Source organism: Peribacillus sp. NPDC097224, from assembly GCF_044761985.1.
In the GTDB taxonomy this organism is placed as follows: domain Bacteria; phylum Bacillota; class Bacilli; order Bacillales; family DSM-1321; genus Peribacillus.
On sequence record NZ_JBIWDK010000002.1, the window covers coordinates 288357 to 403699 of the forward strand.

General features: G+C 41.7%; 89 protein-coding genes, 3 pseudogenes and 1 riboswitch (2 of these 93 cut by a window edge). Of the genes and pseudogenes, 28 read left to right on the forward strand and 64 right to left on the reverse strand.

Annotated features, from left to right (window positions below):
• The 3 genes in view from hisD to ACIQXR_RS04965 are tightly spaced (at most 24 nt apart) and all read right to left on the reverse strand, a layout consistent with a single transcriptional unit that may run on beyond the window.
• Positions 1–1015 carry the 5' portion of a histidinol dehydrogenase gene (hisD, locus tag ACIQXR_RS04955; RefSeq protein ID WP_403079572.1) on the reverse strand. Its footprint begins 266 nt before the window's first position, so only the first 1015 of its 1281 coding nucleotides appear in the window; its start codon is at positions 1013–1015; the stop codon falls past the left edge of the window.
• A 24-nt stretch (positions 1016–1039) separates the two neighbouring features.
• Positions 1040–1672: an ATP phosphoribosyltransferase gene (gene hisG / locus ACIQXR_RS04960; protein ID WP_402870706.1), complete on the reverse strand. Its 633-nt coding sequence runs from the start codon at positions 1670–1672 to the stop codon at positions 1040–1042.
• On the reverse strand, positions 1665–2894 hold the full coding sequence (locus ACIQXR_RS04965) for an ATP phosphoribosyltransferase regulatory subunit (RefSeq protein WP_403079574.1): 1230 nt from the start codon (positions 2892–2894) through the stop codon (positions 1665–1667). Before ACIQXR_RS04965 ends, hisG begins: the two co-directional genes overlap by 8 nt.
• Positions 2895–3345: 451 nt before the next feature.
• Here ACIQXR_RS04965 and ACIQXR_RS04970 point away from each other — a divergent pair, with 451 nt between their 5' ends.
• The 3 genes from ACIQXR_RS04970 to ACIQXR_RS04980 all read left to right on the forward strand — a co-directional run bounded on the left by ACIQXR_RS04970 (position 3346) and on the right by ACIQXR_RS04980 (position 5212).
• Positions 3346–4380: a processed acidic surface protein gene (locus tag ACIQXR_RS04970; protein WP_403079576.1), complete on the forward strand. Its 1035-nt coding sequence runs from the start codon at positions 3346–3348 to the stop codon at positions 4378–4380.
• A 1-nt stretch (position 4381) separates the two neighbouring features.
• A complete protein-coding gene (locus ACIQXR_RS04975) occupies positions 4382–5002 on the forward strand; it encodes a class D sortase (RefSeq protein WP_403079578.1) in 621 nt (206 codons plus the stop codon).
• Positions 5003–5065: 63 nt separating this feature from the next.
• Positions 5066–5212 (forward strand): YwzD family small protein, encoded by a 147-nt coding sequence (locus ACIQXR_RS04980; RefSeq protein ID WP_402870694.1) that lies wholly within the window; start codon positions 5066–5068, stop codon positions 5210–5212.
• A 29-nt stretch (positions 5213–5241) separates the two neighbouring features.
• Here ACIQXR_RS04980 and ACIQXR_RS04985 read toward each other — a convergent pair whose 3' ends face one another.
• The 5 genes from ACIQXR_RS04985 to hprK are packed head-to-tail and all read right to left on the reverse strand — an operon-like array spanning position 5242 to position 9148.
• Entirely contained in the window at positions 5242–5745 is a 504-nt protein-coding gene (locus tag ACIQXR_RS04985; protein ID WP_403079580.1) for an acyltransferase, read from the reverse strand.
• Positions 5742–6410 (reverse strand): pyrophosphatase PpaX, encoded by a 669-nt coding sequence (ppaX, locus tag ACIQXR_RS04990; protein WP_402991289.1) that lies wholly within the window; start codon positions 6408–6410, stop codon positions 5742–5744. The genes ACIQXR_RS04985 and ppaX overlap by 4 nt, the downstream gene beginning before the upstream one ends.
• Positions 6400–7344, reverse strand: coding sequence for a nucleoside recognition domain-containing protein (locus ACIQXR_RS04995; RefSeq protein WP_403079582.1), 945 nt, complete (start codon positions 7342–7344; stop codon positions 6400–6402). Before ACIQXR_RS04995 ends, ppaX begins: the two co-directional genes overlap by 11 nt.
• A gap of 27 nt (positions 7345–7371) precedes the next feature.
• A complete protein-coding gene (lgt, locus tag ACIQXR_RS05000) occupies positions 7372–8184 on the reverse strand; it encodes a prolipoprotein diacylglyceryl transferase (RefSeq protein WP_402870683.1) in 813 nt (270 codons plus the stop codon).
• 28 nt (positions 8185–8212) lie between these two features.
• Entirely contained in the window at positions 8213–9148 is a 936-nt protein-coding gene (gene hprK / locus ACIQXR_RS05005; RefSeq protein ID WP_402870680.1) for an HPr(Ser) kinase/phosphatase, read from the reverse strand.
• A 185-nt stretch (positions 9149–9333) separates the two neighbouring features.
• Between hprK and ACIQXR_RS05010 the strand changes: the two genes are divergently transcribed.
• Positions 9334–10011, forward strand: coding sequence for an N-acetylmuramoyl-L-alanine amidase (locus tag ACIQXR_RS05010; RefSeq protein ID WP_403079584.1), 678 nt, complete (start codon positions 9334–9336; stop codon positions 10009–10011).
• A gap of 46 nt (positions 10012–10057) precedes the next feature.
• Here ACIQXR_RS05010 and ACIQXR_RS05015 read toward each other — a convergent pair whose 3' ends face one another.
• From ACIQXR_RS05015 to ACIQXR_RS05035, 5 genes are all read right to left on the reverse strand, one after another.
• Positions 10058–11158 (reverse strand): DUF4097 family beta strand repeat-containing protein, encoded by a 1101-nt coding sequence (locus tag ACIQXR_RS05015; RefSeq protein ID WP_403079586.1) that lies wholly within the window; start codon positions 11156–11158, stop codon positions 10058–10060.
• A 227-nt stretch (positions 11159–11385) separates the two neighbouring features.
• Positions 11386–14265, reverse strand: a complete 2880-nt coding sequence (gene uvrA, locus ACIQXR_RS05020; protein ID WP_403079587.1) for an excinuclease ABC subunit UvrA — start codon at positions 14263–14265, stop codon at positions 11386–11388.
• A gap of 6 nt (positions 14266–14271) precedes the next feature.
• Positions 14272–16257 (reverse strand): excinuclease ABC subunit UvrB, encoded by a 1986-nt coding sequence (gene uvrB / locus ACIQXR_RS05025; protein ID WP_402870668.1) that lies wholly within the window; start codon positions 16255–16257, stop codon positions 14272–14274.
• A 219-nt stretch (positions 16258–16476) separates the two neighbouring features.
• Positions 16477–16707, reverse strand: coding sequence for a DUF2198 family protein (locus ACIQXR_RS05030; protein WP_402870665.1), 231 nt, complete (start codon positions 16705–16707; stop codon positions 16477–16479).
• 148 nt (positions 16708–16855) lie between these two features.
• Positions 16856–18433, reverse strand: a complete 1578-nt coding sequence (locus ACIQXR_RS05035) for a catalase (RefSeq protein ID WP_403079589.1) — start codon at positions 18431–18433, stop codon at positions 16856–16858.
• A 347-nt stretch (positions 18434–18780) separates the two neighbouring features.
• Between ACIQXR_RS05035 and ACIQXR_RS05040 the strand changes: the two genes are divergently transcribed.
• The 3 genes from ACIQXR_RS05040 to ACIQXR_RS05050 all read left to right on the forward strand — a co-directional run bounded on the left by ACIQXR_RS05040 (position 18781) and on the right by ACIQXR_RS05050 (position 23575).
• Positions 18781–20511, forward strand: coding sequence for an N-acetylmuramoyl-L-alanine amidase family protein (locus tag ACIQXR_RS05040; protein ID WP_403079591.1), 1731 nt, complete (start codon positions 18781–18783; stop codon positions 20509–20511).
• Between the two features lie 175 nt (positions 20512–20686).
• Positions 20687–22879, forward strand: a complete 2193-nt coding sequence (locus tag ACIQXR_RS05045; protein WP_403079593.1) for an MMPL family transporter — start codon at positions 20687–20689, stop codon at positions 22877–22879.
• Positions 22880–23041: 162 nt separating this feature from the next.
• Positions 23042–23575 carry a YceI family protein gene (locus ACIQXR_RS05050; protein ID WP_402954577.1) on the forward strand — a complete coding sequence of 178 codons (534 nt, stop codon included), beginning with the start codon at positions 23042–23044 and terminating at the stop codon, positions 23573–23575.
• A 69-nt stretch (positions 23576–23644) separates the two neighbouring features.
• Here ACIQXR_RS05050 and ACIQXR_RS05055 read toward each other — a convergent pair whose 3' ends face one another.
• The 10 genes from ACIQXR_RS05055 to secA all read right to left on the reverse strand — a co-directional run bounded on the left by ACIQXR_RS05055 (position 23645) and on the right by secA (position 35686).
• The gene (locus tag ACIQXR_RS05055; RefSeq protein WP_403079595.1) at positions 23645–24109 is read right to left on the reverse strand and encodes a hypothetical protein; all 465 of its coding nucleotides are present in this window, start codon (positions 24107–24109) and stop codon (positions 23645–23647) included.
• A gap of 79 nt (positions 24110–24188) precedes the next feature.
• Positions 24189–25382 carry a PDZ domain-containing protein gene (locus ACIQXR_RS05060; protein WP_403079597.1) on the reverse strand — a complete coding sequence of 398 codons (1194 nt, stop codon included), beginning with the start codon at positions 25380–25382 and terminating at the stop codon, positions 24189–24191.
• 200 nt (positions 25383–25582) lie between these two features.
• On the reverse strand, positions 25583–27007 hold the full coding sequence (locus tag ACIQXR_RS05065; protein ID WP_402870647.1) for a S41 family peptidase: 1425 nt from the start codon (positions 27005–27007) through the stop codon (positions 25583–25585).
• 130 nt (positions 27008–27137) lie between these two features.
• On the reverse strand, positions 27138–28511 hold the full coding sequence (locus ACIQXR_RS05070) for a murein hydrolase activator EnvC family protein (protein ID WP_402870644.1): 1374 nt from the start codon (positions 28509–28511) through the stop codon (positions 27138–27140).
• A 113-nt stretch (positions 28512–28624) separates the two neighbouring features.
• Positions 28625–29518 carry a permease-like cell division protein FtsX gene (ftsX, locus tag ACIQXR_RS05075; protein ID WP_402870641.1) on the reverse strand — a complete coding sequence of 298 codons (894 nt, stop codon included), beginning with the start codon at positions 29516–29518 and terminating at the stop codon, positions 28625–28627.
• On the reverse strand, positions 29508–30194 hold the full coding sequence (gene ftsE, locus ACIQXR_RS05080) for a cell division ATP-binding protein FtsE (RefSeq protein WP_402870638.1): 687 nt from the start codon (positions 30192–30194) through the stop codon (positions 29508–29510). The genes ftsX and ftsE overlap by 11 nt, the downstream gene beginning before the upstream one ends.
• 277 nt (positions 30195–30471) lie before the next feature.
• Positions 30472–30816: a cytochrome c551 gene (gene cccB / locus ACIQXR_RS05085; RefSeq protein WP_402991251.1), complete on the reverse strand. Its 345-nt coding sequence runs from the start codon at positions 30814–30816 to the stop codon at positions 30472–30474.
• A gap of 53 nt (positions 30817–30869) precedes the next feature.
• A complete protein-coding gene (locus ACIQXR_RS05090) occupies positions 30870–31733 on the reverse strand; it encodes a YitT family protein (RefSeq protein WP_402954594.1) in 864 nt (287 codons plus the stop codon).
• Positions 31734–31904: 171 nt separating this feature from the next.
• Positions 31905–33003, reverse strand: a protein-coding gene (prfB, locus tag ACIQXR_RS05095) for a peptide chain release factor 2 (protein WP_402870630.1) whose coding sequence is annotated in 2 segments (ribosomal slippage) — positions 31905–32930 and positions 32932–33003 — 1098 coding nt in all. Because the reading frame shifts where the segments join, the coding sequence is not laid out codon by codon here.
• 169 nt (positions 33004–33172) lie between these two features.
• Positions 33173–35686, reverse strand: coding sequence for a preprotein translocase subunit SecA (gene secA / locus ACIQXR_RS05100; RefSeq protein ID WP_403079598.1), 2514 nt, complete (start codon positions 35684–35686; stop codon positions 33173–33175).
• Between the two features lie 413 nt (positions 35687–36099).
• Here secA and ACIQXR_RS05105 point away from each other — a divergent pair, with 413 nt between their 5' ends.
• A complete protein-coding gene (locus ACIQXR_RS05105) occupies positions 36100–36420 on the forward strand; it encodes a helix-turn-helix domain-containing protein (RefSeq protein ID WP_402870625.1) in 321 nt (106 codons plus the stop codon).
• Between the two features lie 101 nt (positions 36421–36521).
• On the opposite strand, the gene ACIQXR_RS05110 is transcribed toward ACIQXR_RS05105, so the two are convergent.
• The 7 genes from ACIQXR_RS05110 to flaG form a co-directional block, all read right to left on the reverse strand.
• Positions 36522–36650: an anti-repressor SinI family protein gene (locus tag ACIQXR_RS05110; protein WP_402991245.1), complete on the reverse strand. Its 129-nt coding sequence runs from the start codon at positions 36648–36650 to the stop codon at positions 36522–36524.
• Positions 36651–36682: 32 nt separating this feature from the next.
• Positions 36683–36769, reverse strand: a riboswitch (cyclic di-GMP riboswitch).
• 160 nt (positions 36770–36929) lie between these two features.
• Positions 36930–37127, reverse strand: coding sequence for a hypothetical protein (locus tag ACIQXR_RS05115; RefSeq protein ID WP_403079600.1), 198 nt, complete (start codon positions 37125–37127; stop codon positions 36930–36932).
• 335 nt (positions 37128–37462) lie between these two features.
• Positions 37463–38020 (reverse strand): ribosome hibernation-promoting factor, HPF/YfiA family, encoded by a 558-nt coding sequence (gene hpf / locus ACIQXR_RS05120; protein WP_403079601.1) that lies wholly within the window; start codon positions 38018–38020, stop codon positions 37463–37465.
• A gap of 257 nt (positions 38021–38277) precedes the next feature.
• Positions 38278–38622: a flagellar protein FliT gene (gene fliT, locus ACIQXR_RS05125; protein WP_483878324.1), complete on the reverse strand. Its 345-nt coding sequence runs from the start codon at positions 38620–38622 to the stop codon at positions 38278–38280.
• Positions 38622–39023 carry a flagellar export chaperone FliS gene (gene fliS / locus ACIQXR_RS05130; protein ID WP_403079604.1) on the reverse strand — a complete coding sequence of 134 codons (402 nt, stop codon included), beginning with the start codon at positions 39021–39023 and terminating at the stop codon, positions 38622–38624. The genes fliT and fliS overlap by 1 nt, the downstream gene beginning before the upstream one ends.
• A gap of 25 nt (positions 39024–39048) precedes the next feature.
• On the reverse strand, positions 39049–40593 hold the full coding sequence (locus ACIQXR_RS05135) for a flagellar hook-associated protein 2 (RefSeq protein WP_403079605.1): 1545 nt from the start codon (positions 40591–40593) through the stop codon (positions 39049–39051).
• 11 nt (positions 40594–40604) lie between these two features.
• A complete protein-coding gene (flaG, locus tag ACIQXR_RS05140) occupies positions 40605–40967 on the reverse strand; it encodes a flagellar protein FlaG (RefSeq protein ID WP_402991236.1) in 363 nt (120 codons plus the stop codon).
• 215 nt (positions 40968–41182) lie between these two features.
• Here flaG and ACIQXR_RS05145 point away from each other — a divergent pair.
• Both ACIQXR_RS05145 and ACIQXR_RS05150 read left to right on the forward strand, forming a co-directional pair.
• Positions 41183–41359: pseudogene (locus ACIQXR_RS05145) on the forward strand (recombinase family protein); the annotation flags it as partial.
• A gap of 144 nt (positions 41360–41503) precedes the next feature.
• Positions 41504–42718, forward strand: a complete 1215-nt coding sequence (locus ACIQXR_RS05150) for an IS110 family RNA-guided transposase (protein ID WP_403079607.1) — start codon at positions 41504–41506, stop codon at positions 42716–42718.
• A 64-nt stretch (positions 42719–42782) separates the two neighbouring features.
• Here the strand turns inward: ACIQXR_RS05150 and ACIQXR_RS05155 are convergent, their stop codons facing one another.
• The 14 genes from ACIQXR_RS05155 to ACIQXR_RS05220 form a co-directional block, all read right to left on the reverse strand.
• Positions 42783–44066, reverse strand: a complete 1284-nt coding sequence (locus ACIQXR_RS05155; protein WP_403079608.1) for a flagellin N-terminal helical domain-containing protein — start codon at positions 44064–44066, stop codon at positions 42783–42785.
• Positions 44067–44203: 137 nt separating this feature from the next.
• The gene (csrA, locus tag ACIQXR_RS05160) at positions 44204–44437 is read right to left on the reverse strand and encodes a carbon storage regulator CsrA (RefSeq protein WP_403079609.1); all 234 of its coding nucleotides are present in this window, start codon (positions 44435–44437) and stop codon (positions 44204–44206) included.
• Complete coding sequence (gene fliW, locus ACIQXR_RS05165; RefSeq protein WP_403079751.1) at positions 44437–44883, reverse strand: flagellar assembly protein FliW; 447 nt, start codon at positions 44881–44883, stop codon at positions 44437–44439. The genes csrA and fliW overlap by 1 nt, the downstream gene beginning before the upstream one ends.
• An 8-nt stretch (positions 44884–44891) precedes the next feature.
• Positions 44892–45470: a DUF6470 family protein gene (locus ACIQXR_RS05170; protein ID WP_403079610.1), complete on the reverse strand. Its 579-nt coding sequence runs from the start codon at positions 45468–45470 to the stop codon at positions 44892–44894.
• Between the two features lie 49 nt (positions 45471–45519).
• Positions 45520–46428 carry a flagellar hook-associated protein FlgL gene (flgL, locus tag ACIQXR_RS05175; protein ID WP_403079611.1) on the reverse strand — a complete coding sequence of 303 codons (909 nt, stop codon included), beginning with the start codon at positions 46426–46428 and terminating at the stop codon, positions 45520–45522.
• Between the two features lie 15 nt (positions 46429–46443).
• Positions 46444–48033 carry a flagellar hook-associated protein FlgK gene (flgK, locus tag ACIQXR_RS05180; RefSeq protein ID WP_403079612.1) on the reverse strand — a complete coding sequence of 530 codons (1590 nt, stop codon included), beginning with the start codon at positions 48031–48033 and terminating at the stop codon, positions 46444–46446.
• A 29-nt stretch (positions 48034–48062) separates the two neighbouring features.
• Positions 48063–48551, reverse strand: coding sequence for a flagellar protein FlgN (locus tag ACIQXR_RS05185; RefSeq protein ID WP_403079614.1), 489 nt, complete (start codon positions 48549–48551; stop codon positions 48063–48065).
• A 77-nt stretch (positions 48552–48628) separates the two neighbouring features.
• Positions 48629–48892 carry a flagellar biosynthesis anti-sigma factor FlgM gene (flgM, locus tag ACIQXR_RS05190; protein WP_402954641.1) on the reverse strand — a complete coding sequence of 88 codons (264 nt, stop codon included), beginning with the start codon at positions 48890–48892 and terminating at the stop codon, positions 48629–48631.
• 247 nt (positions 48893–49139) lie between these two features.
• Entirely contained in the window at positions 49140–49550 is a 411-nt protein-coding gene (locus ACIQXR_RS05195; protein WP_403079616.1) for a TIGR03826 family flagellar region protein, read from the reverse strand.
• 88 nt (positions 49551–49638) lie between these two features.
• Positions 49639–50331, reverse strand: a complete 693-nt coding sequence (locus tag ACIQXR_RS05200) for a ComFC family protein (RefSeq protein WP_403079617.1) — start codon at positions 50329–50331, stop codon at positions 49639–49641.
• Complete coding sequence (locus tag ACIQXR_RS05205; protein WP_403079619.1) at positions 50324–51712, reverse strand: ATP-dependent helicase ComFA; 1389 nt, start codon at positions 51710–51712, stop codon at positions 50324–50326. Before ACIQXR_RS05205 ends, ACIQXR_RS05200 begins: the two co-directional genes overlap by 8 nt.
• Positions 51713–51830: 118 nt before the next feature.
• Positions 51831–52673 carry a DegV family protein gene (locus tag ACIQXR_RS05210; RefSeq protein ID WP_403079621.1) on the reverse strand — a complete coding sequence of 281 codons (843 nt, stop codon included), beginning with the start codon at positions 52671–52673 and terminating at the stop codon, positions 51831–51833.
• 182 nt (positions 52674–52855) lie between these two features.
• Positions 52856–53539 (reverse strand): response regulator, encoded by a 684-nt coding sequence (locus ACIQXR_RS05215; RefSeq protein ID WP_402870571.1) that lies wholly within the window; start codon positions 53537–53539, stop codon positions 52856–52858.
• A gap of 48 nt (positions 53540–53587) precedes the next feature.
• Entirely contained in the window at positions 53588–54739 is a 1152-nt protein-coding gene (locus tag ACIQXR_RS05220; protein WP_402870570.1) for a sensor histidine kinase, read from the reverse strand.
• Positions 54740–55373: 634 nt separating this feature from the next.
• Here ACIQXR_RS05220 and ACIQXR_RS05225 point away from each other — a divergent pair.
• The gene (locus tag ACIQXR_RS05225) at positions 55374–56009 is read left to right on the forward strand and encodes a YigZ family protein (protein WP_403079623.1); all 636 of its coding nucleotides are present in this window, start codon (positions 55374–55376) and stop codon (positions 56007–56009) included.
• 159 nt (positions 56010–56168) lie between these two features.
• Positions 56169–57191, forward strand: coding sequence for an LCP family protein (locus tag ACIQXR_RS05230; RefSeq protein ID WP_402870567.1), 1023 nt, complete (start codon positions 56169–56171; stop codon positions 57189–57191).
• Between the two features lie 34 nt (positions 57192–57225).
• Here ACIQXR_RS05230 and ACIQXR_RS05235 read toward each other — a convergent pair whose 3' ends face one another.
• From ACIQXR_RS05235 to ACIQXR_RS05250, 4 genes are all read right to left on the reverse strand, one after another.
• Positions 57226–60135: a CDP-glycerol glycerophosphotransferase family protein gene (locus tag ACIQXR_RS05235; RefSeq protein WP_403079624.1), complete on the reverse strand. Its 2910-nt coding sequence runs from the start codon at positions 60133–60135 to the stop codon at positions 57226–57228.
• 174 nt (positions 60136–60309) lie between these two features.
• Positions 60310–61359: a glycosyltransferase family 4 protein gene (locus tag ACIQXR_RS05240; protein WP_402870561.1), complete on the reverse strand. Its 1050-nt coding sequence runs from the start codon at positions 61357–61359 to the stop codon at positions 60310–60312.
• Positions 61360–61431: 72 nt separating this feature from the next.
• Positions 61432–62538: a glycosyltransferase family 4 protein gene (locus ACIQXR_RS05245; protein ID WP_403079626.1), complete on the reverse strand. Its 1107-nt coding sequence runs from the start codon at positions 62536–62538 to the stop codon at positions 61432–61434.
• A gap of 19 nt (positions 62539–62557) precedes the next feature.
• Positions 62558–63301, reverse strand: coding sequence for a WecB/TagA/CpsF family glycosyltransferase (locus tag ACIQXR_RS05250; protein ID WP_402992086.1), 744 nt, complete (start codon positions 63299–63301; stop codon positions 62558–62560).
• Positions 63302–63412: 111 nt separating this feature from the next.
• Between ACIQXR_RS05250 and ACIQXR_RS05255 the strand changes: the two genes are divergently transcribed.
• From ACIQXR_RS05255 to ACIQXR_RS05265, 3 genes are read left to right on the forward strand one after another with little or no spacing between them, the layout of a single operon-like run.
• Positions 63413–64840, forward strand: a complete 1428-nt coding sequence (locus ACIQXR_RS05255; protein ID WP_403079628.1) for an O-antigen ligase family protein — start codon at positions 63413–63415, stop codon at positions 64838–64840.
• 4 nt (positions 64841–64844) lie between these two features.
• Positions 64845–66371 (forward strand): murein biosynthesis integral membrane protein MurJ, encoded by a 1527-nt coding sequence (gene murJ, locus ACIQXR_RS05260; RefSeq protein WP_403079630.1) that lies wholly within the window; start codon positions 64845–64847, stop codon positions 66369–66371.
• A 30-nt stretch (positions 66372–66401) separates the two neighbouring features.
• The gene (locus ACIQXR_RS05265; RefSeq protein WP_403079632.1) at positions 66402–67592 is read left to right on the forward strand and encodes a glycosyltransferase family 4 protein; all 1191 of its coding nucleotides are present in this window, start codon (positions 66402–66404) and stop codon (positions 67590–67592) included.
• Positions 67593–67605: 13 nt separating this feature from the next.
• On the opposite strand, the gene tagH is transcribed toward ACIQXR_RS05265, so the two are convergent.
• The 4 genes and pseudogenes from tagH to ACIQXR_RS05285 form a co-directional block, all read right to left on the reverse strand.
• Positions 67606–68403 carry a teichoic acids export ABC transporter ATP-binding subunit TagH gene (tagH, locus tag ACIQXR_RS05270; RefSeq protein WP_403079635.1) on the reverse strand — a complete coding sequence of 266 codons (798 nt, stop codon included), beginning with the start codon at positions 68401–68403 and terminating at the stop codon, positions 67606–67608.
• Positions 68404–68418: 15 nt separating this feature from the next.
• On the reverse strand, positions 68419–69228 hold the full coding sequence (locus ACIQXR_RS05275) for an ABC transporter permease (RefSeq protein WP_402870544.1): 810 nt from the start codon (positions 69226–69228) through the stop codon (positions 68419–68421).
• Positions 69229–69231: 3 nt separating this feature from the next.
• A pseudogene (locus ACIQXR_RS05280) lies at positions 69232–70434 on the reverse strand (CDP-glycerol glycerophosphotransferase family protein); the annotation flags it as partial.
• Between the two features lie 57 nt (positions 70435–70491).
• The gene (locus ACIQXR_RS05285; RefSeq protein ID WP_403079637.1) at positions 70492–72636 is read right to left on the reverse strand and encodes a CDP-glycerol glycerophosphotransferase family protein; all 2145 of its coding nucleotides are present in this window, start codon (positions 72634–72636) and stop codon (positions 70492–70494) included.
• A gap of 425 nt (positions 72637–73061) precedes the next feature.
• On the opposite strand from ACIQXR_RS05285, the gene tagD reads away from it, so the two are divergent.
• The 3 genes from tagD (at position 73062) to ACIQXR_RS05300 (ending at position 76452) form a co-directional block, all read left to right on the forward strand.
• Positions 73062–73460 carry a glycerol-3-phosphate cytidylyltransferase gene (gene tagD, locus ACIQXR_RS05290; protein ID WP_402870538.1) on the forward strand — a complete coding sequence of 133 codons (399 nt, stop codon included), beginning with the start codon at positions 73062–73064 and terminating at the stop codon, positions 73458–73460.
• Positions 73453–74622: a CDP-glycerol glycerophosphotransferase family protein gene (locus ACIQXR_RS05295; protein WP_403079638.1), complete on the forward strand. Its 1170-nt coding sequence runs from the start codon at positions 73453–73455 to the stop codon at positions 74620–74622. Before tagD ends, ACIQXR_RS05295 begins: the two co-directional genes overlap by 8 nt.
• 105 nt (positions 74623–74727) lie before the next feature.
• The gene (locus tag ACIQXR_RS05300) at positions 74728–76452 is read left to right on the forward strand and encodes a transglycosylase SLT domain-containing protein (RefSeq protein WP_403079640.1); all 1725 of its coding nucleotides are present in this window, start codon (positions 74728–74730) and stop codon (positions 76450–76452) included.
• 38 nt (positions 76453–76490) lie between these two features.
• Here the strand turns inward: ACIQXR_RS05300 and ACIQXR_RS05305 are convergent, their stop codons facing one another.
• A complete protein-coding gene (locus ACIQXR_RS05305; protein WP_403079642.1) occupies positions 76491–78695 on the reverse strand; it encodes a PA14 domain-containing protein in 2205 nt (734 codons plus the stop codon).
• A 263-nt stretch (positions 78696–78958) separates the two neighbouring features.
• On the opposite strand from ACIQXR_RS05305, the gene ACIQXR_RS05310 reads away from it, so the two are divergent.
• From ACIQXR_RS05310 to ACIQXR_RS05330, 5 genes are all read left to right on the forward strand, one after another.
• The gene (locus ACIQXR_RS05310) at positions 78959–81103 is read left to right on the forward strand and encodes a S8 family serine peptidase (protein ID WP_403079644.1); all 2145 of its coding nucleotides are present in this window, start codon (positions 78959–78961) and stop codon (positions 81101–81103) included.
• Between the two features lie 203 nt (positions 81104–81306).
• The gene (locus ACIQXR_RS05315) at positions 81307–82359 is read left to right on the forward strand and encodes a C40 family peptidase (protein WP_403079646.1); all 1053 of its coding nucleotides are present in this window, start codon (positions 81307–81309) and stop codon (positions 82357–82359) included.
• Positions 82360–82463: 104 nt separating this feature from the next.
• Positions 82464–84197 (forward strand): M14 family zinc carboxypeptidase, encoded by a 1734-nt coding sequence (locus tag ACIQXR_RS05320; protein WP_403079648.1) that lies wholly within the window; start codon positions 82464–82466, stop codon positions 84195–84197.
• A gap of 198 nt (positions 84198–84395) precedes the next feature.
• Positions 84396–85322, forward strand: coding sequence for an LCP family glycopolymer transferase (locus tag ACIQXR_RS05325; protein WP_403079650.1), 927 nt, complete (start codon positions 84396–84398; stop codon positions 85320–85322).
• Between the two features lie 430 nt (positions 85323–85752).
• Complete coding sequence (locus ACIQXR_RS05330) at positions 85753–86160, forward strand: hypothetical protein (protein ID WP_403079652.1); 408 nt, start codon at positions 85753–85755, stop codon at positions 86158–86160.
• Positions 86161–86332: 172 nt separating this feature from the next.
• Here ACIQXR_RS05330 and ACIQXR_RS05335 read toward each other — a convergent pair whose 3' ends face one another.
• Together ACIQXR_RS05335 and secA2 are read right to left on the reverse strand one after the other, a co-directional pair.
• A complete protein-coding gene (locus ACIQXR_RS05335) occupies positions 86333–87217 on the reverse strand; it encodes an accessory Sec system S-layer assembly protein (RefSeq protein WP_403079654.1) in 885 nt (294 codons plus the stop codon).
• Positions 87217–89592 (reverse strand): accessory Sec system translocase SecA2, encoded by a 2376-nt coding sequence (gene secA2, locus ACIQXR_RS05340; RefSeq protein ID WP_403079656.1) that lies wholly within the window; start codon positions 89590–89592, stop codon positions 87217–87219. Before secA2 ends, ACIQXR_RS05335 begins: the two co-directional genes overlap by 1 nt.
• Before the next feature lie 252 nt (positions 89593–89844).
• Between secA2 and ACIQXR_RS05345 the strand changes: the two genes are divergently transcribed.
• Entirely contained in the window at positions 89845–90492 is a 648-nt protein-coding gene (locus ACIQXR_RS05345; RefSeq protein WP_403079753.1) for a C40 family peptidase, read from the forward strand.
• Between the two features lie 65 nt (positions 90493–90557).
• On the opposite strand, the gene ACIQXR_RS05350 is transcribed toward ACIQXR_RS05345, so the two are convergent.
• Entirely contained in the window at positions 90558–91883 is a 1326-nt protein-coding gene (locus tag ACIQXR_RS05350) for a hypothetical protein (RefSeq protein WP_403079660.1), read from the reverse strand.
• A 523-nt stretch (positions 91884–92406) separates the two neighbouring features.
• Between ACIQXR_RS05350 and ACIQXR_RS05355 the strand changes: the two genes are divergently transcribed.
• The 3 genes from ACIQXR_RS05355 to ACIQXR_RS05365 all read left to right on the forward strand — a co-directional run bounded on the left by ACIQXR_RS05355 (position 92407) and on the right by ACIQXR_RS05365 (position 98202).
• Positions 92407–96000 carry a YhgE/Pip family protein gene (locus tag ACIQXR_RS05355; RefSeq protein WP_403079662.1) on the forward strand — a complete coding sequence of 1198 codons (3594 nt, stop codon included), beginning with the start codon at positions 92407–92409 and terminating at the stop codon, positions 95998–96000.
• 88 nt (positions 96001–96088) lie between these two features.
• Positions 96089–97510, forward strand: coding sequence for an alkaline phosphatase (locus tag ACIQXR_RS05360; RefSeq protein ID WP_403079663.1), 1422 nt, complete (start codon positions 96089–96091; stop codon positions 97508–97510).
• A 116-nt stretch (positions 97511–97626) separates the two neighbouring features.
• Entirely contained in the window at positions 97627–98202 is a 576-nt protein-coding gene (locus ACIQXR_RS05365; RefSeq protein WP_403079665.1) for an undecaprenyl-diphosphatase, read from the forward strand.
• A gap of 49 nt (positions 98203–98251) precedes the next feature.
• Here ACIQXR_RS05365 and ACIQXR_RS05370 read toward each other — a convergent pair whose 3' ends face one another.
• The 3 genes from ACIQXR_RS05370 to ACIQXR_RS05380 all read right to left on the reverse strand — a co-directional run bounded on the left by ACIQXR_RS05370 (position 98252) and on the right by ACIQXR_RS05380 (position 103761).
• On the reverse strand, positions 98252–99466 hold the full coding sequence (locus tag ACIQXR_RS05370; protein ID WP_403079667.1) for a right-handed parallel beta-helix repeat-containing protein: 1215 nt from the start codon (positions 99464–99466) through the stop codon (positions 98252–98254).
• Between the two features lie 187 nt (positions 99467–99653).
• Entirely contained in the window at positions 99654–101459 is a 1806-nt protein-coding gene (locus tag ACIQXR_RS05375; RefSeq protein ID WP_403079669.1) for a SpoIID/LytB domain-containing protein, read from the reverse strand.
• Between the two features lie 106 nt (positions 101460–101565).
• Positions 101566–103761 (reverse strand): bifunctional glycosyltransferase/CDP-glycerol:glycerophosphate glycerophosphotransferase, encoded by a 2196-nt coding sequence (locus ACIQXR_RS05380; protein WP_403079671.1) that lies wholly within the window; start codon positions 103759–103761, stop codon positions 101566–101568.
• Between the two features lie 371 nt (positions 103762–104132).
• Here ACIQXR_RS05380 and ACIQXR_RS05385 point away from each other — a divergent pair, with 371 nt between their 5' ends.
• Positions 104133–104861 carry an SH3 domain-containing protein gene (locus tag ACIQXR_RS05385; protein ID WP_403079673.1) on the forward strand — a complete coding sequence of 243 codons (729 nt, stop codon included), beginning with the start codon at positions 104133–104135 and terminating at the stop codon, positions 104859–104861.
• Between the two features lie 485 nt (positions 104862–105346).
• Here the strand turns inward: ACIQXR_RS05385 and ACIQXR_RS05390 are convergent, their stop codons facing one another.
• The 5 genes and pseudogenes from ACIQXR_RS05390 to ACIQXR_RS05410 form a co-directional block, all read right to left on the reverse strand.
• Positions 105347–108298 (reverse strand): hypothetical protein, encoded by a 2952-nt coding sequence (locus ACIQXR_RS05390; protein ID WP_403079676.1) that lies wholly within the window; start codon positions 108296–108298, stop codon positions 105347–105349.
• A gap of 2012 nt (positions 108299–110310) precedes the next feature.
• Positions 110311–110433: pseudogene (locus ACIQXR_RS05395) on the reverse strand (JAB domain-containing protein); the annotation flags it as partial.
• Positions 110433–110630, reverse strand: a complete 198-nt coding sequence (locus ACIQXR_RS05400; RefSeq protein WP_403079678.1) for a hypothetical protein — start codon at positions 110628–110630, stop codon at positions 110433–110435. The pseudogene ACIQXR_RS05395 and the gene ACIQXR_RS05400, both read right to left, overlap by 1 nt.
• Before the next feature lie 230 nt (positions 110631–110860).
• Entirely contained in the window at positions 110861–114244 is a 3384-nt protein-coding gene (locus tag ACIQXR_RS05405; RefSeq protein ID WP_403079679.1) for a hypothetical protein, read from the reverse strand.
• Positions 114245–114794: 550 nt separating this feature from the next.
• Positions 114795–115343: the 3' end of a penicillin-binding transpeptidase domain-containing protein gene (locus tag ACIQXR_RS05410; protein WP_403079681.1), read on the reverse strand. It continues 1464 nt past the right edge of the window; 549 of the gene's 2013 nt are visible here — the last part of the coding sequence; its start codon lies beyond the right edge, outside the window; the stop codon is at positions 114795–114797.

Sequence of the window (115343 nt, forward strand, 5' to 3'; positions counted from 1 at the left end):
CGGCGTGGCGGATTTTCGCCATCACTTCAAGAGCATCACGAGTCACAATTTCCAAATGCTCTGGTGCCAGCTCATTTACGGCACCAATGGCCTCGTCCATATTCTCACAGACAACAATCCGCCCGTAATCCTTAATCGCAGCTTCTGCAATTTCCCGCCGTGGAAGTAATGCAACCTGCTTCTCCACTTCTTTAGCCACTTCCGTTGCAAGGACCATTGAAGTCGTCACAAGGACACTACAGGCACGAGCATCATGTTCTGCCTGTGATAACAGATCCGCGGCCACTTCCGAAGCAACAGCCGTATCATCTGCAAGGACGGCAATTTCACTAGGGCCTGCAATCATGTCGATTGCCACGTCCCCGAATACTTCCCGTTTCGCCAATGCTACATATATATTGCCGGGACCGACGATTTTATCGACATGCACAATCGTTTCTGTTCCATAAGCAAGTGCCGCAATCGCTTGAGCCCCACCGATCTTGTAAATCTCCGTCACACCGGCAATTTTCGCAGCGGCTAAAACGGCCGGTGTCAATTTCCCGTCTTTCCCAGGTGGAGATACCATGACGATTCGCTTCACCCCCGCCGCTTTGGCGGGCATCACATTCATCAGAACGGATGATGGATAGGCAGCCGTTCCACCGGGAACATAAACCCCAACCGCATCAAGGGGCGTCATTTTCTGGCCCAGCATCGTTCCATTCTCATCGGTTGTGATCCAGGAGTTCCTAATTTGTTTCTCGTGAAACATTCTGATATTATCGGCCGCTTCCTGAATGATCGCTACCTGCTCCTCAGTTAAATCCGCTGTTGCCTCTTCGATTTCCTGTTCGGTAACTAGAAACTCTTCAAGACGAACGCCGTCGAAACGTTCCGTAAAATTATGTAATGCTTCATCCCCATTTTTTCTCACAGCATAAATGATATCCTGTACCGCTTTTCGTTGATCGGCAGTACCTGCATCAACTGAACGCTTTAAGGAAATGCCTTCTGCAAACCGTGCAATTTTCATGTTTCCACCTCATAAACGTACGTATTATTGTTCTATGATTTCCGCTAAACGATCGACAATTTCCGTAATTCGCGCCTCTTTAATTCGGTAACTGACAGGATTCGCCACCAACCTTGAAGTCACATCGGCAATTTTCGCATATTCGACCAAACCATTTTCCTTCAATGTTTGACCTGTTGAGACGATATCCACGATTCTCTCTGCCAAGCCAATTAATGGAGCTAACTCAATCGAACCATTCAATTTGATGATTTCGACCTGCTCACCTTGCTGGCGAAAATAACTCGAGGCCACATTCGGGTATTTACTGGCAATTTTAGGGGCAAATGAGCTGATTTTCGTTCCAGGTAGCCCGGCCACCGCTAAGTAGCAAGCACTGATTTTCAAATCCAGCAACTCATAAACATCGCGTTCTTCCTCTAACATTACATCCTTGCCCGCAATCCCCATGTCCGCAACTCCATGCTCCACATAGGTTACGACATCCATCGGCTTTGCTAAAATGAACCGAAGATTTTCCTCTTCCACTTCGATGATTAACTTACGGGAATCATCAAACTCAGGAGGTAGACGGAAGCCGGCCTTCCTTAATAGCTCCGCCGCTTCTTCAAAAATTCTGCCTTTAGGCATCGCTATTGTTAAAAAGCTATTACTCATCTTGTCCATTCCCCCCATTCCCTACAAACATATGCACATCAGAAAAAGTTCTTGTAAACGCATCGACATTTTGTACGACCGTAATATCTTGAATCGTGATTCTCTTGCCTTCCAATCGTTTCGATTTCGCAAAATCAAGGGCTTCCGCTCGGCGCTCCGGACTGAACAAAATGCACTCCGGTGCAATTAGCTGACTAGGTTCGCCTAGTGCTTCGGCAAGGCGATCGACACGAATTGCAAAACCAGTGGCAGAGGCATCCCATCCGAATTTTTCAAGTAAGTTGTCATAACGTCCACCATTCCCGATCGGCGACCCAACTTGACCTGCATACACTTCGAACAGCGTTCCGGTGTAATAACTCATATGACTGACTAGCGTTAAATCAAGGTTCACATACTGATCGACACCGAATTCCTTCAGCTGTACAGCCAGTTCCCTCAGTTCATCGAGTGAATCCTGTCCTTTTCCATTCTCAAGCAGCGCCATTGCTTTTGACAAAGTGCCCTCACTTCCTCTTAAGGAAATGAATTCGATGAGCCTTTGTTTATCAATAGAAGAAAGCGGAAGCGATTTTACATGTTCACGAAAACCAACATAGTTCTTCTCATATAACAACTTTCTTAAAACCGAAGCTCTTTCTTCCGTCCCTAATATGCTCAAGAAGAATTCCTGTAAAAATCCGATATGCCCGATGGATATTTTGAAATCCTCGAGGCCGGCAGCCTTCAGGACATCGGTAAGTAACGCGATCATTTCCGCATCTGCACTGATTGATTTGTTTCCAATACATTCAATTCCGATTTGCTCGAACTCAGCCGGTCTCCCGCCTTCACGTTGCTGGGCGCGATACACATTCGCTGAATAGGCTAGACGTAGTGGGATTTGTTGTTTAAGCAGTTTCGATGCCGCCACCCGGGCGATTGGAGCCGTCATATCCGGTCGAAGCACAAGCGTATGTCCCTGGGCATCAAGCAGTTTAAATAATTGCTGATCCAAAATGGCAGAAGCTTCCCCAATCGTTTCGTAATATTCCAAAGCAGGTGTTTCAATAAATTGATACCCCCACTTCTTGATCTCATCACTCATCTTATTTCGAACCGATACTTTGGTTTCGTATAGCATCGGTAATGTATCTCTCATCCCTAACGGTTTCTCAAACATAAATGGCTTAGTCACGACTGCACATCCTTTTGGAATAATGGGTACTGTATGTATTTCCATTCGACCCTCCTCTTTTAAAATGCAGGGCCTTGATAAATTAAATATGTGTTTACTTATATCTTTCCTATATGCCGATCTTAAAACCCCACTATGGGTCACATGTAAAATACTATCAAAAAAACTAACATAATCCTATAAATAATCGCAATTATCTATCAAATCGCTTTAGTTCGCTAATATGGTAACAAGATGAAGTTATTACTAGTGTACTCCTGCCCCCACCTCCCGTCAATGAAAAAAGGGGGTCAGACCCTATTTCCCAAACTCCTTATAAGCACCCGAGACTTACAGCGGCGTGGTTTTGGAAAAAAACAGGAGGGGTCAGACCCTATTTCCCGGTCCTTTTCTACTATCTTTATTCGATTTTCATTATTGTGTATATCTTTTGGTATGGAGGATTTATAATTTTTAGTGGTTTAGGTGTATTTTAACTTCTTAGGGGGAAATGATTTTGAATCGATTTTTGTCGTTTATTGTTGCAAGTGTCATCATTTTTACGTTCGGGTTTGGCGGGGATAAGGGGTTTGCCGCAATGAAAATCAATCAAGATGAGCTGAATGCCTATCTTGCTGAAATAAGAATGACGGAAGACGAGTTAAAAGAGTACTTGGACTACTATGATTTAACTTTGAAAGATTTCGATTCATTGGAAGAGCTACGCGATACTTGTGGTCCCATCGTTACTCCAGAATCTTTACAGGAGCTCCTGGATGAATATGAAATGACCGAAGAAGAGGTTACGAGCTTATTAGTGGAATATGGCGAAATGGAAAAAGGGGAAACCATTCTCGATTCGTTTCACTTCATTTACGATATTCAAGATATCATTGATATGGATTTAGAATCAGACATGGATTATGCCGACGAGGATCTTCTTGATTTGATGGACGGTCTATTTACCGAAGTCGATCTCACAGAAGAAGAACTCGACCGCCTGATGAACCATTTGTTGCCCATCGTCGAGGACCCTTCCTTCGAATCACGCTTAATGGCGATTGCCGATAAGATGGAACAATTGGAATACTTCGATACAATCGATGAACTTTCCGCTGAACAAGTGGCTGAAATGCTTTCAATTTATGATGAATTGCAAAACTTGTTGCAGATTCAATTCAAGTTTTCCTTAACTCATGAAGGCGTTACCTCCACTCTTTCTCTTGAATCATTATTCCAGCTAGAGGATTTAACGAATGCTAGCTTGCTAGTCTCCATCTATGACTTAAGTGGCAACCTCTTGCTTGATTTTAAATTGACTGGGGAAATGATTGGTTCCACTTTAGTGAAAGAAACAGGAAATGACCTTAAGCAAACAACGAAGGTCATAACCAAAGTGGCTGATGTAAAACAAGAAAAGCCTACACATAAAACGGAAAAAGGTGCTTTGATGCCCAAAACTTCCGGTAACTATCTTTTTGGTGCGTTAATCGGCTTAGTGATGATTGCCCTTGCCTACAGGCTGATCAGAAAAGCGACACTCGTAAAATAAGATGAATCCCAAGCAAAAGAAAAAGTGGCTGCTCCTTGTAGCTTCCTGCCTCATAATTGTAGGGTTTTATTTTACGACGACGAATGCCTATACGCTGTTAAAAGGCTATGCCCTCTATAAATGGAACAAGCCGGATAGTGTGGAGTCGACGGCGACCCTACACCCAGAAAAAAAGGACCCTGTTCCTGATCAACTATATGAAAAAAGGCCAGAAATGGGCGACCTGGTGGGTGAACTGTATATCCCCAAGCTCGAAGCAACCTTACCGATTTTTCATGGAACAGATGAGGATGAGCTTGAAAAGGGAGTCGGCCATTATGCAGGTTCTGTCCTGCCTGGGGAAAAGGATAATTCCGTTTTATCTGGCCATCGGGACACTGTATTCCGGAAGCTAGGTGAGGTTGGTAAGGGGGACTTGCTGATCACGAAGACAGAAGCAGGCACGTTCACGTATAAGGTAAGAAAGGTCCGTATTGTTGATGCCGATGACCGGACCGTGATCGTACCCAAGCCCAAAGCCACGCTAACGGTAACAACCTGCTATCCTTTTTCATATATTGGTAGTGCACCAGAGCGATATGTATTGATTGCTGATTTACTGAAATCGGAAGTGGACAATTGAAAGAGAGGGCTGCATCCTTTTTGCAGCCCTCTCTCCATTATAAGAGAGTAGGAGGACGGGCGCGTGACCGATAAAAGGGCGCAGGAAAAGTTCTTTCAAATCGTAAGAAACACATATGAAATCACGTCTAGTGAAGAGAATATATCATTGGCAGAGGTTATGGATCAGCTAAAAAAGGATTTGTCCCAGCTAAAAGGACTTACTCATTGAGCAAGTCCTTTTTCTTATAAAGAAGTTTGCTATTCACGCTTCAGCATTTCTTCTTTGGTATAAATCAGCTGCATCGGATTCCCACCAACGAAAGCTCCCTCTGGAACATCCTTATGAACAAGCGTCCCAGCTGAAACAATTGCCCCATTTCCGATTGTCAGTCCCGGAAGAATGGTGGAATTGGCTCCAATCAGTACTTCGTCCCCAATGACCACCTCTCCCAACCGGTACTCGTCGATCAAATATTCATGAGCAAGAATCGTCGTATTATAGCCGATGACTGTATTCCGCCCCACTGAAATCTTTTCAGGAAACATGACATCCGGCATGACCATCAAGGCGAACGAGGTATGCTTTCCCACTTCCATTCGCAGAAAGGTCCGGTACAACCAATTTTTCATGCCTAAAAACGGTGTATATCTTGCTAGTTGAATCACAATAAAATTCTTCACGACTTTCCAGAACGGGACGGTTTTATACACATGCCAAAGGGAATTGGCCCCTTTCACTGGAAAGCGGGTCGTCCGTCTCATCCCTTAACCTCTTCAAACTTCTCAGCCTCTACTATATCCAATAAATCAGACATGTTCTCCAGCATGAAATCTGGATGAAAGCTTTCCAGGAACTCCCGGCCCTTTATGGACCACGCAACACCGGCCGTTCTCGTTCCGGTGTTTTTTCCACCAAGAATATCATGATGGCTGTCGCCAATCATCACCGCTTCTTCTGGAATTGAGTCAAGCTGCTTTAATGCTTTTAACAGCGGCTCCGGATCTGGTTTTGCGTGTTTCACTTCATCCAAAGTGACTACGACATCAAAGAATTGATCAAGTTTGCTTAAGCGTAAGCCTCTTTCGACAATATCCCTTTTTTTCGTCGTCACGACAGCTAGCTTATAGCCACTTTGCTTCAACGTTTGGACCGTCTCGAAAACCCCATCAAATTGGGTTACCAGCATATCATGGTTTTTCCAATTATGTTCGCGATAGCGGGCGATCATTTCATCCGCGCGTTCCGGGTCTATCGAAGTAAACGTATCGACCAATGTCGGGCCTATGAATGGGATAATGTCCTCCCGCTTGAATTGTCCGGGATAATAATGGTTCAACGTTTCCGTAAAGGAGGCGATGATTAATTCATTCGTATTGATCAACGTTCCATCCAGGTCAAATAATAATGTAGTTATTTTACTGTTCATATGCGGCATCCTTCCTCTGTACACTGCTGTATCGATTCCATATATAAGCGACTACCATCGTCAGGACAATGGCGGTGACCAGCCTGATTAGTAATAAAGGCAAAACGGGAATCCCCAGTGGTATAAAAATCAATGTATCTTCTATAACGGCATGGCAGGCTACTAAAAAGATAAACGCGAGGGTCATATCCTTCTTCGAGACATTGTCTTCCTTGGCAGCCTGAATCATCACACCCGCTCCATAAGCAAGGCCAAGTGTCAGCCCTGCCACAAATGGCATTGATGTATTTGGCTTCATCCCCAGGATTTTCATAAAAGGAGCAAGTGCCTTGGAGAAGGCCTCCAGCCATTTTAAGTCTTTCATAATCTGAACAACGACCATAAGGGGCATCACGATGAGCGCCAGCTGTCCAATTCCGTATAGAGCCTGAATGACCCCATGTAATAGAATCGCACCCGTCCCGGTAATCTCGACTGTCTCCGGAACCGCAAAACCTTGGGCCATTTCCGTTCCACCCTGCCAAACGAGATTGATGATGACGGCAGACACTAGGGCGAGACCAAACCTGACCAGCAAAATGACCCACAGCTTGACGCCCGTTTTCATGGCTACCCCCGATTCGATAAATAAATTGTGTGAAAAGGATAACATCACGGCAATGATGAAGACTTCCTTTACCGTGAGATCGAGCGTCAAGATTCCTGCAATTGCCGCATATAAATTCAAGAAGTTCCCTAGTACAAGCGGGATGGCCGCATCACCAGGGAGACCTATTAAATTCATCAGTGGCGCAATTAAGTCAATCATCCATGGTAATACAGGTGTATACTGAAGCACCGTCACAATCAATGTAACCGGAAAAATGATTTTCCCCAATGTCCAAGTAGTATTTAAACCAGAAAGAATTCCCCTCTTAACGGAATCTACTATCACTATGCCCTCTCCCTTTACACATATTCTCTATGCATCTAAATATCGTTTATCCGCATGACCACGGAACCTTCTATAAAGAATGAAAGCAACAGCAATAATGATCAAGACAATGGAAATCACTTGGGCAATCCGAAGTGAATCCGTTAGCATCAAACTATCGGTCCGCAGTCCTTCAATGAAAAAGCGACCAACTGAATACCATAGAACGTATGTTAAAAATAACTCTCCCCTACGCAAGTTCACTTTACGCAATAATAGGAGGATGACCACGCCGACTATGTTCCAGACCGATTCGTATAAAAAGGTCGGGTGATAATACGTTCCATTTATGTACATTTGATTAATAATGAACTCTGGAAGATGTAAGTTTTCCAAGAAGGCCCTGGTTACTTCCCCACCGTGCGCTTCTTGGTTCATGAAATTGCCCCAACGGCCAATGGCCTGACCTAGCAACAAACTTGGAGCAGCGATATCCGCCAACTTCCAAAATGATACGTTCTTTACCTTTGCGAAGATGATGGCGGTTAGGACCGAACCGATTAATGCCCCATGGATGGCAATTCCGCCATTCCATATTTTAATGATGTCCCCGGGGTTTTGTGAATAATAATCCCATTGGAAGATAACATAATAAATGCGTGCACATATAATCGCAATGGGCACTGCAAAAAGGATCATATCCGTAAATAGTTCCTTGTCCAGACCTCGGCGTTCTGATTCCCTTAAGGCAATGATAAGGCCCAGTAGTACCCCAAACCCGATAATCAGCCCATACCAATGTATCTGGATGGAACCAAGTTCAATCGCAATCGGATTTAGTGGTTGAATTCCTTGCTCCATTTTGTCCCCTCTTTTCTGATAACTTTACTTAAAATTCATCGTTGTCCGAATCGGCAATAGCATTATTTAAACGATCCGAAAATTGTTCCGCCGCATTAACACCCATGCGTTTTAACCGGTAATTCATGGCGGCCACTTCAATGATGACAGCTAAATTTCGTCCTGGACGAACCGGAACGGTGATTTTCGTAATCTCTGTATCAATGATTTTCATTGTCTCTTCATCCAGACCGACCCGGTCATATTGCTTATTCTTTTCCCAAAGTTCCAGATTGATGACGATGGAAATTTTCTTGTGGCTCCGAACAGCTCCGGCCCCAAATAACGTCATGACATTGATGATGCCCAGTCCCCGGATTTCAAGAAGGTGCTCAATTAAATCCGGAGCATTCCCGACAAGCATATCCTGATCTTCCTGGCGGATTTCGACGCAATCATCGGCTACAAGACGATGTCCACGTTTAACCAGTTCGAGCGCCGTCTCACTTTTACCGACCCCGCTTTTTCCGGTAATCAGTACACCCAATCCATAGATATCCACTAACACACCATGAATCGCTGTAGTGGGGGCTAATTTACTTTCGAGAAAGTTCGTCAGACGGCTGAATAACCTCGTTGTCTTCATGGAGGACCGCATGACAGGAACGGACTCGCGTTCCGACGCTTCAATCAACTCGATAGGCACTTCCTGACCACGAGTGATGATGATTCCCGGTGTATAGTCTCTACATAGTTCTTCCATCCTTTGAATTCGATCGGCCTCATTCAGACGGTTGAAGAACGACATCTCCGTCATTCCCAGGAGTTGTACGCGATCTGCAGGATAGTAGTCGAAGAAACCAGCTATTTCCAATCCTGGTCGAGAAAGGTCACTTGTAACGATTGGACGGTTGATGCCTTCTTCACCACTGATAAGTTCAAGATCGAATGCTTCAACTACATCCTTTGTACGGACTTTTGCCATATATCTTTCCTCCTTTTTTGGAGCGATGTTTATTTTTAGCGATACTTTTTCATTTTAGCATTATTCTGTAAATAACCAAACCACGCATGATCAATTTATTCTTTTTTCCTATCCGGAAGCTACTTTACCCCTTTCCCATTTGATTATAATGAAGAATACAGGATTTCGAAAGGAAGGGATAACCCATGAAAGTCGTACTTGATGCCGGCCACGGTTATTCGACCCCCGGCAAGCGATCTCCCGATGGCATGAAGGAATATGAGTTCAATCGCGAGACGGCTGCCTTCATCAAACACTATCTAGAAAAATCAAAAGGCATCACGGTTTATTACGCCCACGAAGATGAAAGGGACGTCCCTCTTGGTGAACGAACCCGGAAATCCCATGCCCTCGGAGCTGACCTATACCTCTCCATCCATGCGAATGCCGCGGGATCAGGGAAATGGCATGAGGCAAACGGGATTGAAACTTATGTTCATACCTCTAAACCGAAGGAATCGCTCTCCCTCGCCGAAAAGGTCCAACATGATTTGGTAAAAGCCACACATTTGAAGAACAGAGGAGTGAAGACGGCAAACTTCCAGGTTCTTCGTGAAACAAAATGCCCTGCCCTTTTAATCGAATGTGGGTTCATGACCAATCAACAGGAGGCCGCCCTTTTAAGAACGGAAGCCTTTCGGAAAACATGCGGGGAGTCCATCGCCAAAAGCGTCCTTGCCCATTATAAGCTTAAAAACGAGGGCTCCTCCACCATTCTGTATAAAGTCCAAATCGGAGCCTTCACGGATAAGAAAAAAGCTGAAACCCTTGTCAAAAAGTTGGCCAAAGATGGTTATGATGCCTTCATTACCAAGCAAACATAAACAAAGCCCGTCAGTCTAACTGGCGGGCTTACGCTTTTTTTTACTTTTAAGAAACCGTGATGGCTGCCGTTTTCGTGTCGGCGAATACATGGAGGACCGAATCATCAAAACTAGTCGTTTTAAACTTAAGCACTTTTTGAACCACATCACTTTTTTCTTCGACGATGGTCATTCCCTCTAAGCTTACGTTAAAACTTCCTAAGTTAGACTTCAACTCTCCTTCAATCGCCTTTCCTGGAGGCAAAATCAGCTGGACCTTCCCAGTAATCGATTTGGCATGGATTGCTTCACAATCCTGCGCTCGATTCTTGCAGACGATTTCCCCGTTAAAGGACTGAACATCCATTTTCTTGAAGTGCCCATCGGCATTAATTGCCCCATTTAATGTTTCTGCCTCGAGCTCATCATAATTCGTATCTGAAATGGTGATGGTTCCGTTACCCGTTTCAAGTTCGCACGTTTCACCTTTCCCTTGTTGGATATGGATGACACCATTTGCTGTTTTGGCCTTAAGTTTCTCTGCCGTCAGGGATTCTGTAGTGATTGCACCGTTAAACAGCCTAACCTGAATGTCTTCATAGGCCTTGCTCGGGATATACAACACCGTATCGACCTTCATCGTCTTTTCACGGACCTTGAACTTCATTTTCCCAGCGTCGATTGCAAAGTGAACTTCCTCTAGGAAGGTCTCCCTCGCCTTTTCTATATCTTCCACCCGATACACTTTAGCAAGACATTCCACTCGTACATCCTGTTGGTCCCATGTTGCGATTTTCACTTTCCCATTTGCGATATCGATATCGATTTCATCCAGGTACTCATAATCATGTTGAAAAATATGACTGACCTCGACTGATTTCCCAAAGTTAAAATCCAAATCCGTTTCTTTAATCTTTTTATATGCACTTTCAACGAAGCCTAAGATTTTTTCCTTAGAGGATTGTACATTCTTCTTGAAGCTATCCTGGGCACTGTCATCACTTTTCTGATTGACAACAACGGTGGATAGCTCATTTTGCAACTTCTGCTCTTTTGCATCACTTTCCAAACTAGCCTTTTCTAATTCCTCCAACAGATTCAATGCTTCTACAGCTGTCAGCTTTCCTTCTTGTACCATCTCTAATATTCTCTGTTTTTCCGCTTGCATAGACATCCCCACTTTCTTAGAGTACCTTACACATACATACGCCCAGACAGGTAAAAAGTTTCATAATTATCCCAATTCCATTTATCGACAAAGAGTGGCGACAATTTCTGAAAAGGGAAAGAACACATTTCCCCGGAAATAATGGAGTTCAATCGATTTTAATCAACTGATTAATTAAAAGAAACCTGCCATATTTCTACAAAAAGCAAGCCGAAATTGGCTTGCTCTTAAACATGTTCATGCTCTTGTTCCTTTTCTTCGATCCATTTTTCCATCCGGATTTTATCACGGGTCAACACAGGCTTTAAATATTTCCCTGTATAAGATTCAGGCACTTCACAAATATCCTCTGGTGTTCCGTAGGTTACGATGGTCCCGCCTTTATCTCCGCCTTCAGGACCCAAATCAATGATATGGTCCGATGCCTTGATGACATCAAGATTATGCTCGATAACGAGAACGGTATCCCCATTGTCCACAAGTCGCTGTAAGACTTCAAGCAACCTGGCGATATCATGGACGTGCAGACCGGTAGTCGGTTCATCCAAGATATAAAATGAACGGCCAGTTGAGCGGCGATGCAATTCGGAAGCGAGCTTCACCCGCTGGGCTTCACCGCCTGACAGTGTGGTTGCCGGTTGCCCAAGCTTGATATACCCTAGCCCCACATCAAATAGCGTTTGTATTTTCCGTTTGATTTTCGGGATATTTTCGAAGAAGCTGACACCTTCCTCGACAGTCATATCAAGGATATCAGAAATGTTTTTCCCTTTATATTTCACTTCCAGTGTTTCACGGTTATACCTTTTTCCATGGCAGACTTCACATGGAACATAGACATCAGGAAGGAAATGCATTTCGATCCTAATGATTCCGTCACCTCGGCAGGCTTCACAACGGCCGCCCTTCACATTAAAGCTGAAACGTCCTTTTTTATACCCACGGATTTTCGCTTCATTCGTTGATGCAAAAACGTCACGAATATCATCGAACACGCCTGTATAGGTGGCCGGGTTAGAACGAGGCGTCCTGCCAATTGGCGATTGATCAATATCAATCACTTTATCTAAATGTTCAATCCCTTTAATTTCACGGTACTCCCCAGGTCTAGCCTTGGCACGGTTCAGTTTTTGCGCTAGAGACTTATGAAGGATTTCATTCACTAACGTACTTTTACCAGAACCGGAAACCCCAGTGACCGATGTAAACACCCCAAGTGGGAATTTAACATTGACGTTTTTCAGGTTATTTTGCTTAGCCCCTTTGATTTCAATGAACCGTCCGTCGTTTTTTCGGCGTTCTAACGGAAGAGGGATGAACTTCTTTCCGGAAAGGTATTGGCCCGTTAATGATTGGGGATGATTCATGACTTCTTCCGGGGTGCCGGCAGCTACGATTTCTCCACCATGTTCACCTGCTCCCGGGCCCACATCAATCAGATAATCTGCCGCAAGCATCGTATCTTCATCATGCTCGACCACGATGAGCGTATTGCCGATTTCACGCATGTTTTTTAGCGTGTCAATCAATCGGTCATTATCACGCTGATGCAGACCGATGGAAGGTTCATCTAAAATATACAGCACCCCCGTCAGACGTGAACCTATCTGGGTAGCCAACCGGATACGCTGAGCTTCCCCACCCGATAATGTTCCTGCTGCCCGGCTTAACGTCAAATAATCCAACCCGACGTTATCAAGGAAACCAAGGCGTTCGCGGATTTCCCGTAAGATCAACTTCGCAATCGCGGCTTCTTTTTCGGTCAACTCCAGGTTATCGAAAAACTGCAAGGAGTCTGAAACCGATAAAGCCGTTGTTTCGCTTATATGGACACCTTGAATGAGGACAGCGAGGCTTTCTTTTTTCAATCGATGCCCCTTACATGTGGGACACGGATTCTCCGACATGTATTTCTGCATTTGCTCCCGTATATAATCGGAGTTCGTATCCTTATAGCGCCGTTCGATATTTCGTAAAACCCCTTCAAACGGAATATGGCCTTCCTGCACTCTTCCAAAATCATTTTTATAGCGGAAATAGATCTTATCCTTACCAGATCCCAGTAAGATTTTCTCCAGTTTCTCTTCCGGAAGGTCTTTGACCGGGATATCCATATCGATGTCATAATGAGTCGCTACAGCTTCAAGGAGCTGCGGGTAATATTGAGAACTCGTCGGCTCCCATGGCGCTATGGCATGTTGGCGAAGACTTAACTCTTTATTCGGGATGACCAGATCACGGTCCACTTCAAGCCTTGCACCCAAACCATCACAATCCGGACAGGCCCCGAATGGACTATTAAAAGAAAACATCCTCGGCTCTAACTCCCCAACAGAAAAACCACAGATTGGGCAAGCATGATCCTCACTGAAGAGTAATTCCTCTTCGCCCATCACATCTATAATGACCTTGCCATCCCCAAGCTTCAAAGCGCTTTCCAAGGAATCTGCAAGTCTTGCCCTGATTCCTTCTTTGATGACGATCCGGTCAATGATGACTTCTATTGAATGCTTTTTATTCTTTTCAAGGGTGATATCATCACTGAGGTCATACATCTCCCCATCAATCCGCACACGGACATACCCTTGTTTCTTCACTTCTTCCAGCACTTTCACATGTGTTCCCTTTCTTCCTGAAACGAGTGGTGCCAATACTTGAAGCTTTGTCCGTTCCGGATAGTCAAGTATACGGTCAACCATTTGTTCAATCGTCTGGGAACTGATTTCGATATGATGGATCGGACAAGTCGGCCGGCCGACCCTCGCATATAGCAATCTTAAATAATCATAAATTTCCGTTACGGTTCCCACAGTGGAACGAGGGTTCTTGCTCGTCGTTTTCTGATCGATCGATATAGCAGGAGATAACCCTTCAATCATATCCACGTCTGGTTTATCCACCTGCCCTAAGAATTGGCGGGCATAAGCCGAGAGTGATTCGACATAACGTCTTTGTCCTTCCGCATATATCGTATCAAAAGCCAAGGACGACTTCCCGGAACCGGATAATCCTGTTAGCACTACAAGCTTATCCCTCGGTATCGTGACGTCGATATTCTTGAGGTTGTTGGTCCTTGCACCCTTAATCACAATTTTATCCATTGCCATGTTTCGTCACCCTTCCGCTTTTAACTCTAATATTAAATCACGCAGTTCAGCAGCCCGTTCGAAATCCAGTGCCTTTGCCGCTTCTTTCATTTCTTTTTCCATGCTTGCCACCACTTTTTCGCGCTCTTTTTTCGGAAGCTTAGACAGTTTGATAGCCGGATCTTCCTGATACGCTTCCCCATCTTCAGCAACTTGCGTAGCCCGGATGGAATCCCTGATATCCTTTTGGATGGTCTGTGGTGTGATTCCATGCTTTTTGTTGAATTTTTCCTGGATTTCCCGTCGGCGTGTCGTTTCACTGATGGCCAGTTCCATCGAATTCGTTATCCGGTCAGCATACATGATGACGTGCCCGTTTGCATTCCTGGCGGCACGGCCCATCGTTTGGATGAGTGAACGTTCCGAGCGGAGGAATCCTTCTTTATCAGCATCGAGAATGGTCACCAAGGACACTTCGGGGATATCCAGACCTTCCCGCAAAAGATTGATCCCGACAAGGACATCATATTTCCCCATCCTCAATTCCCGGATGATTTCAATTCTTTCCAACGTTTTTATCTCAGAATGAAGGTACTGAACCTTGATTCCTATATCCTTCAGGTAATCCGTTAAATCCTCGGACATCTTTTTCGTCAATGTCGTAATTAAAACCCGTTCATCCCGTTTAGCCCGTTCCTGGATTTCACCTATCAGGTCATCAATCTGCCCTTCAATCGGTCGCACTTCAATGGTAGGATCAAGCAATCCAGTAGGTCGGATAATTTGCTCGACCATTTCCGGCGTATGTTCCAATTCATATGGTCCTGGAGTTGCCGAAACGAATATGGATTGATGGACTTTCTTTTCAAACTCCTCGAATCTGAGTGGCCGGTTATCTTTCGCAGAGGGTAGGCGGAATCCATGGTCCACCAATACCTGCTTCCGAGCCTGATCGCCATTGAACATGCCGCGGATCTGTGAAAGGGTTACATGTGACTCGTCGACAATCAATAGGAAGTCTTCCGGAAAATAGTCAATCAAGGTGTAAGGTGTAGCTCCTGCGGGGCGTAGGGTTAAATGACGGGAATAGTTCTCGATACCCGAACAGAAACCCATCTCCCTCATCATTTCCAAATCGTAACGGGTCCGTTGCTCCAATCGCTGTGCTTCAAGAAGCTTTTCATCTTCACGAAGTTCTGCCAATCGTTCTTCAAGTTCCGTTTCAATATTTTGAATCGCCACATTCAGTTTCTCTTCACGTGTGACGAAATGGGATGCCGGAAAGATGGCGATATGTTCCCGTTCACCAGTGATCTCGCCAGTCAGGGCATCGACTTCCCGAATCCGGTCAATCTCGTCCCCGAAAAACTCGACCCGAACACAGTGTTCATCTTTTGAGGCCGGGAAGATTTCAACTACGTCTCCGCGGACCCTGAACGTTCCTCGTTGAAAGGCAATATCATTTCTCTCATATTGAATATCTACAAGTTTATGCAGCAGTGCATTTCTGTCTATCTCCATACCAGTACGCAGCGACACCACCATCTCCCTGTATTCTTCCGGGGAACCTAACCCATAAATACAGGATACACTGGCAATGATGATGACATCTTCCCGTTCGAACAAAGAGGATGTCGCCGAGTGGCGGAGTTTATCGATTTCATCATTGATACTGGCATCTTTCTCTATGAAAGTATCAGTGGAAGGCACATAGGCTTCTGGCTGATAGTAATCGTAATAGCTGACAAAGTACTCAACCGCATTATTGGGGAAAAACTCTTTGAACTCACTGTAAAGCTGCCCTGCCAACGTTTTGTTATGGGCAATGACAAGGGTAGGCTTATTGATTTGTTGGATGACATTGGAGACAGTGAATGTTTTCCCTGTCCCTGTCGCACCAAGCAGCGTCTGCATACTCTTTCCTTCTTTTATGCCAGCAACAAGCTTTTCTATCGCCGCTGGCTGATCTCCCTGTGGAGAATATTTTGAGACTAACTCAAACGTTTCCTTCACCAAGCATGGCCTCCTACTGAATTAGTTTTATATGAAAAAAGGGATATGATTTATTCCTTCTATTTATTCCGTTTAAAGAACTATATATACACATTCTACCACAATATCCTCAAAACAAACCACCGAAAAGCGAACAAACATTCTGTTTCGCATTTTATAACCTAGCAGGTCAAAGAGTCCTTTTCATAGAAATCGAGACAAAAAAAGCACCTCTATAAATTAGGCGCTCTTGGCTGTTCGTTTCATCATTCTTTTTGATAACCAGAAACCCACCGTCAGTGATAGTGCATCAATGATTATTAATAAGTTCGTATGTGTATAACCTTTATATGCGGAAGCGGCGATCAATGCAACCGTTAGTATAAGACCTACAATATAGTTATAGGTGACCCTTGAAAATAGCATGACTAGAAGACCGGGTAATAGAAGGGCTGAAAGAAATTTAATCATTTTTTCATCTCCTTTGTAAGAGAAAAATAGAGTAGTTACAGTTTAAATGATTCCTTGGTTTTTTGCCAATCTATTTCCTGCAAAACGAACAAGCGGTATACAAAAGGGAAACCCCCTTCAAGGAAGGGAGTTCACTTTTTGCATCCTATTAATATGGATCGGCGTCATGACCTTTTTCGACTCCTTCCTCTGGATTGTCCGTACCACCCATTGGTTTGGAAGACTCGGTATGTTGGGAGGCTGCCGCTAATCCTTCTTTCAAACGGCGGCCATAATCTTTATCGGCCTCTTCAGCAAGGGTAATCATCTTCTCTTGAATGCGTGGATCGGCAGGTGCGAGTGCATCCACTAGATTGGAGATCAATTCGTCCCTTTCCCAATCCTCGAATTCACGATACGTTTCACCTGCTTGTTTCGTGTTGCTTTGGCGATCTATCGTTTCACGGACCAGTTTGCCCTCTACAAAAGGGGTATACTCTTTACCCGTCTGCTCAGCCTCTTTCAATCCTCCTACAGTCGATGGTTCGTAGTTGATATGAGGACTTTGGTTTCCTCTACCCACTTCATACTGCATTTGGCCGCCCGTTTGATTGGTCGCCGTCCGTTTTTTCGGTGCATTGATCGGCAGTTGCAGATAATTGGCCCCCACGCGATGACGTTGTGTATCCGAATACGAGAATGTGCGGCCTTGGAGCATCTTATCATCCGAGAAATCCAATCCATCTACAAGGACTCCCGTTCCAAAAGCAACCTGCTCGACTTCGGTGAAATAATCTTCCGGGTTCTTATTCAAAACCATCGTGCCGACATGCAGCCATGGGAATTGGTCTTTTGGCCAAATCTTCGTATCATCCAATGGATCGAAATCCAGTTCAGGATGGGCATCATCACTCATGATTTGTACATTTAAATCCCATTCTGGATAATCCCCATTTTCGATTGCTTCATATAAATCCTGTGTAGCATGATTGAAATTCGTCGACTGAATCTCATTCGCTTCTTTCTGCGTCAAGTTTTTAATCCCTTGCTTTGGTTCCCAATGGTACTTGACCAGGACTGCTTCCCCCTCTTGATTCACCCACTTATATGTATTGACCCCGGAACCTTGCATCATGCGGTAGCTAGCCGGAATGCCCCAAGGCGAAAATAAGAAGGTGATCATATGGAAGGTTTCCGGAGAACTTGAGCAGAAATCGAAAATCCTTCTGCCATCCTGAATGTTTGTAACAGGGTCGGGTTTGAAGGCATGGATCAAATCGGGAAATTTCATGGCGTCGCGGATAAAGAATATTTTGAGGTTGTTCCCTACTAAATCCCAGTTTCCATCTTCCGTATAAAACTTAACGGCAAATCCACGAGGGTCACGTAATGTTTCAGGGGAGGTTCCCCCATGAATGACCGAAGAAAACCTGACGAATACCGGTGTTTTTTTACCCGCTTCTTGAAAGACCTTTGCTCTCGTATATTTAGAAACCGGCTCGTCTCCCGCCTTGCCTGTCGGAACAAAATATCCATGTGCACCTGCACCTCGTGCATGTACCACCCGCTCCGGAATCCGCTCTCTATCGAAGTGACTCATTTTTTCCAGGAAGTCGTAGTTCTCTAATGTACTTGGTCCCCTGTTTCCAACAGTCCGGATGCTTTGATTATTCGTTATGGGGTGCCCTTGTCGGTTGGTCAAGGTTTCTTCCGATTCATTATTCGTCTCTTTTGGTTGATCAGACACTAAATTTCCTCCTTTGTAAATATCATCCATCACTCCAACTAACATCCCCAATTCCTCAAACTTCACTCATATTAATTCAAAATTCTTCAATTAATGTAAATTACGTTCTAATTACCTACAAAAAGTTCCAAAAAACACCTACTAATTGATGTGAGTATATTGTACTATTATTAATGAATCTCCTTCACACTATCGCCAATGCTACCGATAAAAATCATGGAGATTACTCCAATGAAGGCATCTCCGCAGTATATGTGCACTTATATTCACTTACCAAGTCTGACCCAACCTCTGGATGAACCATAACCATTCGATTATTTCAGCATAATTTAAAGGAGCGAGCTTTAATGAAAAGAAGAATAATCACCTTATTTGCAGCAACCTTGGTTTTTTTGACGATTTTCTCGTATCCACACGCCCCCGATCAAGTTCAGGCCGCTTCCAAAACGGCCAAAGTTACAGCTAGTTCCCTCCATATAAGAGAACAGCCTAAGACCACGGCAAAATCTCTGGGCCTAATTAAAAAAGGAAAAGAAGTGACCATCTCTTCACAAAAATCCGGATGGTCGAAAATCAAGTATGGAAAACTAACGGGCTGGGTTTCCACCACGTATTTGGACGAGATAGGGTATGTGACAGCTTCCTCGTTAGTATTAAGAAAATCAAATAATACAAGCAGCAAGGCTCTCGCAACCTTACCTAAAGGAACCGTTGTAGAAATTAAATCCACCAAAGGCAATTGGCTACAAATCTATGTATCTTCCAAAAAGAAAACCGGTTGGGTTTCTAAAACATACATATCTAGTTCCAAGCCTACAGCCACCGCTAAACCGGCAGCTGTCAGTACAACCAAGTACTATGTTACAGCCAGTTCATTGTATGTCCGTAAGTCTGCCAATACCACGTCAAAGAAGCTGGCGACGATCAATAAGGGCGCTGCCGTTACCTATATTAAAAAATCGGGTAACTGGGCAAACGTGAAGACGGCATCCGGCGTGACCGGATGGGCTTCCTTAACCTATCTATCTAAGAAAAAACCTACTGCATCTCCTTCAGCCGTTAAGGAAACGACTTACTATGTAACAGCTGCCGAGCTATACGTAAGGAAATCGGGTAACTCAAAGGCTGACAAAGTCACCACTCTAAAAAAAGGGGAGGCTGTCACGCTTTATGAAGAGAAAGACAAATGGGGAAGAATCAAAACGGCTTCCGGGAAAACAGGTTGGGCTTCCCTTACCTATCTAGCAAAAACCAAGCCGAAAGAAACAAAACCAGTAACAACCACACCACCTAAAGTAGAAGAACCTATAAAAGAAGAACCGGTCAAAACCAAGCCAACCAAATACTATGTCATTTCCGACTCGTTGAACATTCGCAATGGACCTTCGGCAACGAATAAAATACTAGGGGCCATCGATAGAAGTGATAGTGTCATAGTGACGGAAACACAAGGAGATTGGGGCAAGGTCGAAACACAATCCGGTTTGGTAGGGTGGGCCTCCCTCACGTATCTATCGAAGACCAAACCGAGTGATGGATTTAAAGGCAAAGTGATCGTCCTTGATCCGGGGCATGGCGGGTCTGACCCTGGGGCATCCGGGAAAAATAATCGGGAAAAGGATTTAACTCTTTCCACGGCTAAAAAGCTGAAAGCCAAATTGGAGGAGGCCGGTGCAAAAGTCGTCATGACACGAACAGGCGATACGTATCCCTCTTTAAGTAAGCGAGTGGAAATCAGCCAGGCCAACAAACCCGATGTCTTTATCAGCATTCACTATAATGCTGGTCCCAGCTCAGCCAACGGCATTGAAACATTTTATCTAGCATCGAATGTCAATGAAAAAGAGCTCGCACAAACCGTACAAGCTGAAATCATTAAAGAAACAAAATTGAGGGACCGCGGTGCCAAAACGGGTAACTTCCAAGTCATCCGGGATAACAAGCAAGCTGCGATATTACTAGAATTAGGGTTCATCTCCAATTTGGAAGAAGAAAAGCTCATTGCCACGAGCGCCTTTCAAGACACGGCTGTCACTGGTATCTTTAATGGGTTGAAGAAATACTTCAATTTATTTTAATAAATCAAAAAAGCTTTGGAGGGATTTTCCTTCCAAAGCTTTTTTTAGAAATTCAAGAAACCGCATACCCAGTTTTGCAAATAGGAATGTTTCCCCTTTATAATTAAGAGTGGATTATGATAAAAATTTTAAAAGTGAGGTGCCTTCATTGAACATATTAGGAAGATTAAGCAAAATGATGACCGGAACAATCAGCCGTTGGGTTGTCATCGCCATCTGGATTATTGCGACAGTGCTGTTAACCTTCACGTTACCGGCAGTGAACGATAAAACGGAAAATGTTCCTACTGATTTACCTGCAGACTCAGATTCTGTCGTAGCGGATGAACTGATAAAAAAAGAATTCCCTAATTCCTCAGGGATACCTGCCTTGCTTACATGGCATCGGGAGGGTGGACTGACTGATGCTGATTTAGCTGAAATTCAAAACCTTTCCAAAGAACTTACAGAAAGTCCCTTAAAACAGCAATCCTTCTTACCTCCTCTTCACAACGCTCCACTGCCCGCACTAAAGGGCTCTGTTTCTGAAGATGGTACGACTTTCGTACAGCCCCTCTTCTTTGAGGAAAGTGCCGGGACAGCCGTTTTGGAAAAAAATATTGAACGCATCAATAAGTTAGTAACCGAACGCGTCGGTACGGACCCTTCAAAGGTTAAAATCGACTCTGAAGATCTATCGCTTCGTGTAACGGGTCCTGTCGGGATTTCCGTCGATGCGACTGGATTATTTGCCGGTGCCGATATTCAATTACTACTGGCGACGGTTATACTCGTTCTTGTCGTCTTATTACTTATTTATCGCTCACCACTTTTAGCGATCATTCCATTAATCGGGGTCGGTTTCGCTTACCTTGTCACAAGTCCTATCCTAGGATTCATGGCAGACCACGGCTGGATTACAGTCGATGCTCAGGCCATTTCGATTATGACCGTATTGCTATTCGGGGCGGGAACCGATTATTGTTTATTCTTGATTTCCCACTACCGTAGTGAATTGAGAAGACACGAAAGCAAACGAGAAGCCATGATGGCTGCCTTTAAAGATTCTTCAGGCGCCATTGCGATGAGCGGTCTGACGATCGTCGTCTCCCTATTAACATTGCTCGTGGCTCAATATGGTGCTTATCATCGTTTCGCCGTACCATTCAGCTTATCCATATTAATCATGATGATTGCTGCCTTAACTCTCGTTCCTGCACTACTTTCTGTTTTCGGCCGGGCCTCTTTCTTCCCTATCGTTCCACGTACACCCGAAATGGAAGAAGCACGCGCGAAGAAAAAGGGCAAACCCGTCAAGATACACAAAGAAGGCGGACGCATTGGAAAATGGATTGGGAATATCGTTACAACCAAGCCGTGGACCGTCATCCTTACTTGTCTGATTCTTTTCGGCCTATTAGCTGGCTATTCATCACAAATAAAGTATTCCTATGATATCCTCTCTTCTTTCCCAGAAGACATCAACTCACGTGAAGGGTATACCGTCATTTCCGATGCCTACTCACCTGGTGAACTTGCACCGGCTACAGTCGTCATCGATACGGATGGCAAGGATATCGATTTAACGGATTCCCTGAAGGATATGAGCCTGATCGGAAGTGTCTCAGAACCTGTAAGGAGTGAGTCCAATAAGGATTTACAATCCTATGAAGTCAAATTCAATATCAACCCATACGATACGAAAGCCATCGACGCCATTTCAGATATACGCAGTTCCGTAGAAAAAGAACTGAAAGATGCGAAGATCTCATCCGTTGATGAAAAAGTATGGATTGGCGGCCAGACAGCCGAGCAACACGATAAACGCGAAACGGTCAAGGCAGATGAATTCTTGGTTTTCCCAATCATCATCGTCTTGATTTCATTGCTACTGTTAGCCTACCTTCGTTCCGTAACAGCCATGGCTTATTTAATGGGAACGGTTATCCTTTCCTTCTTTGCCGCTATGGGCTTAGGCTGGATCATCCTTCACCACTTCATGGGTGTGGATGCAATTGAAGGTACGATTCCGTTGTATTCATTCGTATTCCTTGTCGCCCTAGGAGAAGATTACAACATCTTTATGGTATCCAGCATATGGCGCAAGAAGAAGACGATGCCAATCAAGCAAGCCATAAGAGAAGGTGTAACCGAAACAAGTGGCGTCATCACTTCAGCCGGTATCATCTTGGCAGCTACATTCTCTGTGCTCGCTACGTTGCCGATTCAAGTGCTTGTCCAATTCGGACTCATAACCGCACTCGGTGTACTGATGGACACATTCATCGTTCGCCCATTCCTAGTGCCGGCGATTACCGCTCTGCTTGGTCGCTATGCTTTCTGGCCAAGTAAAGCCCCGATTCACGAAGAAAAAGAACGTTCTAACTAAGAGTTTCTTTCTTAAACCTGTGTCCGCACACATGCGGCACAGGTTTTTTTGCATTTTCTAAATAAAGGAAAAAACGTTTGACTCTGGAACCCCCAGCTCATATAATTACAATATGTTAAATTATCTCAAATTAAAGATATATGAAGTGGAGGAATATACAAAATGGCTAAAACAAAATGGATAGTCGACCCTACACACAGCGCGATAGAGTTTTCTGTAAAACACATGATGATTGCAAAAGTAAAAGGAAGTTTCAATAAATTTGACGCCAACATTTCTGCAGACCCAACCGACCTAACAACGGCGGAAATTGATTTCACCGTCGATTTGTCCAGCATTGACACTCGTAATACAGACCGTGATAACCACCTGCGTTCTGCTGACTTCTTTGACGTTGAAAAGAACCCGGAACTGATATTTAAAGCTACAGACATCAAAAAAACGGATGACGATGAGTATGCCGTAACCGGTGATGTCACACTTCATGGAGTGACAAAAGAAGAAACATTCGTTATGACATTCGAAGGGCAAGGAAAAGATCCATGGGGTACGGAAAAAGCAGGATTCAGTGGCAAAGGCAAGGTGAAACGCAGCGACTATGGTTTAACCTATAATGCTGCCCTGGAAACGGGCGGGGTACTGATTGGGGATCAAATCACCATTTCCATTGATATCGAAGCCGCAAGAGAAGCGTAAAATGTTTCATTAATAAACCCCCAATGAGCAGAGCAACCTGCCTTTTGGGGGTTTCTTGTGAAAAATCGTTCAATAACTGGATTTAGAAAAAACAAGCGTATGCTTATCCTGTTTATCTTTGTAACTCATATATAATTTTTCCCCTTTTATTTCATACAACAGAGTATCGGAATGCTTTAATCCTGCCCATTCTGCAGGTACATCAAAATCTGCTTCATCCCCTGTCTTCATTTTCAGAGATTCCCCATCATATTGTGTAATCTCTCCTTGGATGCCCGGGTTCCCCGCTTCAGCATCATACAAAGAAAATCTCCCATTTTTCTCAATGTCAAACGCGTAAAATCCTGTATAACGATTTCCATCTAAACTCATTTCTTCCCCATGCCACTCCCCTATAAGGTCAACGGGGGCAGAACTTTCCTTTCTCCCGTCTTTCCCACCTGGTTGACATCCATATAAGAACAAGCATGATAATACTATCAAAATACTCTTCATCTTCATCGTCATATCCCTATTCGCACCTTCACTTTTCATTTCGTCTACCCATATAAGAAACCACCTAGATCTATCATCTAAGTGGTTTCAGTTACTATTCAGAAAGATCCGGCCGTTTCTACCCTGCTTGGCCACTCTCTTTCAATTGATCATCCACAAAAAGGATGCCCAATTCATAATGCTCCCCTTCAAATAAGGCCCGTTGCACAAAGCGCATTTGTTGATTAATGCCGATGACCTCGAGCTTACAATAGGCCCGATTCTTTTGCAGCGCCCGGTACAACTCTTCTTCTTCCCTGACGACAACCCCATTGATCTTTGAGATGATTTCACCCTTGACCAATCCCATCTTGTCAGCCGGTGATTCAGGGATAACGCCTAGAATCTGGACGCCAAGCTTGCTTTTCGAAAAGTAAAACGGTTGCTTTTCGTCCAAATTCTTTTGCGCATAATGGATGAATTCTCGACCAAGGATCGCTAAAACAGCTGTTATGATTGCCAATAGTGGATACCAGTAGCTGACGACCGCCAAGACTGTAATCAATATGCCAAGTGTCCCTACCTGCTTACCTTGGGCCTTTATTGCCTGTTCCGGAAGCGATCCATGAACCTTCTGCCTAAATCCAATCAAAAATGGCAGAACGATTGGAGAAATGAACACTTCACCAATGGAGAATACGGGATACCAGTCAAAAGGAACGGGCAGTTCTCCTCCAGGAATCAGTACGAACATCGGAATCAGCCAAATACGTTGCAAAACATAAACGCCAATCGGCTGCCCGCGCTTTGAAACCTCTAACTGTGGTGATGCCTTTTTACTGCCTTTCTTAACGATAAGAAAACCTTCCGCAATCAACAAAAGCCCAATCAATATCACAAGTGTCGGATAAACTGATTGATTCAGTTGGTCAAATGCATCCGTGAAAATAGGAAGTGGCAAATCCTTACCATTTAGAAAGAAAAGGATAAAGAACGTGACACCCAACGTATAAACAGGTGATACCAGTCTCCTTTTCATGGTCAAGACGGCTAGGACCGAGACTGCCGCCATGATGACCACCGCCGCCATCGGTATGACAAGGCCAGACACCAGCGCGAGGAGTGACAGAATCACCCCAGTGACGATTCCCTGTAGAAGCAAAGCCCGAAGCTCCATGGTTTTCCTATAAATCTTCGTATTGAAATCACGACGCTCCCGTTTAACCCGAAGATAGCCGATGAATAAACAATAAGCAATGGAAACGTAAAGTAATGGATGAAGGAAGAGTTTTCCCAATCCTATTAAGCAATCAATAAGCCAATCCGTTGTCAATTTCTCTCCACCATCCCTATAAGTGATTAAAAGTATGTATCAATCGTTCTAGTCAGTTACTTCCTATTCTATCAAATATGTCAGCTTTCTGCCTATTAAGATGTAGAAAAAACTGTATCCGCTCTAATAGATGAAATGAAATTTTCCCCCTTTCCTGCCAAGTAAAAAGGCAACACCCCGATGGGCGTTGCCTCCTTCTTCTATTTCGCCAAATAATTCAAAGCCGTCCGTAGCTGAATATCATTATCTTCATCCTGAATTTTTTCCAAGATGACGGTTTCTAGCTTAGCTGCGGTCTTGGCATCCAACTTACCAGTCGCTTTCATCCCATACTGCTTCTGAAAAGCCTTGACCGCAATCTCTGTATTCCAATCGTAGTACCCATCCTCACGCCCTGTTTCAAAACCGATCCCTTTTAGGATCGTTTGCGCATACTGAATTTGGTCGTCTGTCATGTCCCGCTTCAATACCTTTTCGATGGTTAACTGATGGGCGTTGAAGTACACCGGTTGCTTGACTTCAATCGTCGGTTCGATTCCTTTTTTGTGAATCCAGTTACCAGAGGGTGTCAGCCACTTGTACAGCGTAAGCTTGATATTGCTGCCATCTCCCATTGGGACTGCCTGTTGAACCGTCCCTTTACCGAACGTCTTCTCGCCAATCAGCGGGTATCCCCCGGCCTCCTCCATGGCACCGGCAAGGATCTCCGAAGCCGAGGCACTGCCTTTATCCGTCAGGACGGCAATGGGGTAGTCCTTCTTTTTCTTCAGTTCTGTGAAAAAGGATTGCGTCTCACCCGTTCTTTCGGCTATTTTCAAATATGGTTTATCTTTCGTAATAAACTCGCCTAAAATCGTCTCCACACTTGAAAGGAGACCGCCCGGATTCCCCCGGACATCGATCACCAGCCCTTCGATTCCCTTCTTCTCAAGTTCCTTCAACTGCTTTTTAAAATCCGATGCGGTATTTTCCGAGAATGTGGTCAACTCCACATACCCGATTTCCTCACCCGCTACTTCCTTGGTCGAAGAAAAAACCGTGTCCAATGGAATTTCTGCACGAACCATATTGAATTCGATTGGATTGGATACACCGGCACGTTTTATTTCCATTTTGACTGAAGAGCCCTTTTTCCCACGGATCTTCAACCGAGTTTCATAGAGGTCCAACCCTTCGACACTTTCCCCATTCACCTTTAGGATTTGGTCCTTCGGCTTTAATCCTGCCTTTTCAGCCGGGGAGTCCTTGTAGGGAGAGACAATGATGACCTTCCCGTCCTCCATCCCGATTTCCGTACCGATCCCTTCAAACGAGGAATCCAAGGTCTCATTGAACTGCTTTGCGGTCTCCTTGTCCATATATACGGAATATGGATCCTTCAATGTTGCCAGCATGCCTTGAATGGCACCTTCGATGAGCTTTGAGCCGTCTACCTGTTCAACATACTGGCTCACGATCAACCCGTAAGCTTGTTCCACTTTTGCCCACTCCTGATCTTTTATCCCCTCTTGGCTTCCCTGTTTCATCTCGTGTTTATCCTGGGTGCTTGTCCAATACATGCCCCCTGCTGCCCCAATAACTAATGACATCATGATTGCTAGAGGAATTACCCATTTTTTGACCATATTTATCCCCTTTTCTACCCCGATATATTTTTCACTATATGAGTAGGTTCGGGTAAATATGCTTTTGAACAGAGCAAAAAAACAGACCAGGATGTGATCCTGGTCTGTTTTATGATTCATATATTGGGTATTAGTTAGGTATGTAGCTTAATGGATTGACTGCATTGGACTTGCTGTAATTCCACGTACCTTTGTGAAGCTCAAAGTGCAAATGCTGTCCATAAGAATGTCCGGTATTCCCCATGATCCCAATTTGTTGACCTTTGGCAACGACTGCACCTGTACTAGCTTGTCTTGAACTTAAATGTGCATAAACCGTTGTCCACGTTTGTCCACTAATATTATGGGTAACAAAGATTACATTACCGTATGAAGAGGACGTATACGAACGACTTACGACTCCGTCTGCCGCTGCTACAACAGGCACTGTTCCGCTTGCAGCAATATCAATGCCGGCATGCTGTTTATTCCAACGTTCGCCCATTTGTGAAGATACATAACCTGCACTTGGTCTTGTAAATGTTCCTGACGATACAGCCGGTGCAGAACTTACACTAGCCGGAGCTTGTGATGATGAAGAGGATGAACTGCTATTAGAACTAGAGTTAGAATGGGAAGGAGCTTGTTTTTTCGCTTGAGCTGCTTGCGCTGCTTGTGCTGCCGCTTCTTGTTCTGCACGTTTTTTCGCTTCAGCTGCTGCTTTTTTACGAGCTGCTTCTAATTCAGCTAGACGATTCTTCTCTAAGTCGATGGCTGACTTGATTGCTGTTTCTTGAGCAGCAAGGTTCGCCTTTTCTTCCTCTAAGCCCATTTTATTTTCTTCTTCTTTTTTCGTTTGTTTCTTTAATTTCTTAACTAACGCAGCTTTTTGTTCTTTCTGCTGTTTTTGTTGATTTTGGATTTGTAAAAGTTGAGCTTTAGCCACTTCTAAACTAGCAAGCTTCGTTTCTACGGCCTTTTGTTTTTCTTCAAGCTCTTTTTTATCCAGCTCATGTTGTTTCAAAATCTCGCGATCGGCTTCTGCAATGGCTGCAACAGCTCCTACACGGTCAATTAAATCGCTAAAACTAGATGATCCGAACAATACTTCCACATAATTCAAATCTCCACCGGACTCCTGGAAGGAAAGGGCACGTTCCTTCAGAACGTCGTTACGCTTAGCGATACGTTCTTGCAACACTATAATTTCTGCTTTCAATACTTCAATTTCTTCTTTTGTTTGAGTGATTTCAGCATTTTTCGCATCAATTTTCTTTGCTGATTCTGCAATTTTCGCATCAATGGCAGCGATTTGCTCCTCAGCCGTCAGTTGTTTATTCTGGAGGTTATTGATTTTTTCTGAGGTAGTGGAAATGTCCGCTTCAACACCCGAACGTTTTTCCTGTATAGATGCCTTCTTTTGCTCTAAGTCTGAAATGGATTCAGCAAAAGCTGAAGGAGCAGCCAAAATGCTCCCCAAGCCGATCATGATTGTCGCGTTCACCGCGATAATGTTCTTTTTCAATGTTCCATTTCCCCTTTCAATCTCGTTACAACTCGTGCCATGCAACGTCTCTCTATTTTGAATGAATTTCTTCTTCGTATTTCGAGTGTAAAAGAATTGTAAAGTTTGTTCGCTTATGCTTTTAAGAATTTTCTAACGGACATTAAGCTTCCCCATATTCCAATCACGGCGCCCATGATGATAAGAATCGCCGACACTTGGTAAATGAATGGACTTGCTGGTAAAAAGTCTACGAATTTAAACGTAATCTGTGGTGATATATAATTGAACAGATTGTAGTAGAGTACTGAAATCAGGGCGATAGGCACAACAGAACCAAGGATTCCTAACCAGAGTCCCTCTAAGAAGAATGGCCAACGAATGAAGTTGTTTGTTGCCCCTACCAATCTCATAATCTCGATTTCTTTTTTCCTAGCCACTATTGTAATTTTAATCGTATTCGAGATGAGGAACATGGCTGTGAAAAGCAACCCTACGATAAGTACAATCCCGATATTTCTAGCAATTTCGACAAAACTGAATAGGTTTTCAACATAACCTTGTCCATATTTAACGCTTTGAATATAATTGATGCTTTCGATTTCTTTCGCTACCTTGATCACATCTTGAGGTGTTTTCGTTTTAATGATATAAACATCCCGTAAAGGGTTGTCTTGTTCAAATGGTTTAAAGGCATCTCCATTATCGCCTAAATCATCAATTAAATTGGTTAGCTCTTCATCCTTAGGGGAGAAGACAACACTATCAATTCCACCTATACTCGTTATCTGCTTGCTGATTGCTTGTATATCCTCTTTACTCGCTGCATTATCAATATGCGCACGAATTTCGACATCGTTTTCGACATTACCCGCGATATGATTTAAATTCATCATAATCACTAAAAAAACGCCAACCAATGTTAGAGTGACTGTTACAGCACTTACTGATGCAAACGTCATCCAACCATTACGACCAATGTTTTTAAAGCTTTCACGGAAGTGACGGACGAGTGTTCTAAATTTCATATCCGTATTCACCTCTATGTTCATCGCGAACGATTTTTCCACCTTCAATGGCAATTACACGACGTTTAAAGTTATTAACAATATCTTTATTGTGCGTAGCCATGATAAGTGTCGTTCCGCGCTTGTTTATTTCTTCAAATATGCTCATGATTTCCCATGATGTTTCAGGATCCAGATTCCCTGTAGGTTCATCCGCAATAACCACCTTGGGGTCATTGACAATCGAACGGGCAATCGCAACCCTTTGTTGTTCTCCACCTGATAACTCTGCAGGACGCATTCTGGCTTTATGCTTGATCCCTACTAGATCGAGAACTTCCATGACTCTCTTTTTAATGACTTCAGGTTCTTTTTCGATGACTTCCATTGCAAAGGCAACATTTTCATAGACTGTGAAAGTTTGAAGGAGTTTAAAATCCTGGAAGACCATCCCGATATTACGGCGAAATAGAGGAACTTTCGAATTGCGGATTTTTGGTAGGCTGACACCATTAACCAAGATATTTCCACTTGTCGGCTTTTCTTCCCGATACATCATTTTGATGAAGGTCGATTTGCCGGCACCACTTGGACCCACTACATAAACAAACTCGCCTGGCTGTATTTTTACATTTAACCCATTAATGGCTATGACGCCATTAGAATAGGTCTTTTTGACATCTATCATCTCTATCATTCTAAAACCACCTAATTTGCTTGTTAACTTATCTATTAAAAGCGTTTTTTTCGACAGCATTTTTTAAATAACGACAGGAATCATTTCGTTTTAAGCACAGGAACATTATAACATCAAAGTTTGTCAAATTAAGCATAAAAATATTACAGTTTCATTTCAATGATTGTGCTAAGACTATCTATCTAGTATACGGAAAAAACGAATGGAAATAATAGGGGATTTTATGAAGAGGATGGATGAAACGTCCAGCCTAAAGGAGGACGTTTCGGTAGAATTGTTACTTATGTTCGGAAAGCCACTCGGCTACTTTTGATGCATCATCACCAATGATGACGCCTTTTGGCATTCCACCTTGGCCTTTCAAGATGATTTGCTCAATTTCATCTTTCGACAAACGCGAACCGACTTCCGTCAAATTCGGGCCTACGCCGCCTTCAAGATTCACAGCATGACAACTTGAACATTTATTTTCATAAATCTTGGCTGCATCACCGGCACCAGCAGTGGTCGTTTCATTAGTATCCGTTGCCGGTTCTTTATCTGCGTTATTATCGTCATTCCCCCCGCAAGCAGTAAGCGCAAGAGATGTACCTAATAGTAAAGCTAACCATTTCTTTTTCATTGGACAAGCCCCCTTCTTCTTAAGTCTACCAGTACAGAAACATTATACCAATCTCAATCGAGTTTAAAACCCTCTCCAAGTACTTCTGAGGCATCCATGACGATCACGAATGCTTTAGGGTCAACGACTTTGACCAATTGTTTCAATTTGGTGAATTCAGATTGATCGATGACACACATTAAAATCGGACGGGAATCGTCCGTATAGCCGCCATGCCCGGAAATCCGTGTAACACCGCGGTCTAGTTCATGTATAATAGCATCCCTAACTTCGGGTTCATTATTCGTGATAATTAATGCCATCTTGGAACGGTTGAATCCAACTTGGATAAGGTCGATGGTCTTACTTGTGACATATAAGCTGATCAAGGCATACAGCCCTTTTTCAATATCAAAAACAATGGCCGCGCTCAATACGATGAGGCCGTCAATGATTGCCACACATGTCCCCAATGACAAATTGGTATACTTATGAATGATTTGCGCCGCTAAATCCGTTCCCCCGGTAGAAGCCTTCCCGCGAAAGACTATGCCCAATCCTAATCCGACAAGGATACCGCCACAAAGTGACCCAAGTAAAGCATCGTTCGTCCATGGTTCCCAATCCTTTGTCAGGAAGACGACAAACGGTAAAAATAACGTTCCGATGAACGTTTTTGCACCAAAATTCCTTCCAAGTACAATAAGTCCGGCAATGAATAAAGGAATATTAAATGCCCACTGAACATACGCTGGTTCCCAACCTAGCGTGGTATATAGAATCGTGCTGATTCCGCTGACCCCGCCTGAAGCGACCTGGTTCGGTAGAAGAAATACATTGAACCCAATCGCGATGATGCCTGACCCTATCAACACTAGACCATATTCCATCAAAATTTGTATCAAAGGGTGCTTTGGCTCCCGATATCTCTTTCTCATTCTGGTTGTCTCCTCATAATCCTTCTTATTTAATTAGTCTTAACCGAAAGTAGTATAGCATCCCTGTTCATTTCCTGTAAATAACAGCCAGATGACGTGGTAAAGGACTAATGAATTGAAATGTTGTACAAAAAAATCGAACCGAATAAGATCCGGTTCGATTCATACCTCTTATAATTTAGAACGTAAATAAGCATCGATGAACATATCGATATCTCCATCCATGACTGCTCCAAGGTTTCCGGTCTCCGCACTTGTACGGTGATCCTTTACCATGGAATAAGGGTGGAAGACGTAAGAGCGGATTTGGCTTCCCCAGCCAATTTCCTTCTGTTCACCGCGGATTTCATCCAAATCGGCTTGTTGCTGTTCGATCTCAAGTTGATATAATTTGGCTTTCAGCATATTCATCGCTTGGGCCTTGTTTTTGATTTGCGATCTCTCATTTTGACACGTTACGACCGTATTCGTTGGTAAATGGGTAATCCGGACAGCTGAGTCAGTCGTGTTAATATGCTGACCGCCGGCGCCACTTGCCCGGTACGTATCGATTTTCAAATCTTCCGTACGGATATCTATATGAATCGTTTCATCGAATTCCGGCATGACTTCGCATGATACGAACGAAGTATGACGGCGGCCTGATGAATCGAAAGGAGAAATCCGGACAAGGCGGTGCACGCCTTTTTCCGCTTTCAAATAGCCATAAGCGTTATGGCCTTTGAATAGGAGCGTTACACTCTTGATTCCCGCTTCATCACCTGGAAGGTAATCAAGGGTTTCCACCTTGAATCCTCTTTTTTCGCCCCATCTAGTGTACATGCGTAGCAACATGGAACCCCAATCTTGGGACTCTGTTCCGCCTGCACCCGGATGCAGTTCCAGAATGGCATTTTTCGAATCATACTCTTCACTTAGTAGAAGCTGTAGTTCAAAGTCATTCATCTTTTGGGAAAGAATCGTGATTTCTTCCACTAACTCCGTCATAAGATCTTCATCATTCTCTTCTTTGACCAGTTCATACGTCAAATCGAGATTTTCATATGAATCATTCAACTCGGCCAATTGGTCGACTTGTTCTTTCAATGCGTTTGTTTCATTGATGACACCTTGAGCCTTTTGTTGATCATTCCAAAAGTCAGGATGCGTCATCTCATTTTCTAGTTGTGCAATGCGTGCCTCTTTTTCATCTAAGTCAAAGAGACCCCCTAAAGTCCGTTAATCGTTGCGCTGTTCTTTCTAATTCGTTTCTGATTTCTGCCATTTCCATTTCTATTCACCTCATTAGTATGTTAAAAAAAATCCCGTATCGGGATTTGCTTCATGCAAATATACCTTATCAAAACGATATGCATCCCGTCCGCTTTACTAAACGAAACATGAAAAGAGGCGGTAAGTTCATTTAACTTATCCGTCTCTTCTCCATTATACACCTATTTTCAGGCTAAGTTGCCATGACAATTCTTATATTTTTTTCCGCTGCCACATGGACATAAAGCATTTCGCCCGACATCTTCTGATTTACGAGCCGGCGCCTTCTTCACTTTGCCGCCTTCGTCTTCTTTCGGATTGACCGCTTGTCCTTTTATGACTTCCTTCCGCTCCAAGTTATTGCGGATTTCAGCTTTCATAATGTACTTAGTGACCTCATCTTCCATCGAAGCAATCATGCTTTCAAACATCGCGAAGCCTTCTGATTGGTATTCACGAAGCGGATCGATTTGACCATATGCACGTAGGTGAATCCCTTGACGCAATTGTTCCATCGCGTCGATATGATCCATCCACTTGCTGTCCACCGCCCGAAGCACGATCACTTTTTCGAACTCGCGCATTTGCTCTTCTGAAAGCTCGGCTTCTTTTTGATCATAACTTTCTTTTACTTTTCCTAGAATGAATTCAACTAGTTCCGATTCATCTTTCCCATCCAAATCGGCAATTGTAATCTCACCCTCTTGGAATAGATTGCCGTTCAAGTAATCGACAAGTCCTTGCAAGTTCCAGCCTTCCTCATCGCCCATTGGCGCAAAAGCTGCAACATTACGTTGAATGGACGCCGTGATCATCGTTTCAACGATTTCACGCAAGTTTTCGCTTTCCATTACATCGAAACGCTGTTTGTATATGATTTCACGTTGCTGACGAAGAACATCATCATACTGCAGCAATTGTTTACGAGAATCGAAGTTATTGCCTTCAACCCGTTTCTGAGCGGATTCAACGGCTCTTGACACCATTTTGCTTTGAATGGGTTGGGAATCATCCATGCCAAGGCGCGCCATCATACTCTTCATATTATCCGAACCAAAGCGACGCATCAATTCATCTTCCATGGATAGATAGAACTGAGTGACCCCTGGATCTCCCTGACGACCAGAACGACCACGCAGCTGGTTATCAATCCGGCGACTTTCATGACGTTCCGTCCCGATGACGGCAAGCCCGCCCACGTCTTTGACACCTTCACCTAGCTTGATATCCGTACCACGGCCGGCCATGTTCGTGGCGATCGTAACCGCTCCCTTATTCCCTGCATTCAAGATGATTTCCGCTTCACGCTCATGGTTCTTCGCATTCAACACGTTATGAGGAATGCCTTTTTTCGTCAAGTAATTAGAAATGATCTCCGAAGTCTCAATGGCAACCGTACCAACCAGCACGGGCTGTCCTTTTACATGACGCTCTGCAATATCTTCCACGACCGCTCTGAATTTCCCATCCATTGACGCATAAATGAGATCTGGTCGGTCATCCCGGACAATATCCCGGTTCGTTGGAATCGCAATAACATTCATATTATAGATGTTACGGAATTCCTCTTCTTCCGTCTTGGCCGTACCTGTCATACCAGAAAGTTTTTCATACATCCTGAAATAGTTCTGGAAAGTAATCGTCGCAAGGGTCATGCTTTCATTTTGAATTTCAAGCCCCTCTTTTGCTTCAATGGCCTGATGAAGTCCTTCACTATAACGGCGACCTTTCATTAAACGGCCCGTAAATTGGTCAACGATGACAATCTCGCCGTCTTGGACCACATAATCCACGTCCAGATGCATCGCAACATGCGCCTTCAATGCCTGATTGATATGATGGTTCAATGTCACATGAGTGATATCGAATAAATTATCAATATTGAACGCTCTTTCAGCCCTATTCATACCTTCTTCAGTCAATTGCACGCCTTTGGTTTTCTCATCATACGTGTAATCCGTATCTTTTTTCAGGGTACGTACAAACGCATTCGCCTGGATATACAGCTGGGCTGATTTTTGCGCCGCACCGGAAATGATCAACGGCGTCCTCGCTTCATCGATCAAGATGGAATCGACTTCATCGATGACCGCATAATGCAATGGCCGTTGTACCATTTGTTCTTTATATAGCACCATATTGTCACGCAAGTAATCGAAACCTAACTCATTATTCGTGCTATACGTGATATCTGCATTGTATGCTTCTTGCTTTTCTTCTTTAGAATGACTGTTGAGATTCAAGCCGACAGACAGTCCGAGGAAATTGTATAACACACCCATATCAGTCGCATCACGTTGTGCGAGGTATTCATTGACGGTCACGACATGCACGCCTTTGCCAGTAATCGCATTTAAATATACGGGCATGGTTGAGGTCAACGTTTTCCCTTCACCTGTTTTCATTTCGGAAATATTCCCATCATGAAGGGACGCCCCACCCATGATCTGAACGCGGAATGGATACATGCCAAGGGCCCGCTTTGCACCTTCACGTACGACAGCAAACGCTTCAACGAGCAAATCATCCACAGTTTCCCCGTTTTGATAACGTGTCTTGAATTCTTCGGTTTTGGCAGTCAGCTGCTCGTCCGATAACGAAGCCATCTCATCCGCTAGCGCTTCGACCTGATCAGCCACTTTCTCTAACCGCTTAAGTTCTCGCTTATTCGGATCAAAAACTTTATTTAATATATTAAGCATTCATTAACGCTCCTCTATTGGGAAAATGATCATTCAATATCGTTCATTCATATAAGTAAGAAGGAACACACCTTCAGCCGATAATAATCTAGTCTTAATTTTACCACTTCTATTCATGAGGTACAACTTCATGTCACTTTCAGGACTATGGGCCAGAAATCACTTCTTGCGAAAAACAATGGATAAAACAGGGCAAAAACTGTTAAAATAGAGGGAAGATTTAAAATACATATAAGTAGGCCCACGTTTGCACAGCTGGTCTTTATAAAAGGCTATATCTCTCAACTACTATAATGAGAGGGTTCAATGATAGTTGATACCATTCCCTTGAAAACCTGGATGGTAGAAGACACTGTATGGGTTAACAAAGCTTATTCTGCGGGATAAATAGAACTAGTTTCGAGGTGGTAATGATGATCGGTGAGCGTGTTAAAAAGCTGCGGGAAGAAAAGAAAATGTCGATGACTGAACTAGCCGAGAAAGCAGGGGTAGCCAAGTCTTACTTAAGTTCGCTCGAACGGAACTTACAAACGAACCCTTCCATTCAATTTTTGGAAAAAATCTCTGCAGTGCTTCATGTTCCTGTTGATGCCCTTCTTTACGATGCTCCCAATAAGGAAATCCTGGATACCGACTGGATAAAAATCGTTGAAGATGCCATGCATTCAGGTGTTTCAAAACAACAATTCCGAGAATTTATTGAGTTTAACAAATGGAAAAAGAGCAACGAATAGAATAGTAGATAGAAAGTATATCAATCTATTTACGCAAACGAAAGCATCCCTATAAACAGCCATGCTCAATACTGTTTATAGGGATGCTTTCCACATCTTTCTCATTTTTCGCAATTCCCCTTCGATGACTCCCGTGCAAGATAATCACGGATCTCTTCTTTCGTTAATCCTAAGCTTTTTGCCTCCAAAATCAACGTCATCCACTCTTGATCCATTTCCGTCGTAATCATTTTATCAACCTCCTAAAATACTACCTTGTATTTCAGGCAGACCAGCCATCTTAGCTCCTTACAGCCTTAGACCTGTGCCTTTGCGCCCTCACCTTTCGATAAGTTTGCCTTTTTCTCGATAAATATTACTAAATGCATAGTTTACAATCTTATTATAGGGAATACACCCTACATATGTTGCTAGTTTATGTCGCCAGTTACCCAAAATAAGGAAATGTTTATCGACAAATTACAACAAGTAGGAGAAAATCAAGGATGGATTTACATAAAAACAAAAGATCACGTTCGCTTATTCAGATAATAAAAAACCTTGCTCTTTTCATTCAGGCGATGAGACATATTAATTCGCTCCACCGACAGGGCATCAAAGGCCTTTTGCACGGTCAAATCCTCGCCACAGGTCGGACAAAACCAGTTCCCCATTTCCGAACTACTAAACGAAGCCCTATTGCATGTATGGCAATTTTTCCGAAACAACATCCCATCCCCTCTACACCTTATTAACCACTTGTTCTTTTTAAAGAACGATTAAGTTGATTATATGCCAAATTAAGGGAATATAGGAATGGGTATAAAAAGCTATTTTTCTCATAAAAGAACGCTTTTTGTTCGTTTTAAAGAAAAGTAAATTTACTCTACTTCATTTGAGAACTCCTGTTATGAAAGGAATATACCTTCTTAAATTTTTGAAACAGTCTTAAATTCGAAAAAGAATCCGTTACCTTATACCTATATCGATAAATAGAAAAGGAGCATGCCTAAAAAGCACCGCCCAGAGTCTGGACGGTGCTTCCATGCATTTCATGATTAAATTAACTTGGTTCTATTAATCCGTATCGTCCATCTTTCCGGCGATACACGACGTTGGTTGTATTCGTATCCGCATTCGTGTAAACGAAGAAACTGTGACCAAGCATATTCATTTGCAGAATCGCTTCTTCACTGTCCATCGGCTTCAAATCGAAGCGTTTGTTACGGACCACTTCAATATCGCTGTCATCTTCGAATTCATCCGCCACTTCATCGACTTCCGTAGCAAAAGCGAATGCTTCCGGTGTATTGGTTAAGTTGTTGCGGAACTTTCGGTTGACCTTCGTTTTATGTTTACGAATTTGGCGTTCTAGCTTGTCATTGATCAAATCAATTGCGGCATACATGTCCGCATTTTCTTCTTCAGCGCGAAGAACCAAATTCTGCATCGGAATCGTCACTTCGACCTTGGACGTATTATTGTTCACTTTCAAATTCACTAGCACATTTGCATCTGGCGTATTGTTAAAATATCTTTCTAACTTGCCAATTTTCTTTTCGACGTATTCTCGAATTGCTGGAGTTACCTCAATGTTTTCACCGCGTACGTTGTAATTCATAAAGTGAGTCCTCCTTAAATTAAGACTATACAGTTAGATTCTACAATACCCCTCCGGTTTCCTTTAGAAACACATCATGAAATATGTCGAAATTATGAAACAATTGTCGGAAGGTTTGAAAAAGGTTGATGTCTACCTTAGCTCTATTATACCAAACACTGCCCAATAAAGAAAAAATTAGCCATCGTAATTCACAGAAATTTTAGAAAAAAATTTACACAAAAACCGTTTGAAATTCAAACGGTTTGGGTAAGGGTTTATTTCTTTTTGTCGTAAAACATACCATCCGTGGAAAGATTCTCATAAGGATTGGTGTACTTATTTGAAGTTTTCTTTTTCTGGTTCAATTCCTTTATATCCCGCTGAATCTCTTGCTTTTGGAGCAACAACAATTGATCGACCTGCTGATTCAGAAGCATGGATTGACGCCCCAATTGTAGCTCTTCATCAGAAAAAGGCGGCTTGATATGCGAAAGAAACGCTTCACGACGGTCAAGCAACTTTGTGATTCGCTCGATTCGATCATCGCGTTCGACAATATTTTGGTCCTGCAAGACGGTTAGTAATTCTGTTGTGACATCATGAAAGTCTTGAAGCACCATCAAACTTGACCACTTTGGACGAATTGGTTTTGGCGGTTCAATTGAATGGCTTCCTTCCATGTGTTACGGAACTCGGTAACAAGCCCCTCCACTTCTTCTAGAGCTGCGATATCATTCTTCAAATTAGCCTCAATCAGACGACGATTCATATAATCATAGAGGCTCATCAAGTCTTTCGATACGGCTACATCCATATTCAAGGTCACCATCAGCTCATGAACGATGTTTTGCGCCTTTAAGATATTCGTATTCTTTTCTTCGATCTTACCCGCTTCAATGGCTTTTTTTCCAAGTAGAATGAACTTCAGGCATCCGTTATAAAGCATGAGGGTAAGCTCCCCCGGAGACGCTGTATTCACTGAATTTTGTTGATAGGATTGGTATGGATTATTAATGGCCATTTTCTTTTCATTCTTCCTTTCTTACTTAGCTAAAATATTGCGATAAACTGGAACTTTGACTATTGGCTCTTGATATCGCTTTCTCCATGGCTGTAAACTGATTATAGTAACGGGTTTCAAGTTTGATTAGCTTTGCCTCGAATGTGGAAATTCTGGTATCCAGCCCATTGACCGATTTCCCAATGGTAAACATATTATTTACATAACCGGCCTTACCTGCTTTTTCTGTAATCACCTTTATGGATGATTGGATATCAGCACGCAAACGCCGTGCTAAACCTTGCGAACTTTTATCAGTACTATTCCCCTCAGTCATGAATAATTTATAAATCGCATTAGGATCTTCTGAAATGGCTGCACGCAGTTTATCCTCATCAATGGTAAGTTTGCCACCTTCTAAGTAATTCTTAGTTGTGGTAATCCCCAAGCCACTGAGCGTGTTATTCCCTGTCATACCACTTACCGAGGTATAAAGAGAAGACCTCATCGTTGTGAGAAGATTCTTTAGAGTAGAGTCATTTTTCAATGTCCCACTCTTCGCCTTCTCTTCCCAAAGCTTCACTTCATCTTCGGTCATGGCCTTCTTTTGCTCTGTTGTAAGAGGCGTATAGGAACGATATTTCGATTCACTAGTTTTGTCTTGAATGTTTTTGATGATTTCGTTGTATTTGTTCACGAACTGAGTGACCGTGTCTAAAATAGTGTCCACATCAGCTTTGGAGGAGAACGTAACAGCTTCCGTTGTTGGTTTCTTCACGGTAATTTCGGCACCATTGATTTGGAAGGTGTTTGATGGCCTTGAAATTGTGAGGCCGTTGTACTCTACCGTTGCGTTGGTTCCATTCGTTGCACTAGTACTCATTTTAAAAACATCTGTAAAAAGTTCACCCGCTAATTCAATTTCAGGTCGATACGTTCCATCATTATTCTTAGCATCACCCGTATTCTTAGCTGTCATTGAAAATTTTTGAGAGCCTTGGTCAAAAAAGACCGTTACTCCTGAATTTGCATTAATTTTTTCAATGACACTTTCTAAAGTATCATTCGGATTAATCTCAAGAGTGTATGGCTTCTCTATAACTTTTCCACCAGAATCTAGCTTCTCTTTACCATTTTCATCTCGTTCCGTATCTATACCACCATTTTTATTAACCGCCAATATAGTAATTGTTTGAGGTACCGTTATTCCCAGGTCTGTTAACTTCTGTTGGGCATTTTCAACATCCGTCTTTCTAGAACTTGTCAAACGTGCTGCTGTAGCAAGGGTCGTTACATTTATCTTCCCCGTAAAATCACTTGTTGAATTAATATTCCGCACAGATACTGCATCTGGATTTGATACAGACACCGTTTTTTTGATAAACGAAGATTGTTTTCCAACTCCATCTGAGATCAGTTTATCCAATTCAGATAATGCTGTATTGACCGTTCGATAATCATCTCGTTGCCACTCAGAATATTGCTTTTTCTGCGTTAATTTATCCAAAGGCACTCGTTCTGCCTGCATCATACTTTTCACTATATCATCTATATCCATCCCACTCGCTAATCCGCTGACACGTACCATCATTCATCACCTGCTTATATTTTTTCGTCTACCATTATCCCGACAAATTCCGTCATTGCGGCATAAAAGTCTAGAAGCTTTTTTGGAGGAATTTCTCTGATTGTTTCATTTGTTATGTCATCAACGACTTTAACATAATACTCGTCCAGTTTTTCATGATATTCAAAGCGTACCGCTGTATGTGTTGGATTTAGAAAGGTATTTAAACTTTCAGTTACCTCCTGAACCTTCTCTTTCGTTGGCTTGTCATTTGACTCTACACTTTGTTCTGAATATGCTACTGTATTGATTTCTCTCTGATAATACGTACTGATTCCTTCTGAGATTGCTGTTCTAAGTTGCGAGGAAAGAATATTCGTCGATAGACTCTCCAACATCTTTTTTTGCCTCCAATAAGATATCTTTACTTTTTATATCGGTATTTGCCAGTTAATATTTAGTGATTGGAATGGGGTTACGTAGATTTAGCGAATATCAGAAAGGGTTCATTTTAAAATTATTTGAAGGCAACTCTTTTATTTGAGAAAAATAGTAAGCACGAGAAGACCCTAGCTAAAAAACTAGGATCCGCTTCATATCATCAAATAGTGACTGGTCACTCCAAAAAGTAGCTGATCAACTCAATATAGAAGGTCATAAAACTAATAAGGGAAAACAGTTTACCAAGGTTCAAGTAAAACGAATTTTAGATCGTGAAGATTTTTATAAAGGGACATATCAATATGGAGATGTTACCACCTCACAAGGTCAACATAAAGCCATTTTGTAATCCGAATTTTAGTTTGGTAGATAAGAGAGTGTTAGACTAACGTATCATTGCGAGTCTCCTTTATTGGCGGGCTAACGCTATAACTGACGCTGTCACATTCTCTTATTAACAATAAATAGAAATTACTTAGGAGGAATCATCTGAATGAACCAGCTAGACAGAACTAAATGCGTATTTGTAGGAGTAGACCTACATAAAACCAATCATGTTGCAGTATTAACTGACTGTTTTGGAGATAAAATTAAGACATTTAACCTAAAGAATGCATTCTCTGCTTTTCCTGCATTCGTTGAACAAGTGAAGAAGAAGTCAGACGGGAAAGAAATTGTATTTGGTTTAGAAGATGCTAATTTTTATGGTAGAAGTCTTGCCAGATACCTACTTGACTCAGGTTTTATAGTAAAGGAAGTTAACTCTTCTTATACAAAGAAACAAAGAAGTATTGGAACTAATCACAATAAATCTGATGAGCTTGATGCTCTTGCGGTTGCCAAAACTCTTATTTTTGAATATAAACATCTCCCTTTTGCCGATCCTCAAGATGTATATCTTGCCATCAAACAAACACTCAATACTAGAAACAATTATGTTCAAATGACAGCCAATATCAAAATGTCACTTCAGAATATCCTTGTTCATCATTACCCCATGCATAAAGAATTTTTTAAGGATCTAGAAAGTAAAACGGCAAAAGGTTTCTTCAAGAAATATCCTTCACCTAACTTACTTGAAGCGGTCACAGAGCGGGAACTGATGGAAGACCTAAAAAAATTTAATAAATCAGTACCTAAAAAGAAGGCAAAAGAGATATTAGAAGCTATTGATAGTAACGGCTGGAATAAGACAGATTATCAGAAGGAACAAAATGAAAGTGTGATATCTTTCATAAATTCCCTCGAACATATAGAAAATCAGATTGATGGTCTTGATAAAACCCTTGATAACTTAATCGAAGTAACAGGATATCCGCTCAAGACTATAAATGGTATTGATACAGTACTGGCAGCTACCTTCATAGCCAATATAGGAGATGTCAATAGGTTTCCTAAGGCAAATAAACTAGCTAAATTGGCTGGAATAGCTCCACTGGAACACAGTTCGGGGGAGAGCCAAAGAAATTATTTAAACAAATTAGGTAACAGAGAACTTAACAAAGCCTTCTACTCCCTAGCCTTAACACAAATTAGAAAAAATATGAACCCAATCATGTATGAATACTACCAAAGTAAAATCAAAGAGGGGCGCAAGAAGAAACAAGCCATGGTCTATGTAGAAAGAAGGCTCGTAAACATAGTATTTAGTATTATGAAGACTAAAACACCTTATAGACAGCCTGTATTAGAGAATGAGAGTGCATAAAAAGAGACCCTAGGAAAATCCCTAGAGTCTCTTTTTTTAGCCAATCTAAGCCGTGGGGCGAAGATTAACGAAGTAATTGAAGAACGCCTTGCGGTTGTTGGTTAGCTTGAGCCAACATTGCTTGGGCTGCTTGAGAAAGAATAGAGTTCTTAGTTTGGTTCATCATTTCTTTCGCCATGTCTACGTCACGGATACGAGATTCCGCAGCAGTTAAGTTTTCAGAAGATGTGCTTAAGTTGTTGATTGTGTGTTCTAATCGGTTTTGGTTCGCACCAAGTTTAGAACGTTCAGCAGATACTTTATCGATTGCTAATTGAATCTTAGTCACTGCAGCAGCTGCATTTCCATGTGTTGAAACATCAAGAGCTGCTTCTGTTACAGCTGAATCTGTACCATTCGTTACTGAATCTGCAGAAGTAAATCCTGTAGTACCAGATGTTCCTGTAATACCTAAATTAGCTGCACGCATGTCACCGATTTCTAATGTTAAGCTTTGGTTTTCATTAGCACCAATTTGGAATTGAAGTCCAGCACCAGCCTCAACTTCTTCAGTTGCTAAGACTGCAGCAGCTCCACCAGTAAGATTTGTTTCAGAAGCTACAGATTGTGCAGTAGAACCTTTACCAGTTGCAACAGCTACATCAACATTAATACTACCTACTCCATCAACTAAAGTTTTAATTGCATCAGCTGTTACGGGTAGTGCCACGCTTGATGCATCTGTTCCTAAAGTAATTGTAAGTTTGCTTCCACTTAGTGCCGCTGCATTCGGTGTACTTACGCCGGTACCTTGTACAATCTCTACTGAAATTGAGTTCCCAGCAGTCCCAGCAGTTTTCGCAGTAAAAGTCAAATCACCAATGGCTACTTTTGATGATTGTGCTGAAGTAATTTCATCTCCAATTGCTACAGCAGCAGTTGCAGAATCTTTAGAACCGTTTAATAACTTTTGAGTGTTAAATTCTGTTGTATTACCAATTCTGTTTATCTCAGAAGTTAAAGAATTGATTTCTTTTTGAATTTCACCACGGTCACTTGTTGTATTAGTATCATTAGCTGATTGAGTTGCTAACTCACGCATACGTTGTAGGATATCATGTGTTTCGTTTAGTGCACCCTCAGCAGTAGATATCAAAGATATTGCATCTTGTGAGTTTTTAGACGCTTGGTCTAATCCACGAATTTGTCCACGCATCTTCTCAGAAATTGCAAGACCTGCCGCATCATCACCAGCTTTGTTAATTCTCATACCTGAAGCTAATTTCTCCATTGATTTAGATTGTGCAGAAGTTGCACTTGATAACTGACGATGTGTGTTAAGAGCTGCGATATTGTGATTGATAATCATTTGTATTTCCTCCTTGAGTTTTCAGTTCCCACATCCATGTGGTTTTTACGATGAGTAGTGAATAAGTCGGCCGCCTATTTCACTAACCAACGTTGTATATATAATATCGACAGTCTTAGAAACATATTTAGCAGTTTTTAAGATTCTTTCTTAAAATATTCATTTATTTTTTCCAGCATATTGGTTTCTGTTTTAGTGGCTTCATTATTTTCTTGCTGAATAGACAGGTAAACTTCTTTTCTGTGAATATCCACATTCTTCGGAGCATTGATACCTACTTTTACCTGTTCACCTTCTATTGCAAGAACAGTAATTTCTATATCATTCCCTATCATGATCGATTCATTTTGTTTTCTAGTTAAGACAAGCATTAGTATTCCCCCTGTTCTACTTCTAGAGGTTCAATAAGCAAGTGCTTATTCAAATATCCACTACCATTCATGATGAACTGCTTCCCTGTTTTTTTATCGCTATTTAAAATAATAGGAGCTTGAAGATTAGCAGTTGTTTGATTAAAAGGATCCTGAATTGTTAAGATGACAAGCGTGATGACTTCTTTTTCTGTTTCTATTTGTAAGGTAGAAAGTACTTCATCAGTCAGCTTCACTTGATAATCACGAAAAGTATCAAAAGGATTCGTTACGATGAAAGCAACTGCTTTTGTTTCAATAGATTGGAGAACGAAAAATGGTGTTTCTTCTAATGGTAATAAACAAAACTGCTTTTCCTCCAGAAACCCCGGTATCCCGCTTTCAAATCTATAAATATCTTCCTCTGATATTTCTATTTCACCATGAAATTTTGTTTGCCTTATCATATATGTCTTCACTCACCTATCTCATCTGGAAATAAGTTAACAAAATTTATATCCAGCGAATTTTTTTGTAGAACTTCTACTTTCGTATTACCTGGCGTATATTCATGGGTCGGTCTATTAATTTGAACATCAATGTTTGGTTTTTGTGGAGTGACTTCAATATCGACTTGGGCCGGTTGATAATCTAGCTTTACACTAAAATGTGAAGGAATCCAACCAAGATTGAATTGCTTCTCCGGACCTTTACCGTTCTGTTTCGCTTGAGAAGCTATCGCATTCCCACCGTTTTCAATATGCCTCAATTCCGTCCCCTGTTGGGATCTTCTTGCCATACCAGCCAGCCAATCCTGATACCCCTGCTGGGCAAATTCCTCCACTCGCTTGGATAAGCTTTTCAAATCCATATCTTCTCTAGCCTTTGATTGATCGATTGTCAGTTTTCCAGGGGTTGTCTGGATCTCCAAAATCGCTTTTGGCTGTTCTATCGATAAGTCTGCTGCTTTTTGTTCTATTTGCTGTACCGGCTGCTCGATATTCAGTCCGATTTGCATCGATGTAGACTGCAAACGAATTTGTGGCATTTGCATCTTCATCACTCCTCTCTTTATAGAAAAAAGCTATCCGGTTACGAATAGCTTAGCGTAGAAAATCTAGTAAACTCGGTTGCATGATTTTTGCGCCGATACTTAAGGAAGCACTATGAACACTTTCTTGGGTCGTTAAATTCATGATGGCTTTTTCGATATCGACATCCTCGTTTTTCGAAAGGATTTCCGTAGCAAAAACCTCTTGTTGACTTAGACGATCAGTCATTAACTCAATTCGATTCTGTCTCGCACCGACCTGGGCCTGCGTAGCTAAGAAGCTGTCAATTGTTTTATCAAGTTCTGCCAACATCGCACCAACATCACCATTGCCTTCGAGCGCATCAATTGTTTTTTGAATACTACCTCCAGTGGCAAGAGCATCTCCAAATACCTTAGATCCGTCAGTATTGATTTGAATCGATATCCCAGAAAACACTTCAAGCTCAATAGCCCCTGTACCATATTTTATTTTCCCGGAATCGACGATAGTCTTTCCGGTATCATCCAACACTTCCCCACTAATAGAAGGTTTCACATTTGTATTCTTTCCATTAAAGATATACTTACCGCCAATCTGTGTATCACCGATACTCACAAGATGTTCTTTCAATTGTTTGATTTCTTCTGAAATATTACTCTTCTGATTTTCTTCATACGTCCCATTACTACCTTGCACGGTTAACTCCCGAATCCTTTGCAGTGCAGAAACAGCTTCGGTAATCGCATCATCCGTACTATTGATCCAGTTTTCTGCTTCCGAAATGTTGCTCTTATACTGCTGGATTTGATTAAGGTTGGTTCGATATCCCATGCCCATCATCGCTGCGACTGGATCATCTGAAGGCTTCGAGAATTTCTTTTGCGATGAGACTTGTTCCTGCAGTTTGCCCAACTTTTCATAGCTGCTGCTAAGATTGGTTAACATATTATTGGTTAGCATCGATTGCGTTACGCGCATCTATATTCACTCCTATTATCGGCCTACGGTTCCCATTCCGTTAATGATTTTATCAAGCATTTCGTCGACCATCGTTACCATTCTTGCCGATGCATTGTAGGCCTGCTGGAATTTGATCATATCAGTCATTTCCTCATCCAAGGATACAGAACTGACAGATGCCCTATTCTGGTCAACGGATGCCGCAAGCACCGACGAGTTGGAAAGGTTCTTTTGGGCACTTTGAGAATCAACACCCAAATTCCCGATAATTCCGGAATAATAGGTATCAAAAGAACCCGTTAGTTTCATTTTCTTTAAATCATCTATCCCAGTCGAAGTTTTGAATGTTTCATAGTCACTAAAAGCTTTCTTTTTTAAATCAGCCAATAGTTTCGCATTTTCATTATCCCCGGATGCCCCACTCTTTTTCCCAGCCGCAATTTTAGAGGAGTCCGCTAAAATATCATTACTTACCTTAATGGTTTGAGCGGCATTCTTAGTTCCATCGCCTAATACGAAAAAGTCAGAGCCTGTTGCTTCTGTTGTATTATTTCCTTTTAACACATACCCACCCTTATGAATCGCATTAAATTCATTCACAAAAGCCTTCGTCATGTTATCGAGCTTTTGCAACATGTCGGGAAACGTCCCCCCAGTTGTGCCATCACTCTTCTTATATCCGAAGCTTTCAATCAACCCAGCCAGTTCTCCAGAAAAATTGAAGTCCGTCATCGTTTTCGAACCAAACTTCACTCCATCTACCGCACCTGACGTATCATCATAACTCACTTCAACTTTCGCCGTTCCAAGCATGCCCGTCTTGTTCACACTGACTAGATTGATGGGCGGTACGTAAGAGGAGCCGTCTTTATTCATTAACTCGATGTTGTATAGTCCTGTCGCAACGTCGCTTGCTATGCCGTAAGCGCTTGGTTTGACGCTTTTTACATTGATGCTGACAAGCTGCGATAGGTTGTCGACGAGCACGTCCCGTTTATCGTAAAGGTCATTCGGAATATAGCCATGCGGCTCGACTTTACTGATTTGCTGGTTCAGTTGATCGATGCTGTCGATGATCGTGTTGATTTCGTTCGCTTTTACATTGATTTGGTTGCCAATGTCCGTTTTCACGCTTGTTAACGAGTTGTAGTAGTAATTCAATGTATCTGCGACCATCACGCCTGTGGAGGCCACGACTTCACGGGCTCCGGAGTTCTCCGTATTGGCCGTTAATCCTTGTAATGAGTTCCAGAACTTCTCCATCGTTGCAGCCAAGCCGCTGTCGGTTGGTTCGTTCATGATGCCTTCCATTTTCGATAGTGATTCGCTCATGGCGCCATAATAACCGATTTTATTACTTTGTGTTCTGTATTGCGCATCCAAAAAGCTGTCGCGGATTCGTTGCACCGTTTCTGCCTCTACACCCGTTCCGATTTGCCCCGCTACAAGTGGGCTATTCATCCCGACGGTAGGAAAACCGGATGTTTGCTGCAGGTTGACCCGTTGCCTTGAATAGCCTACCGTATTGGCATTGGACACGTTATTTCCCGTCGTATACAAGGCACCTTGCGAGGTGGATAATCCACGCTTTGCTGTTTCGAGCCCCATAAAGCTTGAAATCATAAGTTCAAACCTCCATTATTTTCTCTATCTTACGCTTTCGAATCAAACATGCCCAAGCCGCTTTTCGCAGCCTTCTTGGCCGTCTTGCCATAATTCATATTCTGATTTTGCGGCCGTAGCATATTCAGGGAGACATTTATAAATTGAAGAGATTGATAGATTAACTGCTGATTTAAGCTATTTTGCTCTTTCAACTGAGCAACCTCTTCCATCAGTTCCGTTTTTAAGTGTTCAAGTGCAACCGTTTCAAGCGGATCTGTGAATTTCGTTACAGTTGAAATTGAAGCCTCCTGATTCGCTGCGCCATTTGCAGTAAGAAATCTTTCCACAGCGGCTTCTCTTTCTTGATCCGTTTGGCTGATCGCTTTAATATGCTTTTGTTCATCTATCAGCAGGACGGAGATAGCCTCCGTGTCGCTGGCTTTCAAGATGTTCGTTTTTCTTTGCGCCAATTGGTTGAAGCTTTTATGAAGGGCAACCAATTTTTCAAGCGAGTCGATGATCTGTCGTGCAGACATGTTCGTTGCCTCCTCTGCTCATAGATGATGGACGGAATGCGGTTTCCGTCCATTTTAATCAAACGTTTGATTAAGGGTTATTTTCGGTAGAAATCGATTAATCCCTTGGCTGTTGCCTCTGCATTGATCTTATAGGTTCCGTTTTCCACTTGGATTTTCAGTTCATCCACCTTCGCCTGTCTAGCAGCTGGAATGGGTGATAATTGCTGCATCTCTTTTGCGGCTGAAGATATTTCCACCTTGTCTGAGGGGTTGACCTTGGAATCTTTGACATTCCCCACTTTATTGATTTGAGTATTATAGGGATTCACACCCGTTACACCGACGTTATTGATTTTCATATTCCAGATCCTCTCCTTCGGTCGATTATTTTTATCTATTCTTATCAACATCCACATATTTACGATTCCTTTAACAGGCGATGAGAAAGACTCACGGCTGTGTTTATTATCCATACTAGTATTATCGACAAGGAATAGATTTATTTGATGATTTCAGGGAATCTTTCCTTCGACATCCTTTGTCGAATTTCGTTCTCAATACAGAATATTCTAACAAAATTCCAGCCAAGAAGCTAAGATATACACTTTATAGTTCTTTCGTAAAGTATGTATTTTTTTTATCGCGTTGCTCAATCTCAAGGCGCCGCTTTTCTTCATTCTCATACGTTTCCAAACCCGTACGAATGGACTGGCTGCATGCATCACATAGTCTCCCGCTCCGGATGACTGTCCCGCACTTTTCACAGGGAACGCCCAGGTTCGGAAATTGAGCAATTCTCAGCTTTCCCGTTTTCACAAATTTAATGATCAATTCTTCCTCGACACCTGTCGCATCCACCACCTGTACCATGGACGCCGTACGATTGCTTTTCTTGCGGATGTATTCATACACCTGATCAAATTGCGCTTCTTCTTCTTTATAGCAAGCATCGCAAACATCGCGAAATTTCGATTTAACAAATAACGAGTTACAATTCGGACAGTTGGATAAATCCATTTCGGGTGTCCCCCTCGACTATATTCTTATACTGTATATATCGAATGGAATAAGCGATACTTTAGGCGTTTGTAAAAAATACTCACTATTACCTAGCTAGCGTGATCGAGGAAATATCTCCCGCACCGGCAAGTTTCAAGGCTTTCGCGGCATGCCTTAGCGTCGATCCGGTCGTGTAAATGTCATCCACGATTACAATCGATTTGTTCTGTATCGCGTCCGTTTTGATAACTTGAAAGACTTGTGGCAATGATATCCGCTTCTCACGTGACTTTTTCGATTGCTTTTCGGTATGAAGGCGTGTAAGGAGCTCCATTGTTTCAAGACCCAATAGATCTGTTAAGGCTTGTGCCTGATTGAACCCACGCTCCTTCAACCGCTCCCCGCTAAGCGGAATCACCGTCACGATATCATATTTCAGGTCCTTCATTCTTTCTCTTAAAAAGGGGACGAAGGCTTCAGCCAATGCGTAATCTCCTCGGTACTTATACTTCGCAATGATGTCTTTCAGGAATTCATTATAATGAAATAGCGAGATGTTCTGCGTTAAATGCCCTTTCCACTTTTCATCTTTTTCCCATCTCACACAATCTAAACATCGATCCCCCACCCGAAACTTCTCATCCAACTCCCGAGAGCACATCGAACAGGTCTCGCCACTTATCACCTCAAGCCTTGATTCACATTCCTCGCAGATCACTTTCGCTTCAACCTTCAGAAATAAACTCCTCCAAGTCAGGACGTCCTTCATCTCTTCATCACAGAATAAACATCTACGCATCCAGCATCCCCCTTTTCCTGGCCTCCAGGTTCATCCTTTCAATATGGTGAATGCTCTCTAGCATCGCCCGGCTTTTTCCATAATGAAAAAACGTGACCGTGCCCCTCGGATAAGCAGAGCTTCTGCCCACACGTCCGGCAATCTGGACGAGGGCACTCTCGGAAAACACCTCATGTTCAGCTCCAATCACTGCCACCTCCAGACGTTCGATTGTGACGCCACGCTCCAAGATGGTCGTCGTCAATAACCCTGGCACTTCGCCATCCCTTAAAGCCTGCACCCTTTCCTTTCGCTCCGGATGCTTTGAATGAACGGCTTCCACTTTCGGGTCCAGCTCTTGAAACAGAGGAAGCACCTGCTCCATCACTTCAATACTCGGGAAAAACAATAAAAGGGGCGTCTTTTTCTGTAGGCGATCGCTTACCCACTTCTTGATTACAGGGGGAATCCTTTTTTGGAGGAACTGCTTTTGCCAATTGCCAACCCACTTCATTTCAGGTACAGGAATGGGTTGCCGGTGATAGCGTGCCGGAATGGTCACTGCTTGCAGTTTTCCGTTTTGGTAAGCTTGTTGCATTGGTTTGGATGGTGTCGCCGTTAAGTAGATGGTGGTCGAAGTTGGTTTCTTGGATTTCTGGACCGCATCATGCAGCGATTTATCCATGGAGTAGGGGAACGCATCGACCTCATCAATGATGATGACATCGAATGCTTTGGAAAAGCGAAAAAGCTGATGGGTAGTGGAAACGGTAAGGGGGGATGGTTTATGCCGATCTTCGCTCCCCCCATAGAGGGCGGATACTTCGATTGCCGGGAAAGCCCTTTTTAACCGGGGAGCCAGTTCTAGTACGACATCGGTACGGGGTGTCGCGATACAAATCCGATTCCCAGCTAGCAAGCCTGCCTCGATTCCTGCAAACAGGACTTCCGTCTTCCCGGCACCGCACACGGCCCATACGAGGAATTCCCCGTTCTTTTGGATGGCTTGAACAACACAGTCCGAGGCCGTTTGCTGGCCTGCCGAAAGTGTTCCCTCCCAGCCCATGACCTGGTCCGGAATAGGGAAAGTGAGTGGAGGACCACTCCAACTGTATAATTTGCTACATTCACTGACCCGCCCCATCATGATGCAGGACCGGCAGTACGTACAATCTTGATGGCACACTTTACATGGGAACGTATAAAACAAGGAAGGATCCTTGTTCCCACAGCGTATGCATGTGAAGCGCCCATTCTCGCGCCGTACGCCATTAATTTCTGAAACATGGCCTATTGTAATATGTTCAGTCAGGAGTTCTTTGGGGAAAGGGATTTCCGCTGCCAACAGCAGCCGTCCAGTGAGGTGTTTCTGAAGTTCTTTTGAAAAGGGGAGAGTATTCACATTCCTACCTTCTTTCTTGTAAACTGATGGCTCTTGATTAGAATTCTCGCATTCTATAAGTGAATCCTTTTTTAATCACAAAAAAAAAACGCCTCTCCTCTGGAAAGACGTTCATCCTTTAGATTTTATACCAGCCCATTCCCATTGCGCCTTCGCCCAGATGCGTCCCGATGACAGGGCCGAAATAGCCAAGGCTGAACTCCACATTCGGGAATCGCGCTTCAAGCTCCGTTTTCCATTCTGTCGCTTCCTCTTCCCGCTTGGCATGGATGATGACCGCTCTATACGGGAGCCCGCTTGCCGCGTCTTCACCGAGTAAATCCGCAATCCGTTTCATCGCTTTCTTTCTCGTGCGGATTTTTTCAAACGGTACGATGACCTTGTCGACAAAGTGAAGAAGAGGCTTCACTTGAAGGAGACTTCCGATCAACGCTTGAGCACTACTAAGTCGTCCGCCACGTTGCAGATGGGATAAATCATCTGCCATGAAATAGGCCCGGACGGACTGCTTCATTTCCCGGAGCCTCGCCATGATTTCGTCTGCAGATTTGTCATCAAGGGCCATCTGTGCTGCTTCAAGAACATAAAGCCCTTGGACCATGCAGCTGATTTCGGAGTCAAAGGCATGGACTTGAATGCCTTCAACCATGTCACCGGCTGCAATGGCCCCTTGGTACGTCCCACTTATCCCACTCGATAGATGAATCGAAATGACATCGTCGTAATTCTGCTTCAGTTCTTCAAACTTCTCGACAAACAAACCAATCGGAGGCTGTGAAGTGGTCGGCAACTTTTCTTGCTTTTTAACTTCTTCATAAAATTCATCTGCGGTAATATCCACTTCTTCCCGGTATGCCTCATTCGAGAAAATCACATTAAGCGGCATCATATGTATATGTAATCGTTCACGCATTTCCTTAGGTATATATGCAGTGCTGTCTGTTACGACTGCCGTTTTCATAGTATAGTACCATCCTTAAACATATTTACTCTCTGTACTTATTCAACATTCTATAGGAAAAAGCCTTTATTTGCATTAAATAGCTTTCCTTTCTCCTATGATTGTCATGATAAGTCAAACAAAAAAGCCGGCCCTCCCTACGCGATGCGTAACGGAAGAACCGGACAAAATCATGAATTCATTTATTTCACTTCGACCCAGCCGTTTTTGATAGCCATGACAACGGCCTGCGTACGGTCATTTACATTCATTTTCTGAAGAATGTTACTTACGTGGTTCTTGACGGTTTTCTCACTGATATAAAGCGTTTCACCGATGGCACGGTTACTTTTTCCGTCAGCTAGAAGTTGAAGGACTTCACACTCGCGTCGAGTCAACAAGTGAAGAGGTCTTCTGATTTCCACAGCGTATAGGGAATCGCGATCAGCGCCTTCTTCAGCGGCCAAACGGCGATATTCCTTGACCAGATTGTGCGTCACTTTCGGGTGAAGGTATGAACCGCCTTCAGCAACAACACGAACTGCATCGATCAATGCATCTGCGTCCATTTCTTTTAACAGATAGCCTTGTGCTCCTGTTTTCAATGCATGCTGTACATAGTTTTCATCATCATGAATCGATAAAATGATGACCTTTGTATCTGGATAACGTTGTACAAGCATCTTCGTTGCTTCTACCCCGTTCATATTCGGCATGTTGATATCCATGATAACAACGTCTGGCTTGTGCTCTTCTACGAGGTCCATAGCCTCGCTTCCGTCATCGCCCTCGGCGACAACGTCAAAGGATGATTCAAAATCTAAAATACGCTTAACGCCTTCGCGGAAAAGCTGATGGTCATCGATAATGATGATACTTGTCTTCAACGGCTTCTTCCTCCTAATTTCTATTTAAATGCCTCTGCATTTGGATGTTTATTTTAATTGATAAGGGACTTGGATCAATACCAACGTTCCTGCCCCCGGCTGCGAGTCTATCGTCATACTTCCTTCGAGGAGCTCGACTCTTTCCCTCATTCCGACTAAGCCGAAAGAACCCTCTTTTTGGATGGCCGCATCGAACCCTTTTCCATCATCTTTAATGACGACGGTCACTAGCTCTTTGGAAATGGATAGTTTGACACTAATATGTTTGGGCTGAGCATGTTTTAATGAATTCTGCACGGCCTCTTGCACCAGCCGGAACAAAGCGACCTCCATATCGGAGGGAAGCCTTATGACTTGGCCCATATTGGCAAAATTCAGACGCACGCCGCTATTGATATTATAGTCTTCGGTTGTTTGTAGATATTTTCTGAGGGTAGGAACGAGTCCTAAATCATCAAGCGCCATAGGACGAAGATCATAAATGATTCTGCGCACCTCATATAATGCATTACGCACCATGACTTTTAAGCTGCGGATTTCCACAAGTGCTTCATCAGGACCTCTCTCCCGTTGGACACGTTCAATTAAATCCGAACGCATCATGACATTGGCGAGCATTTGTGCCGGACCGTCATGAATTTCCCGCGAGAGCTTTTTGCGCTCCTGCTCCTGGGCTTCGATGATCTTCAAGCCGAAGTCTTGCTTACGCTTAGCTTCTTGCAGGGCTTCCCCTACAAATTTCAAGTCCTGGGTTAAATAATTCTGTACAACAGAGATTTGCGAGACAAGATGTGCGGCTTTATCAATCGTCTGTTGCAATCCTTTTATTCTGAGTTCCAGTTCATCCCGTCTATTACGAAGCTCTTTTTCAAGCTGCCTATTCATTTGTAAATCGACTTGCAACTTATGAGCCCTTTCATACGCATCGCGCACCTGTTCCTCAGAAAAATGGTTGAAGTGCATACTGACTTCAGAAAGCCTTTTTCGAGCAAATCTTGCTTTAGAATCCAGTGAATCGCTGTCATTTATCATTATCGCAACTCTTACTTTCACATCTTCAAGCTCTTTTGTCAGTGATTCGAAATCTTTGCGACATTGCTCTTCAATATCAAATACTTCATTCCGGCTTTCACTGACCGTACTTACCATTGTTTCTAAGATCTTGTCCAATGCTTTAGCATCAACCTTGTGTATGGACATCAAGATCCCTCCACTTAAATCAACACACTTTAACCATGTTGTTGTCATTTAGACTATGTATACGGAAAACGATTCATTTTCCTAATTCATGAATGTTTATATTACAGCAGGAAACATATAAGAAGAAACCTTCATGAACATATTGTACCAAAAAAAGAAGAAAAATACGTTACTTTCAATAATGGATTTACACAAAATATACATATTTAGCATACTTCGAGCTCATTGGGCTGATACAGAATTGAGGATGAACGGCCCACTTGTAAAGATAAGAAATCTCATTATCCCATACAACTTATCCTAATCAAATAAAATTGAATATTCTACACCCTTAATTATTATACGAAACAGAAAATTACTAAAATGGCATAATTCCTTATATGCATGAACTCTATCAGGAAGAGTCCAGAATATCGTCCAAAACGCATTGATTTAGCCATAAAGATATTCTTTTAAGCATAAAAATACAACTACGAAAGATTTACAGTCAATAAAATTAATTATAACACGTACAAATTTTTCTTATATTAAAGTTTCTTTACACATGTTTAATTTACGTCAAACTTCGTTGCCACAATTCGAGCTAAGACTTATAATTAATCGATTATATAGAAAGAACGAAGGTGAAAAAGTCATGCTCCCTCATTATTTAACGGTAAAAGGACGAGGGGAACACGAAATCGTCATTGAAAAATCCCGGTTCATTTCCCATGTCGCCCGAGTCGAAACAGAAGAAGCAGCACAGGCCTTTATTCAGGAAATAAAGAAACGACACAAAGATGCAACTCATAATTGTTCAGCTTATATGATCGGCGAACAAAATCAAATCCAAAAAGCCCTCGATGACGGTGAACCAAGCGGAACGGCAGGCGTACCCATCCTTGAAGTCCTTAAGAAGAAAGACCTCAAAGATACAGCCGTCGTGGTTACGCGTTATTTCGGAGGCATCAAGCTCGGTGCGGGCGGTCTCATCCGTGCTTATAGCAAATCCACTTCAGAAGGAATCAATACAACAGGTGTGGTCGTACGGAAACTAATGCGTGTGATGTCCACAAGCGTCGAATATACATGGCTCGGAAAAGTGGAAAATGCACTACGCTCCTCTATTTATCAAATGAAAGATATCCAATACCTTGATCAAGTCATTATCCATGTTTATGTGGAGGAAGGGCAGAAGCAGGCGTATATAGATTGGATGACTGAGCTGACGAATGGCCAGGGACGTATAGCCGAAGGCGAAATTCTATACTTGGAAGAGGAACTCATGTAGGACAATCCATTTCCTTTTTTTACTATTTTTCACGTGAAAAAGAAATATTTATTTTACGAATTCATGAAATCCATGTAAAATTAACTGTAATGCTTGACGATATATTGAAGGATTCGAAGAATAGCGATTTGTACCTGCTATTTAAAAGGAGAAGAAAAGATGTCTACTACTAGACGTGTTTATAAAATTAAAAAAACGAAGAAAAAACGAAGAAAAAGGCTTTGGCTATTTCTCGTCCCCCTATTGGTTCTCGCTTTAGGTGCCACTACGTATGCCGCCAGTTTATATGTGAAGGCGCAAAACGTGTTCGATGGCTCCTACGACCCTGTTGAGGCTTCAGCGAAGCGGGATGAAGTGGTAGACCCGCTCGAAGATAATTTCTCGATCCTGTTCATTGGTATCGATGACAGCGAAGAACGTGACTATCAAGGGAATTCCCGCTCGGATGCCTTGATCTTGGCTACATTCAACAAAGATCAGAAGTCGATTAAGCTTATGAGCATCCCACGTGATTCATATGTGTACGTACCGGAAAAAGGCGTGACCACGAAAATCAATGCGGCCCACGCGGCAGGCGGTCCAAAAGCCACGATGGCAACAGTTGAGAATTTGTTTGATATTCCGGTTGATTACTATGTCAGAATGAACTTCAAAGCCTTCATTGATGTCGTCGATTCGCTAGATGGCATCCAAGTCGATGTACCTTATGAAATGTATGAAATGGATTCACATGACAAGAAGAATGCCATTCATCTAAAAGAAGGATTACAGACTGTTGATGGGGAAGAAGCATTGGCCTTTGCCCGGACACGGAAGAAGGATAGCGATATCCAACGTGGCGAACGTCAGCAGGAAGTCCTGAAAGCCATCATCTCCAAAGCTACTACGGTCGGTGCCTTGACGAAATACACCAATGTAATGGAAGCTGTAGGCGACAACATGACAACCAACCTTAAATTTTCACAAATTAAAGGCTTCATCAAATATGTGACGGGCGACAATGGCCTTAATCTAGAAACGGTCAAGCTCGAGGGTACCGATTCAACCATTAACGGAACGTACTACTACCAATTGAACGAAACCTCCGTTGAAAACATTAAAACGCTGTTACAATCCCACTTGAACTTGGGACCAACGAAGGCTAGCAGTCAAGCGAATGCCACTGAATCACAGATTGAATAAAATAACCCCCACATCCATGGATGTGGGGGTTATTTTATTCACCGGATAATTGTTTTCTTTCCCTTTTAATCGGGGTTTCCAAGATCCGTTTCAGGATTCGTTCATTATTATTCGTATCGATATACGTAAAGATTAACTCTTTTCGTAAAGCTACATCATTTCTTTCCTTCAATCCGTTTTTAATGATTTCTTCCAGCTTGATTAACAGGTCTTCCTCCGTATAGACGACATCCCCTAAGAACGTCTCTTCTATCGGTCTCAAAATGCCATTCGCGAAGAATACATCTTGATCGAAGTGATAATAGATCACCGGTTTTCCCAACAAGGTAAAATCAAATGAAACAGATGAGAAGTCCGTAATCATGACGCTATTTTCTTTCAATAGATCCTGTACAGTCCTCGTTCCTAGTTCCACCAATTGAATTCTGGATGTTTCGAATTGCACATTGTCGGCCATGAATTCCTGCATCCGATAATGAGGATAGAAATTAAGCTTTAAATCATGTTCCTCAAGCAATGATTGCAACTTTTCAGATTGCAAAAATCCAATATATTTATGGAAATAAAGGGAATTCATGAGCTTATTTTCCGTCGTGATCCATTCACGCCACGTTGGAATCAAAAGGATTTCCCGTTTAGGATGGTGATTTTCCTGTAACTTATCAAAGCGGGACAGACCTGTGACGATGACTTCATCCTCTAGGTACCCGAATTCTTTTACGACCATTTTCTTCTCATGCTCTGATGAAACGACGAACAAGTCGAATGGGTATTTATAGTATTTCTTATGGTATTCCACGTTTTTCCTACCCAACACTCCATGCTGAAGAAAGACCTTATGCGCTTTTTGATAATTCTTCATTTTGATTCCTTTAAAGGGAAGGAAGTATTCCAGATCATGTGTTCCAATCAATTTAGTGGCCCGTAAGCACTTTTCTATATGCTCCCGGCTACCGATATCAAGAACATGGTCGAGGTCTTCCAGACGTTCTTTATCCTTCGCCTTAGGATCGATGGCATAATAGACTTCTCTTTCAGGATAGTTATCTCTCATGAATTTGAAGAATTGGTACCCATTATCTTGAGCCGTATCCGGCCGTTCGCCGACGATCCAGATCTCTTCGTCCGTTTCTTTCATCTGGAATTCTTGAATCTGATTATACATCTCTTTTTCATATAAGAAGCTTTCTAGCTTCAAATTCCCTTTAGGGGTGGTCGTTAAATGATATTCAACTACATGATCCTGATCCTGTTCCCCTTGTAAGGTCAATAGGACATGATCTTTAAAGTAATCAAACTCCTTTAAACCGAGTTTAACTTTACGATAAAACTCTTCCCCTTTTAAAACGATGAAGAAATCGATGATCCCCTTGAATTCCGATACAAGTTTACCCAATTCCATAACGGGAACCTTACATATAAACCCGTTGTTTTCTGGGTCGTCGCCACCAACCATCTCTAATGGCAACTCGAAGTATTCTTCGGAATGACGGTTCGTCAAGCAAAGGTTAAAGTCGCAGGTTTCCGTACTGTTTGGAATATCGAATAGGGCGTTTCCTTCAATGACAAGTTGATCATGATCCACATAGAATGTGTGGGCATCCCGGTGAAAGGGCATTTTAGCGAACCTAAAGGAAAGGTTACCGTACATGGTCGGGTAGAATTCCCCGAAATAGTACTCATCCAGAAAATGCGTTTTGTATTGGCTATCCAATTCCAATGCTGTTTCTTCCTCATCCAGTTTGACCCTAATATTATAAAACGAAGAATCCTCCAATTTATGACTCAAGTAGGCATCCAACTTCTGAGACCACTCAAGGGAACCATCATGGAACCTTTCTAACTCGATAGACGTATGTATGAACACGATTCCACCTTTGTTGGAAAGCGTAACGGGGACATCCAAGAATTCATTCGATTGTCTTTCCCGTAAGCGAAAGTAGAAATCGTTCTCTTTCCCAGCAAAAATCTCCTGGAATACCGATTGTTTGAATTCAAAGGACAGCTCTACTACCTTCTCTTGGAAATCAGCTACAATCTTATTGGCCATTATATTGATAAGGGAGGTCTTTGCTGAGAGTTTCCCTTTCTTCGATTCCACTTTAACAAGTACGGCATCTTTATAACGTGGGACTTGGAATGTACAAAGCTCATTTTTCTCCTGTAAATCACTCACATAGCATGGATAAAAATACTCATCGTTTTCATGTACAACCATAATCGATAAATCCCACTTGCCTTTTGGGAACATCGGATATAAATCCATATTGATCTTCGCATTGAAGTCATTTCCTTCAATAGTTAAAGGCGCTTTAAGATACATCCCATTCTTTTTCTTGAATGCAAAGAAATAATCTGCATCAGGGAAGTTCCCTTTGAAGAACTGGTGGTGGATTTCCCCGTCCACAAGGATTTCCTTCCCGTTATAATTCACGGAATGAACGACATTCGGTATATCATAAATGGCATTGATTTTGTCTTTAAATCCGACTCTCAAAAAGACTTCGTTTTCTTTACTTACATTCAAGACGAACATGTACTTATTTGATTCAAAGAATGAGTTCACTTTTTGCTCTTGATAATCTCTTTTCAATTGAAGGCGCGATGACTTTCCTTCTACATTAATAAACAAATCATAGTTCCGCTTTTTCTTTTCTAGCTGAAGTTCTTCTTTTTTTATCGTGAAAGCATATGTATAAAAATCAGCAGCAGTTTCCACCAGCTGGCCTACTTGTTGATGGACCTTCACTTTTTTTCGATTATGTAGGTCAAGTGAAACGGTCGCTTTCTTTGGCTTTGGCACAGACTCATTAGTTATTTCGACATAGAATTCCACTTCGCTCGGATGGTCGATGACTTTAGCCAAATTGGCAACCGGTGGATTGTCAGGCATATTCGCTCTTGATAGTTTCCCTTTGATCTTCTGTATATATGAATTAAGCACAGAAAAAACCCCCTTTGTTTTATTATATATGATTGAACGCATATCGTTCACGTCAGTTATGATTTTCCTAAAATAACAAAAGGCCTCCAAGCAAACGTATTTGCAGATACGTTATGGAGGCCTTTTCTATTCATCCATCAAACTTATTCTCCATATTCAGTGGCACATAAAAAGTTATGATTTATTTTTAAAGTTAAGCATTTTTAACAGCGGCTGATAATCGGAACCGACCAGCCCGATTTTCTCGACCAATATCTCAATGAGCACGAGGATACCGGCTACAAGTATCAACGCTCCCCATAATGTCGCAAAGGAGAAGATGATCGCAGCGAGTCCAAAGCATGCTGCTAATGCATAAATGAGTATAACCGTCTGCTTATGAGTGAAACCTAAGTTCAATAAGCAATGATGTAGATGCGATTTGTCAGCTGCCGAAATCGGTTGCTTATTGACAAGCCGGCGAATGATCGCAAAGAATGTATCCGAAATGGGAACACCCAAGATGATGATCGGGACAATCAAGGAAATCATCGTGACGTTTTTGAATCCAAGCAAGGAAAGTACCGCGATGATATACCCGAGGAACAGGGCACCTGTATCCCCCATGAAAATCTTTGCCGGGTGAAAATTGTATTTCAAGAACCCGAGGGTGCTACCAATGACAATCAAGGCAATCGTCGCAACAAATAAATCTCCTTTGATAAGGGCCATCGTCGCGATGGTCACCAAAGCGATCGTCGAGACCCCACCTGCAAGTCCGTCCAGGCCATCAATCAAATTGATGGCATTGATGATGCCGACAATCCATAAAATTGTGATGGGGATACTGAAAATCCCAAACTCAAGCTTATCCGTGAAAAATGGAAGATTGATAAATTCCACTTCAAGGCCGCCCCATAACACGATGATGAGAGCAGCTAAAATCTGGCCTAAAAACTTAGGCGCAGCCCTTAATTCATATATATCATCCGCAATACCAATCAAAATGATGACAAGGGCGCCGACCAACAGTGGCAACTGCCCTAAAAAATCATCCGTGAAAACCAGTACAGTAATTAAAAAACTCAAGAATATCGCCAAACCACCCATGCGTGGCATAATTTTTACGTGAACTTTCCGCTCATTCGGTTTATCGGTTGCTCCAAGTTTAAAGGCGAGTTTCCCGACAAATGGAGTCAAAAGAAGAGATAAAAAGAATGCTACAAATAAGGCCCCTATTAACATCAAGAACCACCTCTATTCAACTTAAAATCTAATACCCTAATAATCTATAAAACAAACTATATATGTCATTACTTAATTTTTATTCATCCTCAAATAAATATTATATATGTTTTTAGCTAAAATCTCTATAGGAAAGTTGTTTTTTGCAAATTTTTGTAAATTAGTTCCTATCTTTGTCAACTTTCCGTCTTTTTTCAGGATGATGGCCTCGCGGATGCTTTCCGTAATCTCCTGAACATTGCCCACCTGGGTAATCCAACCATGTTCTCTATCGGGTATGAGTTCCTTCACTCCACCGACATCACTTGTAAGGGCCGGCAATCCAGCTCTCGCCCCTTCCAATAGAACAAGCGGAAAACTCTCGCTTATAGAAGTCAGCAAGGTCATATCTGCCAAAGGATAGAGCCTTTCCATATCATCACGGTACCCTAAAAAGAACACATGGTCAGATAATCCCTTATCCAAAACCACCTGTTCTAATGCACGCCTTCTTCTACCATCTCCAACAATCAAGAGCCTTATATGAGGAAAATCCGAAACCATGTCAGCTACTGCTTCCAAGGCGAATTCATGCCCCTTCACCGGTTCAAGCCTGGCTGTCATGATCATGACGAAATCATCCGCTTCCAAACCGAACTTCGCCCTTTGATAAGGTTCGTCTATGTTCTGTTCAAAATTTATGCCATTCATAATTTTCGTGATTCTGGTGGGTGATATTCCCTGACCAGTCAATTCATCTTTAAATTCATTGGAAATCGCCAATAGATGATCCGCTTGCTTTAATGACAATAGATGCAAGCTTGTATAGAGCTTCCCTTTTAACCCCATCCCTAAAAAATCATAAGCAGGGGAGCTGTGTACAGTAAGGACCCACGGACATTTTACCAACCGCTTTAAAAGCACCCCGTAAATATTAGCCCGTGGTCCATGGGTATGAATGATGTCTATATGATGTAGACGGATAAAGTTCCGTAAAGGTTTCAATATGGTCAAATCAAATTTGGATCGTTGCCTGAAAATTTCGGTTTGAATGCCAGAAGCCACTGCCTGACGATACAATTCCCCTTCTTCAAACACGCCAAGCAGGCACTCTTCTTTATTTAGTTGATTCAGCAAGGACAGAATATGAAACATACCACCGCCGGTTTCATTTCCAGCGTTAAGGTGCAAGATTTTCATCCAGTCCACTCCTTATTGTTTAGGAACGCTGTACCTTTCTCCTTATCCGCCTGACCTTCCATACGAATTGTGGCAACACCAGCATCCGCTTCCATCGGGAAGGCTCCTGAATCAGCCGGTACATCCATTCAAGACGCATTTTTTGCCATACAACGGGAGCCCGGTTCACCTTCCCTGCGAGAACATCGAAGCTTCCGCCGACTCCCATGAAAAGCCCTTTCTTAAACAAGGGATAGTGGAGCGATGTCCACTTTTCCTGCCGTGGGAAGCCTAAGGCCGTCAAAACGATGTCCGGTTCAAGATCCGCTATCGATTTCGCCAAGGTTTCATCCTCAATATCAATATAACCGTGATGATGGCCGACCAGGTTTAGTCCAGGATACTGCTGTTGGACTTTGGCGGCCGCTTTTTCAATCACGGATTCCTCCGCCCCCAATAAATACACTTTAAGTGCTTGTTCATTGGCAATGGAGAAAAGTTCATTCATCAGGTCGAACCCTGTAATTCGCTCCTGTAGTGGCTGATCCAGCCATTTGGACGCCATAATGATACCTATGCCATCCGGGGTAATGTAATCCGCGTTCGTAATGATATCCTTATAATCCTGATGTTCATTTGCATACTCCACAATTTCGGGATTTGCCGTTACGACAAACGTTTTTTCTTGATTTCTCATTCTTGGATACAGCATCTGATTTATAAATTCATCCATATTCGTATCTATAAAGGGAATCGTTAAGATTTCCACAAACTTCTCGCTCATATTTTTTCAGCCTTTCATATGTACTATATATTTAGAGTGTCGGGAATTATTCAAAGTTTTTCTCATACACATCTTATAACGGAACCTTCATGCAAAGGTGGTTTTTCGTCGTTGAAGCTTCTTGAAAAATATTCACTGCCCATTCTGATCGCGTGCCTACTCTTCCCATTAGCCATGCCTAATCCGATTGTCGGCTACGCCGCAACCGCAACGATGGTCGTTTTTGCATTCATCCATAAAAAACATCTGCTATTCATTCTATTCTTATACTTCCCTGCCCGACCCTTATTCATGGAACTAAATAACGGATTAACCTATACCGGTGACCTCATCATCCTCATTTTATTTCTTTCTGTGCTGATTGAAAAAGTGAAGAATAAAGAGTGGCCCACCGCAAACTATCATTTTACAATTCCATTTTTGTTGTTCTGCTTAGTAGGTGTAATCGCCGCGTTCATAACCGGTGTGAATCTCATTCCGATTTTATTTGAACTACGGGCATTGCTCGTGACCTTCTTGCTCCTCTACATTATCGGTGAACTACATCTAGAAAGAAAGGATATCTTACTCTTTTTAGAGGGGATGCTCCTATTTGCGGTCGCACTTTCCATTCACGGTTTAATCGAGAAAGGTTTCTCGCGCACGATTCTCATTCCTGACAGTTGGAGCGCATGGGATCTCCCTCCGATAAACAACATGAGAATTTATGGAGCAGCAGCCAATCCCAATGTATTTGCCTTATTTTTAGGGATTCAGTTCTTTTTTAGTTTCTTTCGCTTCCAAGCTGCCAAAAAACATAGAGTCTGGATCTTTCTTTCGTCCGCCCTGATATTCGGGACCTTATTATTCACCTATTCCAGGGGTACGATGATTGCATTCGGGATGGCCTCTCTCCTGTACATCATCCTGACAAAAAACAAACCGCTTTTTCTATATGGGTTGGGTTCATTCCTTTGTGGCTTGCTTCTCATTTACTTTCCCATTTCATTCACATCAAGCAATGATGATCTGTCCGCTTCCGTTCCTGTCGACACGATGATGATAGGGAGCCTACCTCCCGAAGGTGATCAGGCCCTCTCCAAGCGGTTTTCGGAGATTTACTCTGATGAGAGCTTAAGCCAGAGTACAGAGTGGGGTCGGTTATATGTGGTGATCAAAGGAATGGAGATTTTCATGGACCATCCTGTAATCGGTACAGGGCTTGCGACTTTCGGAGATTCCGCCACCCTTTCCTTTTCATCGCCGATTTATCAGGAATACGGAATTGGCGAAAACATGTATACAGATAACCAATACATCCAGGTTCTGGTCCAGACCGGCCTGCTCGGCTTGGCGGCCGTTTTCGGATTTGTTTTTTTAACCTATCGCACACTACTTCACAGCAGCAACCGGTCGACGGCCACCTTCACCATCTGCCTATTGCTGGCAGCGCTTATAGCCGGACTTTTTTATAATATCCTTGAAGATAAGACATTTACACTCTTCTTTTATAGTTGTTTAGGCTTTTGTTTACAAAAGGACATCTTTTCAAAGGATTGAACCTATGCCTGCACTTTCACATGTTGTTAAATCGGTAGGAATCGTCACCATCATCGGTGCCATTGGAAAAGTCCTGGGCTTTGGGCGGGAATCCATCATCGCCGCGTACTTCGGTGCATCATCGACGGCCGACATCTTCTTTGTCGCGAGCCTCATTCCGACCATATTATTTACAGCACTCGGCAGTGGCCTTCAAGCGGGTGTCATCCCCATCTATTTGGAGAAAAAAGAGAGAAACCCAAGAAAAGCTGATGAATTCATCAGTGTTTTGGGCTCCTTTTTCGTGATGGGTGCCATCATCCTGACCCTCCTCTGCCTTCTCTTCACAAAGCCGCTCGTCTGGATGATAGCCCCAGGGTTCACGGGTTCTGCTCTCGAATTAACGGAAGTATTGACTAGGATCATGCTGCCAAGTTTACTGTTTTTCACGCTTGCCCACATGGCAACAGGAGTGCTGCAAGCCAATCAGCGTTTCCTGCTTCCCGCCTTCACGTCAACGGCACACAATACGGTGATCATTGTAGCCACAGTCTTATTCGCAGCACCCTTTGGTGTGAAAGGATTGGCCTGGGGATTTTTAATCGGGGCCGCCAGTCAATTCTTGATTCAATTCCCGGCATTAAAAAAGGACCATTTTTACTTGGTATTTTCTTTCAAATCACATAAACGGGAAATCATTGAGGCATTGTCGATGTTTTACCCGATCATCATCGCGGCATTGGCACTCCAGCTGAATAGTGTCGTCGACCGGATCATCGCGACCTCACTTGAGTCAGGAAGCGTGTCGGCCCTTAACTATGCAAACCGGCTGCTTTGGCTGCCACTGAGCATTGTCCTTACACCCATCATTACCGTACTGTATCCTTCCATCGTCGGTCGCGCCCTTGAAAGTTATCGTGCTTTTCTCACTCTTACTTTAAAAGGGCTGAAGGCAATTGCCTTTTTATCAGTCCCCTTCATGATCGTCATGTTGGTCAGTGGGAAAAGCTTGATCGCATTTGCCTTTCAACGTGGTGCCTTTGATGCGTCCGCAACAGACACCACCTATGCCGCTTTCTTCTTTTATGCGGCAGCCCTTCCCTTTTTTGCAGCGAGGGATTATTTGATGAACGCCTTTTACGCCTTGAAAAAAACGAAAATGGCGATGTATTCCTGCTTGAGTGCCGTTTTACTGAATATCCTGCTCAGCTGGGTGCTATCGCGTTTTCTCGGTGTCGGAGGAATCGCCCTTGCAACCGGCCTTTCGATGCTTCTCCAATGTATCTTCCTGTTCGGCTTGCTACACGTGAACACGGCAAAAGCGGATGCATCCTTATTCACTGACATTCTACAAGAGATGGGCAAGCTTTTTGTCATGGGTAGCATCATCTACAGAATCGCTTCATGGATTCATCCATATAGTATAGAGTTTCCGATTTTCCTTGAATTGAGTATGATCACGGCTCTCGTATTCGGAGGATATCTCCTTCTATCCTTGCTATTTAAAAGCAGCAGCCTGCAGATTTTAAGAAATATCCGTTCAAGAAATTAAAGAATTCCATTGAAAAGAAAGGATCATCGTATGAACATTTTGATGACAACGATATTTTCCTATCCCCATGAGGGAGGCCTGTCCAGTCACATCACGACGTTGAAAAGCGGCTTAGAATCGATGGGACATACGGTGGATGTTTTATCCTTCTCGCACTTGCCGCCATTCAGGAAAACGCTTCTTGCAAAAGCCCCTGGCTTTCTATTGAATTCAATGAAAAAAGGAAGCGGACAGCTGTTTAACGACCGGCAACGGATGAAGTTATTGACTGCAACCATTAAAAAATCAACGAAAAGGTACGACATCATCCATGCCCAGGATGTCTTTGCGACCCTTGCTTCCATTGAAGCCGGAATCCCGACGATCCAAACGGTGCATGGATATTATTCATTTGAGGCAATTAGCAGGGGCGCCATTTTCGAGAACAGCGAGGAGGACTTACTGCTTCAAGAGTATGAAAGAAAAGCTTATCGTTCAGCGGCAAAAGTCGTGACGGTCGACCGGCGCATCAAGGAATACATCGGCCATGCTGCACATGTCGAGGCCACCACGATCAAAAACTTCATTGATGTCACTGCTTTCAAACCCAATACGTCCAACCGGGAAGACACGCAAAAACGATTCCTAATTCCTTCACATAAAAGGATGCTTCTCGTCCCAAGGCGGATGACGGAAAAAAACGGTGTCATCTACCCCCTTCTCGCTCTTCCAGAAGTGCTGAAAAAGCATCCTGATACGGTGTTAGTCTATGCCGGGACAGGGGAGCAACAAAGCAAGCTTGAAGAAACGGCAACAAAGCTTTGTCTGCAAGAGTCCGTGCTCTTCCTCGGTTCTGTTCCCTATGAGAATATGAATAACGTGTATGGCGCTTCTGATATCGTCCTCATCCCGAGTGTCCATTCACACGGAGTGGAAGAAGCCACCTCCATTTCAGCCTTAGAAGCAATGGGCTCCGGGTCACCCGTCATTGCCAGCATGATCGGCGGACTTAAAGAAATCATTACAGATGGGGAAGACGGACTGCTAGTGGAAGAAAAGAATCCCGTGGAACTCGCTCAAGCCATTACAATGCTGCTTAACGATTCCTCCCAAGGCGAGAGGCTCGCCATAAAAGCCAGAGAAAAAATCGAGCTGGAATACTCTCATCTAACAGCCGCCAAGCATTTTATGGACGTGTATCAAGAAGTGCTCGACACAAAAACAGGCAGACCCAAGTTTTGAGCCTGCCTGTTTTTTATACTGTTGCTTGACTGCGTTTTTCCATTTGCTCTTCGCGATATTTTTTTTGTTCCTTTTTGGACATCGCTTTATATTCCTTCAAGAACGTTTCATATTGTGGCATGACTTCTTTCATCGTGCCATATGCTTTAACTTCCCCATATTCCAGCCACAATGCCTTCGAACAGAACTTCTTCATCTGACCGATTGAATGGCTGACGAAGAACATCGTTTTGCCTTTTTCCTTGAATTCATTCATCTTTTCCAAGCACTTTTCAGCGAAGTTTTTATCGCCGACCGATAAAGCCTCGTCAATGATCAGGATATCCGGGTCGATATGGACCGAAATGGAGAATCCAAGTCGTGACTTCATCCCGCTTGAGTAGGATTTTACCGGTTGATTGATGAACTTGCCCAGTTCCGAAAACTCGATGATTTCAGGCTCCAGCTCACGGATTTGCTTTTTATCGAATCCGAGCATCAGCATTTTCAATTCGATGTTTTCTCTCCCGGTCAATTGATTGTTAAGACCGGATGATACGGCGATCAACGCCGTCTTACCATTGGTCACGACGTTTCCATCCGTTGCCGGTACGATTCCGGCAATGATATTCGATAACGTGGATTTCCCGGAGCCGTTGACCCCGACAAATCCGATGACGTCACCTTTTTCCGCTTCAAAGCTAACGTTTCTCAGCGCATAATACTCTTCCCCATAGCTTTTGGGCAAAAGGAGGTCGAGAAGCTTTTCCGAGTTTTTATTATATAATTTATATTTCTTCGTTACGTTTTTGACAATTACCGATTTTTCCAATATCTCACTTCCAGTTTACTTAAAGTCAACAAAGCGATCTCTAAATCTAACATGCAGCGAGGAACCTATCAAAAAGAAGACGAGTACGACTGCCCAGAAATAAAGTGTGTATTCCCAATGACCGATGAAGTACCATGATTCCCCCAACAACGAAGCGCGATACCCTTCTACTATATAGTATAGGGGATTCAGCTTCATAATACTGACGATTGTCGGATGCTGGGTGGCATCTAGTATCCAAAGGATGGGTGTTAAATAAAACAAGATTTTCATCAATGACTGGATCATATTGTGTACATCACGGATGACAGTTGATAACGTCGAGGTGATCAATCCGAACGAAAACAGCAACGCTACCGTCGCAACGATGTAATATGGCAGTTGAATGATGTAAAACGTCGGGACATATCCCGTAAACGCTAAAAGGATGATGATGACTACCAGTAACATAAAGTGCTGATACAACTTCGCAAAAATAACATAAGAAGGAATGACACTCATGGGAAAGTTCATCTTGGACACCATATTCAATCTCGAATAGATCGATTTGGACGCCTGGGTCGTGGCTGGGTTCACGAAGAACCAGACAACGATCCCCGCCATCAGCCATGGTAAGAACGGATGGCCATCCACATCTTGACGATTGAAGATCCCGAATCCGAACACGAACCAATAAATCGCAATCTGAATCATCGGATTGATGATTTCCCAGAGGATTCCCAGGTAGTTATTGCTGTTGGCACTTTTCATTTCATAGGCTGACAAGCGTCTAACCAAATAAAAATTATTGATTTGTTCTTTTAAAACGGTCAAAGCTGAACTCATATATTACACAGACCTTCCTAAAAACACTTTTTCTACGATACGGCGTGAAGCCTGACCATCCTCGAGTGCACAAAACTTCTCATGGAACTGATCCAACTCTACGGGCTTCTCCAATTCCATCGCCTTGATGCTTTCAATGACAGCATCCGACGACCTTACTAACGGACCTGGTGCGGTCCCTTCAAAATCGAAATAAAACCCGCGAAGCTTGTCCCTGTATTTTTCAATATCATATACATAGAACAACATCGGTCGCTGTAAATTTGCGTAATCAAAGAAAACCGATGAATAATCCGTTATTAATAAATCTGAAATGAGATACAAATGGCTGATGTCCTCATAACTCGATGCATCGTAAGCAAAGCCTTGATAAGCCGACAAATCCAAGTTCTCGGAAATCAAATAATGAAGACGGAGTAAAATGACATACTCATCCCCTAATTCCTGTCTCATTTGATCCAAATTCAGCTTTATTTCAAACTTATATTTTCCTTTGCTATAAAACTCATCGTCTCTCCAAGTGGGGGCATATAAAATGACCTTTTTCTCCACCGGTAACCCTATCTTCTGTTTCAATGAGTCGATTGTATCACGATTATTCCCATTATACAGTAAATCATTGCGTGGATAACCGGTTTCCAGAATTTTAGAAGGGTCGACATTAAAAGCGCGCGCAAAAATCTCACTGGAATAGGCATTCGGAGAAATCAGATAATCCCATTTGCTTGATTCAGCATGGAAATTCTCTTTATAGCTCTCCGTCGTCGTCCCAGGCATATGGACTTCCTTCATATCTGACGCAAGTTTTTTCAATGGCGTACCATGCCAGGTTTGCAAATATACGGTGTGCTTAGGCTTTGGAATCCATAGCGGCATCCTACTATTCGTCACCCAATAATGGGCACGCGTCATCTTAAGCAACCACCCTACCGAAAATCGTTTGAGGTGGGGAATGCCCGCCTCTTCAAACAGCGCCGTATACCTTTTGTCGACACTCCAATACATTTTATATTCAGGATGGTTACTCTGCAAGTATTCATATATCGCACGCGGATTACAGCTGTATTGTTTGCCTAAAAAGCTTTCGAAAATAACAAGCTTTTGATCGACCGGCAGCACTTTCCCCGCCAGAGTGAAAGCCAATTTATATGCGTTGGTGAGTAACCCCTTCACCTTTCTTACTATCGATGACATACCCTTCTCCTTTCAAAAAAAGAGCCGGCTGGTAGACAGCCGGTTTATTCACGTTCTTCCTTCGATATACTATCCGTTTCGTTTGGTGCCTTTTTCAAACACTTCTTCTACAACACGTTTAGCAGATTGCCCGGATTCCAAATAACAGAATTTCTGATAAAACTCTTCAAATCTTTCGCTTAACTTAAATTGATTGCTTTCCATATGTTTAACCTCTGCGATAAGCTCTTCGGTCGTTTTCGTTAAAAGACCGGGCGCCTTTTCTTCAAAATCAAAATAAAAGCCCCGTAAATTATCACGATAATCCTCAATGTCGTACGTAAAGAAAATCATCGGTCTTCTTAAATTCGCATAATCGAAAAATACGGAGGAATAATCGGTTACCAGTATATCAGATATCAAATAAAGCTCCCGAATATCTTCTAGGTGAGAGAAATCATACGCAAAGCCATCTAATTCAGTGAGGTCCATATTTTGGGCCACTAAATAGTGCATACGCATAATGACGATATATGAGTCACCAAGTTCTTCCCGCATTCTTGCCAAATCCAGTTCCAGATTGAATTTGTACTTCCCTTTCTGGAAAAACTGATTGTCCCTCCACGTCGGGGCATACAGAATAAGTTTCTTATCAAGCGGAAGATTGAATTTCCTTTTCAGTTCCTTGATTGTTTCCTCATCATTACAGGTATGAAGGAAATCATTACGTGGGTAACCCGACTCGATGATTTCCTTATCGAACTGAAACGCCCGTTTGAATATTTCCGTTGAATAAGCATTCGGGGAAACCAAGTAATCCCAATTGCTCGCTTCCTTCAGGAAATTTGCTTTATATTTATTCGTATTCGTTCCAGGCATATGCACTTCTTCCATGTCCATCGCCAGTCGTTTAAGCGGCGTACCATGCCAGGTTTGTACGTAAACCGTATGTTTGGGCTTTGGGATCCAAAGCGGGAACCGGACATTATTGACCCAATACTTCGCCCTTGTCATGATGAAAAGCCAACGCATCGAAAATCGTCTGACATACTCGACGTCTTTTTGAGCAAAATACTTCATAGAAGCCCGGTCCACACTCCAGATCATTGTATAATCCGGATGATGTTCCTTCATGTATTCATATATCGCCCTTGGACTATCGCTATACTGCTTACCATGGTAGCTTTCGAAGACCACCAACTTTTTATTGGCCGGTATGAGCCAGCTGACGACGGCAAACGCAGCTTTGTACCATCCTTTAATGCGCTTGCTTCGGCGGGCCCTCACCCATTTGTTTCTCAAGCCTTGGACGACCTCGGTTTTGAAGTTATACCGTGAAACGGAAAGAGAGAAATATTTCGAAATTTTTGTTGCTTTTATTTTAACTTGAACCTTTTTCCCATCCTGTGTCAGAATGCTTCTGCTCGGAAGATTTTCAAGCGAGCTACATTTCATCCTTAAACTGGTTAGCTGCTCTTTAGCGCCATCGATTTGATAATCAAGCACTACGTAAAAAGAGAAATACTTGGCCTCGTCATAGTCCATCTTATCAAGGAGATTAACGGAGCCTTTAAAACCGATATTCTTCGGTAGATGACTTCCACTGTACCTTTCAACCAAATCTATACGGTCCACATTTTGCAAAGGGACCACCGTTTCCTCTTCGGTTCTATTATTCCGAACAAGCATGTTAATCTGACCGAATTCATATTTCTTCAATTGAAATAAAGGTGGATAGTTAAAGAAACCGGAAAACTCCAGGGTACCGTCCTTCTGCAGGTTCAGGGCATCGAACATGGAAAAGAGTTTATAGTCATTCGCATAAAAGGAAAGGTTCCCTTTTTTGGTCGAGAACGGATAAAACATTTTCTTCCGATTCTCAAGAACGATGGAATGCATATTTAATTGCCGATTTTGAGAGCTTATTCTAGATTTGACCGCATCTTCCTCTATCTTCCTTACGATATGAAGATCCCACATTTCGCCATCGACAAATTTATCCGTATGGGAGCTGAACGGCACCGTTACCTCAAATATATGATACCCATCCGTTTGTTCTTTTTTCACAAATTCCAAGTTGATGATATCGTCTTCATTATACCGATTCGTTAAAATAAAAGAGAAATCTTCTATGCCTTCCAAAAAGGTCTGCTCAATGGCCACTTCCAGGTAATACATACCATGTTCCAAGCGCACACTCATCGTCTTTCTATTCTTCAAAACGTTACTCTCCATACGGAAGAATTTCCCCTCTCGATTACATGCCAGCATTAAGTACTATTATTATAGGATTTCACTAACCCAAATTCAAACATACATTACACAAGTTTCGTCACTTTTATCATTCCACAAGAAAGAAAATATAATATTATAGGAAAAGTATACATACATGTACCATCATCATCGGTTGATCAGTCGTGAAATAAATAGTAATCCTTGAATAACATCCGATTTAACTGTAAAATGATATCCAAATTGACCAAGGATATTATAAATTCAACAGGATTGTAAAAATTTTGTGGTCCAATTGTAAATTTAATGCGGTATAATTAAATCGACCATCAAATGGCCCATAAATGATAAGCTACTTTTTCACTATATTCTTAATATCGACCATTCAGAGTAAATATATAAATTTTCGTTAAATAGGAGGAACAAACATGAAGAAAGTTATTACTTACGGAACCTTTGATTTACTTCACTGGGGACATATTAATCTACTAAAGAGAGCTAAAGACTTAGGAGATTATCTAATCGTTGCAATTTCTACGGATGAATTCAATGCATTAAAAGATAAAAAATCCTACCATAGCTTTGAAAACAGAAAAATGATCCTAGAATCCATTCGTTACGTGGATGAAGTCATCCCGGAAAACACATGGGAACAAAAGAAAGAAGATATCATTCGTGAAGGCGTAGATGTTTTTGTCATGGGAGATGACTGGAAAGGCAAATTCGATGAATTGGCTGAAGTTTGTGAAGTCGTATACCTTCCAAGAACAATCGGAATATCCACTTCCCAAATCAAAGATGACCTTTTAAAAGTTACCAATGGCTAGGGAGATCGCAATAGAGATTTATTTATTAGGCTTCAAAGTCCTATTCTCCATTTTTAAGCTATTTCCATTAAGAGAGAAAACGACCTTTGTCACTTCTTTCGGAGATAACTGTCAACATATTGCTGAAGAAATGGACAGGCAGGACCTTCCCATTCAAAAAGTCTTATTAATTAAATCGAGTAGCCATATACACGTAAAGGACGATGGGAAAACCATCGTCCTTCCGTTTGAAACGAAACATATCCCAGCCATGATTCGATCCATTTATCACCTGGCCACATCCAAATGGATCATCATGGATAACTATTTTGGTTTTCTTTCGGCGGTAACATTCAAAAAGCCCGTAAGCCGTGTACAAGTCTGGCATGCGGCCGGTGCCGTCAAGAAATTCGGCGCCAAGGACCCTTCGATTGTAGATCGTTCCCCCAGGGCCAGAAAACGATTTTTAAGCGTCTATCAACAATTCGATTATGTCACGACCGGTTCAGATAAAATGGCCGGGATTTATCAGGAAAGTTTTCAGTTGCCGGATTCCCATATAATCAGAACAGGAATTCCGCGTACCGACTTCTTTTTTAATGAAAGTGCAAAGCAGGATGCAAGACGGGCACTGTTGACCAAATATCCTGAACTTGAGAATAAGAAAATCATCTTGTATGCTCCCACTTTTCGGAATGCCGACTTAAACTCGGGAAAAGTAGCGCTCGATTTAGATTTGCTCTACAGAGAACTACAAAAAGAGAACTATGCGGTACTACTCAAGCTTCATCCAGCTGTAACAGCTGAACATGATGTCATGCATCAATTTCCTGGATTCGTGTATCCCGTTACCGGCGATTTTCACGTAAACGAGCTTCTCGTAAGCACCGACCTTCTCATAACGGACTACTCATCGATTCCGTTTGAGTTTTCCATTTTACAAAAGCCCATGATTTTCTTTGCCTATGACTTGCAAGAATACGAAGAAGAGCGTGGGTTTTGGGAAGATTACGAGTCCTCGATGCCAGGGCCCATCGTCACAACAACAGAAGAACTTCTCGAGAAAGTTCGTACAGCTGATTACCAGTTAGAAAAAGTCGAACCCTTCAAGCAAAAATGGAATCAGTATTCAAACGGGGATTCGAGCAGAAATCTGGTCGACTTCCTTTTTCCTAAAAAATAGACTACTTCAACCACCCCAAATACAAGGGTGGTTTTTTATGTAAATTCATATATTTTCTGGTAGAATACTAGTAACATAGACTATTTTACTAGGAGGTTTCATTTCTTGATACAAGCTAAAAAACTTTTCCTTACCCTCTGTACCCTTTTTCTCTTCGTTGCCATTCTACAGCCAAGTTCAACGCATGCCGTTTCCAAAACAGCGACCGCAGTCGCCAATGCGGAAAAGGCAGCGTCCACTTTATATACGTTGAGTTATCTCCCTGGTAAAGCAACCGGGAAAAATCTGCCTGAGAAAGAATATAAATCGGCAAACACCAAGTATGCGACAGCTCTAAAGGAAGTCAATAAGCTATCCAACGGCAAGGCGAAAACAAAGTATAACAACCGTCTCAAGAAAGTGAAGACAAAAGTGGACACCGGAAAGGTTTATATCGCTGCAGTTAAAGCCGGGAAAGAAATAGACAAAAAACGAGTGGGTCTTGAAAAGGCCTTGAAGTCCGGCTCATACACGCAATCCGCTCATACGGCATACCTTTCCCTTATAGCCACCTTTGATAAGCAATCCACTAAGGTCACTCAGGTAAAAGGAACCAAGACTAAAGAAAAAATGAAATCACTTTATATCAAGCCTGTCGAAAAGCATAAAAGTACACTACAAACGGTTTCGACCGTGAAACAGGCCATTAACGATACCAAGAAAAATATGAAGGCCACTAGCGTAAAGATCCTGCCATATTATAAAAAGGTCATTCTGCATATCGATACGATTTCCAATGCAAAACAAAAAGCACAGCTGAAGAAGGAATTTAGCGCAATTCAGAAGGACCTTGCCAAGAAGGAATTCCCGAAGAAAGATCAACTTGGCGAATGGGTTGCCCTTCAATCTGACTACGATAAGGTAGATGGCCTTATCTCTCGGGGAAAGTCCGATGCAAAGGTCCCACAAATTCGTGATTCCATTATGAAAAAGATAAAAGCCCTTCCTTCTGAAAGAAACTTGTTGGAGCAAAAACTAACGACCATCATGTCCGACATGTTTCTAAGCACGAAAGAATTAAAAACCTTACTAACGAAGAAGGCAATCGAAAAGAACATTCCACCTGAGGTTGTTAAAGCCATTGCCAAAACGGAGAATGGAAAGTGGCACCAATTCACGAATGCCGGCGACGTGTTCACAAGTTCGGATAATGGGTACGGAATCATGCAAATCACGCCCCAATCCAAAGAAGACAAAAGCTATGATTGGGATAAAGTAAAGTATGATATGGAGTATAATATTCAGGCCGGCGTGGAGATCCTACTAAAAAAATGGGACTATGCCAATGCGAAGAGACCTGTATTGCCTAAGGTCAATCACTATAAAACAGACATTCTAGAAAACTGGTACTTTGCCATCATGGCCTATAACGGTCTATCCGAACGGAACCACCCGGCTGCAAAGGCTCCCTATCAAACAAAGGTCTATCATTTGATTAATCAACAAGCCTTTGTAAATCCTTATGTCTTCACCAAAGATGATGTGGATATCAAGGTTAACGACAGCATCCTGAATTTCCAAAACAAGCTGTCTTATCAAACACCTAAACAAACAAAATCCACCCAGCTCCATAAAAAAGGAACTTCATTCACGTTAAAGAAGGATACACTATTTAGAAATGAGCCTTCGACAACCAGTTCCAAAAAGCAAACATTTAAAAAGAAAACGACATTCAAGATTGTAGAAAGCTCCATCGAAGACAACAATGCCGCCAACTTGTTCAATTGGTACAAGGTCCAAGTATCAGGTTCGAAAACGACTTGGTATATCGCCTCTTCCAATGTTCAATAACGAAAAAAAAGGTACCGCTCGGGTACCTTTTTTTTCGTTTATTTATAACTCGGAACATCATACACGACCGTATAACTATTGAGTAGAGAATAAAGCTCTACATAATTTTTGGTCTGCTTAACGGCCCAGCCAATATCACTGGCATATTGATGGGTGGCATACCCTTTCTCCACCAACTGATCTGGATTCCATCTCATTTTATAAAGCGTATCCTGACCGGCATAAATATAGTTTTCCGCCGCGAATTGCGCACCTTCCACGATGGCCTTGCTTGGGGTTGTCCAGCCTTCATTGAACGCCCTTCTTGCACCGCACTCCAAAGCGCAGCTATCATAGGCACCGATTCCGTACATATTGTAAACCTTGGCTTCATAATCCTTCGCATCATCCGCCAATACAACTATCTCTTTTTCCTTATTGGCTGCATAAACGATGTTGCCTTTGCTGTCTTTTTTCGTTTTCACTTTGATTCCCTTAGCCAGCCTTGAGGACCCTCTGCCCGTTTCAAGATTAGCATGGGAAATGAGATAGATTTCGTTCACGCCATACTTGAACCCAGCCTCTAGGAATGAACTTGCTTGATCTTTCAAGATCCCCTTATCATGGAGGATTTTTTGATTGATTTCACTTTCATTCAGTGCGGAGAACATTGATAGTTTAGCAAATTGATAATAAGACGTATCCGATTTCGTAAAGTTACTCGGATCCATATAATACTTCGTATCAGCTTTGGAAGCACTAACCCATCCCGTTGCAATTTTATAATACTTCTTCTTATCGATCGTTTTATTATCTTGGATCGTCACCTTCGCGTTCTTCGATAACGAACCTAATTTCCTGGAGTCCGTTGTAATGATGTTGACCTTTTCCTTCGTTGTCCCGCTCGTCTTCGTCGAGGCAAGTTTCACGCTGCTTGCAGGGATGAAGGCTTCATATTTTTTATCCGTTTGCGGGTTAGTCGACATTTGCTTCGACAGGGCGGAATCCAAGGTCACATTATACCCGGACTTTGCTGCCCTGGTTATATTCGATTTCTCTTTTAAATCAACCTTAACTTTAGCAAACCCCGTATTGTCATAATACTCCACTTTGATGACATGAATGCCTGCATCCAATTTCATCTCTATGTTAAAAGGATGTGTTCCATTTTTCCATTGATCTACTTTTTTCGTTCCATCTACATATACCCGTATCCCATCATTAGCACCGCCTGATAAGATATACGTACCCGAGCTTGTCAGCTTTGTCCGTTTCTCGAATATCGCTGAAAAATGATTGGTCGGGATTCCAGTGGCTGGCTTTTTCGTGCCCCAATCATAGTCCAATGTAGCGGCACTTTGATAGACCTTGTTCCCCGTCAAATCCTGGTTACCATATAAGGTCACTGCCCATCTTTCAAGCGGCGTAACATCTTTGGATTCCTTAAGATCCACATTTAATTGCGCACTTCCACTTTTATTATAGTATTCTACTTTTATCGTATGAGTCCCTTTTTTCAACGTGAGGTTCTTTTCGAAGTTGCGAGTGCCATCCTTCCATTCGTTCACTTTCCTTACGCCATCCACATAAATGCGGACGCCATCGTTCGCTTTCCCCATTAACACGTATTTCGTGTCTTTTTTCACGACCACTTTCTTTTGATAGATGGCCGAATATGTACCTTTTGCTATTTTATCAACGGGGGCTTTTGAACCCCAAGAAAATTTCAGATTGCTAGCCGTGGTACTTACTGGCGTTCCCGTGAAGTTAGAACTTTGGAAAAACAAGCCCGTCCATTTGTCTGTTGGGATGGTCTCCGGTACCTTTTCAACGTCGGCATTCAAGTAGGCATTGCCCTTTTGATCATAATATTGCACTTCCACCTTATGATCTCCCTTTGCCAACATAAGGTCCTTCTTAAATGAATGAGAACCGTCTTTCCAATAGTCTACTTTCTTCTTACCATTTACATAGACTCTGACACCGTCATTCGCTTTTCCGGAAATACGGTATTTCGCGCCCTCTTTGACCGTAAGCGTTTTCGTCAACTTAGCGGAAAATTTATTGACCGGAATCTTTGCTGCCGGGGATTTAGTGCCCCAGGCAAAATTGATATCACTTACCGTCTTCTTGACGGCGGTTCCTTTGAAGTTAAGTTTCGGATAATACGTTACGCTCCATTTACCACTGCTCGCCTCAGCAGTCGTCCCTGAAAATCCTCCGCTTGAAAATAACACCAATCCTAAGGTAACTACGCCAACCATTAACCACTTTGTTTTGATAATTAACTCACTCCTAGTCCAATTTTATCGATATACTGTTAATAATATCGTATATATACATAAATTGTTAAGAAAAATGAGTAATTTTAGCATAAATAGGGTACTAACCACCTAGGTTGAATCACTCATAGACATTTTTAGAGGTGATTCGACACACTTCTCAAAAGGAAAATACTAGGTTATGCTTCAATCCATGATACTATTTAGATATGAATCTTCTAGAACAACTCAGGAGGAATATGTTAATGAAAAAATGCATTCCCATGCTCTTTATCCTTCTATTCTTTTCGACGGACTGGTCACATGCCTATGGTTCCGAAATGAATTCGAAGCCGAATGATAATCAAAATGAAACGTTTCCTTCCACCACAATCTATCAAACTGAACAACTAATCATTAAGTTCGATAGGGAGACTACTTATAACGTTAAAGAATCCATATTACAGAGCATTCAAGCAAAAGAACTCCAAACCATCCAAAACGGAAACTTCACCCTCATTTCCCTCCATGAAGGAATGGATAGGCAAGAGGCTATCACCTCTCTTAAAAAGTGGGATGAGGTAGAGGCGGTAGAGCCCAACTATAAAGTGAGGACGAGCTATATTCCTACAGATTCGGGTTACTCCAAACAATGGTACGCAAAGAAAATCAATATGGATACAGCTTGGGACCTAACCAAAGGCTCGCCAGACATTAAAGTGGCCGTCATTGATGCTGGCATCCAAGCCACTCATCCCGAACTGAAGGACCACATCATCATGCCATTCAATGCTGTTACCGGGAGCAACAAAACGCTACCTTCGAATGACCACGGTACCCATGTTGCCGGCATTATCGGTGCTTCTCTAAATGGAAAGGGAATCGCTGGGATTGCCCCAAACATCAAGATCATTCCGGTCAACGTATTCAGTGAAAATGAGGCGGATATTTTTACGATTATCGACGGGATCGATTATGCCGTTAAATCGGGGGCCGATATCATCAACCTGAGCCTGACCATGGAAGATTATACAGAGGTATTGGATTACTCCATACAGAGCGCGTGGAAGAAAGGGATCCTCATCGTGGCTGCAGCCGGAAATGAGGATACAAAGACTGAACAGTACCCGGCCGCATTAGATCATGTATTAGGCGTAAGCGCCACAACAAAACAAGATAAGAAAGCTGATTTCTCCAACTATGGTACATCTATCGATTTAGCTGCACCTGGTCTGGATATATACTCCACTGTTCCTTGGAATTCCTATGATGTCATGAGTGGGACATCCATGGCTGCTCCAGTAGTCAGCGGCGTGTCCGCATTGGTTTTATCGAAGAACCCATTCCTTACTCCAGCAGAGGTGGCGGATATCTTACAAACGTCCAGTAAGGACCTTGGAGTAATGGGCCGAGATGATTTCTATGGATATGGCCGTGTCGATGCCTATAACGCATTGACCCATACTCCGGCACCGTTATCTAAGCTGACGACATCAAGCCAAACACTGATCGAAGACGGAACGAATTCCCTTTCCCTTTCGTTCAAGGCAAAAAAGGGAACGAGTATATCCGTTTTCATTCATGATGCCAACAATAAACCCATCCGGAAACTTGTGACGAATAAAAAGTCGGACGGGCAGGTCTTTTCAACGAAGTGGGACGGGAAATTGGATAATGGCTCCTATGCTCCTTCCGGGAAAGTGAAAGTCACTGTGAAGATTTCCAGCAAGAAACATAGTGTTTCCAAGAGCACGTATGTCACGGTAAAAGATGAGGTAACGCCTGGCCTTGCTTTCGGCAAAAAGTCCCTCATCTACTCGCCTGCGGTTGGCAAACAGGTGAAAATCCCTTTTTTTCTTAATAAAAGTGCAGTAGTAACAGCCTTCATCGTTGATAGGAACAAGCAAAAGATAGATACCCTTTCAAAATCCAAAACATTTAAAGGTGGAGACAATTCACTTATATGGGATGGGGAAAACACCAGCAACAAGCAAGTAAAGGATGGAACCTACTCCCTTGTTATATCCCTGGCCGATGTCAATAAGCGAATGGGAAAAGAAGAATCGTTCACAATCATGGTGGATAGCAAAGCCCCGAATGCTACCTTGGAAAACTCAGGCACCACTTTCAATATGACGGGGACGTCTTCCATCCGTACGAAAATAAAGATAAAGGAAGCGGCGGTTTCTTCCACTTCCATCATTGACTCAAAGGGTGTCACCGTGAAAAAGCTTGCAACGAAGCAACCCTATCAAAAAGGGAATCATACAGTTGCATGGAATGGGCGGGTCACCAATAATGCCTTTGCCAAGGAAGGAAACTACCGCTTCCAGGTGAAGCTTGCTGATGAATCTGGAAATACCCGCACCATTAAAGGCAACCCTTTTACAGTAGTCGACAAAAGAAAATGACGGGGACCGAGACAGGTCCCCCTTTTTATGTAAATGAAAAAGAACTCATATTATAGGAGAAAATCACAGGAGGAGAATTATCATTTTCCAACAAAATAAACCAGTGAATTTATCCCATTTTATCCATGTAACACAAATGTAATATAATTTTTTCCATTTAGTTTGTTAGAATAGGGAAAAAGACATGTTAGAGGTGGAATTACGTGAAAAAGAGTATCGTTGCAATTTCGACATTAGCCGTCCTATCTTCGACTTTTGTTTCTCCAGCCCTTGCCAATTCTTATACAGTAAAAAGCGGTGATACCTTAAGCAAAATCGCCCAAAAACACAAAACGACCGTAAAAGAGCTAAAACTACTTAATAACTTACAATCAGACATGATAAAGATTAATCAAAAAATAATTACATCTAAATCCCAAACAACCACAACCAAAACAAAAGCATCAACAGCTTCTGTTTCCGTAGAAAAGACAAAAAACTCCACCTATACCATCGTGCCTGGAGATACACTAACAAAAATCGCCAACAAACATGATCTTACACTTGCTGAGTTAAAGAAATTGAACAACCTTAACTCCGATACGATTTATGCCGGTGATAAACTGATCGTATCCAGCACGAAAACGACCACGACCATCGATTTACCGAGCAATGCCAAACCAGCGAACGTTTCAACACCTAAAGCCGAAGCCACTTCGAATACATATATCGTTGTAAAGGGCGACACTCTATCAAAAATCGCTAAGCAGGCAAACATAACAGTAGCTGACCTTAAATCATTCAATTCCTTAACCTCCGACATCATTAGAATCGGTCAGAAATTATCCTTGGTTAAATCGGCAAATCCGGCTTCAACAGTGGAAACTCCTGAAAAAGTAACAGATTCAGGCAATAAAGTGGATACCCTCATTTCCGAGGCGAAAAAGTTAATCGGTACCCCTTATTCTTGGGCAGGAGCTTCCCCTTCAGGATTTGACTGTAGCGGATTCATCTACTATACGTTTAAAAAAGCAGGTTATGAAGTATCAAGACTATCCTCTTCCACCTATTATGATATGGGCAAAAAAGTGGCGTCGCCAAAAGCCGGCGACCTCATTTTCTTTGCAACCGGATCTAGCAAATCCGTCGTCAATCATATGGGCATCTATTTAGGGAGTGGACAATTCATCCATGCTTCATCAAGTAACGGAATAGAAATTAACAACGTTTCCCACACTTATTACAAAAGCAAAATCGTAGGCTATAGAAGTTTATAATCTCTTTTTACCAGACTACAATTTCGGTAGTCTGGTATTTTTATGCTTTTTTACATATTTTTTATGGTAATATGGTTAATATTAACTAGAAAAGGTGGCACACCATGACCAAATTTCATATATTTCTACTATCTCTCCTCTTACTGTTTGGGACTTTCGTATTTTCCGAATCTACTTACGCGCAATCATCATCCATTGTTAACCCTAACCAAACCTACTCTTATGCCAACATGCAAAAGGATATCAAAAAACTAGAAAAGACATATCCTGGGCTCATCAAACAAGAAATCATCGGGAAATCCGAGTATGGCCGGAACATTTATGCAGTCTCTCTCGGAAAAGGAGAATCCACGGTCTTCATCAATGGGTCCCACCATGCCCGTGAGTGGATTACAACCAACCTTAATATGAATATGATAGATAAATATGCAGCAGCCTATAAAAACAACACCGTCGTCAACGGCTACAATGTCAAAAAACTCCTGAACAATACAACGATTTGGTTCGTGCCAATGGTCAACCCGGATGGAGTGACCTTACAGCAATCCGGCCTGAAAAGCTTTCCAGCCAAGGACCATGCAAAAATCATTAAAATGAATGGTGGCAGCAAGAACTTCAAACGCTGGAAAGCCAACGGAAAAGGCGTCGATTTAAACCGTCAATATAGTCCGAACTGGAAAAACCTTGGCGGTCCTAAGAGTCCCTCTTATAAAAATTATAATGGACCAAAGGTGGCTGCTGCATCCGAAACGAAAGCCATCCTTTCCTTTGTAGATAAAATTGATCCAGAAATCGCGATTTCCTACCATTCGAGTGGACAAATCATCTTCTGGAAGTATCAGCAAACGGGAAGTCGCTATACACAAGACGCCCATTATGCAAGCAAACTGAGTAAAATCACCGGCTATAGCCTGGTTAAATCAAAATCATTCGGCGGTGGCTTCAGTGACTGGTTCTCTACTGTAGAAAAGAAACCAGCCTTCACCATCGAGGTGTCTCCTGCTGTTGGGGAAACCCATGTCCCTCTTAGGAATTACGCCAAAATCTGGAGTCAAAATGCAAGTATCGGCCTATATACCGCGCAAGAAGGGTACAAGCTTTTCGATTCCCGCAAGGCTACAGCCAGTGATAAAGTGACCAAGCAAATCAAAACATACAATAAGACAGCCGCAAAACTGAAAAACTATTACTCTACCAACATTAAAAGCGAAAGCAAATTGAAAGTGACCAGCGCCCATAAGTCCCTGTACGATAAAACGAATAAAGAAATTAAAAAGCAAGAAAAGGCCATCGCCAAGCTTCCCGCAAAATACCGTACAAAGCCAAATGCAGCCTTAAAAACGACTAAATCCTATCGTGATAACTCTCTGGCCTACATGAATACCATTTATGCTGGAGACGACCTTATTCAAACAAATAAGAAACTAACAGGATACCTAACAGCAGGTACTCTGAATAGCACAACGTTTACTGCTCATGACAAATCGGTCAAACAGACCGATACTACCGAAAGTCAGATCAATAAAATGTTCGGAAAGACTGTTCGAAAACTGGCCACGGCCAAATTTGTCACGCCTGCTAAAAGTAACAATAAGAATATCGGTTATGATCTTGCCCGATATGAGTTATTAGTAGAAACGGAAAACCAGTTAAACGAAGGGCACTACGATATAGTCAAAAAGAATCTCATAACATACGAGACATTGCCTTCCACTCATTCTTTCGAAAAAACGGAGACCAAATTGGCTAGCATGGTACAAGCGATTGAAGATGAACTATTACGAGTGGAACAAGAACAATCTGTGGAAGAAACCGAAAAAGATAAGCTGCCTAAATAAATTCATGGGAAAATGGCGAAGGGAATCTTGTTCTACCTTGATACCTTCGCTTTTCCAAATGAATATAGGTAAAAATTATCTGTGAATACAAAAAGATACTATTCTTTTTTTTACTAAAAAAAGGTATATTAGATATACTAATTAGGCCTTTTTTCACCTTTCCATCGAGTAGCGGAAACAGAACAAGGAGGAACAAACATGAGATCCGATCGCAATAAGAAGAAAAAGAAACGAAAATCACTAAAAATATTCGGGTTCATCCTTCTTATCCTTTTCATCGGTGGCGGTGCTTATGCAGCATCCGTATACCAATCCTTGTTAGGAGCGGTTAACACCATGAAGGGAACAGAACATAAAACGGATAAACGCGTGGAAGATATAACGTTTAAAAAGCAGGATCCCTTTTCATTACTCATACTTGGGGTAGATGAAAGGAAAAATGATAGCGGACGTTCGGATACCATGATCGTCATGACAGTAAATCCCAAGAAAGAATCGATTCAAATGTTGAGCCTCCCTCGTGATACACGTACGGAAATCATCGGAAGAGGCACGACAGAGAAAATGAACCATGCCTATGCGTATGGTGGCATTACCATGGCCATTAACACCGTTGAATCCTATTTGGATATACCGATTGATTATTATGTCAAGATGAATATGCAAGGGTTTCAGGACATCGTCAATTCAGTTGGCGGCATCACAGTCAATAATGATATGGCCCTCGTCTACAAAAAGTACAGCTTTGCAAAGGGAAACATTGATTTGAATGGAAAAGAAGCGTTAATTTATTCCCGGATTCGCAAGGAAGACCCACGAGGTGATTATGGACGCCAAATGAGACAGCGACAAGTTATCCAAGCCGTCATCAAAAAAGGCGCAAGTTTGTCCACACTGACCAATTACGATGATATCCTTGACGCAATCGGCAAAAACGTAGAGACCAATTTGACCTTTAATGAAATGTTAAGCATTCAGAAGAACTACAAATCTTCTCTCAATAAAATAGATCAATTCACATTAGCGGGTGACGACCAACGAATCGATGGTCTTTGGTACAATATCGTTTCCGACGAAACAAAACTAGAAGCTCAAAACCGTATAAAAGCACATCTTGGAATCTAATGAAGAAAGGGCGGAACTTTACCAGTTCGCCCTTTTTCTCATTTCACCATGGATGCTAAATCCCTTTCATTCTATTAATCAATCGTTTGATTAACATCTTTTCCACTGTAATTGGCGTCACCCAATCCGCTCACTATCTGGAAAACTTCTTCCTCTTTTTTAATGAAGGTACGTGATTTTTATTCCATATAAATCTCTAAAATTTTCTGACTCCTATGAAAAAACACCGAAAAATTCTATCAAATTATTGATGTTTTTTCCATATAAAAGAATTTGGTAGTAAAAAACTAGAAGAATATTAGAAGTTCTTCCTAATTGGTATTTTACCAATTAGGAAAAGATAGGTATAATAAGAAATGATTGAATTATTAGAAGTATATTTATAGTATTGGTATAACATTGAACTTTCACTGGAGGGAACAAGTAATAAATGACTAATCAAGAAGAAACGAATAATCTTTTACAGAAATTGCAGGAGAATCCTCCTAAAATTATTGGCGGTTACAAAAAGCAAGGTTGGGCTGTAAAAACTTTAGAGAAAACGAGTAATCCTGATGTCGAGGAAGAAGAAAATAATCTGGTTACTGCTAAATCCGTATTGAAGGCAAGTGATGAGACTTACTATCCAGCATTCTTGACGTTGAATATGGAAAATAACGGCCAAATTATAGGTGCTTATCTTATCTCCGAAACTGAAGAAGAGTTCGAGTTAATTCCTTTTGAATTAGCCCTTCCGTATACTGGGAAAGAAGAAAGTGAACTTCTACCCTTTACTTATCGTACCCTCGTTCAAATTGATGGAGATCAAAGTCAAAAAAATTGGCCTGATTTTTCTTAATTCCTTTAAAAATATCTCTATAAAACTCTTATAAAGTAAGCAAACCCGAAACAAGACACTCTCCATGAGAGTATCCTATTTCGGGTTTTTCTTATGAAGTAAAAGAAATGACCCCACTTATCATAGCGGAGTCATTCAAAAACATTCAATCAAGCCCTATATTCCGTATACGTCACACAGAACTTGGCGGATATACTTTCCAACGGGATAGGTCAGGGTTTTTCTTTTTCACAAGCTCTCCTGGGAAAATGAAAGTCCATGGCTTACTCGTATTGGCCTTCACTTCGAAATCATCGAGAGAGAACCCACCTTGGCACACTTGATCTCCATTGCCATCCTCTACAACCAGAGGAAGCTTCTCAATCTTAATTTGTTTTTCACTACCGTTTCGGATCAAAACCGTTACAGCCAACTGTTCGTTATCCTTGAACTTAGCTTCCAGACCCATGAAGTTCACTTCGCCCTCGTTAAGCTTCGGAAGTCCTGCAACTAGCTTTCTCAAGTTCTCTTGTTGAGCCTCTGGAAGCTGTTCTTTCCAAAGGGGGGCCAAGTCTAGCTCATGCTCTCTCTTCTGGTTCTTCAGCTCAAAAGCGATTTTCCAACCCTCATCAGGTATAGCCCTATCCAAGATATCAGGCTCTTCGAACAGGAAGCGCCATGGCACACTTGAAAGCGCCGGGATTTCTCCCATCGTTGATAAATCGAACGCCTTCCTGGCCAATGTTTTTCCATTCTCATCGAGCAATAGCAAATCAATAACCTCGAACCGGACAGCCTTATCGAGCGTATTTCTCAAAAATGCCAAAATGACTACATCATCTTCAACCCTCGTTAGCTTCACACCGGAAATTGAAATCTGGTTTGGTTTTAAAGAAGGTAATTGTTGATGGTGAAATTTGAAAACATATTCTTCTTGTTTGGAAGATTCCCATTCCTCATGAAATACCAATGAAGTATATACCGCATCTTCCTCAGTTGAGATAGCCTCTTCAGCTGAGGCTGTATTAATTGTTTTCTCCATTATTTTTAATTTATCTTTTTTCCCGAATAAACCCATTAATGATTCTCCTCCATTTCGTCCTCATCCTGAGAACTTTTTACATATTCCATAAAGTGAATACTAATCTCTGATTGGATTTTATTTAATAGGTTATTGAACTGGCTCAGCGCTTCTTTGCCAAACAGCATATAAGGATCTTGTTGGCCATAGCCACTTAAACCGATTCCTTCCTTCACTCTATTCATTTCATCTAAATGACTCATCCAGTTCGTGTCGATCTGTTGTAGCATGTAGGCACGTAATTGCCCCCCCCACTCAGCATCTTCCTGTAACGTTAACAATATAGGTTCCATCTCGGCAAGTGCAGTAAGTGCTTTCTCTTCAATTTCAGAACCATTTAAATTCTGCAAATCACTTTCCTGCCAATCTAATGATAAGATCACAAGAGAAAGTTCATCAATAACAGCTTGTACATCCGGTTCTTCTATCTCTGTGGAATAATGCATCATGACAATTTGGTGGATATAATTTTGGATATATTCCTTTAAGATTGTAAACATCTGATCAGGTTCCATATCTAGAATCCGATCTCTCATCGAATAAATAATCTGGCTTTGCTCATTCAAAGGATGCTCTAATTTCAATAAATGGGTACGGCTTGATTGGTGAGTTTGCTCAATCGTTTCCTGGACCATTTTCACAAACTTCTCCGGAGACGGACTTAATACCAATCCAGTATCATCCGTCTTGACCTTCTTCATGTACTTTTCAGTTTCTTCTTCATCATAGTAGGAGAACAGATCATCTTCCAAGGAAATGATAAATTGGGTAGAACCCGGGTCCCCTTGACGTCCTGAACGGCCCCGTAACTGCATATCGATTCGATTGCTTTCATGACGCTCCGTCCCAATGATTTGGAGCCCGCCCAATTCCTTCACATCTTCATCCAGCAAGATATCCGTTCCTCTTCCTGCCATGTTAGTTGCAATCATTACTTGTCCTTTTTGCCCGGCTTTGGTGATGATTTTTGCCTCATCCGCTTCCGTCTTCGCGTTAAGAATTTGATGATGAACCTTTTCCCGATCCAAATGGATAGAAAGCTTTTCTGACTGTTCTATCGATGTAGTACCTATTAGGATCGGTCTACCTTGCGCATGAATCCGTTTCACTTCTGCAACGATCTTTTTATGCTTACTTAGCTCATCTTTAAAGATTAAATCCGGTTCATCCACACGCTGTATCGGTTTATTGGTTGGAATTTCGATAACAGGCAGTTGATATGTCTCCCAGAACTCCCCTTTCGAAGGCATGGCACTCCCAGTCATCCCTGAAAGGGAATGATATAAACGGAAGTAGTTTTGAATCGTAATCGTTGCTTGCGTTTCATTCTCTGCAGAGATCTCCAAGCCCTCTTTCGCCTCGATTGCTTGATGCAGTCCTTCACTAAAGCTACGGCCTTCCATCACCCTGCCTGTGAACTTATCTATTAAGGAGATCTCTCCATCCTTGACGATATAATCTACATCTAATTTCAAAACGGCATGCGCTTTAAGCGCTTGCGTTACATTGTGCAGAAGGTCTTGATGTTCTATATCGTATAGGTTATCGATTCCAAATGCCTTTTCAATCTTTGTTGCACCCTCATCTGTTAAAAAGGTTGCCTTCGATTCGTTAGAAATTTCGTAATCTACCTTTTCTTTAAATGTCTTCATGATTTGCGCTGTGATATGGAACAACTCAGCGCCTTCGCTTGATTGTCCGGCAATAATTAAAGGGGTCCTAGCTTCATCAATCAAGATGCTGTCAACCTCGTCGACAATCGCAAAATGATGACCTCTTTGCACCTTTTCCTCTTTTCGGAAAACCATATTATCACGCAAGTAATCGAAACCGAATTCCGTTCCCGTTCCATACGTAATATCGGCTGCATAGGCTTCCCGCTTATCACTTGGAAGCATCTGAGAAATATTCAAACCGACTGTCATGCCCAAAAACTCATGGACCTCGCCCATCAGATCTTTATCCCGGCTTGCTAGATATTCATTGGCCGTGATGATATGGACGCCCTTTCCTTCCAATGCATGCAAATAGCTTGGCAAGGTAGCTACAAGGGTTTTCCCCTCACCCGTATTCATTTGGGCGATGGCCCCTTCATTCAGAACAAAACCACCTATAAGCTGAACGTCATAGTGTCTAAGACCTAACACTCGTTTAGAAGCTTCCCGGACTACAGCAAAGGCTTCAGCCTGGATATCCATCAAGGACTTTCCAGAAGCTAGTAAATCCTTGAAATGGTCCTTCATTCCCTTTAATTCTTGATCTGAGTATTTTTCATATTTATTCTCTAATTCATTCACATTATCTACAAGCTTATAAATCCGCTTTAAGTCTTTAGAACTCTCATTAAAGAACTTTTTCATACTAGTTAGCATGGGGTTCTCTCTCCTATTTTTTCAATTAAAAACTAGTGTAATTATATCATATATAGTTATATATTGGAGACTTAGCATTAATTACCTACAATAAGTAATAACTAGAATAAAAGGTTTTTTTAGCTGATTTCTTCCTTCTTTCGACCTTTGTAACAGAAATGTAATATAAAATGTCGTTTATTGTAACATGACTATAATACTATATAACTACCAATTTATATTAGTTTCAGGAGGAAAAATCCATTGAAGAAAATGTTAAGTAGCCTTGTCGTCGCTGCCGCCATATTGATATCGCCATTACAGCATCAAGCTTCCGCTAACATAGGGGACCAAACTCTTGAACCTGAAATGAAACATTCCGACGTCCGCCAACTTCAAAAGCTTCTGAAGTTCAAAGGATACTTTAAACCTTCTGGTTCATATTCCAATCATTACAATGAATCAACGACCAAAGCAGTAAAGGACTTTCAAAAAGACCATAAGATAAAGAAAAGTGGTGTAACCAACCGCTCTACCTTCAATGCTCTTGGTGTATATAACATAGATAATGAAGCGTTACTAGAAACAGCAAAGAAATACAAGGGTGTCCGTTATAAATGGGGTGGGACCTCTCCGAAAGGGTTCGACTGTTCCGGTTTCATCTATTATGTCTTTCAAGAATCACAGGATATAACGCTGCCTCGTACGGCAGCGCAATTATATTCCCAGGTCGGCTTGAAAACATCCGAACCTGAACCTGGCGATCTTGTATTCTTCAAAAGCGGTAAACGTGTATCACACGTTGGGATATACATAGGTGATAATCAATTCATTCATTCGGCCACTTCAAAAGGAGTCAGCATAGCAAGTATGGATAACTCCTATTGGAAGCCGAAATATCTCGGGTCAAAAACCCTATAAAAAAAACGAAAGCTGGCTCTCCGTCCATGAGTGCCAGCTTTCGTTTTTCCATCTATTGAACAATACTATTGCTTGACCGAAGTGATGACCATTTTGCTAAAGTCGTCTTTCTTATAATCAAAACGATGATTCGTGACATAAATGGTTTTCCTTTTCAAGTCCCCGGTAATGAAGGTCTCTCCATACTCTCCGAATATATGACGAGCTACCGAAATTTTTGAGATGACATTTCCTTTGCTATCAAGAACCGTGACATATCCATCTGTCCGATCTCTTTTCCCTTCAGCATTATAATTGTTCACATAAATTTTGCCGTTCATGACCAAACCATTCATAAGGGACCCCGAAATCGATTTATACCAAGCGATTGAACCATTGGCATTGAACTTAAACAGCTTCTTCCCTCTTTCGACATATACTTCCCCATTGTCCGTCATCATGGCATGTTGGATTGTAGTATCGTCCATACTAGGCATTTTTGTTTTCTTAATAAGTTTTCCCTTAGCATTCATTTTGTAATAATAGCGCGTATCCAAGAAGATGCTATCATTCTTATATTCAAAAACCTTATTGACCAGCTCACCACCCATTTTGACTGTACGGATTCGTTTTCCGTTCTCATCAAAAGCGGAAAGGATATGATAGATATCTTCTGTCGCCCCATCCCAATAAGTGGCTTTCATAAAGGCATGGTTTCCTGAACCGATTAGTGAAACGTTCACTAAATTGACCTCATTATCTTCTTCAGCCAAAGGATATATCTTATACTTCACTTTTCCTTTACTCGTGTACATCGTTACCGTTGTGTTTATCCCACTTGAGTGAAGATGATAGACGGTTCCACTGAAAATATGAAACTCTCCTTCTCCGGCCTCCAGCTTGAATTGTTGCTTTCCTTTTGTAGAAATCTTATATAATGTCCCTTTAGTTGATTTCGCATAGATATTTCCCTTTTCATCTACCTCATGATCCTGCAATTCTTGACCGATGTTATGAGTCCACAGCTTTTGCCCTTTTGGGTTATAACCCGTGATTTTTCCCTTTGAGTAATTCAAGGCTAAGATAGTCGGGGCGGTCAAAGTACCACCCAGTTCAATCTTCTCGGCAGTCAGTTTCCATTTCCCACTTTTCTTTCCCGTTCTCGATAGTGATAGGATTTCTGCTTTGTATTTACCATCTATCTTTTGATAACTCCCAACTAACAGCGACCCGTCCTTTTGAACGATTGGCTCAAATAATGCCCCCCCATTAAGGGAAACCTTCCAGTTTTCCTTTGCTATTGGCGTCGGAATTTTCTTTGCTAAGGTTTCAATCGGGAATAATGTACTCACCGCGAGCATGATGACCATAAGTAAAGTTAACCTGTGCCTGCGCGTTGATCGACTATGCATCTTTTAACCCCCTTCAATCATTTCTTCTTCTCATATTATAATATAATCCGCACTCGAGTTTCCTATAAATATCCTTAAATAGATGTTATATCCTATTAATTGACTCATTCCTCCCTACCTCCCTTAATCATTTTTGAAGTGCAGTTTCCTTTCCTTAATACGATTTGATACGCTTACTATCGAAATATTTTTTTATTTTTTTTACTTTTTCACAGTAATATTTCTTTGTACTTTGTAAAATAAGCACCTATTTTGACAAACTGGGCGTATCCATAAAATGAATGAATGTCCATTCACTACTCACTTTTTAGCCAACATATAAAATAAATCAGACTTTAGGATCTAGTACCTATGAAAAATATTACTATTTCATGAAACTTTTATCCTAAAAACCACTTAAAATCCCATTTTTAGTTGTCCTTAATAAGAAGGAATTAGAATAAATAGTCAGAATATACTTATAAAAGTTGATTGGACGGCTCCCAATCAGCTTTTATAAAATTTTATAGGTAGGGGGTTATGTATGAAAGATTCAGGATTTCAGTTTGGTGGCTCCCAAAATAGGACGGGATGGATTATTGCCATCATTGCTGTCTTATTAATCCCATTCATCTATGCAGCAATCATTCTAACTGCAAAATGGGGGCCATATGACAATTTATCCAAATTACCTGTCGCTGTCGTCAATAAGGATGTAGGTGGCACTTCAGGCGGGAAGCCCATTAATGTCGGCAATGATTTAGTGGCTGAGTTGCGGTCTGGCGATACCCTCGGATGGGAATTCGTTGATGAAAAGACCGCTAAAAAAGGGTTAGAGAATACCGATTACTACATGGTCATTGAAATTCCGGAAAATTTCTCACAGAATGTAACAACGGTCTTGGATGCAAATCCGGTAAAACCCGAACTGATCTATACTCAGAATGAAGGGTTGCACTTCATGGCTGCCCAAGTAACCAAAAGTGCTACAGAACGTATTCGGGAAAGCTTGGCTGATAAGGTGACCGCCACTTATACAACGAGCTTGCTCAATCAACTGGGTGATATTGAAAACGGTTTCACAGATGGGGCGAATGGTTCTCAAAAAATCAATGATGGAGCCGGAGAACTGAAAAATGGTACCGCTCAAATCCTTGATTCCTTGAAACAAAAGGCACCAGACATCGCAAGACTTGCAAGTGGAGCGGCAGAATTAAAAGCTGGAACGAGCGTCATGTACAGCTCTCTTTCTGGTAAACAGGGAGACATCGGCAAATTAGCGGATGGAGCCAAACAGGTAGACAATGGAGCTCAGACCTTAAATGGTGGGGCTAGAAAATTAGATGCTGGTGCCCAACAATTGAACATTGGTGCAACCACACTTAACGGCGGGGCCAATCAAATCAATTCCGGTGCCCAGGCTCTTAATAGCGGCGCCAACCAAGTCAATGATGGGGCTCAAGCCCTTAACGGCGGCGTCAATCAAGTCAACAATGGGGCTCAAACCCTCAATGGTGGGGCCAATCAACTAAATACAGGTGCCCAGGCTCTTAATAGTGGCGCCAATCAAGTCAACTCAGGCGCTCAAGCTCTTAATGGCGGAGTCAATCAAGTCAATGATGGGGCTCAAACCGTTAATGGTGGAGCCAATCAACTGAATACAGGTGCTCAAGCTCTTAATAGTGGTGCCAATCAAGTCAATTCAGGCGCTCAAGAACTTAATGGTGGAGCCAATCAACTGAATACAGGTGCTCAAGCTCTTAATAGTGGCGCCAATCAAGTCAACTCAGGCGCTCAAGCTCTTAATGGTGGCGTCAATCAAGTTCATACAGGCGCCCAGGCCCTTAATGGCGGCGCCAATCAAGTCAACTCAGGTGCCCAAGCTCTTAACGGCGGCGCTAATCAAGTAAACGATGGGGCCCAAAAATTAAATGAAGGAGCCAGTTCGGTATACGCTGGTGCTACTTCATTACAGGGCGGGGCAAGCCAAGTGAACGATGGAGCCCAAAAACTGAATAGCGGTACAAAAGAATTAGCCACAGGTGCCACTTCTTTACAAGATGGTGCCAAACGAGTGTTAGATGGTTTAACGACTGCCGAGACAGGAAGCAATAAGTTGAATACTGGCCTATCGACTCTTGTTGAAGGCAGTAAAGGACTTTCTACAGGTGCTGAAGGCGTGAACTCTGCGGTGAAAGGATTATCTCCAGCCGCTAGTAGTGTTGCAACAGGCTTGGCCCAACTTGCTGAGCAAGTTCCTGAACTTAAGGCAAGTCAGGATTTCCAAGAGCTATTAGATGGAAGCCGACAGGTCGCCGGCGGATTGGGGCAATTAGCCGACCAAACGCCTGGTTTAGTATCGGGAGCTGCTCAAATAAAAGGTGGGCTAGCCGATGCTTCAACAGGGGCCAACACTTTAGAAACTGGGTTAAATACCTTAGTAGCAGGACAAAAACAAGTTTACGCAGGAACACAGAACTTAGCTAAAGGTGCAGGTGACCTTTCCGCCGGAGCTAGCCAACTCGTAACAGGAACTGGTTCATTGGCAGAAGGTACGAATACACTTGCCGCCGGAACTGCAGCTCTGGCAACCGGCAGTAAAGATTTGGTTGCCGGGACTGGATCACTCGCTTCTGGAAGCAAAGAACTTGTGGCAGGAACGACCACGCTTGCCAATGGAAGTAAAGATCTTGTAACGGGAACAGGTACCCTCGCTCAAGGTAGTAAGGACCTTGTCGTAGGAACCGATTCACTTGCAAAAGGCAGTAAAGACCTTGCCACTGGTGCAGGCACGCTTGCTAACGGGACAAAGACCCTGGCAGCCGGAACAAGTACACTTGCTAGTGGCAGTAAAGACCTTGCTGCTGGCGCAGGCACGCTTGCCAACGGGACAAAAACCCTTGCGGCCGGAACAAGTACGCTTGCAAAAGGTAGTAAAGACCTTGCAGCCGGAACAGGTTCACTTGCCAAAGGTAGTAAAGATCTTGCCGCCGGTGCAGGCACGCTTGCTAACGGTACGAAGACTCTTGCTGCTGGAACAAGTACGCTTGCAAAAGGCAGTAAAGATCTTGCCGCCGGAACGGGCACACTTGCTAACGGTACGAAGACTCTCGCCGCTGGAACAGGCACGCTTGCAAAAGGTAGTAAAGACCTTCTTACTGGAACGGGTACGCTTGCTAATGGCACGAAGACTCTCTCTGCTGGTGCCGGTAAGCTTGCCGCTGGAACGGGCACGCTTGCTGCAGGTAACCAAACCGTGAAAGCGGGATGGAACGACCTTACAATCGGTGCAAACAAACTGGATAACGGGATGACGCAAGTGAGTGACGGCACGAAAACCGTGAAAACAGGTTGGGGCACTTTATCCGATGGTGTCCAACAAGTAGACGGTGGTGTCGGACAAATCAAAGATGGCAGTAAGACATTGACAACCGGCTTATCTGGCGGTGCTGATAAATTAAGTGCCATTAACACGGATGAAAAGAACATTGCCATGTTTGCGGCACCAGTGGAATTGAGTGGAAAGTCCATCAATACATTCCCTGGATACCGTTATGCGAATGCTCCATATATCCTTTCGTTAGCATTATTCGTAGGAGTTTTGGTCATGGCTTGTCTCTTCAACTTACAATTGCCAGCGGTGACAGAGGGCTCTGCATTTAGATGGTACGCGATCCAATTCAGAAACATGGCAGTGCTTGCGATAGCCCAGGCGCTCATCGCATCTGTTTTCGCTTCCTTCTATTTAAAATCAACCTTTACAAACGGGATCATGTTAATCTTATTCTCGGTATTCATCAGCTTAACCTTCTTGGCCATCGTGTTCTTCCTAGTGGCTTTAGCTGGAAATATCGGGCGTTTCATCGCTTTTGCATTCTTGGTTTTACAGCTATCCACAACAGGTTCAAGCTTACCAGTTCATATGCTTCCAGAAGGATTGCAAACATTAAGTAATTTCTTACCACTTACGTACTCGATTAACGGCTTTAAATCTATCATCACTCTTAATAACTATGATTTATTCTGGTCAAGCGTCAGCGTTCTTGCCATATTCCTTGTCTTGTTCGCTGCCCTTTCCCTGGCTGTTATTTGGTTCAAGTCCGGTAGAAATTCAGAACGTGCAGATGTTGCAGCATAAAAGTTTTTACCTTCCTGATATTCAGGAAGGTTTTTTTTATGGATCTCTACTAATAATAGAAAGACATACATCAAATGGAGGATTCCACATGACTAATAAAATCAGAAGCATTCAACTATTCATACGCCCGTATGGTCTAGCATTAGTATCCCTCCTCCTCATTTTCCTGGCCTACCCGATTCATGGACAAGCTCAAAAGCCTCCCAAAAATGTAATCCTGCTCATTGGCGATGGCATGGGTGTAGGGGCCATCGAAGTTGCCCGCCAATTCGAATATGGTAAATCCGGGGTGCTTCATATGGAAAAGTTAGAACATGTCGCCCTGATGCGCACCTATTCCGCTAATAATTATGTGACCGATTCAGCGGCCGGAGGGTCAGCCATCGCCACTGGCATCAAGACCAATAACGAATCGATCGGGGTTGACTCGACTGGAGTAGAGGTCGACAGCATTCTAGATGCCTTTCAAGCACATGGAAAAAAGGTCGGGCTCATTTCCACTAATATGGTCGTCGATGCCACCCCGGCCGCTTTCGGTGCCAGCGTAAAAAACCGCTGGACAGGTGGTTCCCAGATCGCCCGGCAGCTCTTTGATCACCGGATTGACGTCATTCTTGGCGGAGGCGCCTCCTATTTCGAGGAGGAACGGCAAAATGGCGTCGACCTGGTTTCCAAATTTAAAGAAGCCGGTTATGCGTTTACTGCAAATAAGGAAGAACTTGCTTCCGTTCAACACCCTAAAAAACTGCTAGGGCTATTCCACCCTACCTATATGAATTTCAAGCTGGATAGAGAAGTGGTCCACTCACAGGAGCCCACACTCTCCGAAATGACGGCAAAAGCACTTGATGTCTTATCTCAAAGTGACAACGGATTCTTTTTAATGGCGGAAGGGGCACGTATCGATTCAATGGAACATGCCGCAGACTATCCAGGAATTTGGAAAGAAACGATTGAATTTGACCAGACGGTAAAGAAAGCTGTCGAATGGGCCAAACAAAGAAAGGATACCTTGATTGTCGTGTTGGCTGACCATGAAACGATGGGAATCTCCGCATCGGAGACGATGGACATTGCTGCATTGAAAAAAATCAAAGTATCTACTCAATATATGGCCAAACAGCTTACCTTTGATAAAGACAATAAAATTGAACCGAAAAGTGTCATTTCCGCATTCAAAAACTATGCCCATATCTCTCTTACACCTGAAGAGGCACAACAATTCATCGATCACGTAAGAAGCAATAGAACGCTTGTCTACCCGCAGCATAGCATCGATTGGGAAATTGGCAGTACTATCGCCAAACATTATAAAGCTGGAGTAGCGGACAGAAGTATACGTGCAGCCAGTTCGACAGGAGGGCACACCGCCAATATGGTGCCTGTCTTTGCAACCGGACCTGGAAGTGAGGCATTCGACGGCGTACTCGACAATACGGACATCTCACAAATCATTGCCAAAGCGGCTGGCGTTCCCTTTACCCCAGGCCAACAATTATCCCAAAATTAGGGCTGACACATAGTCAGCCCTAGTTTTTTTTATATTTCATGCTTTAGCCAAAAGGGATCGAACATGTATTATAATGATTCATATATCAAGTTTTACATAGAAAGGAAAAGACCATTTTGGAATTGAATATCACGTTATTTAGGATGATTAATGATTTAGGCAAAGAGCATGATTACCTGAATCCTCTGTTCATATTTTTCGCAGAATACTCCATGTACTTCTTAGCCATGGCTGTTATTCTTTTCTTTTTTACAAGAAACGGGAGAAATCGGGTCATGGTCGTTTGTGCAGGGCTTACATTCATTCTTGCCGAGGTAGTCGGCAAGTTAGTGAGCAAGCTTCATACAAATTACCAACCATTTGCCGTATTGGATGATGTAAATAAATTGATAGAGAAAGATATCAATAATTCTTTTCCTAGCGATCACACCATCCTCTTCTTTTCCTTTTGTATGACCTTCTGGTTATTCAGTAAAAGTCGATACCGTTTTCTATGGTTGGTCGTAGCCGTACTAGTCGCGCTTTCCCGGGTAGGAGTAGGTGTCCATTATCCTGCTGATATCACTGTCGGCGCATTGATTAGTATATGCGTATCCTTTATTGTTTACAAAGTCGTGCCTCCCTTAACGATTACGAAACGTCTATTTCATTCACAAGCAAGCATAGAACGAACCAAATCAAAAGAATTGTAATCACCAAAAAACCGCCAGTTCCCTTCACTGGCGGTTTTTCGTGTAAAGTCTAATTGGTAACAAGGAAAATCCTTTCGGTACTTAAAAGAAATTCATTGTATTGGTAATTGATCCGGATAAACATTTCAGCTGTGTCCTTCGCTACATTGTTCGTTAGGTCTAGTTTATTTTGTTGATTCAGTTCATTATACGTCACCCGATATTCCGAACCGGGTCCCGAATTCTTCCAGGCCATTAACTGGACGGTCCTCCCTACCTTTTGAAAGGTATTATTCTTAATGGTTGGGTTGATCGCCCCACTGACTAAAATACCTCGGGTGTCCTCCTTGCCATTTTCCACATTCTTGATGGTATTATTCCTAATCCGGGCATTCGACCAATTCATCACGCGAATCGCATCGCTACGCGTTTTCTCGATTCTATTGTTTTGAATCACTACTTTATCATGGTATTTGGATTCGGAATATTTATGGGTACCCACTGCACGATCCAGGTTTTTGAATGTATTATGTTCAATGGTCACGTTCTTATTGGCCGTTTTATCAAACTTACTCCAAGTTTGGCTCCAGCCTTGTGTACTTTTGTCAGGTGTATCAAGGTTAATGGCTTCTTTATTTACATTCTGGGAAGCCTTGGAATCCATGAAGGTATTTTTGCGGACCATGACATGATCCGAAGCATCCATCTCAATAAAGTGGCCGGAATACATATTCTTGAATTGGATATTCTCCACATTGACGTTTTTGTTATGTCCCATGATGATGGCGATTCCATCTTTTATATAGTTCATATCGACCGTTACATGACCTTCCCCAATAAATGATATATTCTTCTCACCATTGTGCTTACCATAAACCCCCTTCTTGGAAGATTTGGATGGCCTTATCAGTTGGAACATCGATTTGGCCGCAACGAACTGGCTCGTACCCGTTTTATTTCCTTTAACCAGCTTCACACCATCCTTCATCTTGATCGTCACATTCGAAGGAACATAGAGCGTATTACTGATTGTATATGTCCCTTTTTTCAGAACTAGCGTTCCGCCACCCTTTTTCTCTAGCTGTTCAAGGTATGAACGCAATAGGTAATAATGCTTCGTATGCGTGTTATATGTAGAAAAATTCATCATCTTATTCTTATATGTTTTACTGGCCGGTGATATGGTATAGGTCGGTTTGGAAGCCGCCACTGCCGAATGCATCGGTAATCCTCCACTGATCAATAACATAACGGCGATACACACTAACCTAACTTTTTTCCTCATGATGCTAACTCCCCTTTTTATATGCTTTTCCCTAAAAATCCCTTTGATTAACAAAGGATTTTTTTTACACTTTACCTATAATATCACTTTTCTTGATGAAATAAGCATATATGACCACAAATATTCCATTTAATTCTATAAAAATGAATAAAAAGACACCATCCAGTTGAATGGATGGTGTCACATCTTATGATTTTTTTATATAAGCCTTGGAAACATACCCACTTTTGTTTCCTTGTTTCACCTTATACCAGTTCCCTTGTTGGGCTAGTATGGTAACGGTTTGGTTTTTCTTAAGCTGGCCGACGATTTTGGAAGTTGTGTTCGTCTTCTCCCGCATGTTCAAAACCGTAGCTGTCACGTTTCCCGTTGTTTTCTTGACGGTGATTTTTGTAGAGACTGACTTCTTGTTATTGCTTCCATCAATCGCGGTGATGGTTGCTGTATACGTACCGTTGGTGACATTCGCAAAGTTCCACGTAGCCGATTGATCACCTTTTCGTAGCGATTTACCTTTGGTCGGGGTCGCTACCACTTTCCCCTTGCTGTCCGCGACTTGGACCGTAACGACCGCGGCCTCGTTTAGGTTATAGGAAATGCTCGCCTTTTCGGTGCTATAATTCCCCGATGTAAGGATGTTTGTGATTTTCGGAGCGGCGGTATCCTTATTCACGACAGGCTCTGCTGCAGGTCCGGCCCCCCCGTCACTATATTCCCTCACGATCGTCGTGTTCGGGTAATAAAACCCGATAATCTCTTGATACGTTTGCCCGGCTTCCGCCCTATTTCTCGCGCCATATTGGCTCATTCCCACGCCATGACCAAAGCCTAGCCCTTCCAACACAATCTTGTCAGGATTCGCTTGTTTCGAATCCAACGCTAGGTAGCTCTTCATCTTGTCCGTTCCCACCATCTCACGGATTTTCGAAGCGGCAACATTCGTGAGGATAAGTGTTTGAGGCACCAATTCCCCCGTATCCGTTACGATATCCCTCACAAGGAAATTCAGTTGGATGGAACCTTTCGTGACCCGTCCTCCACTCGTTTTATCCGATACGGATAAAACGGGAATATCGGTGATCTTCATGTCCTTCTTGCTATAGCCATTACGTTGAAGCCATATTTTCAAATTCGGGACAACCGTGGTATCTTTCTCTTTCACGCTTGTCCACCAATCTGCCGGCTTCGACAAATCCTTATCGGAAAGATTGATTTGCTGTTTATCCAACTCAATGGACCACCTTGTTTTCGAATCAAATGGATCCACTTTAATGGCCAGATAGTCGAGAGGCTCGCCATTGGTCCAAACGTTAGAATTCAATTCCGTCATCCCGCCATTACTCGAGGAAAATAGCGCTTCAATCAACTTTCCATCATGCTTGATGACAAGCCCCTTGGTCTGTTCTGCCGCCAAATTAGAATGGGGATGACCGTCGGCTCCCCCATATACCTGATAAGAAACCGTATCATCAATCACGGTAGATTGGTAACGAAGAGCATAGGTGCGCGCTGCGATCGTTTGGGCTTTCAAGGCCTCGATATGCCAGAGTGCCGGCATTTCCCTTGGTACGACACCCTTTACATACTCCTCAATATGAACATGGTTGATGGGACGTATATAACCCCCTTCAACCATAAACTCCATTGATCCCGGGTATGGACGGTTATTTACATTAAGAAGAGACGCTTCATTAACCGGCATCACGGTAAACGAGTCATATGTCCCGATCTTTTTGGCAAGCTTGTAGATTGCTAGCTTACCTGACTCCACCTTAACGGTCAGCTCTTCGCCGCTTTTGATGAAGTCTTTTCCATCAGGCATTTGATAGTCCCCTGTAGCCATGATTGTCACAGTAGTTTGGTTGCCCAAGTAATTTTTCAGTTTCACTTTCATCTCTGTAGACTTTTCCGCTGCCGCTGCTTCATGCGCGGGAAATGCAGTGAATAGGATAAAGAAAGCCATGCATATATACTTCAAACCTCTCATCTTCATTCAGCCTCATTCCTATACTAGTTTCTAAGTTAAAAGATTCCTATAGTCATACTATCGGCAGTTCAGGCAGAATTCTAAGAGGAAAAAGGAAACCGACAAATTTACCTTAATTAAGTTTTTTCACATCCGTGCCAAATACGGTTTTCACCACATTCTCAGCAGCTTTCCCATTATCCCATGCACAATATTTTGCATAGAACTCATCATAAATATCTTGATACTCTACTTTCACTTGTTCGATATTCGTCACGGCATCAATGATTTCTTCCGTGTTTTTCACTAACGGGCCTGGCACCTCTGTTTCGATATCAATATAGAAGCCCCGCAATGTATCCCGATATTTCTCCAAATCATAAGTGAAGAACAAAATCGGCCGTTTCAGATTCGCATAATCGAAGAAAACGGAAGAATAGTCCGTGATCAATAGGTCGGAAATCAGGTAGAGTTCAGCAATGTCATCGTATTTCGAGAAGTTATAGACAAACCCGTCCATGCCCTCCGTATCGATATCATCCGCGATAAAGTAATGCATACGCAGTAAGACCACATAGTCATCACCCAACTGCTCCCTCATTTTCTTAAGGTCCATCTTCAGGGCAAACTTGTATTTTCCCGGTTCATAAAACTCATCGTCACGCCAAGTCGGGGCGTAGAGAATCACCTTTTTATCCCGCGGAATATGAAGTCTTTCTTTTAAACTGGAGATATACTCTTCGTTATCATTCTGGTAGAGAATATCATTTCGCGGATAGCCGAATTCCAGCATATCTTTCTCATACTTAAAGGCGCTCCTGAAAATGTCAGACGAATACTGGTTGGGGGAGATCAAATAATCCCAACGTCTCGATTGATTAAAGAAATGCTTCTTATAATTCGGGTTCGCCGAATAGATATCATTCATATCAAATACCAGCTTCTTCAATGGTGTCCCGTGCCATGTCTGCAAATAGACATTGCCTTCACGCTTGTTCAATTTAAGCGGCAGACGGGAATTGCTCACCCAATACTTAGCTGTCGCCAAATAATAGTAATAGGCCAAGCTGAACCGCTTCACCTGTTTCGCATTGCCAGGCAGTTCTTTCCCTGGTTCATTAAATATCCATACATATTCATAATCCAGGTTGTTCTTCACCATATATTCGTAGATATACTTCGGACTGTCCGAATAGTTTTTTCCTAGGAAACTTTCAAATACAATCGTCTTTTCTTTTAATGGCTTGTTCATGAAGACAGAACGGTATAATTGAATGTACAACTTCTGTCTGCCTTTCACGGCACGTTTCGTATTGCGCGCAAAATGGTGGAAGCCAATCAGTTTTTTATACGAATCGGTTTTTCTTTCCTGCAACAGCTTCAATTCTCGTTTGACCACGACATTCAGTTTCTTTGTCTTTGAAAGATCCACCTTTTCCACAGCCGTTGCCAGTTCATTGAATAATTCACCAATCCGGTTGTTATCAGAAAAGATCATGATGACCTGCTTGCGGTATATATTCAAAAATAGCCAATCCAAATAAGAAGAGACCCGTTCGTCGGTGCCATATAGATCTTGAAGATGATTATAGATCAGCAAAAAGTCCGAGACCTTCTTCTCCCGATCCAACTGCATCAAAGCAGGGTTGGAAATGGGGTCATTACGCCGGCGCTTAAAGTAGTAACAGCGCGTCAGGAACGGGAAGGTATCCAATTTTTTGATGACTGGCGTAATGAAAGCTAAATCGGAATAGCAATCGACTTTCTCTGAAAAACGAAGCTGGTTCTTTTTGATGAAATCATGAGAAAAAAGGATATGCAGGGCAGACATCCCACGGAATGTCCGTTGGACCCCTCTACCCAAATGGACTTGAGCATCCTCTACCTTCTCTTCCCCTTCTTCGATTTCCATGCCATCGTCCACTTCTTCGCCGACCATATTATCAATCTTGCTATCTTCCTTATTCTTCAAACGAATCCGCTTACCCGTAAGCATTTCATACTCGCCAATATTCTCGACCAAACGGCCAATCGTTTCAAGCGCAATGAAATCATCACTATCAAGAAAATAGACAAAATCCCCCGTCGCCTGGTCCAAACCAAGATTCCGGGCTGCCCCTACACCTTTGCTCCCTTCATTATGGATACAAATGACCCGCTCATCCCGTCTCGCCACTTCATTCAGAATCGCAGTAGATTGGTCAGTCGACCCATCATTAATCAATATAATTTCAAGATTCCTATACGTCTGATTCACTACAGAATCTAAACATTCCACTAAAAACTCTTCCGTATTATATACAGCAATTATGACCGATACTTTTTTCATTTTTTAAACCCCTTAGGTACACTTTTTTCCCTAAATTTAAATAGGTAGGTTCATTATACAATAAAATGAGATTTTGGGTTTCGGTGTGACAATATTTGGGTTTAAAAGAGTGAATGTTCTAGAAAATGTTTTCAATTCCTCACGCCATATTAGTGCTCTTTTTTATCTTTTTGAATATCAACAAAGGATACAATCCTATGTAATGCACTTTACCCTTCCCTATTTTTTCTTGTATTCTGTATCTCTCAAATACCTTTATCCTTAAACTCTAGAATGATTATGTAAATAATACTAAAATAGTTATTTACACCCACCATATATAGTAGTACTATGTACTTATATTAATTGGTATTTTTACCAAGGAGGAACAAATGAAAACATATAAATCATTAAAAATCTTTATTATACTCTCCTTATTTTTGGCTTCAGTATTTACACTCGCCCCTTGGTCAGAGGCACAAGCAACTAGTGGAAAAACGGCATACGTTGATATAAAATCAGGGTATTTAAATGTCAGAAGTGGTCCAGGCAATAGGTACAAGTCCATTGGAAAATTGTACAATAAAGATAAAATCAAAGTTATTTCCGTAAAAAGTGGCTGGGCAAAATTCAACTACAAAGGGAAGTCACGCTACACCTCTAATGACTACTTACGCTACTATAAAACAATGTCAAAAAAAGAAGCTAAAAAGATCGCCGACAAGGCGATAAGATTACAGAATAGCCTTGATAAGGCTTATACCAAAAAACAGATTAAAGCCAAGTTATCACCATCCTTTACAGATGCTTTTATTAATAAATTTATTAAATATGATTTTTGGGAATCTGGAAAAGATAAATCTGGAAACACACTCTATGCACCGATACCAACGGATTTTCCATATTACTATATTATGTATGGATTCATTTGGGATGAAGCCAAAGCCTATGAAAGAGCTTACCCAGTGAAAGTCAAATACTATAAGAAAAAAGACAAAGAATATTTATTGGTTTCTCAAAAATACTATCCAGATGATATGTACACAAACGTTGAGCAAAAAGTCTATTTCTCAAAATCTAGTTCGAAAGCAAAATGGAAAGTATACGATACACGCTGGTGAGTAATCTTTCAAATAACGGTTCCCCTTGTTAAGGACATTTTATAAAGACCTAAATAACTTAAAAAGATGATCCCTGTAATCAACCGGGATCATCTTTTTGTATTTATTGGTAACTATAGTTATATAGCTTTAAGTTTTTTGTTTATAAAACCTTCAATTAGAGATGAAATGACACCTCTTTTTAATACCAAAGTTGATTATGTTTGTACAACTACTTTCTAATTAGAAAAGAAATTTAATTCATAGCAATCATTGCTATGTAGTCTTTGCATAATGCTGTTCATCAGCTTGCTTCTTTTTTGTTTGGCTCGGTCCTTACAAAAAAAAAGAAAAGCCCTGCAGAGATTTTCTCTCCACAGAGCTTTTCAAAGGCCCAGAAATAGAAGCAAACTAAAACTCTCCATTTCCGTGGTGACACAGGTACCATCCTCTTATTTCATCAATTACTGAGCAACAGTTACTGATCAGCAGTATCATTATTTAGATTAGTTAGAAACCGCAGTATCTGAGAATACTACACCGTTATGCTTAGCATCTGTCAAATCGATAGTAGAAGCAGCTTTTACAACTAGTCCTGAAGTAGAAGTAACAGGTGTTGTAAGTGTAATAACAACTTTAGATGTGTCAGTATCTAGAGCACTAGTAGAAGCCACTTTTGTACCATTTTGGTATACATCAAAGTCATTTCCAACAGAAGTGTCAAGTAAATCTTCATCAAAATCTACTACAATTGTATTAGTAGCAGTTAACTTAACAGCCGTTGAAGATTCCAATTTAGGAGCTACGTTCTCATCAAAAGATTTGATTGCAGTGTAATTATTCATAGCTGTGAAGCTATCAGCAAAACCTTTTACATTTTTAACTGTTACTTGACGTACGCCTTCATGACTGATTGTTCCAGCAGCAATCGATAATTCTACAGTTGCTCCTGAACCAGTGTTAGTTACCACTTTTGCACTTTCAATAGTAGCACCTTCAATTGAGTAGTTAGATGCAGTTTGAGCAGATGCTACATCTACTTTATTTGCAAATGAAACTACTACAACACCTGGTTTACCAGTTTTAGAAGCTACACTTGTTGGTGCAGGTAATTTAAGTGTAGATGTGTTTATAGTAAATGCTGTTTCTTTTTTCGCATTTGCATTCCCGAAAGAATCTTTAGCAATACCAGCAGATACTTCTACATTATAAGTTCCAGGAGCCAGTGTATATGCTGCACCAGCATTTTTTAAAGTAGATAAGTCAATTTTAACGGATTTTGATTTAGTTGCAGTCAATGATGCATTATGGAATGTTGGTGCATCAAATGCTAAAGTTGGAATTACATCTAAATCGCCGTTTGGTTTAGAAACAGTACCAGTCAATGTACCAGCAGCTAGGTCAGCTAAAGTAACTTCCTCATCAAAGTTAACAACTAGGTAATCAACGCCACTAATTTCTGTTAATGAAGTTGATGTAACAGTTGGAGCTGTTCTTTCAATTGAGAAATCAACAATTTTAGTAACAGGTGTAGTTATAGCACCCGCTGTATTGTAAGCATCCCATGATGTAATTGATACGTCCTTAAGACCTGATAAAGCTTGTTCACCAGCTGTTAAAGTAACTTCATACACTTTAGCATCTGCTGTAACAGTTGCTGTAGTAGGAGTACCACCATCAATAGTAACAGACGGTGCAGTTTGTAACTCTTTATCAAAAGCTACTTCAAGTTTAGTTGCAGATACACGTTTTACAGATGTAATTGCAGCTTGAGCTTTAACTGTCACATCTTTAGTAACTGATACAGATACTGGATTTGGTGATACTAGGTTTCCAGCCTCATCTTTTAAACCTACAAAGTTAAGGTTAATTGCTTTGTTAGCGTCCGCCACATCGATATCAGAAAGATTAACCTGAATCACATTACGTTTAGTAGCATGATTTGAGAAATCGGCATCTGTAAAGCCGGCAATTGTTGCTGCATTTAATTCAGTTCCATCAGCACGTTTTACACTTGTTAAGCTGAAATCTGTATCAATTGTAGCAACTGGTTCGCTGAATTCAAGGTAAGCTATAGTGCCAGCAGCATTGTAAGTTAAACCTTTAAAAGTTGGACGTGTAGTATCTTTAGCAACTACTGTACCTTCATATTTAGTGAAGTACGAACCATCTTTTGTAGTCTTAACAGTATTTTTAGCAATTTCAACTGTATACGTTCCTTTAAATTCCTTGCCTGCCGCTGTAGTTAATGTTAAAGATTTACCATCAGTAGATAGTTCAGCTTTAAGTGTTCCAGGAGTTGTAGCTCTAACACCATCAACAGTTTCAGCTGTCAATGTAATGTTTTTAAGGTTGCCAGAAGCATCTATTACATCTGACTCAAGAACTGGTTTGTTAAATTCAACTTCAATTTGTGAAGCGTTAATCGCACTTACATTCTTAACCTTTGGAGTTTGGTTAGAAGTGATTTCTTTATTTAACTCCGTTTTCACGCCATAAACAGTTGATTCAACTGCAACTTTGTTTGATCCTTCTTCTAGTTTAAGAGTATAAGATCCGTTTTCGTTAGCTGCTACTGCTTTTCCATTAAGTGTTACTTTAATGTCAGAGCCTTTTGTAGCTTTAACAGTGATTGTTTTTGTTTCTTCTTCAGTTGTTTCTCCGTCGGTGATACCTTCGATTGCGACTGTAGCCTTAACAGCCTTTTCGAATGCAGTGTTGTTTTTCTCAACTGCTTTTGTGATGTTTTCAGCTAATTTAGTGTCTAATTTTGCAATTTTAGCTGTTTGATCTTTCACACTTTGAATTGTTTCGTATGCAGCTTCAAGGTCTTTTTCGATAAGATCTTTTTGTTCAATGTCTTTGTAAGCATTGTAAACTTTCATTTCATCGTTTACAGAGTCAGCTAGTTTGTGAGCTGGTTCAGCATATTTTTCTTTTAAAAGATTACGAGCATCCGGTCCGTAGATTTTGTCTACTTTTGCTTCGAATCCTTTAATTGCATCGTTATATGCTTTTTGTGCAGCTAAAACAGTTTTTTGTTTTCCGCCTTCAACAGCTTCAATGAATGCATTTTTAGCTGGGTTAAGGTTTGTGTTAACAGCTGCTAAGTATGCTTCAGCGCGTTCAAGGAAGTATTTTTTCTCATTTAATGTTTTCGTGTAAGCAGCTTGTTTCGTTTTGCTTCCGCCGTTTTTAGCAATTTCTTTTGTTGCTGCAGCATAGTAATCATTAGCCAATTTCACTTGGTTTCTGATTGTTCCAGTTGCAGGAAGCTTGCCTTCGTTCTTAGCTGCTTTATGGTACGTATCATACGCTTTTGCCATTTGGTTCGTTGCTTTTGTAATGGCTTTGTCAACTGAGCTCGTTGCTGCCTCTGATTGTGTTGGTGCTACTGCTACGAATGCTGAAGCGGCAATTGCTGCTGCTGTTGTAATTTTGATTGCTTGTTTTTTCATGTTATTAATGTTTCCCCTTTCGGAATCATAGATTGTAGTAGGTTGTTTAGTTGTTAAAACTATATAAGTGCGATCAGTAAAATTAGATTGTTAGAATCGAATGGGCATCCGTACAGGATGGTTACCAGAACACTCTACTGATACATCGGTCATAAGTAATTTGCTATATATACTATCTTGGAATAGGAAATAAGTCCTATAAACTTCCGTATATTCGCATAGAGCCTCCATGCCCATATATTAGAATTTATCTTCCTCCTTTATCCTTTTGTAGCTTCATTATACATTAAAATTAGAATTTGTAACCATTTTTTTAGCTTTTTTTGATTTTAAGTAACATAAATTGAATTAATTACCTTATCAATTACCATTTTTTATTTATTTTTCTAGTATAATACAATGGTAAAACAAGTAACTTATTAAGGTCTAAGGGAAGGTGTCTTTTGGTTATTTGAAAGTTAAAAAAACCTGTGTAGTCCTTAAGACTCCGGTCATTTTTACAACCTAGAGTAATAGATAAGCCACCATCGAAGTAGAACAAACGCTCGCTAATTTTTCATCTGCTTATTCATCTGTTTAATCTTAGACATTATTCTGTAACATTTACGGTAGTTTTCTATAAAAGATTTCATAATGAAAGAGTCATTTCCTATACAAATAAATAAATCATTCTACTTTTTTATATAGAGTTTTCATTACCACTGTTACATTTTAAATCTACCCACCCCATCTCCATTAAGTAATTGAGCACTAGTTACAAATGTGTAAATATTATCCACCATTACAGTTACTTCCCCATTGATTCCCAAGTTAAAACATCATTTAATATAAATTATAAAATACCTAAGATAAATCAAACATATTTGCAAGAAAATAGTAATAATATTTTATAACCAAATTATTAACCTTTTTCCAAATTTTTATTATAAAGGTATACTTTAATTACCACTATATACATTTATATACATTTTTTATAATTAAATATTTTTTGTAATTATCATGTATGTTTTTGTCCTAATTCAAAACATATAAAATTCGTAATAGAGTTACTTCTTCCTCTTTTTGTGATTCATCAGCACTCTTTTCCCGTAGAAACTGTTGAAATGATTGGACCAGTTCACTATACGCATTTTCTCCTAATGAAAAAGAGCCATGAATGCTTGATTTGCATCCATGACTCTTAGATTTTACTACTATCGATGATCAGACAATTTTTCATTAATGAGCACCTATTTCTTCTTTATTTATCTTTAGTTAATTCTCGCACTACCTCCGCAACGAACACGGGAACGATAATTTTCAACCACATTTACCTTACCCCCTTTCAGTATGTCGTGAGTTTTAATCAATCAAAATAAGCTCATTTATATGGGAATGATTGATTTATCTTTTAGCATTCCAAGCAATATTATTTTTGTAGCGAGTTCCCATAACTTATGTCGTGAACTTGTTCCAAAGATTCTACCAAACGCTCCAGATAGTCGATGTAATTTTGGACAATCTCTCTTTGGTGGATATTATTTATACAAGATATAGATCGTTCAATCTGTCCTTTATCAATTTCAATGAACGCCTCATTCGTCTAACAACTCTAAATTACTTCTTCTTTTAGTTAGCACTTGATCCTCGTAAAAACCCGTTGCTTTTATTCACTCTCCGATAAGTCTTTTCACCATTTCTACGGATTTATGAAAGATACTCATGTTAATTTTCCTCCTGTGTTTTGTTAGTAAATACCTGCTTACCGTTTAGCAGTATAACCTGCAACAACTATTTTCTAGATTCTGGATTCACACCAATCATACCTAGCCATTCATTTTCTTCTGGTTCATAAGCCAAAGTATCATAAAACAATGGATTAGATTAGGTAATTCAGTAAGAATTTCAGCTTTTATTAACAGTCCTCTATTCCTGATGATAGAGTTCATACGCTTAGGCACTTATTTCATTTGATTCAACTAGTAGACCAAATTCATGTAGAAGAGTCTTACAAAACCAGTTCCTCCCTCTGGTCATGACAGATAACCCTTTTTTCCAAGAGAAATATACCACCTATTCTCAGTGATGAGATGATCTAATAAGTAAATGCCTATGATTTTCCCTGCTTCTCTCAGCCTCTTAGTTACTTCTCTATCTAAACCTCCATAAACTCTTTTGCAAGTTCATACGCATCCGATAGAGCAGATATCCTTCGATTTCTATACAATATGCTAAATTCCTTTACAAACTTGACCCGAACAATGTCTATTCGTTTAGCTGGCTGTATCCTCATTGCCACTCCTCCTTCTAAAATCTCTGATTGGTTAATTGGCTGCATACCATAAACTCTCATATACTTCCTCCTCAATAAAAATAGCCCTAACTCCATGAAAGAGTTAGGATTTGGTAGATTATATTACATACACTTCACTTATATAATATAAGTTTATCTTTCTACTTGATTCGGTTCTAATGAAAATGAAAAGCCCCATAGAGATTTTGATCTCTACAGGGCCCATTTAGATGCCATTATTAGTTTACGAATTGGTTACTAGCACCCTTATGTTTATAACTAACAAACTATTACTTTTTAGTAATTTCTACTGCTTCACCAACTGAATTAAATTTAACTTCATATTTAGCAGTAGAGTTGAAATTATTACCAGCTGCATCAGTTAAAGGTAACCAACTAGCAGGTAAGTCAAACTCAACTGTAAATGTTTTAGATGCTAGTAATGCCGCTTTGCTATCATCAAATGTTATTACAAACTTCGCATCACTAGTAGTCGGTGCAGTCGGTGCAAAATATTCTGCTTGTTTAATAATGTTTGCAGTTAAGTTATCTGTTCCGACTACTTTGAATGCTTCTTTATACGGCACAGACGTTCCTACACCTGGAACTAAAGGTGTAACAGCATCATTATAGATAAAGTGTAAACCTTCTGTTAATCCTACAGTTACAACACCCGCAGTTACAGTTGGATTCCCTTTAATTGTTGGTGCATCTACATCTGTTCTTTCAAGAGGAGTTACTTTAAGAGTTTTATTTCCAGTAATGTTTACGGTAGCCCCGCTACTATTAAGTTCATCCACATAAGTAATAGTATAGTCAACATTTAAAGCTAAGTCTGTTAAAGCTGTTTCCTTAGATTCATATTTGCCTGCAGCTACACGGTTTAATGTAATGGTTTTTATTCCTCCAGTGCCGGTTGCTTTAACTTGAGCCGTAGTACCAGTTAAGTCAGCATCTTCAAGAGTTATTTTATTTGTAGCGTCACTTACAGTTACCCGACCAGTTGTTCCAGTTGTTCTATAAACTGTTTTATATTCAGTTTCAAATACAGTTTGAGTATATCCACCGGCTGGACGTTTCTCTAAGATATGGTCAACAATTGCAGGTTTATTAGTCGCTTTGATAAATGCTGGAGTTAAATTTGATGCTTCTAATGCGGCAAGGATTTCTGCTTTTGTTGTTGCAGCATTTATGCGATCAAGTGTTGAAGCTTGACCAGCGAATTGCACAGTTGCAGCTTTAAGTGGCAAGATTCCATTTGCTCCAGAAACGTTAACACTTACTGTATCTTGTGATGCAGAATTCACTTTAATTACTGCTTTACCAGTTACGTCTGCTTTTACCTTATAAGTTTTAGTAGTACCAAGATTTTGAGTTACTTCTAAAACGTCTCCATTTACATCTTTAACCGTAACATCACCAAATGTTGAAGTAACATCGAATGTTAGGTCATATGCTGGTCCTGGAGAATAAGGGAAACCATTTTGATCTTGAGATTGGTAAGTAATTGTTGCATCAGTATTCACAGTAGTGCTAGCTTTCGATACAGTTAAAACTGCATTTTTAACTTTAGCAGCTGTGAAGTAAGTTGTTTCAGCAACAGTTTGAACATCTGTTTTATCAAGTACAGGTGTTGTCGTACTTCCAGCGGTATTTAAGAATACTGTTGGTTTAGCAAAAGTATCTACTCCGTCACCTAATACCCGGAAACTAGCTTTTCCGTCTTTACCTACTATTACAGGAACAACAGCAGTAGAAGCATAAATATTTTTACCTGATACTACGAAAACTTTATCAGCATTTTTAATATTTCCAGTTTCAAAGAATACATGTGCTATAGTACCTTCAGTCGCCAATTTACCATTTTTGTCTGTTACTGTCACAGTATAATCTCTACCGCCCAAACCAGTGGTCTCTGGATCTTTTCCTAATGGATTCACAGAATATTGAGCAGAATATTGTTCACCTTCAGCTTTAACTGCTAATTGTAGAGCATTCTGAAGTGAGAATGTCACAGTAGGAGCGGCTACTTGTAAATCTGTTGCTGCATATTTTTTATTACTTGCAGTGGCTTCATAAACAACTGGAGTTACTGAAGTATCCGCACCAGTTACAGTAAATGTTGCCTCACCATCTTTATCAGTGAAAATTTCAACATATGAAACATCACCAGTAGTTAATGAATAAGGAGTTTTCCAGTTACCATATCTATCTAAAACATCTACTTTATTTACTTTATCTGGAGTTACATTATTATTTTCCTTAATAGCTACATAATATGATGTTAAAGCATCACCAGTAACTTTATAAGACTTTTTAGTATTGTTAGGAAGAGTATTTCCGGCAGTTATCTCAGAAACTGCTAAAGATTCAACAAAGTATACTTTTGCTGTTGAGGATTTAGAACGATCTCCTGTAGCATATACTATTACGTTATCATTAATTGCACTGTAACGAGTGTAAGAGTAGACTGCTTCACCATTTGCATTAGTATAAACCTCATCAGTGATTACAGGATTTAAAGAATTTGTTGATGGAATATTGATTGTTACAGGAATACCAGCTTTAGATTGGCCTTCCGGAACTGTTACAGTAGCTTTAACCGTTACTTCTTTACCAATTGTTCCTTGGATAGAAGGAGTAGTTACTTTAACCGCAGTTGGAATAACTGCAGAAATCCCTTTAAATAAGCCAAGTTTTTCTTCTCCAGATTTGACTGTGTATTCTTTTCCACCTTCTTGAGTAGAAGTTGTAAGAATGACAGTTTTGTCATCTGTTTGTTTTACAACAGCGTTAGTAACTGTTAATCCTTCGATTGAGAAGTCTTTAGCTTCAACGTCTTTCATTTTTTCTTTGTAAGTTAATTCAACAGTTGTAGCGTTAACTGCAGTGATTTTGCTTACAGCAGGGCTATTGGCTTTTTCGTAAGCTGCGTTGTTTTTCTCTACAGCTGCAAGAAGGGATTTAGCTAATTTTGTGTTTTTAGCTTTTAGTTTTGTAACTTCAGCTTTAACGCTTTCGATTAGTTCTCCAGCTTTTTTAACGTCTTTCTCGATAAGGAAGCCGTTTTCGATTTGTTTGTATGCATTGTAAACTTTCATTTCGTCGTTTACAGAATCAGCTAATTTTTGAGCTGGAGCAGCATATTTTTTAAGTAGCAAGTTACGAGCATCCGGGCCGTAGATTTTAGCTACTTTACCTTCGAAGCTAGCGATATCTTTGTTCAATACTGTTTGAGCAACTAGAACTTGTTTCGCTTTTCCAGCTTCAACAGCTTTAGTGAAGTTAGTTTGTGCTGGCTTAAGGTTTGTGTTCACAGCATTTACATATGCTTGAGCGCGATCAAGGAAGTATTTTTTACCGTCCAATTGTTTAGTGTAAGCCGTTTTTTTCGCTTTGCTTCCACCATTTTTAGCAATTTCGGCTTTAGCTTTGTCATAGTAGTCTTTAGCAAGAGCCGTCTGGTTTCTGATTGTTCCTGTTGCAGGAAGTTCACCGTTTTTAGCGGATTTATGATAAGTATCATAAGCTTTCGCCATTTGTTTAGTTGCTTTTGTGATCGCTTTGTCAACCGAGCTAGTTGCTGCCTCTGATTGTGTTGGTGCTACTGCTACGAATGCTGATGCGGCAATTGCAGTTGCCGTTGCTAATTTAATTGCTTTCTTTTTTCCCATGTTAGAAAATACTCCCTTTCAATATCTAAAGTAGTGCGCTTGGTACGACTCCCCAAATAGAGCAAATATCCAGCGGCTTACGAAACAAACTGTATTAGTTCTAATTAACTAAAACTTTAAGACTACCATTGGCCAGAAACCCAAATAAATAGTTCTATTAATCTACAAGGAAAATATTTAACTAATTACCAAATCATCCTTGCTAATCTATAATAATACAATTAATTTATAATTTCTACCTTTTTTTATATATTTTTTGGAATTTAAATTACAATTATCTTACATTATTTCATTTATAATACATTAAATGTTATAAAATATAGCTATTAATGCTTTCATATACCATTTTTACTACTACACATTCTTATAGTTATTAACCTACCAATTTACTAAACTTTAGAACCACTATTTGTTATTATATGTATTTTTTATCAAGGTTAGTAATAGGGATTTTATGAAGATACTTTTAAAACAATAGTTAAAACCAGTGTTCAAAATAACTTTTTATATACAAAAAAAGGCACCCGCGCTAAGCAGATGCCTTTCCTTGTCACTTCAAATATTTCTTCAGAACCGGCTTCATTTTATCACTTACCAAATGGCTGCCGCCCCGTCCTTTTACGTCTTCCATCATCCAGGCCATGATCAGCTCTGGGTCTTCTGTGTCCATGGCAACCAACCAACCATTTTCGGTTCCGCTGGAATTCTTGGATGCTTTGGTTTCAGCTGTGCCTGTTTTCGTAGCCAGCTTCACGCCAAGATCGTTTAAATCATGTGCGGTCCCTTTAGGATGCTCCACGACTTGTGTGAGCATCTTCGTGATTGTACTTGCTTGATCTGCAGAAATGATGTTTTCTTTCCATGGTTTCTTTTCCGCTTTATCGCCTGTCACTAAGGAAGGGGCCATGATGTTTCCTTCATTTAAGAAAGCTGAGTAGGTCAATGCCAAATGAAGGGTACTCATTTGGACTTGGGCTTGTCCATAGCTTGCATCAGCCAGGCGTCCCTCGCTATCGAGCTTTCCGATGCTTGATGCCTTAATCGGGTAGTCGAAGTTCAGGGACTCATCAAATCCGAAGTCTTGGAGCCCTTTTGAGAA

Excerpts from the sequence above, each read along its gene's own strand:
- tagD (WP_402870538.1), top strand. The coding sequence starts at position 73,062 with ATGAAGAAAGTTATTACTTACGGAACCTTTGATTTACTTCACTGGGGA.
- ACIQXR_RS05320 (WP_403079648.1), top strand. The coding sequence starts at position 82,464 with ATGACCAAATTTCATATATTTCTACTATCTCTCCTCTTACTGTTTGGG.
- cccB (WP_402991251.1), bottom strand. The coding sequence starts at position 30,816 with ATGAAAAAGAAATGGTTAGCTTTACTATTAGGTACATCTCTTGCGCTT.
- flaG (WP_402991236.1), bottom strand. The coding sequence starts at position 40,967 with ATGTTGGAGAGTCTATCGACGAATATTCTTTCCTCGCAACTTAGAACA.
- ACIQXR_RS05185 (WP_403079614.1), bottom strand. The coding sequence starts at position 48,551 with ATGTCTGCACGACAGATCATCGACTCGCTTGAAAAATTGGTTGCCCTT.
- fliT (WP_483878324.1), bottom strand. The coding sequence starts at position 38,622 with ATGGTGCTTCAAGACTTTCATGATGTCACAACAGAATTACTAACCGTC.
- ACIQXR_RS05405 (WP_403079679.1), bottom strand. The coding sequence starts at position 114,244 with ATGGGAAAAAAGAAAGCAATTAAATTAGCAACGGCAACTGCAATTGCC.
- ACIQXR_RS05350 (WP_403079660.1), bottom strand. The coding sequence starts at position 91,883 with ATGCATAGTCGATCAACGCGCAGGCACAGGTTAACTTTACTTATGGTC.
- ACIQXR_RS05065 (WP_402870647.1), bottom strand. The coding sequence starts at position 27,007 with ATGGTCAAAAAATGGGTAATTCCTCTAGCAATCATGATGTCATTAGTT.
- ACIQXR_RS05375 (WP_403079669.1), bottom strand. The coding sequence starts at position 101,459 with ATGAAGATGAGAGGTTTGAAGTATATATGCATGGCTTTCTTTATCCTA.
- ACIQXR_RS05105 (WP_402870625.1), top strand. The coding sequence starts at position 36,100 with ATGATCGGTGAGCGTGTTAAAAAGCTGCGGGAAGAAAAGAAAATGTCG.
- ACIQXR_RS05045 (WP_403079593.1), top strand. The coding sequence starts at position 20,687 with ATGATGACCGGAACAATCAGCCGTTGGGTTGTCATCGCCATCTGGATT.
- ACIQXR_RS05345 (WP_403079753.1), top strand. The coding sequence starts at position 89,845 with ATGTTAAGTAGCCTTGTCGTCGCTGCCGCCATATTGATATCGCCATTA.
- ACIQXR_RS05250 (WP_402992086.1), bottom strand. The coding sequence starts at position 63,301 with ATGAGCGAGAAGTTTGTGGAAATCTTAACGATTCCCTTTATAGATACG.
- ACIQXR_RS05325 (WP_403079650.1), top strand. The coding sequence starts at position 84,396 with ATGAGATCCGATCGCAATAAGAAGAAAAAGAAACGAAAATCACTAAAA.
- murJ (WP_403079630.1), top strand. The coding sequence starts at position 64,845 with ATGCCTGCACTTTCACATGTTGTTAAATCGGTAGGAATCGTCACCATC.
- ACIQXR_RS05330 (WP_403079652.1), top strand. The coding sequence starts at position 85,753 with ATGACTAATCAAGAAGAAACGAATAATCTTTTACAGAAATTGCAGGAG.
- ACIQXR_RS05150 (WP_403079607.1), top strand. The coding sequence starts at position 41,504 with ATGAACCAGCTAGACAGAACTAAATGCGTATTTGTAGGAGTAGACCTA.
- flgM (WP_402954641.1), bottom strand. The coding sequence starts at position 48,892 with ATGAAAATCAATAACGTCGGTGTAACGGGTGTGAATCCCTATAATACT.
- ftsX (WP_402870641.1), bottom strand. The coding sequence starts at position 29,518 with ATGAAATTTAGAACACTCGTCCGTCACTTCCGTGAAAGCTTTAAAAAC.
- ACIQXR_RS05220 (WP_402870570.1), bottom strand. The coding sequence starts at position 54,739 with ATGTCCATACACAAGGTTGATGCTAAAGCATTGGACAAGATCTTAGAA.
- ppaX (WP_402991289.1), bottom strand. The coding sequence starts at position 6,410 with ATGAACAGTAAAATAACTACATTATTATTTGACCTGGATGGAACGTTG.
- ACIQXR_RS05275 (WP_402870544.1), bottom strand. The coding sequence starts at position 69,228 with ATGAGTTCAGCTTTGACCGTTTTAAAAGAACAAATCAATAATTTTTAT.
- ACIQXR_RS05380 (WP_403079671.1), bottom strand. The coding sequence starts at position 103,761 with ATGAAAAAAGTATCGGTCATAATTGCTGTATATAATACGGAAGAGTTT.
- ACIQXR_RS05360 (WP_403079663.1), top strand. The coding sequence starts at position 96,089 with ATGACTAATAAAATCAGAAGCATTCAACTATTCATACGCCCGTATGGT.
- ACIQXR_RS05170 (WP_403079610.1), bottom strand. The coding sequence starts at position 45,470 with ATGCAAATGCCACAAATTCGTTTGCAGTCTACATCGATGCAAATCGGA.
- ACIQXR_RS05390 (WP_403079676.1), bottom strand. The coding sequence starts at position 108,298 with ATGAAAAAACAAGCAATCAAAATTACAACAGCAGCAGCAATTGCCGCT.
- flgL (WP_403079611.1), bottom strand. The coding sequence starts at position 46,428 with ATGCGCGTAACGCAATCGATGCTAACCAATAATATGTTAACCAATCTT.
- ACIQXR_RS05335 (WP_403079654.1), bottom strand. The coding sequence starts at position 87,217 with ATGGGTTTATTCGGGAAAAAAGATAAATTAAAAATAATGGAGAAAACA.
- lgt (WP_402870683.1), bottom strand. The coding sequence starts at position 8,184 with ATGGAGCAAGGAATTCAACCACTAAATCCGATTGCGATTGAACTTGGT.
- csrA (WP_403079609.1), bottom strand. The coding sequence starts at position 44,437 with ATGCTTGTCTTAACTAGAAAACAAAATGAATCGATCATGATAGGGAAT.
- fliS (WP_403079604.1), bottom strand. The coding sequence starts at position 39,023 with ATGGCCATTAATAATCCATACCAATCCTATCAACAAAATTCAGTGAAT.
- ACIQXR_RS05090 (WP_402954594.1), bottom strand. The coding sequence starts at position 31,733 with ATGAGAAAGAGATATCGGGAGCCAAAGCACCCTTTGATACAAATTTTG.
- ACIQXR_RS05200 (WP_403079617.1), bottom strand. The coding sequence starts at position 50,331 with ATGCGTAGATGTTTATTCTGTGATGAAGAGATGAAGGACGTCCTGACT.
- ACIQXR_RS05245 (WP_403079626.1), bottom strand. The coding sequence starts at position 62,538 with ATGAAAATCTTGCACCTTAACGCTGGAAATGAAACCGGCGGTGGTATG.
- ACIQXR_RS05265 (WP_403079632.1), top strand. The coding sequence starts at position 66,402 with ATGAACATTTTGATGACAACGATATTTTCCTATCCCCATGAGGGAGGC.
- ACIQXR_RS05310 (WP_403079644.1), top strand. The coding sequence starts at position 78,959 with ATGAAAAAATGCATTCCCATGCTCTTTATCCTTCTATTCTTTTCGACG.
- ACIQXR_RS05050 (WP_402954577.1), top strand. The coding sequence starts at position 23,042 with ATGGCTAAAACAAAATGGATAGTCGACCCTACACACAGCGCGATAGAG.
- ACIQXR_RS05370 (WP_403079667.1), bottom strand. The coding sequence starts at position 99,466 with ATGAGGAAAAAAGTTAGGTTAGTGTGTATCGCCGTTATGTTATTGATC.
- ACIQXR_RS05210 (WP_403079621.1), bottom strand. The coding sequence starts at position 52,673 with ATGAAAACGGCAGTCGTAACAGACAGCACTGCATATATACCTAAGGAA.
- ACIQXR_RS05400 (WP_403079678.1), bottom strand. The coding sequence starts at position 110,630 with ATGAGAGTTTATGGTATGCAGCCAATTAACCAATCAGAGATTTTAGAA.
- ACIQXR_RS05015 (WP_403079586.1), bottom strand. The coding sequence starts at position 11,158 with ATGCAAGCGGAAAAACAGAGAATATTAGAGATGGTACAAGAAGGAAAG.
- ACIQXR_RS04985 (WP_403079580.1), bottom strand. The coding sequence starts at position 5,745 with ATGAGACGGACGACCCGCTTTCCAGTGAAAGGGGCCAATTCCCTTTGG.
- ACIQXR_RS04965 (WP_403079574.1), bottom strand. The coding sequence starts at position 2,894 with ATGGAAATACATACAGTACCCATTATTCCAAAAGGATGTGCAGTCGTG.
- ACIQXR_RS05030 (WP_402870665.1), bottom strand. The coding sequence starts at position 16,707 with ATGATTAAATTTCTTTCAGCCCTTCTATTACCCGGTCTTCTAGTCATG.
- ftsE (WP_402870638.1), bottom strand. The coding sequence starts at position 30,194 with ATGATAGAGATGATAGATGTCAAAAAGACCTATTCTAATGGCGTCATA.
- ACIQXR_RS05010 (WP_403079584.1), top strand. The coding sequence starts at position 9,334 with ATGAAAGTCGTACTTGATGCCGGCCACGGTTATTCGACCCCCGGCAAG.
- hpf (WP_403079601.1), bottom strand. The coding sequence starts at position 38,020 with ATGAATTACAACGTACGCGGTGAAAACATTGAGGTAACTCCAGCAATT.
- ACIQXR_RS05230 (WP_402870567.1), top strand. The coding sequence starts at position 56,169 with ATGTCTACTACTAGACGTGTTTATAAAATTAAAAAAACGAAGAAAAAA.
- uvrA (WP_403079587.1), bottom strand. The coding sequence starts at position 14,265 with ATGGCAATGGATAAAATTGTGATTAAGGGTGCAAGGACCAACAACCTC.
- ACIQXR_RS04975 (WP_403079578.1), top strand. The coding sequence starts at position 4,382 with ATGAATCCCAAGCAAAAGAAAAAGTGGCTGCTCCTTGTAGCTTCCTGC.
- ACIQXR_RS05285 (WP_403079637.1), bottom strand. The coding sequence starts at position 72,636 with ATGGAGAGTAACGTTTTGAAGAATAGAAAGACGATGAGTGTGCGCTTG.
- ACIQXR_RS05355 (WP_403079662.1), top strand. The coding sequence starts at position 92,407 with ATGAAAGATTCAGGATTTCAGTTTGGTGGCTCCCAAAATAGGACGGGA.
- ACIQXR_RS05055 (WP_403079595.1), bottom strand. The coding sequence starts at position 24,109 with ATGAAAAGTGAAGGTGCGAATAGGGATATGACGATGAAGATGAAGAGT.
- flgK (WP_403079612.1), bottom strand. The coding sequence starts at position 48,033 with ATGATTTCAAGCTTTATGGGGCTCGAAACAGCAAAGCGTGGATTATCC.
- ACIQXR_RS05295 (WP_403079638.1), top strand. The coding sequence starts at position 73,453 with ATGGCTAGGGAGATCGCAATAGAGATTTATTTATTAGGCTTCAAAGTC.
- ACIQXR_RS05240 (WP_402870561.1), bottom strand. The coding sequence starts at position 61,359 with ATGTTAATAGGGGCCTTATTTGTAGCATTCTTTTTATCTCTTCTTTTG.
- ACIQXR_RS05040 (WP_403079591.1), top strand. The coding sequence starts at position 18,781 with ATGAAAAGAAGAATAATCACCTTATTTGCAGCAACCTTGGTTTTTTTG.
- ACIQXR_RS05135 (WP_403079605.1), bottom strand. The coding sequence starts at position 40,593 with ATGATGGTACGTGTCAGCGGATTAGCGAGTGGGATGGATATAGATGAT.
- ACIQXR_RS05225 (WP_403079623.1), top strand. The coding sequence starts at position 55,374 with ATGCTCCCTCATTATTTAACGGTAAAAGGACGAGGGGAACACGAAATC.
- fliW (WP_403079751.1), bottom strand. The coding sequence starts at position 44,883 with ATGATAAGGCAAACAAAATTTCATGGTGAAATAGAAATATCAGAGGAA.
- ACIQXR_RS05305 (WP_403079642.1), bottom strand. The coding sequence starts at position 78,695 with ATGGTTGGCGTAGTTACCTTAGGATTGGTGTTATTTTCAAGCGGAGGA.
- ACIQXR_RS05195 (WP_403079616.1), bottom strand. The coding sequence starts at position 49,550 with ATGGATTTATCCAACTGTCCGAATTGTAACTCGTTATTTGTTAAATCG.
- secA2 (WP_403079656.1), bottom strand. The coding sequence starts at position 89,592 with ATGCTAACTAGTATGAAAAAGTTCTTTAATGAGAGTTCTAAAGACTTA.
- ACIQXR_RS05385 (WP_403079673.1), top strand. The coding sequence starts at position 104,133 with ATGAAAACATATAAATCATTAAAAATCTTTATTATACTCTCCTTATTT.
- hisG (WP_402870706.1), bottom strand. The coding sequence starts at position 1,672 with ATGAGTAATAGCTTTTTAACAATAGCGATGCCTAAAGGCAGAATTTTT.
- ACIQXR_RS05110 (WP_402991245.1), bottom strand. The coding sequence starts at position 36,650 with ATGATTACGACGGAAATGGATCAAGAGTGGATGACGTTGATTTTGGAG.
- secA (WP_403079598.1), bottom strand. The coding sequence starts at position 35,686 with ATGCTTAATATATTAAATAAAGTTTTTGATCCGAATAAGCGAGAACTT.
- ACIQXR_RS05155 (WP_403079608.1), bottom strand. The coding sequence starts at position 44,066 with ATGATTATCAATCACAATATCGCAGCTCTTAACACACATCGTCAGTTA.
- hprK (WP_402870680.1), bottom strand. The coding sequence starts at position 9,148 with ATGGCAAAAGTCCGTACAAAGGATGTAGTTGAAGCATTCGATCTTGAA.